97 protein-coding genes, 3 tRNA genes and 1 riboswitch (2 of these 101 only partly in view) are annotated in these 114,319 nt (G+C 68.5%); of the genes, 34 read left to right on the forward strand and 66 right to left on the reverse strand.

Going from position 1 to position 114,319, the window contains the following annotated elements:
- Positions 1-364 carry the 5' portion of a DUF485 domain-containing protein gene (locus AC5RVG_RS13455; RefSeq protein WP_494014213.1) on the reverse strand. 5 nt of this gene lie to the left of the window's left edge, so the window shows 364 of its 369 coding nt (coding positions 1-364); the start codon lies at positions 362-364; its stop codon lies beyond the left edge, outside the window.
- 178 nt (positions 365-542) lie between these two features.
- Between AC5RVG_RS13455 and AC5RVG_RS13460 the strand changes: the two genes are divergently transcribed.
- The 4 genes from AC5RVG_RS13460 to AC5RVG_RS13475 are packed head-to-tail and all read left to right on the forward strand — an operon-like array spanning position 543 to position 4,550.
- Positions 543-1,760 carry a sensor histidine kinase gene (locus AC5RVG_RS13460; RefSeq protein WP_494014214.1) on the forward strand — a complete coding sequence of 406 codons (1,218 nt, stop codon included), beginning with the start codon at positions 543-545 and terminating at the stop codon, positions 1,758-1,760.
- Positions 1,761-1,807: 47 nt separating this feature from the next.
- Positions 1,808-2,530 (forward strand): LytR/AlgR family response regulator transcription factor, encoded by a 723-nt coding sequence (locus AC5RVG_RS13465; protein WP_494014215.1) that lies wholly within the window; start codon positions 1,808-1,810, stop codon positions 2,528-2,530.
- Complete coding sequence (locus AC5RVG_RS13470; protein WP_494014216.1) at positions 2,527-3,048, forward strand: DUF485 domain-containing protein; 522 nt, start codon at positions 2,527-2,529, stop codon at positions 3,046-3,048. The genes AC5RVG_RS13465 and AC5RVG_RS13470 overlap by 4 nt, the downstream gene beginning before the upstream one ends.
- Entirely contained in the window at positions 3,045-4,550 is a 1,506-nt protein-coding gene (locus AC5RVG_RS13475; protein ID WP_494014217.1) for a sodium/solute symporter, read from the forward strand. The genes AC5RVG_RS13470 and AC5RVG_RS13475 overlap by 4 nt, the downstream gene beginning before the upstream one ends.
- 16 nt (positions 4,551-4,566) lie before the next feature.
- Here AC5RVG_RS13475 and AC5RVG_RS13480 read toward each other — a convergent pair whose 3' ends face one another.
- The 6 genes from AC5RVG_RS13480 to rpsB all read right to left on the reverse strand — a co-directional run bounded on the left by AC5RVG_RS13480 (position 4,567) and on the right by rpsB (position 9,590).
- On the reverse strand, positions 4,567-5,157 hold the full coding sequence (locus AC5RVG_RS13480) for a DivIVA domain-containing protein (RefSeq protein WP_494002464.1): 591 nt from the start codon (positions 5,155-5,157) through the stop codon (positions 4,567-4,569).
- Between the two features lie 99 nt (positions 5,158-5,256).
- Positions 5,257-6,159 (reverse strand): phosphatidate cytidylyltransferase, encoded by a 903-nt coding sequence (locus AC5RVG_RS13485; RefSeq protein WP_494002465.1) that lies wholly within the window; start codon positions 6,157-6,159, stop codon positions 5,257-5,259.
- A gap of 23 nt (positions 6,160-6,182) precedes the next feature.
- Complete coding sequence (gene frr, locus AC5RVG_RS13490; protein WP_494014218.1) at positions 6,183-6,740, reverse strand: ribosome recycling factor; 558 nt, start codon at positions 6,738-6,740, stop codon at positions 6,183-6,185.
- A gap of 94 nt (positions 6,741-6,834) precedes the next feature.
- Positions 6,835-7,578 carry a UMP kinase gene (pyrH, locus tag AC5RVG_RS13495; RefSeq protein WP_493988119.1) on the reverse strand — a complete coding sequence of 248 codons (744 nt, stop codon included), beginning with the start codon at positions 7,576-7,578 and terminating at the stop codon, positions 6,835-6,837.
- Between the two features lie 169 nt (positions 7,579-7,747).
- Positions 7,748-8,587 carry a translation elongation factor Ts gene (gene tsf, locus AC5RVG_RS13500; RefSeq protein ID WP_494002467.1) on the reverse strand — a complete coding sequence of 280 codons (840 nt, stop codon included), beginning with the start codon at positions 8,585-8,587 and terminating at the stop codon, positions 7,748-7,750.
- A gap of 118 nt (positions 8,588-8,705) precedes the next feature.
- Positions 8,706-9,590 carry a 30S ribosomal protein S2 gene (gene rpsB / locus AC5RVG_RS13505; protein ID WP_494002468.1) on the reverse strand — a complete coding sequence of 295 codons (885 nt, stop codon included), beginning with the start codon at positions 9,588-9,590 and terminating at the stop codon, positions 8,706-8,708.
- 375 nt (positions 9,591-9,965) lie between these two features.
- On the opposite strand from rpsB, the gene AC5RVG_RS13510 reads away from it, so the two are divergent.
- A complete protein-coding gene (locus tag AC5RVG_RS13510; protein ID WP_494014219.1) occupies positions 9,966-10,472 on the forward strand; it encodes a murein hydrolase activator EnvC family protein in 507 nt (168 codons plus the stop codon).
- Here the strand turns inward: AC5RVG_RS13510 and AC5RVG_RS13515 are convergent.
- The 6 genes from AC5RVG_RS13515 to AC5RVG_RS13540 form a co-directional block, all read right to left on the reverse strand.
- A complete protein-coding gene (locus AC5RVG_RS13515; protein WP_494014220.1) occupies positions 10,469-11,659 on the reverse strand; it encodes an acyl-CoA dehydrogenase family protein in 1,191 nt (396 codons plus the stop codon). The two genes, AC5RVG_RS13510 and AC5RVG_RS13515, sit on opposite strands and share 4 nt — an antisense overlap.
- Before the next feature lie 235 nt (positions 11,660-11,894).
- A tRNA-Ile gene (locus tag AC5RVG_RS13520) sits at positions 11,895-11,968 on the reverse strand.
- Between the two features lie 88 nt (positions 11,969-12,056).
- Positions 12,057-13,253 (reverse strand): glycosyltransferase, encoded by a 1,197-nt coding sequence (locus AC5RVG_RS13525; protein ID WP_494014221.1) that lies wholly within the window; start codon positions 13,251-13,253, stop codon positions 12,057-12,059.
- 52 nt (positions 13,254-13,305) lie between these two features.
- A complete protein-coding gene (locus AC5RVG_RS13530) occupies positions 13,306-14,220 on the reverse strand; it encodes a DMT family transporter (protein ID WP_494002471.1) in 915 nt (304 codons plus the stop codon).
- A gap of 42 nt (positions 14,221-14,262) precedes the next feature.
- A complete protein-coding gene (locus tag AC5RVG_RS13535; protein WP_494014222.1) occupies positions 14,263-14,922 on the reverse strand; it encodes a CDP-alcohol phosphatidyltransferase family protein in 660 nt (219 codons plus the stop codon).
- 59 nt (positions 14,923-14,981) lie between these two features.
- The gene (locus tag AC5RVG_RS13540) at positions 14,982-15,914 is read right to left on the reverse strand and encodes a phage holin family protein (protein ID WP_494014223.1); all 933 of its coding nucleotides are present in this window, start codon (positions 15,912-15,914) and stop codon (positions 14,982-14,984) included.
- Positions 15,915-16,121: 207 nt separating this feature from the next.
- Here AC5RVG_RS13540 and AC5RVG_RS13545 point away from each other — a divergent pair, with 207 nt between their 5' ends.
- The gene (locus tag AC5RVG_RS13545) at positions 16,122-17,540 is read left to right on the forward strand and encodes a GH1 family beta-glucosidase (RefSeq protein ID WP_494014224.1); all 1,419 of its coding nucleotides are present in this window, start codon (positions 16,122-16,124) and stop codon (positions 17,538-17,540) included.
- A gap of 50 nt (positions 17,541-17,590) precedes the next feature.
- Here AC5RVG_RS13545 and AC5RVG_RS13550 read toward each other — a convergent pair.
- The 9 genes from AC5RVG_RS13550 to AC5RVG_RS13590 all read right to left on the reverse strand — a co-directional run bounded on the left by AC5RVG_RS13550 (position 17,591) and on the right by AC5RVG_RS13590 (position 27,320).
- Positions 17,591-17,663, reverse strand: a tRNA-Asn gene (locus AC5RVG_RS13550).
- A 121-nt stretch (positions 17,664-17,784) separates the two neighbouring features.
- Positions 17,785-17,857, reverse strand: a tRNA-Asn gene (locus AC5RVG_RS13555).
- 80 nt (positions 17,858-17,937) lie between these two features.
- Entirely contained in the window at positions 17,938-20,037 is a 2,100-nt protein-coding gene (dnaG, locus tag AC5RVG_RS13560) for a DNA primase (protein WP_494014225.1), read from the reverse strand.
- A 108-nt stretch (positions 20,038-20,145) separates the two neighbouring features.
- Complete coding sequence (locus tag AC5RVG_RS13565; protein ID WP_494002476.1) at positions 20,146-21,441, reverse strand: deoxyguanosinetriphosphate triphosphohydrolase; 1,296 nt, start codon at positions 21,439-21,441, stop codon at positions 20,146-20,148.
- Entirely contained in the window at positions 21,434-22,615 is a 1,182-nt protein-coding gene (dusB, locus tag AC5RVG_RS13570) for a tRNA dihydrouridine synthase DusB (protein WP_494014226.1), read from the reverse strand. Before dusB ends, AC5RVG_RS13565 begins: the two co-directional genes overlap by 8 nt.
- Positions 22,616-22,794: 179 nt before the next feature.
- Positions 22,795-23,463 (reverse strand): HAD family hydrolase, encoded by a 669-nt coding sequence (locus tag AC5RVG_RS13575; RefSeq protein ID WP_494014227.1) that lies wholly within the window; start codon positions 23,461-23,463, stop codon positions 22,795-22,797.
- A 69-nt stretch (positions 23,464-23,532) separates the two neighbouring features.
- On the reverse strand, positions 23,533-24,936 hold the full coding sequence (locus AC5RVG_RS13580) for a YibE/F family protein (RefSeq protein WP_494014228.1): 1,404 nt from the start codon (positions 24,934-24,936) through the stop codon (positions 23,533-23,535).
- A 3-nt stretch (positions 24,937-24,939) separates the two neighbouring features.
- The gene (locus AC5RVG_RS13585; RefSeq protein ID WP_494014229.1) at positions 24,940-25,848 is read right to left on the reverse strand and encodes a GNAT family N-acetyltransferase; all 909 of its coding nucleotides are present in this window, start codon (positions 25,846-25,848) and stop codon (positions 24,940-24,942) included.
- A gap of 83 nt (positions 25,849-25,931) precedes the next feature.
- Positions 25,932-27,320, reverse strand: coding sequence for a glycine--tRNA ligase (locus tag AC5RVG_RS13590; protein ID WP_494014230.1), 1,389 nt, complete (start codon positions 27,318-27,320; stop codon positions 25,932-25,934).
- A gap of 185 nt (positions 27,321-27,505) precedes the next feature.
- On the opposite strand from AC5RVG_RS13590, the gene AC5RVG_RS13595 reads away from it, so the two are divergent.
- Positions 27,506-27,733 (forward strand): RNA-binding S4 domain-containing protein, encoded by a 228-nt coding sequence (locus tag AC5RVG_RS13595; RefSeq protein ID WP_494014231.1) that lies wholly within the window; start codon positions 27,506-27,508, stop codon positions 27,731-27,733.
- 17 nt (positions 27,734-27,750) lie between these two features.
- Here AC5RVG_RS13595 and AC5RVG_RS13600 read toward each other — a convergent pair whose 3' ends face one another.
- Entirely contained in the window at positions 27,751-28,401 is a 651-nt protein-coding gene (locus AC5RVG_RS13600) for an alpha/beta hydrolase (RefSeq protein WP_494014232.1), read from the reverse strand.
- A 102-nt stretch (positions 28,402-28,503) separates the two neighbouring features.
- On the reverse strand, positions 28,504-29,577 hold the full coding sequence (locus tag AC5RVG_RS13605; protein WP_494014233.1) for an alpha/beta fold hydrolase: 1,074 nt from the start codon (positions 29,575-29,577) through the stop codon (positions 28,504-28,506).
- A gap of 152 nt (positions 29,578-29,729) precedes the next feature.
- Here AC5RVG_RS13605 and AC5RVG_RS13610 point away from each other — a divergent pair, with 152 nt between their 5' ends.
- Positions 29,730-30,572, forward strand: coding sequence for an SGNH/GDSL hydrolase family protein (locus AC5RVG_RS13610; RefSeq protein ID WP_494014234.1), 843 nt, complete (start codon positions 29,730-29,732; stop codon positions 30,570-30,572).
- Positions 30,573-30,584: 12 nt separating this feature from the next.
- Positions 30,585-31,751, forward strand: a complete 1,167-nt coding sequence (locus AC5RVG_RS13615; protein ID WP_494014235.1) for a winged helix DNA-binding domain-containing protein — start codon at positions 30,585-30,587, stop codon at positions 31,749-31,751.
- A gap of 94 nt (positions 31,752-31,845) precedes the next feature.
- Here AC5RVG_RS13615 and metX read toward each other — a convergent pair whose 3' ends face one another.
- Positions 31,846-32,916: a homoserine O-acetyltransferase MetX gene (metX, locus tag AC5RVG_RS13620; RefSeq protein WP_494014385.1), complete on the reverse strand. Its 1,071-nt coding sequence runs from the start codon at positions 32,914-32,916 to the stop codon at positions 31,846-31,848.
- An 80-nt stretch (positions 32,917-32,996) separates the two neighbouring features.
- Positions 32,997-34,322 (reverse strand): bifunctional o-acetylhomoserine/o-acetylserine sulfhydrylase, encoded by a 1,326-nt coding sequence (locus AC5RVG_RS13625; RefSeq protein WP_494014236.1) that lies wholly within the window; start codon positions 34,320-34,322, stop codon positions 32,997-32,999.
- Between the two features lie 67 nt (positions 34,323-34,389).
- Positions 34,390-34,504: riboswitch (SAM riboswitch) on the reverse strand.
- 227 nt (positions 34,505-34,731) lie between these two features.
- Between AC5RVG_RS13625 and AC5RVG_RS13630 the strand changes: the two genes are divergently transcribed.
- A complete protein-coding gene (locus AC5RVG_RS13630) occupies positions 34,732-35,373 on the forward strand; it encodes a VOC family protein (protein ID WP_494002488.1) in 642 nt (213 codons plus the stop codon).
- A gap of 174 nt (positions 35,374-35,547) precedes the next feature.
- On the forward strand, positions 35,548-36,516 hold the full coding sequence (locus tag AC5RVG_RS13635) for a hypothetical protein (RefSeq protein ID WP_494014237.1): 969 nt from the start codon (positions 35,548-35,550) through the stop codon (positions 36,514-36,516).
- Positions 36,517-36,647: 131 nt separating this feature from the next.
- Here AC5RVG_RS13635 and AC5RVG_RS13640 read toward each other — a convergent pair whose 3' ends face one another.
- The 7 genes from AC5RVG_RS13640 to AC5RVG_RS13670 form a co-directional block, all read right to left on the reverse strand.
- Complete coding sequence (locus AC5RVG_RS13640) at positions 36,648-37,427, reverse strand: CPBP family intramembrane glutamic endopeptidase (protein ID WP_494014238.1); 780 nt, start codon at positions 37,425-37,427, stop codon at positions 36,648-36,650.
- Between the two features lie 106 nt (positions 37,428-37,533).
- Positions 37,534-38,490 carry a PDR/VanB family oxidoreductase gene (locus AC5RVG_RS13645; RefSeq protein WP_494014239.1) on the reverse strand — a complete coding sequence of 319 codons (957 nt, stop codon included), beginning with the start codon at positions 38,488-38,490 and terminating at the stop codon, positions 37,534-37,536.
- A gap of 19 nt (positions 38,491-38,509) precedes the next feature.
- A complete protein-coding gene (locus tag AC5RVG_RS13650; RefSeq protein ID WP_494002492.1) occupies positions 38,510-39,307 on the reverse strand; it encodes an amino acid ABC transporter ATP-binding protein in 798 nt (265 codons plus the stop codon).
- The gene (locus tag AC5RVG_RS13655) at positions 39,304-40,242 is read right to left on the reverse strand and encodes an amino acid ABC transporter permease (RefSeq protein ID WP_494002493.1); all 939 of its coding nucleotides are present in this window, start codon (positions 40,240-40,242) and stop codon (positions 39,304-39,306) included. The genes AC5RVG_RS13650 and AC5RVG_RS13655 overlap by 4 nt, the downstream gene beginning before the upstream one ends.
- A gap of 19 nt (positions 40,243-40,261) precedes the next feature.
- Complete coding sequence (locus AC5RVG_RS13660; protein WP_494014240.1) at positions 40,262-41,212, reverse strand: ABC transporter substrate-binding protein; 951 nt, start codon at positions 41,210-41,212, stop codon at positions 40,262-40,264.
- A 217-nt stretch (positions 41,213-41,429) separates the two neighbouring features.
- The gene (locus AC5RVG_RS13665) at positions 41,430-41,873 is read right to left on the reverse strand and encodes a hypothetical protein (RefSeq protein WP_494014241.1); all 444 of its coding nucleotides are present in this window, start codon (positions 41,871-41,873) and stop codon (positions 41,430-41,432) included.
- Positions 41,874-41,887: 14 nt separating this feature from the next.
- Positions 41,888-42,949 carry an aromatic ring-hydroxylating dioxygenase subunit alpha gene (locus AC5RVG_RS13670; RefSeq protein ID WP_494014242.1) on the reverse strand — a complete coding sequence of 354 codons (1,062 nt, stop codon included), beginning with the start codon at positions 42,947-42,949 and terminating at the stop codon, positions 41,888-41,890.
- A gap of 178 nt (positions 42,950-43,127) precedes the next feature.
- Here AC5RVG_RS13670 and AC5RVG_RS13675 point away from each other — a divergent pair, with 178 nt between their 5' ends.
- The gene (locus AC5RVG_RS13675) at positions 43,128-43,784 is read left to right on the forward strand and encodes a GntR family transcriptional regulator (RefSeq protein WP_494014243.1); all 657 of its coding nucleotides are present in this window, start codon (positions 43,128-43,130) and stop codon (positions 43,782-43,784) included.
- Positions 43,785-43,858: 74 nt separating this feature from the next.
- Here the strand turns inward: AC5RVG_RS13675 and hutI are convergent, their stop codons facing one another.
- The 5 genes from hutI to AC5RVG_RS13700 are packed head-to-tail and all read right to left on the reverse strand — an operon-like array spanning position 43,859 to position 50,128.
- Positions 43,859-45,088 (reverse strand): imidazolonepropionase, encoded by a 1,230-nt coding sequence (hutI, locus tag AC5RVG_RS13680; protein WP_494014244.1) that lies wholly within the window; start codon positions 45,086-45,088, stop codon positions 43,859-43,861.
- Entirely contained in the window at positions 45,085-46,503 is a 1,419-nt protein-coding gene (locus tag AC5RVG_RS13685; RefSeq protein WP_494014245.1) for an amidohydrolase family protein, read from the reverse strand. The genes hutI and AC5RVG_RS13685 overlap by 4 nt, the downstream gene beginning before the upstream one ends.
- Positions 46,500-47,699 carry an allantoate amidohydrolase gene (locus tag AC5RVG_RS13690; protein WP_494014246.1) on the reverse strand — a complete coding sequence of 400 codons (1,200 nt, stop codon included), beginning with the start codon at positions 47,697-47,699 and terminating at the stop codon, positions 46,500-46,502. Before AC5RVG_RS13690 ends, AC5RVG_RS13685 begins: the two co-directional genes overlap by 4 nt.
- A gap of 6 nt (positions 47,700-47,705) precedes the next feature.
- Entirely contained in the window at positions 47,706-49,403 is a 1,698-nt protein-coding gene (hutU, locus tag AC5RVG_RS13695; protein WP_494014386.1) for a urocanate hydratase, read from the reverse strand.
- 2 nt (positions 49,404-49,405) lie between these two features.
- Positions 49,406-50,128, reverse strand: coding sequence for an IclR family transcriptional regulator (locus AC5RVG_RS13700; protein WP_494002501.1), 723 nt, complete (start codon positions 50,126-50,128; stop codon positions 49,406-49,408).
- A 183-nt stretch (positions 50,129-50,311) separates the two neighbouring features.
- On the opposite strand from AC5RVG_RS13700, the gene AC5RVG_RS13705 reads away from it, so the two are divergent.
- The 3 genes from AC5RVG_RS13705 to AC5RVG_RS13715 all read left to right on the forward strand — a co-directional run bounded on the left by AC5RVG_RS13705 (position 50,312) and on the right by AC5RVG_RS13715 (position 54,126).
- Positions 50,312-51,340, forward strand: coding sequence for an ABC transporter substrate-binding protein (locus AC5RVG_RS13705; protein ID WP_494002502.1), 1,029 nt, complete (start codon positions 50,312-50,314; stop codon positions 51,338-51,340).
- A 61-nt stretch (positions 51,341-51,401) separates the two neighbouring features.
- Positions 51,402-52,988 (forward strand): histidine ammonia-lyase, encoded by a 1,587-nt coding sequence (hutH, locus tag AC5RVG_RS13710; protein ID WP_494014247.1) that lies wholly within the window; start codon positions 51,402-51,404, stop codon positions 52,986-52,988.
- A 100-nt stretch (positions 52,989-53,088) separates the two neighbouring features.
- Positions 53,089-54,126 carry a sialate O-acetylesterase gene (locus AC5RVG_RS13715; protein ID WP_494014248.1) on the forward strand — a complete coding sequence of 346 codons (1,038 nt, stop codon included), beginning with the start codon at positions 53,089-53,091 and terminating at the stop codon, positions 54,124-54,126.
- A 118-nt stretch (positions 54,127-54,244) separates the two neighbouring features.
- Here AC5RVG_RS13715 and AC5RVG_RS13720 read toward each other — a convergent pair whose 3' ends face one another.
- Both AC5RVG_RS13720 and tdh read right to left on the reverse strand, forming a co-directional pair.
- On the reverse strand, positions 54,245-55,462 hold the full coding sequence (locus AC5RVG_RS13720) for a glycine C-acetyltransferase (RefSeq protein WP_494014249.1): 1,218 nt from the start codon (positions 55,460-55,462) through the stop codon (positions 54,245-54,247).
- 11 nt (positions 55,463-55,473) lie between these two features.
- Complete coding sequence (gene tdh / locus AC5RVG_RS13725; RefSeq protein ID WP_494014250.1) at positions 55,474-56,520, reverse strand: L-threonine 3-dehydrogenase; 1,047 nt, start codon at positions 56,518-56,520, stop codon at positions 55,474-55,476.
- 363 nt (positions 56,521-56,883) lie between these two features.
- Here tdh and AC5RVG_RS13730 point away from each other — a divergent pair, with 363 nt between their 5' ends.
- The 3 genes from AC5RVG_RS13730 to AC5RVG_RS13740 all read left to right on the forward strand — a co-directional run bounded on the left by AC5RVG_RS13730 (position 56,884) and on the right by AC5RVG_RS13740 (position 60,483).
- Complete coding sequence (locus AC5RVG_RS13730; protein ID WP_494014251.1) at positions 56,884-58,212, forward strand: GAF domain-containing protein; 1,329 nt, start codon at positions 56,884-56,886, stop codon at positions 58,210-58,212.
- A gap of 274 nt (positions 58,213-58,486) precedes the next feature.
- Entirely contained in the window at positions 58,487-60,010 is a 1,524-nt protein-coding gene (gene exaC, locus AC5RVG_RS13735) for an acetaldehyde dehydrogenase ExaC (RefSeq protein ID WP_494014252.1), read from the forward strand.
- Positions 60,011-60,024: 14 nt separating this feature from the next.
- The gene (locus AC5RVG_RS13740; RefSeq protein ID WP_494014253.1) at positions 60,025-60,483 is read left to right on the forward strand and encodes a DUF779 domain-containing protein; all 459 of its coding nucleotides are present in this window, start codon (positions 60,025-60,027) and stop codon (positions 60,481-60,483) included.
- A gap of 195 nt (positions 60,484-60,678) precedes the next feature.
- On the opposite strand, the gene AC5RVG_RS13745 is transcribed toward AC5RVG_RS13740, so the two are convergent.
- The 5 genes from AC5RVG_RS13745 to gatC all read right to left on the reverse strand — a co-directional run bounded on the left by AC5RVG_RS13745 (position 60,679) and on the right by gatC (position 65,570).
- The gene (locus AC5RVG_RS13745) at positions 60,679-61,056 is read right to left on the reverse strand and encodes a VOC family protein (RefSeq protein ID WP_494014254.1); all 378 of its coding nucleotides are present in this window, start codon (positions 61,054-61,056) and stop codon (positions 60,679-60,681) included.
- A gap of 62 nt (positions 61,057-61,118) precedes the next feature.
- Positions 61,119-62,006, reverse strand: coding sequence for an aminoglycoside phosphotransferase family protein (locus AC5RVG_RS13750; RefSeq protein ID WP_494014255.1), 888 nt, complete (start codon positions 62,004-62,006; stop codon positions 61,119-61,121).
- Between the two features lie 243 nt (positions 62,007-62,249).
- Positions 62,250-63,761, reverse strand: a complete 1,512-nt coding sequence (gene gatB / locus AC5RVG_RS13755; protein ID WP_494002512.1) for an Asp-tRNA(Asn)/Glu-tRNA(Gln) amidotransferase subunit GatB — start codon at positions 63,759-63,761, stop codon at positions 62,250-62,252.
- The gene (gene gatA / locus AC5RVG_RS13760; protein ID WP_494014256.1) at positions 63,762-65,264 is read right to left on the reverse strand and encodes an Asp-tRNA(Asn)/Glu-tRNA(Gln) amidotransferase subunit GatA; all 1,503 of its coding nucleotides are present in this window, start codon (positions 65,262-65,264) and stop codon (positions 63,762-63,764) included.
- A 9-nt stretch (positions 65,265-65,273) separates the two neighbouring features.
- Positions 65,274-65,570, reverse strand: coding sequence for an Asp-tRNA(Asn)/Glu-tRNA(Gln) amidotransferase subunit GatC (gene gatC, locus AC5RVG_RS13765; RefSeq protein WP_493977642.1), 297 nt, complete (start codon positions 65,568-65,570; stop codon positions 65,274-65,276).
- Between the two features lie 310 nt (positions 65,571-65,880).
- On the opposite strand from gatC, the gene AC5RVG_RS13770 reads away from it, so the two are divergent.
- A complete protein-coding gene (locus tag AC5RVG_RS13770) occupies positions 65,881-67,011 on the forward strand; it encodes a metallophosphoesterase (protein WP_494014257.1) in 1,131 nt (376 codons plus the stop codon).
- Between the two features lie 35 nt (positions 67,012-67,046).
- Here AC5RVG_RS13770 and AC5RVG_RS13775 read toward each other — a convergent pair whose 3' ends face one another.
- From AC5RVG_RS13775 to AC5RVG_RS13850, 16 genes are all read right to left on the reverse strand, one after another.
- On the reverse strand, positions 67,047-67,544 hold the full coding sequence (locus tag AC5RVG_RS13775) for a GNAT family N-acetyltransferase (protein ID WP_494014258.1): 498 nt from the start codon (positions 67,542-67,544) through the stop codon (positions 67,047-67,049).
- Between the two features lie 94 nt (positions 67,545-67,638).
- Positions 67,639-68,388: a hypothetical protein gene (locus AC5RVG_RS13780; protein ID WP_494014259.1), complete on the reverse strand. Its 750-nt coding sequence runs from the start codon at positions 68,386-68,388 to the stop codon at positions 67,639-67,641.
- A gap of 284 nt (positions 68,389-68,672) precedes the next feature.
- Positions 68,673-69,182 (reverse strand): DUF2087 domain-containing protein, encoded by a 510-nt coding sequence (locus AC5RVG_RS13785; protein ID WP_494014260.1) that lies wholly within the window; start codon positions 69,180-69,182, stop codon positions 68,673-68,675.
- Complete coding sequence (gene ligA, locus AC5RVG_RS13790; protein WP_494014261.1) at positions 69,179-71,353, reverse strand: NAD-dependent DNA ligase LigA; 2,175 nt, start codon at positions 71,351-71,353, stop codon at positions 69,179-69,181. Before ligA ends, AC5RVG_RS13785 begins: the two co-directional genes overlap by 4 nt.
- Positions 71,354-71,429: 76 nt before the next feature.
- Positions 71,430-72,131 (reverse strand): hypothetical protein, encoded by a 702-nt coding sequence (locus AC5RVG_RS13795; RefSeq protein ID WP_494014262.1) that lies wholly within the window; start codon positions 72,129-72,131, stop codon positions 71,430-71,432.
- Between the two features lie 87 nt (positions 72,132-72,218).
- The gene (locus AC5RVG_RS13800; RefSeq protein ID WP_494014263.1) at positions 72,219-73,787 is read right to left on the reverse strand and encodes a serine/threonine-protein kinase; all 1,569 of its coding nucleotides are present in this window, start codon (positions 73,785-73,787) and stop codon (positions 72,219-72,221) included.
- Positions 73,784-75,442: an FHA domain-containing protein gene (locus AC5RVG_RS13805; RefSeq protein WP_494014264.1), complete on the reverse strand. Its 1,659-nt coding sequence runs from the start codon at positions 75,440-75,442 to the stop codon at positions 73,784-73,786. Before AC5RVG_RS13805 ends, AC5RVG_RS13800 begins: the two co-directional genes overlap by 4 nt.
- Positions 75,442-76,278, reverse strand: coding sequence for a PP2C family protein-serine/threonine phosphatase (locus tag AC5RVG_RS13810; protein ID WP_494014265.1), 837 nt, complete (start codon positions 76,276-76,278; stop codon positions 75,442-75,444). The genes AC5RVG_RS13805 and AC5RVG_RS13810 overlap by 1 nt, the downstream gene beginning before the upstream one ends.
- Entirely contained in the window at positions 76,275-77,474 is a 1,200-nt protein-coding gene (locus tag AC5RVG_RS13815) for an RDD family protein (RefSeq protein WP_494014266.1), read from the reverse strand. The genes AC5RVG_RS13810 and AC5RVG_RS13815 overlap by 4 nt, the downstream gene beginning before the upstream one ends.
- Complete coding sequence (locus AC5RVG_RS13820) at positions 77,459-79,987, reverse strand: transglutaminase TgpA family protein (RefSeq protein ID WP_494014267.1); 2,529 nt, start codon at positions 79,985-79,987, stop codon at positions 77,459-77,461. Before AC5RVG_RS13820 ends, AC5RVG_RS13815 begins: the two co-directional genes overlap by 16 nt.
- Positions 79,984-81,336, reverse strand: a complete 1,353-nt coding sequence (locus tag AC5RVG_RS13825) for a DUF58 domain-containing protein (protein WP_494014268.1) — start codon at positions 81,334-81,336, stop codon at positions 79,984-79,986. Before AC5RVG_RS13825 ends, AC5RVG_RS13820 begins: the two co-directional genes overlap by 4 nt.
- Before the next feature lie 39 nt (positions 81,337-81,375).
- Positions 81,376-82,347, reverse strand: a complete 972-nt coding sequence (locus tag AC5RVG_RS13830; RefSeq protein ID WP_493977626.1) for an AAA family ATPase — start codon at positions 82,345-82,347, stop codon at positions 81,376-81,378.
- A gap of 109 nt (positions 82,348-82,456) precedes the next feature.
- Complete coding sequence (locus tag AC5RVG_RS13835; protein WP_494014269.1) at positions 82,457-88,642, reverse strand: Ig-like domain-containing protein; 6,186 nt, start codon at positions 88,640-88,642, stop codon at positions 82,457-82,459.
- A gap of 296 nt (positions 88,643-88,938) precedes the next feature.
- Positions 88,939-90,021, reverse strand: coding sequence for an adenylate/guanylate cyclase domain-containing protein (locus AC5RVG_RS13840; protein ID WP_494002542.1), 1,083 nt, complete (start codon positions 90,019-90,021; stop codon positions 88,939-88,941).
- 255 nt (positions 90,022-90,276) lie between these two features.
- Complete coding sequence (locus AC5RVG_RS13845; protein WP_494014270.1) at positions 90,277-90,837, reverse strand: PH domain-containing protein; 561 nt, start codon at positions 90,835-90,837, stop codon at positions 90,277-90,279.
- A 36-nt stretch (positions 90,838-90,873) separates the two neighbouring features.
- Positions 90,874-91,761, reverse strand: coding sequence for a biotin--[acetyl-CoA-carboxylase] ligase (locus AC5RVG_RS13850; RefSeq protein WP_494014271.1), 888 nt, complete (start codon positions 91,759-91,761; stop codon positions 90,874-90,876).
- Between the two features lie 236 nt (positions 91,762-91,997).
- On the opposite strand from AC5RVG_RS13850, the gene AC5RVG_RS13855 reads away from it, so the two are divergent.
- Both AC5RVG_RS13855 and AC5RVG_RS13860 read left to right on the forward strand, forming a co-directional pair.
- A complete protein-coding gene (locus AC5RVG_RS13855; protein WP_494002528.1) occupies positions 91,998-93,593 on the forward strand; it encodes an acyl-CoA carboxylase subunit beta in 1,596 nt (531 codons plus the stop codon).
- 14 nt (positions 93,594-93,607) lie between these two features.
- Positions 93,608-93,862: an acyl-CoA carboxylase epsilon subunit gene (locus tag AC5RVG_RS13860; RefSeq protein WP_494014272.1), complete on the forward strand. Its 255-nt coding sequence runs from the start codon at positions 93,608-93,610 to the stop codon at positions 93,860-93,862.
- A gap of 123 nt (positions 93,863-93,985) precedes the next feature.
- Here AC5RVG_RS13860 and AC5RVG_RS13865 read toward each other — a convergent pair whose 3' ends face one another.
- The gene (locus AC5RVG_RS13865; RefSeq protein ID WP_494014387.1) at positions 93,986-95,236 is read right to left on the reverse strand and encodes a serpin family protein; all 1,251 of its coding nucleotides are present in this window, start codon (positions 95,234-95,236) and stop codon (positions 93,986-93,988) included.
- A gap of 176 nt (positions 95,237-95,412) precedes the next feature.
- Here AC5RVG_RS13865 and AC5RVG_RS13870 point away from each other — a divergent pair, with 176 nt between their 5' ends.
- From AC5RVG_RS13870 to AC5RVG_RS13885, 4 genes are all read left to right on the forward strand, one after another.
- On the forward strand, positions 95,413-97,143 hold the full coding sequence (locus AC5RVG_RS13870; RefSeq protein WP_494014273.1) for a DUF885 domain-containing protein: 1,731 nt from the start codon (positions 95,413-95,415) through the stop codon (positions 97,141-97,143).
- Positions 97,144-97,408: 265 nt separating this feature from the next.
- The gene (locus AC5RVG_RS13875; protein ID WP_494014274.1) at positions 97,409-98,065 is read left to right on the forward strand and encodes a Maf family protein; all 657 of its coding nucleotides are present in this window, start codon (positions 97,409-97,411) and stop codon (positions 98,063-98,065) included.
- A 120-nt stretch (positions 98,066-98,185) separates the two neighbouring features.
- Positions 98,186-99,967, forward strand: coding sequence for an acetyl/propionyl/methylcrotonyl-CoA carboxylase subunit alpha (locus tag AC5RVG_RS13880; protein WP_494014275.1), 1,782 nt, complete (start codon positions 98,186-98,188; stop codon positions 99,965-99,967).
- A gap of 180 nt (positions 99,968-100,147) precedes the next feature.
- Positions 100,148-100,417 (forward strand): GlsB/YeaQ/YmgE family stress response membrane protein, encoded by a 270-nt coding sequence (locus AC5RVG_RS13885; RefSeq protein WP_493977616.1) that lies wholly within the window; start codon positions 100,148-100,150, stop codon positions 100,415-100,417.
- 185 nt (positions 100,418-100,602) lie between these two features.
- On the opposite strand, the gene AC5RVG_RS13890 is transcribed toward AC5RVG_RS13885, so the two are convergent.
- Positions 100,603-102,006, reverse strand: a complete 1,404-nt coding sequence (locus AC5RVG_RS13890; protein ID WP_494014276.1) for an MFS transporter — start codon at positions 102,004-102,006, stop codon at positions 100,603-100,605.
- A 212-nt stretch (positions 102,007-102,218) separates the two neighbouring features.
- Here AC5RVG_RS13890 and AC5RVG_RS13895 point away from each other — a divergent pair, with 212 nt between their 5' ends.
- Positions 102,219-103,073, forward strand: coding sequence for an alpha/beta fold hydrolase (locus tag AC5RVG_RS13895; protein WP_494014277.1), 855 nt, complete (start codon positions 102,219-102,221; stop codon positions 103,071-103,073).
- 30 nt (positions 103,074-103,103) lie between these two features.
- Here AC5RVG_RS13895 and AC5RVG_RS13900 read toward each other — a convergent pair whose 3' ends face one another.
- Positions 103,104-103,796, reverse strand: coding sequence for a hypothetical protein (locus AC5RVG_RS13900; protein WP_494014278.1), 693 nt, complete (start codon positions 103,794-103,796; stop codon positions 103,104-103,106).
- Positions 103,797-103,991: 195 nt separating this feature from the next.
- Here AC5RVG_RS13900 and AC5RVG_RS13905 point away from each other — a divergent pair, with 195 nt between their 5' ends.
- The 4 genes from AC5RVG_RS13905 to AC5RVG_RS13920 all read left to right on the forward strand — a co-directional run bounded on the left by AC5RVG_RS13905 (position 103,992) and on the right by AC5RVG_RS13920 (position 107,967).
- A complete protein-coding gene (locus AC5RVG_RS13905) occupies positions 103,992-104,180 on the forward strand; it encodes a hypothetical protein (protein WP_494001337.1) in 189 nt (62 codons plus the stop codon).
- 69 nt (positions 104,181-104,249) lie between these two features.
- Positions 104,250-104,573 (forward strand): hypothetical protein, encoded by a 324-nt coding sequence (locus tag AC5RVG_RS13910; RefSeq protein ID WP_494014279.1) that lies wholly within the window; start codon positions 104,250-104,252, stop codon positions 104,571-104,573.
- Positions 104,574-104,603: 30 nt separating this feature from the next.
- Positions 104,604-107,126 (forward strand): Tex family protein, encoded by a 2,523-nt coding sequence (locus AC5RVG_RS13915; RefSeq protein WP_494014280.1) that lies wholly within the window; start codon positions 104,604-104,606, stop codon positions 107,124-107,126.
- Between the two features lie 469 nt (positions 107,127-107,595).
- Positions 107,596-107,967, forward strand: coding sequence for a hypothetical protein (locus AC5RVG_RS13920; RefSeq protein ID WP_494014281.1), 372 nt, complete (start codon positions 107,596-107,598; stop codon positions 107,965-107,967).
- 37 nt (positions 107,968-108,004) lie between these two features.
- Here the strand turns inward: AC5RVG_RS13920 and AC5RVG_RS13925 are convergent, their stop codons facing one another.
- Positions 108,005-108,985 (reverse strand): response regulator transcription factor, encoded by a 981-nt coding sequence (locus tag AC5RVG_RS13925; protein ID WP_494014282.1) that lies wholly within the window; start codon positions 108,983-108,985, stop codon positions 108,005-108,007.
- A gap of 128 nt (positions 108,986-109,113) precedes the next feature.
- Positions 109,114-110,517 (reverse strand): NAD(P)H-quinone dehydrogenase, encoded by a 1,404-nt coding sequence (locus AC5RVG_RS13930; protein WP_494014283.1) that lies wholly within the window; start codon positions 110,515-110,517, stop codon positions 109,114-109,116.
- Between the two features lie 183 nt (positions 110,518-110,700).
- On the opposite strand from AC5RVG_RS13930, the gene AC5RVG_RS13935 reads away from it, so the two are divergent.
- The 4 genes from AC5RVG_RS13935 to deoC form a co-directional block, all read left to right on the forward strand.
- Positions 110,701-111,501 carry a purine-nucleoside phosphorylase gene (locus AC5RVG_RS13935; protein WP_494014284.1) on the forward strand — a complete coding sequence of 267 codons (801 nt, stop codon included), beginning with the start codon at positions 110,701-110,703 and terminating at the stop codon, positions 111,499-111,501.
- A gap of 11 nt (positions 111,502-111,512) precedes the next feature.
- Positions 111,513-113,309 carry a phospho-sugar mutase gene (locus tag AC5RVG_RS13940; RefSeq protein ID WP_494014285.1) on the forward strand — a complete coding sequence of 599 codons (1,797 nt, stop codon included), beginning with the start codon at positions 111,513-111,515 and terminating at the stop codon, positions 113,307-113,309.
- 450 nt (positions 113,310-113,759) lie between these two features.
- Positions 113,760-113,966, forward strand: coding sequence for a hypothetical protein (locus AC5RVG_RS13945; RefSeq protein WP_494001345.1), 207 nt, complete (start codon positions 113,760-113,762; stop codon positions 113,964-113,966).
- Positions 113,967-114,088: 122 nt separating this feature from the next.
- Positions 114,089-114,319: the start of a deoxyribose-phosphate aldolase gene (gene deoC, locus AC5RVG_RS13950; protein ID WP_494014388.1), read on the forward strand. 492 nt of this gene lie beyond the right edge of the window; 231 of the gene's 723 nt are visible here — the first part of the coding sequence; its start codon is at positions 114,089-114,091; its stop codon lies off the right edge, out of view.

The following is a 114,319-nucleotide window of genomic DNA, read 5'->3' on the forward strand; positions in this document are numbered from 1 at the left end:
TGGGGTCCTCCGGTAGGCCGACGCCCTCGTTTTCGAGGCTGTGGCGGATGTCAGTGGCGATCGGGTCCAGCTTCTTGTTCGCGTAGCGGACGTACCAGGTGGTGATGGCGAAAGTGCTCACGAACTGCAGCAGGCCCAGCACCAGGCCGACGTTGATGTTGCCCCACAGCTTGGTGGACATGAATGCGTGCGCATAGTCGGCCAACAGCACATAGGCGAAGTACCACAGCAGGAAGGCCACTGCCATCGGGAACACGAACGAACGGTGGCGCCTGCGGAGTTCGGTGAACTCAGGGCTGCTCTGGACCACCTGGAAGTCCACGGCCGCGGCGGTGCCGGCGTCCGGGTTGGGGTCGTTACCCATTTTTTCCTCCTCATCGGGCACACGCGGAGTGTGACTGCGATCACTCTGCTAGCTCCCGGTCCCGGTGGCCAGCAGCCCGGCGGCTCGCATCGCCCAACGGTCAACCGGCTGCGGTGAACGGCGCTCCCCTGCGCCGAGCTGCAATCGGCCGTTCGGCCCTGCGGCTAGGCTTGAGGGCATGCTCAGCCCGGCCGTGGACATCGCGCTCATCGCCGCCCTGGCCGTGGTGGCGGTGGCGGTGATCGCGCTGGTGGGCTTTAAACTGACCCGCTCCCACCGGGACCTGGGCTCCGAGGCCGACCGCGCAACCTACGCCACGCTGCATACCGCGGGGCTCGCGGGCCAGTACCTGCGTTCCGGGCTGACGCCGGCCGGCGCGGGCAAGGCGAGCAAGCACCTGCGCGGCCTGTTGGGCTCCGACGTGCTGGTGTTGACCGGGTTGGAGGACGTGCTCGGCTGGGACGGCGCCGGCCAGCCGCCGGAGTCGGCCCTGCGCCTGGCCGGCAAGACCATCGGATCGGGCCGCACCCAGGTTTTCCGCGGCGACCAGTTGCTGCCGGAGGGCCGGGTCCCGCGGGGGGCTGCCGCCGGGGACGGCGACCCGACGGAAGCGGTCTTCGCCCCGATCCGGGTTCAGGACCGGGTGGTCGGCACCGTCGGCGCCTACACCGGACACGTAGCGGCGTCGCTCGTGCGGGCGACCAACGAGGTCGCAGCCTGGGTGGCCACGCAGATCGAACTGGCCGAACTGGACACCTCGCGGACGTTGCTGATGGAGGCCGAGGTGCGCGCGCTCCGGGCCCAAATCAGCCCGCACTTCATCTACAACGCCCTGAACGCCATCGCCTCCTACATCCTCACCGACCCGGCGCGGGCACGGGAGCTGGTGATCGAGTTCGCCGACTTCACCCGCTACTCCTTCCGACGGCACGGAGACTTCACCACCCTGGCGGAGGAACTGAAATCGATCGACCGCTACCTGCTGTTGGAACGGGCCCGGTTCGGCGACCGGCTCAGGGTCAGCCTGCAGATCGGCCCCGAAGTCCTCAGCACCGTCATCCCGTTCCTCTCCCTCCAGCCGTTGGTGGAGAACGCGGTGCGCCACGGGATCGAAGCCAAGGAAGGGCCGGGGCAGATCACCATCACCGCCCACGACGCCGGCGCCTACTCCGTGGTGACCATCGAAGACGACGGCGTGGGCATGGATCCGGAGCGGCTGCGCACCGTGCTGGCCGGCCGCGCCGAAGGCGACCATGTGGGTTTGCGCAACGTGGACGTGAGGCTGCGGCAGGTCTACGGCGATGAACACGGCCTGGTGGTCGACACGGCGCCCGGTGCCGGCACGCTGGTCACGCTGCGGCTACCCAAGTTCCAGCCCGGGAACCTGGTGGACTGAAGCGGCCCGCGCGAAGCTTCACCCTGGGGCCTAATAGACTGTGGGCCATGGTCAATGTGGTTGTCGCCGATGACGAAGCCCCCGCCGTCGAGGCCCTGGCGTACCTGCTCGCCCGGGATTCCCGGATCGGGGAGGTCCACAAAGCCACCAGCGGCGCCGAAGCGCTGCGTGCCCTGGAGCGCCACGACGTGGACGCGCTCTTCCTGGACATCCATATGCCGGCCCTGACCGGGCTGGACATCGCCAAGGTCATTTCCCGCTTCAGCCGCCCGCCCGCCGTCGTCTTCGTGACCGCCGATGAGGACAAGGCGCTGCAGGCCTTCGAGCTGGCCGCCGTGGACTACCTGCTCAAGCCGGTGCGGGCAGATCGGCTGGCGGAGTCCGTGCGCCGGATCTGCGAACTGATGGAAGACGGCGGCGCGGCCAAGCCGGAAGTCGTCACCGTTGACCAAGGCGGCATCACCAAGATGATCCGGCGGGACGAAATCCAGTACGTGCAGGCCCAGGGCGATTACGCCCGGCTGCACACGGCCGACGCCAGCTACCTGATCCGGGTGCCGCTCAACGACCTGGAGCGCCAGTGGGCCGACGCCGGCTACCTCCGGATCCACCGCTCCTACCTTGTGGCGATGGACCGAATCCAGCAGATGCGGACCAGCGCCGGCAGGGCCAACCTCCTGGTCGGCGGTGCCGAACTGCCCGTCAGCCGGCGTCACCTGCCCGCCGTCCGCGACCGGCTGGAGGCCACGCGGGTGAGGCCGCGCGGATGAGCAGCGGTCCCGGCCGCGGCGAGGTTCCCCCAGGTGACGACGGCGGCATCCCGCTGCACCACGGCGGCATACCGGTGAACGACGGTGGCGCCCCGCTGCCCGACGGCGATGCACAGGTTCCGTCGGCCGGTTTCCGGCAGCGGGTCCGCGTCACCGCGCCGCGTTCGGCCGCGCCCCGGCCGGCGGGCGGCTACACCTTCTCCCGCGAGGTGGCCGAGCAGTCGGAAGTCGGCGAGCTCTTCGTGCGGTCCCTGGTCCGTTCCCAATTGCGCCTGGCCGTGGTGGTGGCGGCCGGTTTCGGGCTGATCCTGCTGGGCATGGCCGTGCTGATCGCGCTGGTACCGCTCACGGGCACGTTGACCGTGTTCACGGTCCCGCTCCCCTGGCTGCTGCTGGGCATAGGGATCTACCCGATCATTTTGGCCTGTGCCGCGCTCTACAACCGTGCGGCCGCCCGCAACGAGCGCCGCTTCCGCGAGTTGACGGCCGACCGGGTTAACCCGGGGACGAGGCAGTGAACGCGGCCGCCGGGCTGGCGGCGGTAGCCGCCGTCTGCGCCGCCACCGTGCTGATCGGCATCTACGGGCTGCGGATTTCCCGCACCACCGGTGATTTCTACGTCGCCTCGCGGACGGTCAAGCCGTGGTGGAACGCGTCGGCCATCGGCGGCGAATACCTCTCGGCCGCAAGCTTTTTGGGCGTGGCAGGGCTGATCCTGGTCTCGGGCATCGACGCGCTCTGGTTCCCGGTCGGATACACCGCCGGCTATCTGATGCTTCTGCTGTTCGTGGCTGCCCCGCTGCGCCGCTCCGGCGCGTACACGATTCCCGACTTCGCCGCGGCCCGGCTCGATTCCACTGCCGCGCGACGCGTCACCAGCCTGTTGGTGATAGCGGTCGGCTGGCTTTACATCGTGCCGCAACTGCACGGGGCCGCCCTGACCATGCGCATCGCCACGGGTTTGCCGGGCTGGGCAGGCGCCCTCGCCGTCGTCGTCGTGGTGGTGCTGTCCGTGGTCACCGGCGGCATGCGCTCCATCACCTTCGTGCAGGCCTTCCAGTATTGGCTGAAACTCACGGCCCTGGCCGTCCCGGTGGTGTTCATCCTGCTGGTCCTCGCCGGTTCGGGCCAGTCGGCCACCGGCGGCGGCGCGGCGTTCGACCCGTCGCTGGATGTCGTCGGCGATGCATCCCTGTACCGGAATATCTCGCTGATCATCGCCCTGCTTTTCGGGACGCTGGGGCTGCCGCACGTGCTGGTGCGTTTCTACACCAATCCCGACGGTGCCGCCGCCCGACGCACCACGCAACTGGTGCTGGGGCTGCTGGCGCTGTTCTACCTCTTCCCCACCATCTACGGCGTGCTCGGCAGGCTGCACACCCCGCGGCTGGCCGGCGGCACCCAGTCCGACGCCACGGTGCTGCTGCTGCCGGGGCGCATTGTGGACGGCCTGGCCGGCGATCTCTTGAGCGCCTGCGTGGTGGCGGGCGCGTTCGCCGCGTTCCTTTCCACTACCTCCGGGCTGGTGGTTTCCCTGGCCGGGGTGGTCAGCCAGGACCTGTTCCGCGGCAGCGTCAGGGGCTTCCGGCTGGCCGCCGTGCTGTCGGCCATCGCGCCGCTGGGCATCGCCCTGGGCACCGAATCGCTGGCCCTGGCCGGCAGCGTGGGCACGGTCTTCGCGTTTACCGCCTCGACCATCTGCCCGCTCTTGCTGCTGGGCATCTGGTGGCGGGGTCTCACCGATGCCGGCGCCATTGCCGGCATGGTGTCGGGGGCGGTGCTCTGCGGCGGTTCGCTGCTCACGGCTGCCGTGGCGGGACCGAAACTGGGCGCCTGGGCCGAGCCGTTGGGACAGCCGGCGGCCTGGACGGTTCCGGCGGCATTCCTGGTGACGGTGGCCGTTTCCCGGGCGACGGCTTCGCGCAGGCCGGCCACCACCGCCCGGGTCATGGCACGGCTGCACACCCCGGAGCGGGCGGACAGTCCGGAGCCGGCCGGTTGGCCCCGTCCCGGAGACTGAACGAGGTCGGGCCCCGTCAGTCGATCGCGGCCATTAACTCGACGACGCGGTCCAGGAACGCGTCCACCTGGTTTTCCTCGTAGCCGTCTTTGCCCTTGGCCTCGCGGAACACGGCCCTGCGGACCACATCGACGCTCATCGGCTGGTCGTGCTCGAAATAGCCCAGCAGTTCCACGCACAGCGCGTCGACGTCCTCCACGTTGTAGCTGACGGCGTTCCGCTTCGTCGGCCGGCGGAAGCGTTCGCCCGGGGCGCGGTGCAGGCGGGCGCGCAGCATCGCCGACACGCGGCCGATCTGCGTCAGCCAGGCCTGTTCGCCGTCCCTACTGATCAGCGCGTCGCGCTCCCGCTGGGCGAAGACGTCCTCCAGCCGGTCCAGCGCGGCGTCGACGGCCCGCGGGTCGTAGCCGCCCTTGGCCGGATCGAACGTCATGGCCCGGACATCGCGGCTGGTGATGGGAGCGTCGTCGGGCTCGGGGTTGTTGTAGTACTCCCGCGCCCGGCTGAGGAAGTCGTCCACCTGGCGTGCGTTGTAGCCGAAGTTCCGCCGGTCCACGTGGTCGAACGGGGCACTGCCCTTGCCGGCATCAATGGTTCGTCGCGCCATGGTGTCCTGTGGTTCCTGTTCCTTCAATACGTTCCGCTTGTCTACGGTGCCCAGTCTATGCGGGCCGCCGCGTGGCCCCGGGTATCCGCGGCCGCGCGCCTACACGGCCCCGGGGGCCAGCAACGAGGCGAGCACGAAGGCCACCGGGGCGGCAAACACGATGGAATCCAGCCGGTCCATCACCCCGCCGTGGCCCGGCAGGAAGTTGCTCATGTCCTTGATGCCAAGTTCCCTCTTGACCATCGACTCGGCCAGGTCGCCCACGGTGGAGGCGGCCACGGTGGCCACGGCCAGGACCAGCCCGAACCACCACTGAAGGTCCAGCACCAGCACCGAGCACAGGACGCCGACCAGGACGGCTCCGCCGACCGAACCGGCAAACCCTTCCCACGACTTCTTGGGGCTGATCTTCGGTGCCATCGGGTGCTTCCCGAAGAGCACCCCGATCAGGTACCCGAAGGTGTCGTTGGAGACCACCAGCAGCAGCATGGTGGCCACCTTCAGGGCGCCGGACTCCTCCAGCAGCAACAGCAGCGAGAAGCTGATGAAAAAGGGAACCCAGCAGAGGATGAAGGTGCCGCTGAGCACACTGCTGACGGCGCCGTCGGTACTGTCCAGGCACTTCCAAACCATCAGGGCCACGCAGGAGGCAACCAGCGCGAAGGCGAGCCCCTCCGGCCCGCCGTAATAGGCGGCCACGGGCATCGCGAGGGCACCCGCGAACAGCGGCGGCAGCGGCACCTTAATGTTCTTGACCGTCAGGGCCCGGGAAACCTCCCACACGCCCACGGCCGCGAAACCGGCCACCAGCACCACGAAGGCATCGGGCAGGAGGAAAAGACCCACCAGGACAACGATGAGCAGCGAGAGTCCGACGACGATGGCTGCCGGCAGGTTGCGCCCGGCACGGGAGGGCTTGGCGGCGGCACGCAGCGCCCGGCGTCCGGGTTCTGCCGGCCGCTGTCCCGGACCAGCCGCCGGAGCCGGCGTATCGCCAGCCATGGGTTGAGGCTGGTCCGTACTCATCAGACCTCGAGCAGCTCGGCTTCCTTGCGCTTGAGGAGCTCGTCGACGTTGTCGGTGTGCGACTTGGTTTTGGCGTCCAGTTCCTTTTCGGCCCTGCTGCCTTCGTCCTCGCCGACCTCGCCGTCCTTGACCAGCTTGCCGATGGTGTCCATCGCCTTGCGGCGGATGTTGCGGATCGAAACCTTCGCGTCTTCGGCCTTGCCCCGCACCACCTTGACGTACTCCTTGCGGCGTTCCATGGTCAGTTCCGGCAGGACCACGCGGATCACCACGCCGTCGTTGGCCGGGTTGGCGCCCACATCCGAATCGCGCAGGGCCTTCTCGATGTCGTTCAGCGCCGACTTGTCGTACGGCGTGATCAGCAGGGTGCGCGGTTCGGGGTTCTGGAAGGACGCCAGCTGCTGCAGCGGGGTCGGCGTGCCGTAGTAGTCGACCGTGACCTTGGAGAACAGTGCCGGATTGGCGCGGCCGGTGCGGATGGTGGCGAAGTCTTCCTTGGCCACTTCGACTGCCTTGTCCATCTTCTCGGCAGCTTCGCGCAGCGTCTCGTCTATCACGGTCTCTCCTTCACGTCCTTCATTCACTCCGCGATGCCCGCGGTCCTGGCTCTGCTTTCCATCCTAGGCTATCCGGCGGACGGCCCGGCGCCAGTCAGGCGGTGACGTAGGTGCCGATCTGTTCGCCCAGAATCGCACGGGTCACGTTGCCTTCGCCCTCCATCCCGAAGACCACCATGGACAGCTTGTTGTCGCGGCACAGGCTGAAGGCGGTCTGGTCCATCACCCGGATATTCCGGCGCATGGCTTCGTCATAGGTCAGGGTGTCGAGCTTCTCCGCGGCCGGGTCTTTCTTCGGGTCGGCCGTGTAGACGCCGTCCACGCCGTTCTTCGCCATGAGCACGACGTCGGCGTGCACCTCGAGGGCGCGCTGGGCGGCCACGGTGTCGGTGGAGAAATAGGGCAGGCCGGCGCCCGCGCCGAAGATGACCACGCGGCCCTTCTCCATGTGCCGGATGGCCCGCCTCGGGATGTAGGCCTCGGCTATCTGCCCCATGGTGATCGCGCTTTGCACGCGGGTGTCCACCCCGGCCTGCTCGAGGAAGTCCTGGAGGGCGAGGCAGTTCATGACGGTGCCGAGCATGCCCATGTAATCGGCTCGCGAGCGGTCCATGCCCGACGTCGACAGTTCGGCGCCGCGGAAAAAGTTGCCGCCGCCCACGACGATGGCCACTTCGACTTGGCCGACCGTGGCGGCGATCTGCTTGGCGACGCCCCGGACGGTGTCCGGGTCCACGCCCAGCTTCCCCCCGCCGAAGACTTCGCCCGAAAGCTTCAGCAGGACGCGGCGGCGTTTGGCCCCGGTATCAGCGGTGGTCTGGGTGTTCTGGGATTCCATGGTGCCTCCCGGCGTGCGTGGTTCTGGGGAAAGAGGGTGTGACTGGCCGCGGCTGCCCGACGGTTGAAGCCGCGCGGCCGATCCGGACATGAAAAAGGAGTGGTCACCCGATGGTGACCACCCCCTTGTCATCTGAATCAGCCAGTTCGCCTAAACGTTGCGACCGAGGTTACGCTCCGACGCGGAAGCGAGCAATGGCGGTGGCGTTGACACCGGCCGCCTCCAGCACCTTGCCGACGGACTGCTTCGGGTCCTTGGCAAACGGCTGGTCCAGCAGCACGATCTCCTTGAAGAAACCGTTCAGCCGGCCCTCGACGATCTTCGCGAGTGCCGCCTCCGGCTTGCCCTCGGCGCGGGCGGTCTCGTCGGCGATGCGGCGCTCGTTCTCCACGGTCTCGGCCGGGACCTCTTCGCGGGTCAGGTAGGCCGGGGCGTAGGCCGCGCTGTGCACGGCGATGTCGTGGGCTGCCTCGAAGGCCGAGTCGCCTTCGCCGTCGACGGCGAAGAGGACGCCGACCTGTGCCGGCAGGTCCTTGGACGTCTTGTGCAGGTAGGCATCGACGGTCTTGCCTTCGACGCGGGCGACCCGGCGGACGACAACTTTCTCGCCCAGCACGGCACCTTCCTCGACGACGAAGTCACCCAGCGGCTTGCCGTCGACGTCGGCGGCCAGCAGGGCGTCGAGCTCGGCGGCGCCGGACTCAACCGCCGTGGCCAGTACCTTGTCGGCGAGTTCGATGAACTTGGCGGACTTGGCGACGAAGTCGGTCTCGCAGTTGACCTCGATCATGACGCCGACGGTTCCGTCGATGACCTTGGCGGCCACCAGGCCTTCGGCGGTGGAGCGGCCTTCGCGCTTGGTGGCGCCCTTCAGTCCCTTGATCCGGATCAGCTCAATGGCCTTCTCGGCATCCCCATTGGCCTCGTCCAGGGCCTTCTTGACATCCATCATGCCGGCGCCGGTGCGCTCGCGCAGGGCCTTGATATCAGCAGCGGTGTAGTTCGCCATTTGGACTCCAGTCCTCCCGTATTAAGTAGTGTTCGGTGCCGCTGGCGGCCGGCCTGAGCACAGGCCGGGCCGCCAGCGGAAGTCCGGCGGCGCGCAAGGCGCCCCCGGTGAGTCGGATTTACTTCTCGGTGTCCGCGGCGGGTGCTTCGGCAGCCGGGGCCTCGGCGGCGGGGGCCTCAGCGGCAGGGGCCTCAGCGGCAGCTTCGGCGGCCGGAGCTTCGGCGGCGGGGGCCTCTGTCGAGCCCTCGAGCAGTTCGCGCTCCCACTCGGCCATCGGCTCGGCCGGCGCTTCGGTGTTGCCTGCGGCGCGGTTGTTGCGGGCGATGAGGCCCTCGGCAACGGCGTCGGCGATCACGCGGGTCAGCAGGTTGACGGAGCGGATGGCGTCGTCGTTGCCCGGGATCGGGAAGTCGACTTCGTCCGGATCGCAGTTGGTGTCCAGGATGGCCACCACGGGGATGCCGAGCTTCTGGGCCTCGTCGATGGCGAGGTGTTCCTTCTTGGTGTCGACAACCCACATGACCGAAGGAGTCTTGGTGAGGTTGCGGATGCCGCCCAGCGTGGTTTCCAGCTTGGTCTTCTCGCGCTGCAGCAGCAGCAGTTCCTTCTTGGTGCGGCCGGAAGCTGCGACGTCGTCGAAGTTGATTTCTTCGAGTTCCTTCAGGCGCGAGATGCGCTTGGAGACGGTCTGGAAGTTGGTCATCATGCCGCCGAGCCAGCGCTGGTTGACATACGGCTGGCCGACACGGGTGGCCTGCTCGGCGATTGCTTCCTGGGCCTGCTTCTTGGTGCCGACGAACAGGACGGTGCCGCCGTGGGCGACCGTGGCCTTGACGAACTCGTAGGCGCGGTCGATGTAGGACAGCGACTGCTGCAGGTCGATGATGTAAATGCCGTTGCGCTCGGTGAAGATGAAGCGCTTCATCTTCGGGTTCCAACGGCGGGTCTGGTGACCGAAATGTACGCCGCTGTCGAGCAGCTGGCGCATGGTAACGACTGGCATGTCGTCACTCCTTCCGGCAGCACCGGGCTGGGCCTGGGCTGCTGCCTGTAGACGGTTGTTAGCTTGTCGCCCGGCGGGCTAAGCTCCTGGCGTCTGTCGGCGCCGCCGGCTCGGCGGCGCATGTGCCCGGACCGGTTTCCCGGACCGCCTGGGCACACTTCCATCGCTGAGATCAAGCCGATGGATTTCAGACACGCGTAGTCAGCCTCCGTCCGGACATGGGTCATGGACGGAAAACTGCTTCGTCCAGTGTACTACAGGCGGCACCCTGTTCCTGCGCGTTCCCGCCCTCCACAGCCGGCCGGGCCAAGGGGTTCCGCACACCATCCGGCGCCGCCGCGACGCGGACCGCGGGCAGCGGCGAGGATCGGTTGCATGACGCCGTCCGTGTCGCGCTTGGCCGCCGCCGCGGCCTCTGCTGTGCTGCTGGCCGCGGCCGGGTCACCCGAGCCGGCAGGCCGTTCCAGTTATTCGCCGCCGTGGGGCTGGCCCGCCAGCCCGCAACCCGCCATCGTGCGCGGCTTTGACCCGCCGCCGAAGCCGTGGCTGGGCGGACACCGCGGCGTCGATCTGGCGGTTCCGGCCGGGGCGACGGTCCTCTCCCCCGCCGACGGCCGGGTCAGCTTCTCCGGCCGGGTCGTCGACAGGCCGGTGGTCACCATCGATCATGGAAACGGCCTGCGCAGCAGCCTGCTGGCCGTCGCGTCCGGACTGCAGGCCGGCGATACCGTTTCGTCGGGCGATCCGGTAGGAACGGTTGCCGCGAGCAGTCATTGCGCATGCCTGCATTGGGGCGTCCGTCGCGGCGACGTTTATGTCAACCCCCTGCAGTTCGTCATGGACCTGCGGCCTTCGGTATTGCTGCCGGTGCCGGATGGCTAGACGAACGCCGCCAAGCCGGTGATCGCCCGGCCTGCCACCAGGGAGTTGATTTCGTGGGTTCCCTCGTAGGAGTAGATGGCCTCGGCGTCGGCGAAGATCTTGGCCATTTCGTAGTCGGCCACGATGCCGTTGCCGCCCAGGATGTTGCGGCCCAGGGCCACACTTTCACGCATCCGCGCAGTGGTGAACGCCTTGGCCAAAGCGGACTGCTCGTCCTTGGCCTGTCCGGCGTCTTCCAGCTGCGCCAGGCGGACCATCATGCCCATTGAGGCGACGGTGTTGCCGAGGATCTGCACCAGCTGGTCCTGCACCAGCTGGAACGATGCCAGCGGCTTCCCAAACTGGTGCCGCTCCACGGCGTAGCGCCGTGCCACATCGAAGGCAGCCATCTGCTGCCCCACCGCCTGCCAGGCTACGGCAAGCCGCGTCACCTTCAGCACCTTGTTGGTGTCGCGGAAGCTGTTGGCGCCCTTGAGATGGAAATCATCGGGGACCAGCACGTTTTCCAGGGTGATGTCCGCGTTCTGCACGGTGCGCAGGCTGATCTTGTTCTCGATCTTCGTCGCGGCATAGCCGGGGGTGGCCGTGTCCACGAGGAAGCCCTTGACCTGGTTGTCGGCCAGGTCGCGCGCGTAGATGACGACCCAGTCCGAGAAGGTCGCGTTGCCAATCCAGCGTTTGGCTCCGTTCAGCACCCAGCCGTTCCCGTCGCGCCGGGCCGTGGTGCGCGTGCCGCCGGCGACGTCGGAGCCGCCGAGCGGTTCCGTCAGTCCGAAAGCGCCGATCTTCTTGAGGGCGTAGATGTCCGGCAGCCAGGCCTCCTGCTGCTCCTTCGACGCGAGGACTTCGATCGATCCGGCGAACAGGCCGTCGTGGACTCCCAGGAACGTGGCGATGGACGTGTCGGCGCGGGTGAACTCCGCGTGGACGAGGCCGGCGAACAAGTTGGAGTATCCCTGCCGCCTGACCGGGCTGACCACGTCCAGGTCCGCCAGTTTCGGGATGATCTCCAGGGGGAACTCAGCCCGGTTCCAGCAGTCGACGGCAATCGGCCGGACTTCCTTGGCCAGCCAGTCGCGGATGTCGTGCAGCCGCGAGCGTTCGGGTTCCGAGAGCATCTCCTCGAACGAGTAGAAGTCTCCATCGGCGTAGGGAAGGTCGTTCGGATCGATGACGCGCTGGCCCATAGTGGCTTCCTTTTCTGTGAACAGGTCGCGGCCCCGGGCAGGAGGCGCCGGGGAGAAGATCAAGTTACTGATCAGTAACTTAGCGCAGAACCGGTCAGCGGGCAACGGCCGAACGCGTGGGGCCGCAGCTTCGGCCGGGGTGCCGGGGCAGCCGCATCCCCGGAGTCCCGCGGGAGTCCGGCGGGCGGCATGACGAAGGCCCCGGACCATTCTGGTCCGGGGCCTTCTCTCGACGTAGGGCGGGTGGGGCTTGAACCCACGACCAAAGGATTATGAGTCCTCTGCTCTGACCGGCTGAGCTACCGCCCCGCGCTGCCGGGCGGCGCCCCGCAGCGCGGGGACCGTTACCGGCACCTTAGACATACTAAGTCCTCCCGACCGGCGGGCGCACGTTGGCCTAGTCGAGGAAGTCGTCCGCCGAGGCTCCGCGGTAAAGCTGCTCGAAAGTGTCCATCGTCTTGTCGATGCCGTGCCGCATCGCCTTCGCGTGGCTGGCTTCGCCCATGGCCTCCAGCCGCTCGGGACTCTGGCCGAGTACGGCGTTGAGCTTGGCCGCCAGGTCGGAGGGATCGCGGGGGGCAAACAGGTAGCCGTTGACACCGTCCTCCACGAGGTGCGGCAGGGCCATCGCATTGGCCAGCACCACCGGCTTGCTGGCGGACATCGCTTCCAGGGACACCAGTGACTGCAGTTCGGCGGTTCCGGGCTGGCAGAACACAGCCGCGCGCAGGTACGCCCGGCGCAGTTCGGCGTCGTCCACATGGCCCAGGAACGCGATCCTGCGCCCAAGCCCCATCGCGGCAACCCTCGCCTCGAGGTTCTTTCGCTCGTCGCCGTCGCCGATGATCTCCAGGTGGACGTTCAGCGCCGGGTCCGTCATGGCCAGCGCCTCGATCAGCGTGTCCACGTTCTTTTCCACCGCCAGCCGGCCCACAAACAGCACCGTGGGGTGCTCCGGCCTCTCGATCGTTTCCCCGGGGGCCAGCTCATAGGCGGCGGCATCGATGCCGTTGGACAGCGGCATCACCTTGTGCAGGAAGGCGTGGTCCCGCATCGCCTTGGCGGCGAGCGGCGTCGGCGTCGTCACCACGGCAGCCTTGCCCATGATCTTGCCCATGTCGCGCCAGGAGTTCTTCGCGACGATGTCCAGGAACCACTGCGGGAACGGCAGGAACGGCTCCAGGTTCTCCGGCATGAAGTGGTTGGTCGCGATGGTGCGGATGCCCCGTCGCACTGCCTCGGCGATGGTGGCCTGTCCGATCATGTAGTGGCACTGGATGTGCACGACGTCCGGCTGGACCTCATCGAAGATCCGCTTGATGTCGCGTTTGATCTCCCAGGGAAAGCAGATGCGCCACGTCTCGTGCGTCGGCACCGAGTGTGAGCGGAGCCGGTGCACCGTCGCCTCCGCACGGTGTTCCACGAAGGTCGGGCCCTTGTCATACCGCCCGGCGATGATGTCGACGCTGTGTCCGCGCTTGGTCATCGCGGTGGCCAGCCGGTACCCGAAGACGGCCGCCCCGTTGACATCCGGCGGGTAGGTATCGGCTGCAATCAGGATCTTGAGGGGTTTCGGTCCGATGTCGTCGCTCACCTGCGGCAGGACTCCTTGTTTCGTGGTCACGGTATTGGTCATCGCGCCGGCCCTATGGTTTCTTGCCCGAGGCTTGGGCCCGGCGCCGGGCTTCTTCCTGTTTCTGCAACACGTCCGGATGGTGCCTCGAGAGGGCAATGACCCCAACAATAGCAACCAAACCTGCCCCCACCATGCCAATCGCAAACACCGGTTCGACGTCGGGCCTGAGCTCTCCGAGGATGAAAATGCCGATGGCGATGCCGACCAGCGGATCGATCACCGTCAGCCCCGCGATGACCAAATCGGGCGGGCCGCTGGCATAGGCACTCTGGACAAACCAAGCCCCCAGGCCGCCGGCCGCGGCGACCGCGATGACCGTGTAGATCGGTACGTTGGCGATGAAACCGCCGCCCGGCTCCAGCAGCCGCAGGCCGATAATCCTCACCAGCACGGCGACGAAACCGAACAACATGCCGGCTCCCAGAATGTAGGCGAAGGCATTCAGCCTGTGCCGGAACATCAGTTCCAGCGAGAGAAAGACGGCAACGACGACGGCCAGCAGCAGGACCGCTGAGAGTTCCTCCTCGGCCCGCACGCGATGGCTAGCGCCCGTGACGTTGACGGCCAGCAGTACGAAAACGGCGCTTCCTGCCACACACGTTGAGATGGCCACCACCGTCACGCGGTTCAGCCGGATCCCCTGGTCCTTGGAATTGATGATCGTGGTGATCACCAACGCGATGGCGCCGATCGGCTGGACGACGGTCAACGGCGCGCTCACCAAGGCAAACACGTTCAATCCCATCCCGACGGCCAACAGCAGCAGTCCCAGGACCCAGCGGGGATTGCGGAGCATCCGCAGCAAACCGGCGACGCTCATCGCCAGGCCGCCCGTATTGGCTTGGACGGCACTGGCTTGGCGCTGGGTGCCGAGGGCGAGGAAGAAGGCACCGAGCAGGGCACAGAGTATGGCTAACCAGACCATGGGGTCCCGTCAGAAAATGTCCGTTTCCGCCCGGAGCGCGGGTCAACCATGGAGTGGATCGTTCTGCCTGGCCTCGCGCCGGCGCTTGTACTTGCCCCAGGCCGCCCGCATGTAGCCCAGCCACGCAAGGACGTGCCCCGCACAGCCCGCGGCGAGGATGGCGTAGGCGAGGGTCAGCAGCCAGTCGTGCCCGAAGCCCTCCACCCGATGGAGCAGCAGCAGCGGAGTGCCTGCCAGCAGCAGGGCCGTCCGGACCTTGCCGATGAGTGTCACGGGAAGGTCGGGGCTGCCATGGAACAGGAGCAATGAGAACACGAGCAGGATCGCGTCGGGGATGATGATGGACAGCAGCAGCCACCACGGGGCGATGCCGGCCGCGACAAAGGTCGTGGCCACGATGATGAGGGCCAGCCGGTCGGCCACCGGGTCCAGCCACTTGCCGACCGAGGAGATTTGGTCGAGGCGGCGGGCGAGGTAGCCGTCCACCCAGTCCGTGGATCCCAGCACGACCAGCGTGATGGTGGCTGCCCCGTACGAGTGCCGGGCGATCAGCCAGACAAATAGCGGCACCGCAAGGAAACGCAGGACGGTGATGAGGTTCGGGATGGTCCAGAACGTGTGCAGCTCGCGGTACTCGAAGTCGCGCCGCGTCCCGGCACCGATGATCCTCAACGCCGTCCCTCCCCTCAGTCGTCGTTCCACGCTGGGCAGCCGGCTGCGCTGCAGCCGGCTTCCGTGCCGCCGTGCGACGGTGGTAATGGTTATTTTTTCAGCAGCCGCCGGAGCATGACGCCCATGGCGGTCAGCGAAACCGCCAGCGTCGCCAGTGGCTTCCAACGCTCCCTCAGCTCCGGGCCGGCCTCGCTGACGGCTTCGGCGCCTGCCACCAGGCGTTCCGTGGCAGCATCTGCCGCATGCTTCGCCCGGCGCTTGGCCTGCTCCGCACGGGGCTTGGGGTCGACGCGGCGGCCGAGATCGTCCCTGACTGCCGCCAAGTGGTCACGGCGTTCCGCGGTACGGGCACGCAGTTCGTCCATCGTCGGAGCCGGCTCCTGCGGTTCCTTGCGCTCCGCCTTTTCCGCCTTGGTCTCCTTCCGGGGCTTTTCGTCCAGTGTCGCCGGATTGAAGCTGCTGCCCTCACGCAACACGCCGACGTCGTACTTGACGCCGCGGATGGCCTCGGCGGGAAGGAGCGGCATGGCCTTCTTGCCCCTCGAGATTCCAATGAGCGCCAGGATACCGCCGAGGATCAGGAACACGGCTGCGACGAGCAGCGCCGCCAGCCAGGCCGGCATGATGAGGGCCAGTCCCATGATTGCGGCGACCAAGAGGGAGATGGCCATCAGGACCAGGAACACCAACGCGACCGCAAGGATCGCGGCGGCAATGCCTGCCTTGGTGCCCTTGCCCTTGAGCTCGAGCAGGGCCAGCGAGAACTCGTCCTGAAGCTGGCGGGGGGTTAGCTGGCCGGCGAGCCGTGCCAGCCCCGCCGTCGACAACCTGGCGCCGGCAACGGAGCTGCCTGGCTGCCCGGCACGGGCAGCGGTGCTCCCTGGCTGCCCGACGCGGGCTGCAGCGCTCCCGGGCGGCCGCAACCCGGTGACGGTGCTGCCGGGAGTCCCCGCACCGGTTGCGGTGCTCCCGGACGTCCTCTCACCGGTTGCGGTGCTTCCGTGGCTTTCCGGACCGGTCATGGGCTCTGCCTCCATCTTGTCGGTAGTGCGCGAGTGTCCACACCTTCAAATTATCATTCTGCCCCAGTCTGGCCCCTCAGCCGTAGGGAGTAGTTTCACTGGAGGGCTGTGGAACAAAAAATATGAGTAAACGCTTACGTTCACCTGCCCTGCGAACTAGGCTGGCAGGCAGCCCGTGTCCGCGCCCGTTTCCGCAAGGGACCAGTGATGAGCAAGGTCGTGCAATTCCCGAAGCCGTTCCTGTGGGGCGCCGCGACGGCCGCCTACCAAATCGAAGGCGCGTCCCGGGACGACGGCCGCACCGATTCCATCTGGGATGTCTTCTGCCGGCTGCCGGGCGCCACCGTGGGCGGCGAGACCGGCGAACGGGCCTGCGACCACTACCACCGCTACCGTGAGGACGTCGCGCTGATGTCAGCCCTGAACCTGGGTGCCTACCGGTTTTCCACGTCCTGGCCGCGGGTCAAACCGGACGACGCGGTCGTGAACCCGGCCGGCCTGGATTTCTATTCGCGCCTGGTGGACGAACTGTGCGCGGCGGGCATTAAGCCCTGGCTCACGCTGTACCACTGGGATTTGCCGCAGGCGCTGCAGGAGAACGGCGGCTGGGCGAACCGGGACACCGCCTACCGCTTTGCGGAATACGCCCTGGCGGTCCACGAGGCGCTCGGTGACCGGGTACGCGTCTGGACCACGCTCAACGAGCCATGGTGCTCGGCGTTCCTCGGCTATGGTTCGGGCGTCCATGCACCGGGCATCCAGTCGAGGCCGCAGGCCTTGGCGGCCATGCACCATCTGCTGCTGGGGCACGGGCTGGCCTCCGACGAGCTGCGCCGCCGCGATCCGGACGCAGAGCTGGGCCTCACCCTGAACTTCACGGTGGCGGATCCCCTGAATCCGGAGGATCCCGTCGATGTGGACGCCGCCCGCCGCATCGACGGCCAGTTCAACCGCGCCTTTCTGGACCCCGTCTTCCGCGGTTCCTACCCGGCGGATTTTCTGGTGGACGTGGGGCCGTACGGACTGGAAGCCAGGATTCGGGACGGCGACCTGGCTCTGATCGGAACCAGGATCCAGGCGCTGGGCGTCAACTACTACCACGGTGAAGCGGTGACCGGGCACCCCCGCCCGGACGCGGAAAACACGCATGCCGCCCCGGTCGAGCGTCCGCTGGCGCCGCCCTACCCCGCGGCCGACCATGTCAGCTCTGTTCCCCGCGGGCTGCCCACGACGGCGATGGGCTGGGAGATCCAGCCGGAAGGACTGCACCGGCTGCTCGTCCGTTTGCAGCACGAGTACAGCGGCCCGGCCGGGACGGCGCTCTTCGTCACCGAGAATGGGGCGGCCTTCGACGACGAGGTCTCGGCCGACGGCGCCGTGCATGACCGGCAGCGGCTGGAGTTCCTGCGCGCACACATCCTGCAGTGCCACCGTGCCATCCAGGACGGCGTGGACCTGCGCGGCTACTTCGGCTGGTCGCTGATGGACAACTTCGAGTGGGCCTGGGGCTACAGCAAACGCTTCGGCCTAACCCGGGTGGACTACGCCACCCTGGAGCGCACCGTCAAGGACAGCGGCCGCTGGTATGCGCAGGTCGCCGCCGGCAACCGGGTCGCCTCGGCCTAGCCAAAGAAAAATCCCGCAGCCGGCGCGGGGTGCGGGATTTTGCCTTGCAGCTCCCCCGACTGGACTCGAACCAGTAACCCTTCGATTAACAGTCGAATGCTCTGCCAATTGAGCTACGGGGGATTGAAGCGAGTAAAACTCTAGCAGGACGGCGGCGCGGAGACGAAATCGGCCTCGCGCCGATGGCCCCCAAACGCACAGGATCCCCGCCTCCTGCAGAAGGCGGGGATCCAGTGTTTGTCCGCTCCCCCGACTGGACTCGAACCAGTAACCCTTCGATTAACAGTCGAATGCTCTGCCAATTGAGCTACGGGGGAAAGCTGCCATCCGCCACCGGCGGTTTGGCCTCCAACAGCATACTCAATGCAGGCCGGAACTTGCCAATTGAAGGCCCGGCCTACTCCGCGCGAAGGGCCCGCCGCTGCATTTCCAGTTCCATCAGTTCACGGTTGATTTGCTGGAAACTCTCGGGATCGGACGCTGGATCCATCCGTTGCAACTGGCCCAGCTTGTCGGCCTTCAGGTGGGTGATCTGCAGGTCCTGCAGCCGGTTCAGGATCCCCCGGCAATACAGCCGCAGGGCGTCGTCGTTTTGTGCAGGCAGCGGGGTCACCGCAAGTTCCGAGACGAAGGTGCGCAGCTCCTCCGGGACCTCCTGGCGGATGGTCTCCACCCACTGCGAGGGTGTGGCACCGGAAACACCCGCAGCCCGGACGGCGCCGTGGATGGCCACGTGCACGGGCGCCAGGAAGCGGGCCTGCATGAACTGTTCCCACTGGTTGGCATCGAGGAGACCGGGCTGCTGGATGGCCACTTCCAGTGCCTGGTGTTCCAGGCGGACCACGGGATCACGCAGATCCGGCCGCGGAAAGGCCGGGGGTGCCGCGTACTGGCCGGATTCCCGGGCGTAGTCCGTTTCTCCGCCGGCCTCGGCGCCCCGGCCGTAGCCGTGCTGCGCGGCGTGCCCGTAGGCAGGCCGGCCGTCCTGTTGCCGGGGGGAAGGATTTCCCGGATTCCATGCGTCCCGGCCCTGCTGCCCGCCGCCGCGCCGGTACGGTCCGGGCGGCTGCTGGTTGCCGCGGTTCGATTCCTGCCCGCGGTCCTGCTGGCCCCGCTCGCGGCCCGCCGCCCGCGTCCCGGCTTCCTGTCCCCGTTTAGCGGCCCCGGCCACCGCTCGGGTGACGTCGTCGATGTCCATGCCCAGCCAGCCGGCGAGCTCGCGCGAGTAGCCGGGACGCATGGCGGGGTCCCTGATCTCGGCCACCACCGGGGCCGCGGCACGGAGGGCCTGGACCCTTCCTTCGACCGTGTCCAGGTTGAACTTCTTCAAGGTGGCCTTGATCGCGAACTCGAACAGCGGACGGCGGGAGCTGATCAACTCGCGCACCGCACCCTCGCCGTGGCTCAACCGCAGGTCGCAAGGATCCGCGCCGCTCGGCTCGACGGCTACGTAGGTCTGGGCAACAAAGCGCTGGTCTTCCTCGAAGGCGCGCAGCGCGGCCTTCTGGCCCGCCTCGTCGCCGTCGAAGGTGAAGATCACTTCCCCTCCGGTTCCGTCATCGGAGAGCAGGCGCCGGGCGATCTTGATGTGGTCAGTGCCGAAGGACGTGCCGCACGTCGCCACGGCCGTCCCGATGCCCGAAAGGTGGCAGGCCATCACGTCCGTGTAACCCTCCACGACCACCAGTTGGCGGTTGCGGGCGATGTCCCGTTTGGCCAGGTCGATGCCGTACAGGACCTGCGACTTCTTGTAGAGCGCCGTCTCTGGCGTATTGAGGTATTTGGGCCCCTGGTCGTCCTCGAAGAGCTTGCGGGCACCAAATCCTATGGTCGCCCCCGTCAGGTCGCGGATGGGCCAGATGAGCCGGCCACGGAACCGGTCATAGATCCGGCTGTTCCTGCCATCGGATCCGTCCGATCCGCCGGAGAACATGCCGGTCATCCGCAGTTCGTCTTGGGTGAAGCCGCGGCCGGTGAGGTGCTTAAGCAGGCCGTCCCAGCCCTGCGGGGCGTAGCCGACGGCGAACTGCTCCGCGGCTGCCTGGTCGAAGCCCCGTCCGGAGAGGAACTCCCGGGCCGTCGCGGCACCCGGGCTCTGGAGCTGCTCCCGGAAGAACTCCGCGGCAACCTTGTGTGCGTCCAGCAGCCGCTGCCGCTTGCCCACATCCTCCCGGCGGGGGCCGGTACCGCCGTCTTCGTACCGGAGCGTGTAATTGATCCGGTGGGCGAGTTTCTCCACGGTCTCGCTGAACGTGGTGTGATCCATCTTTTGCACGAAGGAGATGACGTCGCCGCCCTCGCCGCAGCCGAAGCAGTGGTAGGTGCCCACCTGCGGACGGACGTGGAACGACGGCGACCGCTCGTCGTGGAAGGGGCAGAGGCCCTTGAATGACCCGATGCCGGCCGACTTCAGCGTGACGTAGCCGTCGATGACTTCCTTGATGTCGGTACGCTGGCGGACTTCATCGATGTCTTCACGCTTAATGAGTCCGGCCATAGTCCCATGGTATGCAGCCGCGCCAAATCGGCGCCGGAACCGCGGCGGCCTGTGTCGAGGCGCCGCGTGCAGCCGCCTGTGGAGGGAAGCTGCTTGCGGCCCGCAACCTCACAGGAGGGTGCGGTGGGCCCCCATCAGGCGTTCGTGCAGGGCCAGGGCGGAGACATCGGTGAGCGAGGCGATCTGGTCGATGACCACGCGAAGGCGGCCGCCGTCGTCGTCCGCATCCCGCCAATCCGAGGCAAAGGGCTCCTCCAGATGTTTCTCCCCCGTGGCGTGGAGCTCGCTGACCAGGTCGTGCAGGATCTCCTGCTGGTGTTCGTAGACCGGCTGGCGCAGGTCCGCGGTCATCACGAACGTGGTGGCCAGGCCCTTCATCACCGCGATCTCGATGGCGGTTTCCTGCGGCACCACCAGCTCCGCTGCATAGCGGGTCAGCTGCTGCGGGCCGTAGATGGAGCGGGTGGCTTCCATCGCGCTCGAGCAAAAGCGGCCGATCAGCTGGCTGGTCATGTCTTTCAGCGCTGCCATGGCCTTGCGGCTGCCGTCGGCCTCGCGCACCCAGACGCCGGATTGCTCCAGCCGGGTCAGTGCTTCGTCCACCTCCTGGGCATCGCTGGAGGGCAGGTACCACTGCTGGGTGTAGCCGATGACCCGGCTGCGGGTGTCGGCGCTGTCCAGCCACTTGAGCTGGATGCGTCCGGCCACGATGGCGTCTTCGACGTCGTGCACGGAGTAGGAGATGTCGTCGGCGAGGTCCATCACCTGGGCCTCCAGGCAGGAACGGCGCTCCGCGGCGCCTTCGCGCAGCCAGTTGAACACGGGAAGGTCGTCTTCGTAGGCGCCGAACTTGCTGGTGCGCTTGCCGTGGATGACCGGCGCGTCGTCGGCGGACCACGGGTATTTGCAGGCCGCGTCCAGGCTGGCCCGGGTCAGGTTCAGCCCGGCCGGGGATCCGTCCGGGCGCAGGATCTTGGGCTCCAGCCGGGTCAGCAGCCGCAGGGTCTGGGCGTTGCCTTCGAAACCGCCGATGGCGTGGGCCGCGGCGTTGAGCGCGGTCTCCCCGTTGTGGCCGAACGGGGGATGGCCCAGGTCGTGGGACAGACAGGCGGCGTCCACCACGTCGGGGTCGCAGCCCAAGGTGCGTCCCAGTTCGCGGCCGACCTGGGCCACTTCCAGGCTGTGCGTCAGCCGGGTCCGCACAAAGTCGTCCGTGTCCGGGGACACCACCTGGGTCTTGGCGCCCAGCCGCCGCAGTGCCGACGAGTGCAGAACCCGGGCCCGGTCGCGTTCAAACTGCGTGCGGTAGGTGCTCTTCGGCTCCTCGGTGTACCAGCGTTCCTGGTCGAACTCCGTGTATCCCGGCGTGGGCGGGGCCGGGCGCCCGGTGCGTACCTTAGCCACCGGAGACGTCCAGTTCAGCGGCGGCGATCATGGCCTTGTGGTCCGCGTTCAGCTCCCGGCTGGAGAGCCAGCCGTCGGGCAGCGCCGTGCGTTTGGGCGAACCGGCCCGGCCGCGCGGGCCCTCGGCGTCCGCCCCCGGGTAGGGAGCGTCGGCATCCAGTTCGGCCAGCAGTTCGCGCAGCACCTCGAGGGTGGGCACCTGGGCCAGCGCGGCACGCAGCTCGCCGCCCACCGAGTATCCCTTGAAGTACCAGGCCACGTGCTTGCGGATGTCCCGCAGGGCCTTGCCCTCGTCCTCGAAGTAATCCACCAGCAGCTCGGCATGCCGGTAGAAGCTGTCCGCGACGTCCTTCAACCCCGGCCGGAAGCGCCTGTCGGTTCCTTCGAAGGCGGCCTGCAGGTCCCCGAACAGCCACGGGCGGCCTTGGCAACCGCGTCCGACGACGACGCCGTCCACTCCCGTTTGTTGCACCATCCGCACCGCATCCTCGGCGCTCCAGATGTCTCCGTTGCCCAGCACCGGGATGTCCGGCAGGGCTTCCCGCAGTTCCGCGATCGCGTTCCAGTCGGCCTTGCCCGAGTAGAACTGGCTGGCGGTGCGGCCGTGCAGCGCCACGGCCGCCACCCCGGCGTCGCGGGCGATCTTGCCGGCCTCGATGAAGGTCAGGTGCTCGTCGTCGATCCCCTTGCGCATCTTGATGGTCAGCGGGACGTCGCCCTTGGCGGCTTCGCGGGTCGCCGCCTGGATGATCGCGGTAAACAGTTCGGTCTTCCAGGGCAGCGCCGAGCCGCCGCCGCGGCGGGTGACCTTCGGCACCGGGCAGCCGAAGTTCAGGTCGATGTGGTCGGCGCGGTCTTCCTCCACCAGCAGGCGGACGGCGGCGCCGACGGTTTTGGGATCCACGCCGTAGAGCTGGACGGACCGCACGTCCTCGTCCTCATCGTGCGAGATGATCCGCATGGACTCCCGGTTGCGTTCGACCAGCGCGCGGGACGTGACCATTTCCGCCACATACAGGCCGCCGCCGTACTGGCGGCAGAGCCGGCGGAACGCCTTGTTGGTGATGCCGGCCATGGGTGCCAGCACCACCGGGGTGTCGACGGTTATCGGGCCGAGTTTGAGCGGTGGAAGCTCGAGCTTGGCGGCCGATTCGGGGGCAGCGGTAAGTGTCACCCCACCATTCTCTCAAAACCGGGCAAATCCGTGCGCCGGCACCCGCACCTGTGGACTAACGGCCCCGGTCGGCTTCGCCGCCGTTCCTCCGCGCCGCCGGGGTTCGTCCGCGTCCGCGGGACAGCCGGGCCGCGCGCCGGCCTTGGAGCGCGCAGGCCGCCTGCCGCGCTCGTTGGCCGTCAGGCGCGCAGCAGGCCGCCGAGGGCGCTGTCCGTGAAGTGTTCGAGCAGGTCCTGCGGGTCCCGGTACACCTCTGCCGCACCGGCGTGGAGCAGTGTCGCAGCGGGGGTCCCGCCGCATTCGAGGCCGATGCACGGAATCCCGAGGTCTCCGGCCGCCTGGACATCCCACACGGCATCGCCCACGAAAACGGTGTCTGCGGGCTGCAGGCCCGCCGCGTCCAGGGCCGCCTGCAGGATGTCCGGCGCCGGTTTGCTGTTCTCCGCGTCCGCGGAGCTGGTGGCGGCGGTGATGGACCCGTCGGCGTCGATCACGCGGCGCAGCACTTCCAGCTCCGTTCCCTCGGCGGATGAGGCCAGCACGACGGCCAATCCCTCCTCGGCGGACCGGCGCACCAGCTCGCGGGCACCGTCGAAGCGGCGCAGGGCCGGCCAAAAGGTGGAGAAGACGGTTCCATGGGCGGCCTTGAGGTCCTCGTCCCGGGACTGGTCGCGGTCCTCGTCGAGCAGCTGCGCGATAAGCCTGCCGCCGCCCATTCCCACGCAACGGTGGATGGCCGCCATCGGGACGTCGAGACCCGCCTGCCGGAAGGCCTGCCACCAGGCCAGCACGTGCAGGTAGTTCGAATCCACCAGCGTCCCGTCCACGTCAAACAGCACGCCCTTCATAAGCACTCCTCCCGACGACGGCGATGGTTCTTTCGGCACCGGCCCGGACACGGCACCAATGTGTGCAGTCTAGCCGCTCGGGTCGGCGGGCCTGCCGTGGCCCGCCGCGGCTTCCGCCCCGGGGTCCCGCACCCCTGCGTCGGCGGGCGCGCGGGTTGCGGCGGCCCCGCCGGGCCCCCTTACCCCCGCGTCGGGATCGGCGGCGGCTCCGGCCATGAGGTGCCGGGGGCCTGACCGCTCCCCCGCCGCCACCGGACCACGGATGCCGGTGGCCTTGACCACCAGCACCGCGATCAACGTGGTGATCGGGATGGCCAGGACCAGGCCGATGGATCCGACCAGGGTGCGCACAATCTCCTCGGCCAGTTCCCCGCTGGTCAACGTGGCGAACAGCGGCCGGTCGTGCAGCGACACCAGGATCAGTACCGGAAGGGACGCGCCGGCGTAGGCGAAGGCAATGGTGTAGACGGTGGAGGCGATGTGGTCCCGCCCCACGCGCATGGCCCCGGTGAACAGGCGCCTGGCAGAGGCACCGGGAGCCAGTTCGTACATTTCCCACACCGCCGACGACTGGGTGATGGTGACGTCGTTGAGCACGCCCAGTCCGGAGATGATCAACCCGCACATGATCAGCCCGGAGACGGAGAGGCTGCCGCCCAGGTTGATCAGCTGGTAGGTGTAGTCGTCGTCCACGCCGGTCAGGTAGGCGGCGTCGGTGGCCCAGGCCGCCAGCAGGGCGGTCACGCCCAGGCCGAACAGGGTGCCCAGCAATGCGGTGGACGTGCGGGCGGAGAATCCGTGCGCGAAGTAGAGCACCCCGACCATGATGACCACCGAGCCGATCAGCGCCAGCAGCAGCGGCGGCTTGCCTTCCATGAGGCCCGGCAGGATGAACTGCGCCAGGACCAGGAAACCGCCCGCCAGCCCCAGCATCGCGCGGAAGCCGCGCCAGCGGGCCACGGCCACCACGACCAGGGCGTAGAGCACGGCCAGCAGCACCATGGGGACGCTGCGCACGAAGTCCACGAAGACGTAGGCCCCCTCCTGCCCGCCCATGACGCCGGAGAGATTCAGGTAGCGGATGGTGTCGCCGGCCTCGACGCCGCGCGAGGCCGCGATCTCCGGCGTGATCTCCACGGGCAGCGGCGAGCCGCCGGCGTCGGGCTGGGTGTAGGCGACCAGGCACTCCTGTGCTTCCATGCCGGCGTCCACCGCCGCCTGCGAGGTGGGGCAGTCTTCCAGCTCCACCCTCTGCACGGTGCCGACGTCGAACGTCACCCCGGGCGCCGCGGCATAGGGATCGGGGACATCGGCTCCGGCTCCGTCCCCGGAGGGCCAGAGCAGGATCATGCCCACCAGGGTCAGGACGGTGACCGGCAACAGGATGGCCGCCAGGAGCAGATTGGCCCGCCGCCGCGCGGCGAGTGCGGCGGCGCCGGGCGTGGAAGTCCCGTGGCTGTGGCTGTGCCCCATCCGTCAGTCGCTGACGATGGAGGTTTCCGGACCCAGCTGGCGCGCGAGACCGGAGTCCAGCAGCGGCTGCAGCACGGCCAGCACAGCGGTCATCGAGTCGTCCACCTCCAGCTGCACCGGGTACTGCGCCACCAGCATGGCCAGCAGCGCCCGCACCGCGGCCTCGGCGTCCTCGGCCGGCAGCGCGGTGTCGTATCCCAGCAGCACGTCCGCCGGGGCGTCCGTGCGCTCGTGCGTGTAGCTGACGGCGAAAGCCTGGATGGTGCCGCCGTCGGACTTGGGCGCGCTGCGCAGCACCACCGCGCCGCCGGCCCCCGCGCTCTCGCTGAGCAGCATCTGCTGGGCGCGTCCCACGGTCATGTCCGCCCGGTCCCACACGTGCACCGAGTTGTAGAAGTCGGCCACGGCCCGGGTCAGTTCCACCGACCCGGTGGCCGCCTCCTCCAGTTGCGGACCGGTTTCCCCGAGGTCGGGCAGCGGCAGCGCGCCGGGTGAGACCAGCACCACGCGCGAGCTCTGGATCTGGGTCAGGCCGGCGGCCCGGGCGAAGGCGGCGCCGGAGGTGTCCGGCTCCACCTTCGCCCGCAGCTTCCGCACGCCCGACGGCGCGTGCTCGGCCTCGGCGCGGAGCCGTGACAGCAGGTCACGGGCGACCCCGGCGCCGCGGTGGTCGCGGGCAACCTCGACGTACACCCACAGCCGGTCCGGATGCAGGCTGGTCTCGTACACGGTGCCGGCGGCAACGGCTATCCCCTGGTCCTCGGCCACGATGCACCGCGACCACGGCTGGTCGGCGGACGGGCGGAACATGGCACGGAAGTGACCGGCCTGGCCGGTTTCCGGGTCGCCCCAGATCTCCAGCAGGGCCAGGTCATCGTCCTCGCGCCAGTCACGGTAGGTCAGCTGGGCCATGGTTCTCCTTTAGGGGTGGGCTGCCCTGATCGGGCGGCCGGACGGTTGCCGCCGCGGCTGCGGACGCGCGGTCCGCGGCCGGTTCAGGCTCCGATCAGGCGGGCTGCCAAATATGCTTCGACCTTGTCCAGGGAGACCCGTTCCTGGGCCATCGAGTCACGCTCACGGATGGTCACCGCCTGATCCTCGAGCGTGTCGAAGTCCACCGTGATGCAGAACGGCGTGCCGATCTCGTCCTGCCGGCGGTAGCGGCGGCCGATGGCACCGGCGTCGTCGAAGTCGATGTTCCAGTTCTTGCGCAGCGCCTCCCCCAGCTCCTTGGCCTTGGGCGAGAGGTCCTCGTTGCGGGACAACGGCAGCACGGCGGCCTTGACCGGGGCCAACCGCGGGTCCAGCCGCAGCACCGTGCGCTTGTCCACGCCGCCCTTGGCGTTCGGCGCCTCGTCCTCGGTATACGCGTCCACCAAAAAGGCCATGAAGGACCGCGTGAGCCCGGCGGCCGGCTCGATCACGTACGGGGTGTAGCGCTCGTTGGTGGCCTGGTTGAAGTAGCTCAGGTCGGTGCCGGAGTGCTTGGAGTGGGTGGACAGGTCAAAGTCCGTCCGGTTGGCGATGCCTTCCAGCTCGCCCCATTCCGAGCCCTGGAAGCCGAAGCGGTATTCGACGTCGGTGGTGCCCTTGGAGTAATGGCTCAGCTTGTCCAGCGGGTGCTCGAAGAGGCGGAGGTTGTCGCGTTTGATGCCCAGGTCCACGTACCACTGCAGCCGGGCGTCGATCCAGTACCGGTGCCACTCTTCGTCCGTCCCGGGCTCCACGAAGAATTCCATTTCCATCTGCTCGAACTCGCGGGTGCGGAAGATGAAGTTGCCCGGGGTGATCTCGTTGCGGAAGCTCTTACCGATCTGGCCGATGCCGAACGGCGGCTTCTTCCGCGAGGTGGTCAGGACATTGTTGAAGTTCACGAAGATGCCCTGCGCGGTCTCCGGGCGCAGGTAGTGCATGCCTTCTTCCTGGGCGACCGGGCCCAGGAAGGTCTTCAACAGGCCGGAGAATTCCTGGGGTTCGGTCCACTCGCCCTTGGTGCCGCAGTTGACGCAGGCGATGTCCTTCAGCCCGTTTTCCGGGGCGCGGCCCTTTTTCTCCTCGTACTCTTCTTCGAGGTGGTCGGCGCGGTAGCGCTTGTGGCAGTTCAGGCACTCCACCAGCGGGTCGGAAAAGACGTCCACGTGGCCGGACGCTTCCCAGACCTGGCGCGGAAGAATGACCGACGAATCCAGTCCGACCACGTCGTCGCGGCCGCGGACCATCGTCTGCCACCACTGGCGCTTGATGTTTTCCTTCAGCTCGACGCCGAGCGGCCCGTAATCCCATGCGGAGCGGGATCCACCGTAAATTTCACCAGCCTGGAACACGAAGCCGCGGCGCTTGGCCAGCGAAATAATCGAATCGAGGGCTGATTTGGCTGCTGCCATGAGGTGGTTCTCCGTATCTCTCCAGGGCCGCTGGGTGCGGTCCGAGGGTTGTCATGGCACAGATCCGCCCGGCTGCTGCAGGCACGGATCGGCGCATAGCGAAGCTACAACGTTAGCCTACCGAAAACGGGAACCCGAACCCGAACCGCGCGGATGCATCGACAGGCATCAGGCATGATGGTTCCATGGCTTCCGACGATATCCATGACGTGCCGATCCGCGACGAGATGATCCGGCTGGGCCAGCTGCTGAAGCTGGCCAACCTCGCCGACGACGGGATCCAGGCCAAGGAGTTCGTCGAGAACGGACTGGTCCAGGTCAACGGCGACATCGAAACGCGCCGCGGCCGGCAATTGCACGCCGGCGATACGGTCAGCTGCAACGGCCAAACGGTGCGGGTCAGCCGCGACTGACCCGCACGGGCCGTTTGCTACTTCCCCTGCAGCACCTTGTAGGTCAGGAACTCCTTCACATGCGCCAGTTCCTGGGCGTTGATGCCGTGGCCGATGCCGGGATAGAGGACCTTGGTCAGGTCCACATGCTCGTTCGTCCAGGCGTGGGTGAACTCGATCTTGTCCGGGGTGATGACCTGGTCCGCCTGGTCCCGGCCCCAGAAGAGCGGGGGCCTGATCGCCTTGACCGCATCGTCGCGGAAGAAATCGTTGCCCGCGGCCGGGACGGCGAATCCGGACAGGCCGACCACCGCGGCGATTTCCTCCGGGCGGTGCCGCAGCACCGAGGTGGCCACCGCCATGCCCATGGAAAAGCCCAGCACCGAAACGCTGCTGTGCATGTCCTTGACTCCGTCCAGCCAGGACACCACGTCGCTGACGGCCTTCGTGACCTTGTCCACGGAAAAGTCCGGCTCGTGCATCAGGGGGAACCAGGTGAAGCCGGGTCCCATCGCCACCGGCGCGCGCACCGCCGCCACGGTGAATTCCTCCGGCAGTCCGGGCACCAGGCCCATCAGGTCCTGCTCGTGGGATCCGTAGCCGTGGAAGAGCACCAGCAGGGGCGTCCCCGCCCGCTCCTGTTCGGGTTTGGACCAGGCAACGACGGGCTGATAAGCAGTTTCAGTCATGGGTTCCATGATGGCACAAAGAGCCCATTGCTTGAAACTTAAAGCTTCTTAAGGTGTCGGATCTCCCAGGGCCCGGGCACCCGAGCCGGTGCCCGGGAGGCCTCAGACCGCGGGCTGCCCGGCCCCGCCGCTCCGTTCGACGTGCGCCGTCAGCTCGGCGACGAACCGTTCCGGATACTCCACGTGCGGCGAATGTCCGCAGTTGTCGAGCAGCACCTCGGTGAAGCGCCCGCCGTTGGCCTCATACTTTTCCAGCACCGCCCGGGTCTGCGCGACCATCGGCTGCGGCGGGGCCGCCTCCTCCCCCGGCCAGCCGGGCACCAGACCGGCCTTGCCGAGGCAGTTCAGGTCGAAGAAGGAAGCATCGGAGACAATTGCGTCGCTGTCGCCGTGGATCCAGAGGATGTCCGGCTTGTCCGTCAGGTCAACAATGCCGCTGGCGTCGAAGACCCCCGGCGCCATCGTGTTCAGCACCCCCCTGCGTCCGGGAGCGAAGCCGGGCCAGTTCGGCGAGGGGACGGAATCGCCCGGATAGTTGTCGGGGCCGGTCTTGGTGCTGAGCATCGATTCAACCCAGATGCGTTCGTAGGGCGACTGGAACCCGGCGTGCACATAGGTCGAGCGGTACACCGACAGCGGCGAGGCAGGCGCGTCGCCGCTGGTGTCCCTGGCTTCCAACCGCGCCACGAAGTCGGGATTGGCGCCCCCGCCGCCGGTGCCGGCGTCGTCCGCGGTGAGCCTGCGCCCCTCCGGTCCAGCCGTCCCGCCGAAGCCGTACGGCGAGACCGGAGCCTGAAGCGTGAGGCTACGGACCGGATGCTCCAGCGCGTATTGCATCACCACGCCACCGCCCATGCTCCAGCCCACCAGGTGCGCGGGCCCCAGTTGCAGGGTTTCCAGCGTGGCATGAAGATCGTCCGAAAAGTCACGCAGCCCGCGGCCGGCGTCCACCGGCGCCGGGTCCGTCTGGCCGAAACCCCGCAGGTCCACCGCGACCACGTGGTAGTCGGCCGGCAGCGCCTGCATCGCCTCCTGCCAGAACAGCGCGGAGGAAACATTCCCATGCACCAGGACCACCGGCGTGCCGTCGGGCCGGTCGCCGTCGCGCTCGAGGATGTTCACCGTGAGCCGCTCCGTCGGCACACGCCGCGCCACGATTCCCGCCAGCAATTCCATCCCTGCTCCTCGAGGTCGAGGCGGCCGCCGTTGGCCGCGTCAAGCACACAGTAGTCGGTAAACCGAGCGCTGACCATCACTTCCTGAAAGGTGATTCAGCTATTGGTTCCCACCGCCTGTGCATCCCCGCGCCTTCTTGGGAGAATGTACTTGTGAGTAACTTGTCCCTTCCCGAAACACAAGCGCCCATCGCCGCGGCCCGCCATCCTTGGAGCCGTTACGTTGCCCTGGGTGACTCTTTCACTGAAGGCATCGGCGACCCGGACCCCGGGAGCCCGGGCGGACACCGCGGATGGGCCGACCGCGTGGCCGAGGAACTCGCCCGCGGCCACCATGACTTCGCCTACGCGAACCTCGCGATCCGCGGCCGCCTGCTGCAGCAAATCATCGATGAACAGGTCGAACCGGCCCTGGCCCTGCAGCCGGACCTCATTTCGATCTGCGCGGGCGGCAATGATGTGATCCGGCCGGGCGGCGACCCGGACGCCCTGGCCGAGAAGTTCGACCGCGCCGTCACCCGGCTGGCAGCGTCGCAAGCCACCATCGTCCTGTTTACCGCGCCCGACATCGGCGATACGCCCGTCATCGGCAGTGTCCGCGGCAAGGCGGCCATCTACAACGAGAACCTGCGCACGGTGGCGGCACGCCATAACGCCGTCGTGGCCGACATGTGGGCGCTACGCCAGCTGAAGGCACCGCAGATGTGGGCACCTGACAGGCTGCATTTCTCCCCGCTGGGGCACCACACCATCGCGGCCATGGTGCTGGACGCCCTCAACGTGGAGCATTCGCTGCAGCCCGAGACGCCCAAACCGTTGCCACCCAAGAACTGGCGCACCGCCCGCACCGAGGACCTGGTATGGGCCCGCCAGCACCTGGTCCCGTGGGTCCTGCGCCGGGTCCGCCACCAGTCCTCGGGCGACGGGATCCTGCCCAAGCGGCCGGCCGCCGACCCCTTCTTCGGTCCGGGCATGCCTCCCGGCGCGGCCGGGTAACAGGAGCAGCCGGTGCAGCAGCCGAGTCCCCAGGAGATCCGCCGTCACCGGCTGCGGGCACAGCGGCTGTGGGACAGCCCCCGGGACGACGCCGCCGCCGCCTTGCGCTGGCTGCTCGCCTTCCAGTCCCAGGAATATGTCTATGCCCGCTGGTCGCTGGCGCAGCGCTGCGGCGGACCGGCAAGGGACAACGCTGCGGAGGTGGATGCGGCGATCGCCGGCGGACGCATCCTGCGCACGCATGTCCTGCGGCCCACCTGGCACTTTGTGGCGGCCGGGGACCTGCGCTGGCTGATGCTGCTCTCCGGCCCCCGCCTCAAGGCCGGGAACAAGGGCCGGGACCGGCAGCTGGGACTGGACGAGGCAACGGTGGCGCGCAGCAACGACGTGCTGGCCGCGGCCGTCGCCGGGGGCCGGCACCTGACCCGGGACGAGCTCGCCGCCCGGCTCGCCCAGGCGGCGCTGCTGAAGGACGACGGCGCGAGGCTGAACGGAGCGACGCTGCGCGGGCAGCGGCTGGGGCATCTGGTGTTCCATGCGGAAATGGACCGGGTGCTGGTGAACGGGCCTCCGCGGACCTCCGGGTCGGGCGCCGTGCAGCAAACGTATGCGGCCTTCGACGAGCGGGTACCGCCGCTGGCCGCGGACTTCGACCGCGACGCGGCGCTGGCCCAACTGACCGGGCGGTACTTCACCAGCCGCGGACCGGCGACCTTGAAGGACTGTTCCGACTGGTCCAAACTGCCTCAGGCGGACGTCAAGCGCGGCCTCGAAGCCGGGGGCCGAGACGGACTGGAACTGTTCGAAACCGAGGGGCAACAGCTCTGGTACTCCCCCGCCGCCGGGACGATCGGCGGCGCCGCAGCCGCGGCGGGCCACGGACACCCGCGGGCGGACCTGATCCAGTGTTACGACGAATACGTCATGGGTTACACCAAAACCCGCGGCTATCTGGGCGGCAGCGCGCCGGCGGCGCCGGGCGGCGACGTGCCGATCCACGTGCTGCTGTTGGACGGACGGATGGCCGGCAACTGGAGACACGTCCTCCGGCCCGGCTCCGCCGAGCTGCGGCTCAAGCCGCTGCGGGTCTTCACCGAGCCGGAGCGGCAGGCCGTGGACGACGCGGCGGAACGGTACGCGGCCTTCCTGCGGCGGCCGGTATCGCTCGAACTGACCTGACGCTCCGCTCCCCCGATCGGACGCAGCGGTGGGAATCGGCGCGCACGGCGCGCACCGACGTCGTACCGAGGCCGCTGTCATGCGGGCGGAAAAGTCAGGCGGGCGCGAAGAACGCCTCGGTGAGGGCCGCGTGCAGCTGGTGGATGTCGGTGAGAAAACCGTCGTGGCCCAGCGGCGTCTCGATGGTGTGGACCTTGACCGCCCCGGGCAGCGCCTCGGCCAACTGCCGCGACTGTTCCGGGAAATACAGGCGATCGGAATCCACCGCGGCGACGAAGAACTGCGTGTCGGTGAGGCCGCCCAGCGACTGCTCCAGCGAGCCCCGGCCCCGGGCAACGTCGTGGCTGATGAGGGCCTCGGTGAGCAGGATGTAGCTGTTGGCGTCAAAGCGCGCGACGAGCTTGTCCGCCTGGTAGTCGAGGTAGCTTTCCACCGCATAGCGGCCACGGGCCGACGGCGTGATGCCGCCGTACGGCTGCTCTTCCGCCTGCGGCTTGCGGCCGAACCTGTACTCCAGCTCCGGCTCCGAGCGGTAGTTGATGTGCGCGATGCGCCGGGCGATACCCAGACCGGCCTCGGGAGCGGGGCCCCCGTAATAGTCGCCGCCGGCGAAGTGCGGGTCCAGCCGGATGGCCGCGACCTGCGCCTGCGCGAAGGCAATCTGCTCGGCGGTGCTCGCGGCGCCGCACGACAGGACGGCGCATCGGGCGGTGCGCTCCGGAAAGGTGGCCGCCCATTCAAGCGCGCGGGCGCCACCCATCGACCCGCCGAGCACCGTGTGCCAGCGCCGGATCCCCAGTGCGTCGGCCAGCCGCGCCTCGGCCCGGACCGAATCGCGGATCGTGACGAACGGGAAGCGTGAACCCCACGGCGTCCCGTCCGGCGCTGGCGACGAGGGACCGGTGGAACCGTAGCAGCCGCCAATCATGTTGGCGGCCACGACGAAATAGCGCTCCGTGTCGATCGTGGCACCGGGGCCCACCAGATCGTCCCACCAACCGTCCTCGTCCGAGCAGCCGCGTGCGACGTGCGTGCTGCCGGTCAGGGCATGCTGGATCAGGACGGCGTTGGACGCGTCCGCATTCAGGGTGCCCCAGGTCTCAAAGCCGAGGACCACCTCGGGCAGATAGCCGCCGGCTTCCAGCTCCAGCGCACCAACCGGCATCCGGCGCAGGATGCCGTCGGTTGCCTGTTCCACCAGTTCCTGCGGTTGCACTATCGTCACGCTGCGCTCTACCTGCTTGCCTAGTCGTCCGCACCCTTGGCGGCGCGGAAACCGGCCTCCAGGTCGGCGATGATGTCGTTGACGTTCTCGATGCCTACCGACAGCCGGACCAGACCGTCGGTCACCCCGGCTGCGACCCGTTCCGCGGCCGAGAGTTGGGCATGGGTGGTCGACGCCGGGTGGATCACCAGCGAGCGCACATCGCCCAGGTTGGCCACGTGCGAGTGCAGTTCAAGGCCGTCCACGAAGCGCTTTCCGGCCTCGATGCCGCCCTTGATTTCGAACGCGACGATGGCGCCGGTCCCCTTCGGGCCGTACTTGCGGCCGCGCTCATACCAGGGGCTGGAGGGCAGGCCGAGGTACGCGACGGAGGCAACGTCGTCGTGCTCTTCCAGGAATTCGGCCACCCTCTGAGCGTTGGCCACATGCCGCTCCACGCGCAGGCTCAGCGTCTCCAGCCCTTGGGCAATCAGGAAGGCATTGAACGGCGAGATGGCGGACCCCAGGTCGCGCAGCAACTGCACCCGGGCCTTGAGGATGTAGGCCAGGTTGGCGCCCAGAGCGCCGTTGACGCCGAGGTCGCGGGCGAAGACCAGCCCGTTGTAGGTGTCGTCCGGCGTGTTGAACCCGGGGAACTTTTCGGGGTCGGCGGCGAAATCGAACGTGCCGGCGTCGACGATCACGCCGCCGATCGCCGTCCCGTGGCCGCCGAGGTACTTGGTGGCCGAGTGGAGCACGATGTCGGCCCCCCACTCGATCGGGCGGATCAGGTACGGGGTGGACAAGGTGTTGTCAACGATCAGCGGCACGCCGTTTTCGTGGGCGATGGCGCTGACCGACTCCAGGTCCAGCACGTCCTGGCGCGGGTTGGAGACGACCTCGCCGAAGAACGCCTTGGTATTCGGCTTGACGGCATCGCGCCACTGCTGCAGGTTGTCCGGATCCTCGACGAAAGTGACCTCGATGCCGAACTTGGGCAGCGTGGTGCGCAGCAGGTTGTAGGTGCCGCCGTACAGGCTGGGGCTGGCCACGATGTGGTCGCCGGCCTCGGCCAGGTTGAGGATGGAGAACGTCGACGCGGCCTGGCCCGAAGCAAGCAGCAGGGCGCCGACGCCGCCCTCCAGGTTGGCGATCCGCGTCTCGACCGCTTCCTGGGTGGGGTTGCCGATCCTGGTGTAGATGGGTGCCAGTTCGGACAGGGCGAACCGGTCGGCCGCGCTCTGCGCGCTGGGGAACACGAACGACGTGGTCTGGTAGATCGGCAGTGCGCGGGCGCCCGTGGCGGCGTCCGGCTCCTGCCCTGCGTGGATCTGACGGGTTTCAAAGGACCAATCGGCGTTGGACATGGTGCAACTCCTTCACTGGAAGGGGCCATCCGGGATCCGGCCGTGCCGGCATGTCTGTCCCGGGTGTGACCCGCGCTTGCGCACCGCCTTATGGCGGCTGCCTGGTCTTCACCCGGGGCACCCCACCGCGGTTGGAGGGTTGCCGGCCAGCAAACCGGGGTTTTGCGCTGGCACTCATGACCTGCCTCCAGTCTCCGCAGACAAGCCGGCGGCCGCAACAATATGACACCTTATGACTGGGCACCCGTCTCGGGACCGTCTCTCCGACAGTCCGCTTGGTCACTGTTGCCGGCGCGCGCCGGGGAGGCGGAATTGCTGTCCGGAACGGCGCGTTCCACACGAGCCGCAAATTGAGTGACTTAGGTCACCCTAAGTCGAGAGCGGGTTCACAAAGTGCCAAGATAATGCCATGCGCTTCGACCATGTTTCTTATGCCGCTGAACCCGACGGTCTGGCTGCCACCTCAGAGCGGATCTCCAAAGCCCTGGGCATCGACGCCGTCAAGGGCGGGGTTCACCCCCGCTTCGGCACCCGCAATATGATCTTCCCCCTCACCGACCACCATTACCTGGAGGTCGTGGAGGTGCTCGACCACCCCGCTTCCGACAAGGCCCCCTTTGGCCAAGCCGTGCGGGCGCGGTCGGAAGCCGGCGGCGGCTGGATGGGCTGGTGCGTGGCGGTCGACGACCTGACCCCGTTCGAAGAACGGCTGGGCCGCCACGCGGTTCCCGGCAACCGCAAGTTCCCGGATGGGCAGGAACTGAGCTGGCAGCAGATCGGGATCAAGGGCCTCATCGCCGACCCGCAGGTGCCCTACATGTTGCGCTGGGATGACGGCACCGAACCGCTGCACCCGTCCAACGCCCGCCCCGCCACGGTCAAGCTGATCGGCCTGACCATCGCCGGCTCTTCCGAGCGGGTGGCGGACTGGCTGGGCACGCCGGTCGACGGCCTGCTGGACGACGTCAAGGTCGCTTGGACGGCACCCAACGGTACGCCGGGCATCCTGTCCGTCCGCTTTGAAACCGCCAACGGGATCGTCGAACTCTAAGTTCTCCCGGCATCGCTCCGTTTCGGGCGTCCGCTCCGCGTTATAGAAGGAGCAGACGCCCGAAACGGAGCTTTTGCGTTCACAAGCCCTCCAGATCGACCTGCAGGGCAGCGTTTTTCCACACAGCTCCTCCCCGCGTGCCCGACCGCCATGAGGTCGCCGAGGCTGTCCCGTATGGACGTGAAACTGATCTATGTGAGGGACCTGGAGAAGTGTGGTCCAGGACGCCGGGATGTCGCCCGACAAGCTGCGGAAGAACAATTGGTCCGCTTGCGGCGCGGCGTGTATGCGGCCGCCGGGGAATACTCGCGGTTGCCATGGTGGGAGCAGCAGCGCCTGCACATAGAGGCCGCCGTCGGCACCGGACGCACCGACAGAGTCCTTGTCCAGCGCTCTGCGGCGGCGGTGTGGGGACTTCCGGTAATCGGCCGCTCTCTGGACGTGGACTTGTTGGCTTACAACGGCACGCATGGTCGGTCCCGTGGCGGAATCCGGTGGCATCGCAGGGAACTTTTGGAACCCCTCGTTAGCCGCAACGGCTACCTGATCACTTCCCGGGCACAAACCGTTGTCGATTTGGCGGCGCATAGTCCCTTCGCTGAGGCCGTTCCCGCAATGGACCATGCGCTTCGCGTGGACCGCCACCTCGGCCTTCCCGCCCTGCAGGCCACCCGGATTCTTGATCTGGCCGGTTCTTTGCCACCGGGAAAGTCAAACCGCGTGAAACGGGTTCTCGCCTTCGCCGATCCCGCCTCGCAGTCGCCGGGCGAATCGTACTCCCGGGCTCTGATGTACCTGAACCACTTCCCGGAGCCGTTACTGCAGTACCCTGTCTTCGATTCGCAGGGAGTTCGTGTCGGCATCGTCGACTTCTACTGGGAACAATTTCGTCTTGCCGGCGAATTCGATGGTGCAGGAAAATACTCCCGAAACGAGTACCTTCGGAGCCGTAGTCCCGCCGACGTAGTGGAGGCGGAAAAGAGGCGGGAGGACCGCATTCGGGCGACGGGGGCGGGAATGGTTCGCTGGATGTGGGATGCGCTCCAGCCCACCGGTACCGACACACCACTGGGTCTCGTCCGGTCCCTTTCCATGGCGGGCCTTCCCCAGGATAGGTGGAACAACTCGTGGAGGGGCATGTAGCGGCCAATTCTCCCCAGCACCACTCCTGACTTGCGGGCGGGCCGTTGCTCCGGTTTGGGCTGCGGCTCTGGAAAACAGCAGGAGCACGTGTACCAGGCTCCAATAGATGGCCGGCAACTCTTTTGTGCCCGCTACGTGCCGATGCCGATGGCCGGCCCCAGCAGCGTGTAACCGACGAAGCCGGCAATATCCAGCAGCGCGTGCGCCACCACCAGCGGCATCACCCGCTTGGCCTTTGTATAGGCGTAGCCGAAGACCAAACCCATGAGGAAGTTCCCGATGCCCGGCCCGATGCCCTGGTAGAGGTGGTAGGTCCCGCGCAGGGCGGCGCTGACGAAGATCGCGGACCAGATGCCCCAGCCGAACTTCGCGAAGCGGTTGAAGAGGTAGCCCACCATGACCACCTCTTCGAGGACCGCATGCCGCAGCGCGGACAGGACCAACACCGGAACCGTCCACCAGTATTCATCCAGGGCCGCCGGGACAATGGCGGTGGTGATTCCCAGCGCCCGGCCGGCGGCATAGACGCCCAGCGTCCCGACACCGATCACCAGCGCGAGCAAAAAGCCCAGGCCGAAGTCCAGCCGCGGCCGGGAAAACGTGAACCCGATCGCACGGAAGGCCGACCGGCCGGGAACGGTCATCAAGAACAGCACCAGGGCCACCGGTACCAGCGCAAAGACGATGCCCAGCATTTGGTACACGAAGTCGAAGAGCTCCCGCTCGTTCAGCACCGGGTTCAGCGTGGTCGTCTGCGAGGCCAGCGGAGCGCGGGTCATTTTTTCCAGCAGGTTCACCACGGCGTAGACCGCCGACTGCCCGAGCGAGAGTCCCAGGACGATCAATACCTCTGCCCGGTAGTACCTGACCGTGCGCCGCGTGCCCTCGGCGGCGACCCTCTGCTTGTCCATAGCCTCCATCTTGCCAACAGAACCGCGGGAGTCATCGGCCTAAGGCGCTTCCGTTCCGTGCGCGGCTGCTCCCGTGGCCCGCGTCGGCGCCGGGAACGCTTGGCTGCTACAAGTCCAGCAGCAGGCGCCGGCCCTTGCATCGCGACACGCAGATCATCATGGTGTCTCCGGCCTCGCGCTCGTCGTCGGACAGCAGCGAGTCACGGTGATCGATCTCACCACCCAGGACGGGGGTTTCGCAGGTGCCGCAGATCCCCTCCCGGCAGGAATTCAGCGGGTGGATCCCGACCGCTTCGAGGGCCTGCAGAATCGATTCCCCGGGTCCCACCGGAACCTCGGTGCCGTCGGCCAATTCGACCGTGAAGGCCGAGTCCCCCGCCTCCGCCGGCGGCTCGGCCGTCCCGGAGGCTGTGAAGCGCTCACAGTGGAAACGCCCGGGGTTGTCCCAACCGTCCGCGATCGATTGAATCACGTTGAGCAGGGGTCCGGGTCCGCAGGCGTAAACGTGTGTTTCCGGCGGCAATTCGTCCAAGAGTCCGGCCAGCGGGTAGAAGCCGCTTTCGTCGTCGGCGTGGATATGGATGTCGCCGTCGAGCGCTTGGATTTCGTCGAGGAACGCCATCGAAGAACGGCTTCGCCCCAGATAAAGCAGGCGCCAGGGCACGCCGGCTTCGGCAGCTTCCCGGATCATCGGCAGAATCGGGGTGATGCCGATGCCGCCGGCGATGAACACATAGCCGGCGGCGGGAGCCAGAAGGAAGTTGTTACGCGGTCCCCGGACCTGGATCTTGGTGCCGGGCCTGAGCATGTCGTGCACGTAGGCGGAGCCGCCGCGGCCCTCCGGCTCGCGCAGTATGCCAAGCCGCCAGGCGGAGCGGTCCGCCCGCCGGGAGCACAGCGAGTACTGGCGCAGGAGGCCGTTGGGCAGGAGCACGTCGACATGCGCCCCCGCGTCCCACTCCGGCAGCTCCTCCCCCAGCGGATGTTCCAACTGGAGGGAGACCACGCAGTTGGACTCGTGGCTGATCGACCGGACTTCGACGTCGAAAAATTCTTCATTCATGGTGGCACTCACAGGGGTATCAGGCTGCTGCCGGTTCGGCGAGAACGGAGGCTAGGAAGGCCCTGGTTCGTTCGTTTTGCGGATTGGTGATGACGTCCCGGGCGGGCCCCTCTTCCACGACATGGCCGTCGTCCATGAAGACCACGCGATCGGCGACGTCGCGGGCGAAATTCATTTCATGCGTCACCACCACCATCGTCATGCCGGACATGGCCAGGTCCTTCATCACCTTCAGGACCTCTCCCACCAATTCGGGATCCAAGGCGGAAGTGGGCTCGTCGAACAACATCAGCTTCGGTTCCATGCACAGGGCACGGGCGATCGCCACCCGCTGCTGCTGGCCGCCGGAAAGCTGGCGCGGATACGCATCCGCCTTCTCGCTCAGGCCGACTTTTTCCAGCAGCGACTTCGCTCTGGCCACCGCTGTCGCCTTCCGCTCCTTCCGGACCAGACGCGGCGCCTCGATGAGGTTTTGCAGGACGGTCATGTGCGGAAACAGGTTGAACTGCTGGAACACCATGCCGACGTCGGAACGGCTGTGGCAGATATCGTTGTGGCTTTGCTCGTAGAGCCTGTTGCCCTTGAGGTCGTAGCCGACGATCTTCCCGTTGACCCACATCCTGCCGCCGTCGATGACTTCCAGATGGTTGATGCACCGCAGGAAGGTGCTCTTCCCGGATCCGGAGGGGCCGATGAGGCACACCACCTCGCCCTGCTGGACGTGCAGGTCAATCCCCTTCAGAACACGGTTCGAGCCGTAGTTCTTGCAGACCCCGTTCGCCTTGACCATCGGTTCGGCACCGTTCGCTGCTGTCATTTCTTGCCGCCTTTCAGGGAGAGTGCGTCATGGGTCGCGAAAAACCGCTTTAGCTGCTGGAACGGCGTCGGCGGCAGGTTTCGCTGGTTGCCGCGGGCGAACCGCCGCTCCAGGTAGTACTGGCCAACGGTGAGGACGGAGGTGATCAGCAGGTACCAAAGGCTGGCCACAATGAGCAGCGGGATGGTCTCGAACGTGCGTGCGTAGATGATCTGCGCCGAATACAGCAGCTCCGGCACCGAGATCACGCTCACCAGGGCGGTGGTCTTGAGCATGCCGATGGTCTCATTCCCGGTGGGCGGGATGATCACGCGCATCGCCTGCGGCAGCACGATGCGCCGCATTGTCTGCAGCTTCGTGATGCCCAGCGCTCCTGCGGCCTCGGTCTGTCCGTGGTCAACGGAGAGGATGCCGGCCCGGACAATCTCGGACATGTAGGCACCCTGATTCAGGCCGAGGCCGAGGATCGCCGCCGTCATCGGCGTAATGAACTGATTCGCATCCAGGTGGACCCCCGGGATGCCCAGGGTAATGACCGGGTAAAGCGCGGCCAGGTTGAACCAGAACAGCAGCTGCACCAGCACCGGAGTGCCGCGGAAGAAGTGCACGTAGGCGAAGGCAGCGCCGCGCACCACGGGATTGACCGACAGCCGCATGACGGCCAGGACCACCCCGAGCACGATGCCAATGGCCATGCTGATGGCGGTAAGTCCCAGCGTGACGAGTATGCCCCGGCCGATGGAGATGTCGCGCAGATACATCGCCACCACGTCCCAACCGAAGTTCGGGTTGGTGAAAACGGAGTGCAGCAGCAGTCCGCCGATCAGGAAGATCAGGGCTGCAGCCAGCCAGCGGCCGGGGTGTTTGGCCTTGACGATGGTGTAGTCATCGACCGGTGTGGCGACCGGCTCGCTTCGGGCAGTCACGGCAGTCATCAGCTGGTTCCCTCTTTCGCTACTTCGCCTCGAGCGCGTCGGCCGAGATCAGCACGGTCTTCGGGAAGTCCCACTTGGCGCCGATTTCCTCGTAGTGGCCATCGGCGATGATGCCCTTCACCGCCTCGGTCACGGCTTCCGTCATGCCGGAGTCCTTGGCCAGGGCAATGCCGAAGGGCGCGGGATCGTAATCCTCGCCCTCGGCCAGTTCGAACTGCCCCTTGGCTTCCTTGCCCTGGAAGGCCAGCGGCATGCTGTCGGCGATCACCCCGTCGACGCGGCCGGACGTGAGCGCGAGGTTGGCGTCCGTCTGCCCGGGGAAGTTTTGGATCTTGATCGCTTCCTTGCCGGCGGCCGTGCATGCCTTGGAGAACTCCGGCAGGTACTCCATCGACTGGATGGATCCCTTCTGGCCGCCGATCTTCTTCCCGCACATGGTCATGGGGTCCATGGAGATGCCCAGCGGATTTCCGGGAGCAACGGCGATGCCCGTGCCGGTGTTGAGGTACTCCACAAAGTCGACGATCTTCTCTCGTTCGGGCGTCACCGAGAAGGCCGACATGGCCATGTCGTACTTCCCGGAGGCCAGGCCCCCCAGGATGGTGTCAAAGGTTGCCGGAACGTGCTCCACTTCCAGTCCCAAGGCCGCGCCGACGGCGTCGGAGAAGTCGACGTCAAAGCCGATCATCGTCTGGTTGTCGGTGTCGTAGTACTCGAAGGGGGCGTAGGTCGGGTCGGAGGCGACCTTCAGCTTCCCGGAGGCCAGGATCCCCTCCGGCAGCAGGTCCCGGGCTGCCTCGTTGACCTCCACGGACCCCGTTGCGGCGCCGGCGGCGGCCGGAGCGGCGGTGTCGGCGGAGCCCGCGGCCGAACCGGAGGCGTTCGTGCAGGCGGCCAGGGACAGCGCGGCCAGCAGCACTGTGCCGGTGAGGAGATTGGCACGGACGGCACGGTGACGTGAATGACGCATGGACTTTCCTTTCATGGGCCGGACGGCGTTGTCCGGTTATGGATATCCGCACTGATCAGGAGTCGATCAGCGCCTCGGTGCTTCAGTTTCAGGTGCAGGGCGCAGCACGCGGCTCCGAATGAAACCGTGGCCGCCGCGGGACGGCCAGCGCGCCGTCCCGCCGATCCACGGGCCGTGCGTTGCGTGGTGCAAGCTGCAGGTGGTCAGGCCGTGGCCGTCAAGGGACCCATCGCAGCACCTTGGCCTTTCGCGGGGCGAGGGTGATGACCTGGACGGCAGACTCTCCCGCCGCGAGCGAGAGCCGGATAGTCTCCGCGTCCTCTCCTTCGACGATGAACACATCGCCGGCCCGCAACCGGCGTTCCCACGGGCCGTCCTCGGCGGCGACCAGCGCCTCGCCGGCCAGTCCGGTCACAATCAACTGCTCGCCGGGCCCGCGCTGCAGCGTGCCGGTGTAGTTGCCGGTGTAGCGACGGCTGTCGGAAGCGATGTAGTTCTCATCGGCTTCGAGTGCGACGGCGGGCTCGGGGCCGGATTCATCCAGTTCCACCGTCCAGCGCCACGGGTCGCCGCGCTCCGCGGAATCCGGGCATGCCGCCAGGATCTTGGCTCCCGAGTCCGCCGAGGTCTCCGCACCGAGGGCGTTTGCCCTGATCAGCATCCACATGCCGGCGCCTAGGCCGTCACGGGAGCAACCGGCTCCCGGCGGGCGGCCGAACCCATCGCGGACTTGGCCTGCTGCTCCTTTTTGAGCAGCGCGGCCAGGATACGCCGCGCCTTCGCGACCCCGCCGTCCTGGGCTATGAGGACATCGAACTCGCCCTCGAGCCGGGTCTGCATCCCGATTTCCTGGGCTTCCAGCGCCGAGGCGTCCTCGTCCAGGACCGTCGCCAAACCTACCCGGAGGTCCTCGGTCGCCTGCTCGTTGTCGACGGCGAAGTTACGGCTGAAGGCGTAGTAGTACCAGGAATTGTGCTGGTCGATCGGCGTGATGCCGTTGAGCACCTTGATTAGGAAGCCCTCTTCGCGCGGCTTGCCCTCGCCGGTGATGCCGGAGTGCAAAACATGCAGGTTCGGCACGAAGAACTCCGTGCAGTGGAAGCGGTCGAACAGTCCGCGGGCATTCATTGTTTCGGCGTAGAGCGGCGGCGCTTCCACCGAGGGCATCAGGCGGTCGACGCTGACCACATTACCCTCGACTTCAACGGTGATGCCGTGCTCGTAGATGTAGTCATCGCCCACGGTGGTCTTGTGCAGGAAGGACTCATGGGTCAGGTCCAACAGGTTGTCGTGGATCAAGTCGGCACGGCACTTGAAGTGGTAGGAATGGGTGACTGTCGCCCACTCGGGATCCACCATCCAGTGGGTATCCGGGACGTCGGCCGGGTCAGCCAGTTCCGGATCGCCGGTCCACACCCAGATCCACCCGTCCTGCTCCACCACCGGGTATTTGCGCACCTTCGCGCGCTCGGGGATGGTCGACTGGGCCGGCACTTTGGTGCACATGCCGTCCGGGCCGTAGGTGAAACCGTGATAGCCGCACTCCACCGAGTCACCGATGGTCCGGCCTTCGGAGAGCGGAAAGGCGCGGTGCGCGCAGCGGTCCGCAAGGGCAATGGCTTCGTTGTCCTGGGTTCGGAACAGGACGATCGGCTGCTCGCAGATGACCCGCCGCACGGGCTTGCGCGTGACCTCCGTTGACCACGCCGCCACGTACCAAGTGTTCAGCACATACATTTTAGGTTCTCCTCCATCGCGTGTGTATACACTGTATTCAGCGCCGCAATGTGACGTCAAGCACTTTCAGCTAAACGTTGGCAAGTTACGCGTTTCGCCGCTTTTTGCCTCGAAATCCATGTCCTGCCCGGCGGCAGGACTATAAAGTGCACTCAATGAAACCCAAAAGGAGGCCATCGTGGCTGCGATACCGAATGACGTGAGGCCGCTGGCGGTCCGGGTCCACGAGCAGCTGAGCGCCGACATCATCAGCGGAACCATCCAGGCGGGTTCGGCCCTGGCCCAGGAGTCCGTGGCGGCGCAATACGGTGTCTCCCGCACCCCTGTCCGGGACGCGCTCACCCAGTTGACGTTGGAAGGCCTGACCACCCTCGTCCCGGGCAAGGGTTATATCGTCAACCAGCTCGACGAGCGTGAGATCGAGAACGTCTTCAAGGTGCGCTATGCCCTGGAATCACTCGCGGTCCGGGACGCCATCGGGTCCTACACGCCGCAGCAGCTCGTGCGGCTCAGCGGCCTCGTGGACGAGACGGAAATCGTCGACCCGCAGGACAGCGGTGAACTCTTCCGGTTGGGCAGGGCCTTCCATCTGGCCCTGATCGAACCCTCGGACAACGACTACCTGCGCGGCGTGATCTCCTCCATCTGGAACCATCCCATCCAGCACCGGATCACGTTGACGTACCGGCAGGGACCGGAGCACCAGGCCAAGGTCATCCACGATCACCGCAGCATCCTCCAGGCACTGAAGGACCATGACGCCGAGCGTGCCGTCGAGGTCCTTGCCCACTGCCATGACGTGAAAGACCCCAACCGCTACGAACATATCGGCTGAGGACCGCTCCCGGCCTTCAGGATCCGGAGCGGGCCGGACCCGGCCTGCAGGATCCCGGGGCGGGCCGCACGAGCCTAGGCCCCCACGGCCGAGCGCACGCCCGCCCGCCACACCGCGGCGGTCAGGGGCATGCCGGGTCGGTAGGCGAGGTGCGTGGCCGACGGGGCGTTGAGCAGGTGCAGGTCGGCCCGATGGCCGACGGCGAGGGAACCCACGGCACGCTGGCCCTCGGCATCGACCCCGGTATGCCGCCCGAGCGCCAGCGCCCCGCCATAGGTGGCGGCCCGGACCGCCTCGTGCACGCTGAGTCCCATCTGCAGGACGGCGGTGGTGACGCAGAAGTTCATGGAACTCGTGAACGAGGTCCCCGGGTTGCAGTTGGACGCCAGGGCGATTTCCACGCCGGCATCGAGCAGTTGCCGGCCGGGCGCCAGCGGCTGGCGGGTGGACAGGTCGCAGGCCGGCAGGCAGGTTGCCACGGTGCCGCGCTCCCCCGTGCCGCTGGCCCGGTCCCAGCCGGCCCAGCTGCCGGCGAGCGCGGCGACGTCGTCGTCGTTCAAATAGTTGACGTGGTCCACGCTGGCTGCCCCGAATTCCACGGCCAGCCGCACGCCGGGACCTTCACCCAGCTGGTTGCCGTGCACGCGCAGTCCGAGGCCGGCGTCGCGGCAAGCCGCCAGCACGCGGCGCGACTGGGCCTCGGTGAAGGCCCCGCGTTCGCAGAACACGTCGGCCCACTGCACGTACGGCCTCACCGCCGCGAGCATGTCCCCGCAGACCAGGTCGGTGTAGTCGTCGGCGTCGATGCCGGCAGGCACCAGGTGTGCCCCGAGGTAGGTGACCTCGTCGGCCACGGTGGACGCGATGCGGGCGCTGCGGGCCTCCTGCTCCACGTCCAAACCGTAGCCGGTCTTGGTCTCCAGGTAGGTGGTGCCGCCGGCGGCCGCCTCCGCCACCCGGGCCAGCAGCAGGCGCGTGAGGTCGTAGTCGCTGGCCTCGCGGGTGGCGCCGGTGGTGACGGCGATCCCGCCGGCCTGGTAGGACTGACCGGCCATCCGTGCCTCGAACTCGGCGGTGCGGTCTCCGGCAAAGACCAGGTGCGTGTGCGAATCCACCCAGCCCGGCAACACGGCCCGCCCGCCGGCGTCGAACTGTTCGTCGGCATCGGGGGCCTGCGCCGCGGGCCCGAGCCAGGAGATGCGCTCCCCCTCGATGATCACCGCGGCGTCGTGCAGCACGGAGTCCGCGCCGCGGGCCGGGTCCTGCGTGTGCAGTTCGCCGATGTTGGTGACGACAGTGCTCATTCAAACTCCTTCAGGGCGTCGGCCAGCAGCTCGGCCGGCCAACCCAGGCGCCGGTGGCGGCCGTTGACGGCCAGCAAGTCACCGGCAACGACGACGGCGGAAACGTCCGCTGCGCTGGCGCTCAGCGGCAGTTGCCCGGGCTTTGAGCCTACCGTGCGGACGCTGCCGGGGTTCACGGCCATCAGGTCGCAGGCCATTCCGACGGCGATGCCGGCCACCGGGGTGCCCATGGCAGCGGCGGCTCCGGCGGACACCGAATCCAGCAGCTCGGCCGGTGCAAACCGGCCGCGCTGGCCGCTGGCCAGCCGTTCGCCGTGTTCCAGCGCCCGCATCTCCAGCCAGGGGTCGATGACGGCGTGCTGGTCGGTGCCGACGGCGATCCGGGCGCCGGCGTCCGCCAGCTCCCGGGCCGGGCCGATGCCGTCGGCGAGATCGGCTTCCGTGGTCGGGCACATCACCACGGTGGCACCGGCTTCCCCGAGCAGCGAGATGTCCCCCGCGGTCAGGTGCGTGGCGTGGATGGCGCTCAGGCGTGGCGACAGCAGCCCGTGCCGGGCCAGCAGGCCGGCCGGCGTCACCCCGTAGGCGGCCAGGCAGGCCTCATTCTCGGCCGGCTGCTCGGAGAGATGGATGTGCAGCGGCAGGCCCTCGGGCAGGTGCTCGGCGATGAGCGGCAACGCGGCCTCGGGCACCCCGCGGACCGAGTGCAGGGCGGCGCCCACCGTGATCCGCGCCGGGTCGAACCGGTCCGCAACCACGCGGCGCAGCGAGTCGAGCCGGGCCAGCCAGGCCTGCACGTCGCCGTCGCCGAAGCGCTGTTGCTCCGGCGCCAGCGGGACGCCGATGCCGCCGGCCAGGTAGCAGGTGTCCAGCAGGGTCAGCCGGATCCCCGCCGCCTCGGCGGCCCGGCACAGCGCCAGTTCCATCGCGTGCCCGCCGTACCCAGGGCTCTCCGGATCATCGCCCGGCGGACCTGACCGGTGCCCGCCGCGGCTCCCGCCGGCCGCGCTTGCGGACCCGTACGAGCTGCCGTCCGGGCGGTGGTGGACGTAGTGGAACTCCGCCACGCTGCTGAAGCCGGCCGCCACCATCTCCGCGAACACCGCCGTCGCCAGGCGCTCGTAGTTCTCCGGGGTCAGCGTCCCGGCCGCGCGGTACATCTGCTCCCGCCAGGTCCAGAAGTCGCCCCGGCCGGCGTGGGTGCGGCCCCGCAGCACCCGGTGGAATGCGTGCGAGTGCGCGTTGGCGGCGGCGGGAAAGACCACCCCGTCGAGCACCAGCACGCCGCCAGCCGGGTCGGGCCGGGGCGCCGTGCCCACCTGCGTGATCGTCCCGGCGTCGTCGCAGCCCAGCAGGACTCCCTCGGTCACGCCGGCGGGGCCCAGCCAGGCGCGCTCGCACCAGATGCCGCTCACAGCAGTGCCTCGAGCACGTCCGCCAAGGCTTCCGCGCCGGCGTCAGCGTCCCAGGGCTCCACGTATTCCTCCGGGGAGTGCGAGATGCCGGAGGGGTTTTTCACGAACAACATGCCGGACGGCACCCGCGAGGCCAGCACGCCGGCGTCGTGCCCGGCACCGGTGGCCAGCACCGGCGCGCCGGGCAGGGCGTTCTCCAGCTGGCGCTGCAACGCGGAGTCGAAGTGCACGGTTCCGCTGTAGGACTCTTCCGTCAGCGAGACGGAGCAGCCCTCGAAGGCGGCGATCTTCTGGGCCTTGCCGTGGATGGCCTCGACCAGGTGCGCGGTGACGGCGTCGTCCGGGTGCCGGGCGTCCAGCCACAGGTCCACCCGCGAGGCGATCACGTTGGTGCCGCCGGGCACCGGCTGGAGGCGGCCGACCGTGGCGCGGGCGTCGGGCTGCTTGGCCGCGGCCTGCTGTACGGCCAGGATGATCTGCGCCGCGGCGACCATCGGGTCGGCACGGTCGGCCATCAGCGTGGTGCCGGCGTGGTTGCCCTGGCCGGTGACGCTGATCCGCCACCGCCCGTGGCCCAGGATGGAACTGCCGACGGCGATGGTCGGGCCGTCCTCGCCCAGGCCGCGGCCCTGTTCCACATGCAGCTCGATGAAGTCGCCGATCCGCGCCAGCGCCTCCTCGTCGCGCCCCAGATGCGCAGGATCCAGCCCGTTGGCCCGGGCGACGTCGGCGAACGTGTCGCCGCTCTCGTCGCGCAGGTTTCGGGCCTTGTCCGGATCGATGGCGCCGGCCAGCAGCCGCGAGCCCAGGCAGGCCACACCGAACCGCGATCCTTCTTCTTCCGGGAAGACCGTGACGGCCAGCGGCCGGTTCGGCTCGACGCCGCGCTCCTTGAGGAGGTCCACGGCGGCGAGCGCGGAGGCGACGCCCAGCGGCCCGTCGAAGGCGCCGCCGCCGGGAACCGAATCCAGATGGCTGCCGGTGACCAGGGCGCCGGGCTGCGGCTCGCCCCACCACGCCCAGATGATGCCGTTGCGGTCCGTCTCCACGCCCAGCCCGCGGCGTTGGGCCTGTTCGATGAACCAGTCGCGCAGGCCCAGTTCCGCGCTGGAATAGACCGGCCGCGAATACCCGCCGCGCTGCGCGTCACGGCCGACGTCGGCAATGGATTCCAGGAGGGAGGACACAGTTTCCATCTGCGCCTACTTGCCCATCGGGATGTGGACGCCCCGTTCGGCCGCGACCTCGACGGCGCGGTCGTAGCCGGCGTCCACGTGGCGGATCACGCCCATCCCCGGATCGTTGGTCAGCAGCCGCTCCAGCTTCTGCGCCGCCAGCTCGGTGCCGTCCGCCACCGACACCTGGCCGGCGTGGATGGAGCGGCCGATGCCGACGCCGCCGCCGTGGTGGATGGACACCCAGGTGGCCCCGGAGCTCGCGGCGGTTAAGGCGTTCAACAGCGGCCAGTCCGCGATGGCGTCCGAGCCGTCGGCCATCGCCTCGGTCTCCCGGTACGGCGAGGCGACGGAGCCGGAGTCCAGGTGGTCGCGGCCGATCACGATCGGCGCCGAGACCTTGCCCTCGGCCACCAGCCGGTTGAAGAGCAGCCCGGCCTGGTGGCGCTCGCCGTAGCCCAGCCAGCAGATGCGCGCCGGCAGCCCCTCGAACTCCACCCGCTCCGCCGCGGCATCCAGCCACCGGTGCAGGTGCTCGTTCTCCGGGAACAGTTCCTTCAGGGCGGCATCGGTCACCTCGATGTCCTTCGGGTCGCCGGAGAGCGCCACCCAGCGGAACGGGCCCAGTCCCTCGCAGAACAGCGGCCGGATGTAGGCCGGGACGAAGCCCGGGAACTCGAAGGCGCGCTCGTAGCCGCCCTTGCGCGCTTCGTCGCGGATCGAGTTGCCGTAGTCGAACACCTCGGCTCCGGCGTCCTGGAACTCGACCATGGCCTGCACGTGCCGGGCCATGGACGCCTGCGCCTTCTTGGTGAAGCCGACCGGATCGGCCTGGGCCTCGCGCTGCCAATCCGCCACGGAAATGCCTTCCGGCAGGTACGACAGCGGATCGTGGGCCGAGGTCTGGTCGGTGACCACGTCCACGGTGATCTCGCCGGCCCGGTGCCGGCGCAGGATCTCGGGGAACACCTCCGCCGCGTTGCCCACGTAGCCCACCGACCAGCCGCGGCCTTCTTCCTTGGCCTTCATGGCCTTCGCGACGGCGGTGTCCAAATCGGTCTCCACCTCGTCCAGGTAGCGTTTGCCCACGCGGCGGCGGAGCCGGGCCTCGTCCACGTCCACGATCAGGCAGGCGCCGTCGTTGAGGGTGACCGCCAGCGGCTGGGCTCCGCCCATGCCGCCGCAGCCGCCGGTCAGTGTCAGCGTTCCGGCCAGCGTGGGAGAGGCGGTCTTGCCGGCCTCGTGCAGCTTGGCGCCGACGGCGGCGAAGGTCTCGAAGGTGCCCTGCAGGATTCCCTGGGTGCCGATGTAGATCCAGGACCCGGCCGTCATCTGGCCGTACATCATCAGCCCTTCGGCCTCCAGGCGGCGGAATTCCGGCCAGTTGGCCCAGTCGCCCACCAGGTTCGAGTTGGCGAGGAGCACGCGCGGGGCCCAGGGGTTGGTGCGCAGCACGCCCACGGGCTTGCCGGACTGGACCAGCAGCGTCTCGTCGTCTTCGAGTTCCGCCAGCGTCTTGACGATCGCGTCGTAGGCTTCCCAGGAGCGTGCGGCGCGGCCGGTGCCGCCGTAGACCACCAGGTCCTCGGGGCGTTCCGCCACTTCGGGATCCAGGTTGTTCATCAGCATCCGGAGCGGAGCCTCGGTCTGCCAGCTCTTGGCGGTGAGGGTGGTGCCCCGGGAAGCCCGGATGCGGCGGGAAGGGTCGTGCTGGGTGAACGTCATCGTCATGCCCTTTCTGGCGTGGAGGTACTTCTCTGGTTATGTTCTTCGGTCCCATTGGCCGCCGAGCCCTCCGGCGCGGCGAAGAGCGTGCCGGCTTGTTCGGCCAGCAGCAGCCCGAATTTTTCGGCGGCCTCTGCCGTCGTGCGGTAGCTGGGCGCGACGATGCTCACCGCGGCGACCACCTTGTCGCCGGCGAAGACGGGAGCCGCGACGGCGGTGACGTCGGCCTCCACGCTGTCCGCCTGCACGGTGTACCCGCCCCGGCCCACCTGTCCGCTGAGGGCCGCCCCGGCCGCGCTGCCCGCCATCGGGAAGGTCCGGCCCACCCAATTCACGTGGCGCACGGTATGGGTGCCCTCTTCGATGGCTATGTACAGCCCGTGGTCGTTGCCGGCGGTCACGCTCAGGTACGCCGACTCCCCGGTTTGGTCCACCAGGCTCCGCAGGACCTCCCGGCCCGCATCCACCAGCGACTCGTGGCTGAGCGCCTGGACACCCAGCTGCACCATCCGGAAGCCCGGCCGGTAGAGCGCGTTGTCGCGTTTCGCTGCGAACCCGTTGGCTTCCAGCGTGCGCAGCAGGCGCAGCGCGGTCGACGCCGACAGGCCCACCGCCTTGGCCGCATCGGCGAGCTTGACGCCGTCGTGCTCGCAGACGATGCGAAGCAGCGCCAGGGTGCGGTCCGCCGCCCTGGTCGTAGGATCCGCTGCCGTTCCTGACGCCATGCCTGCTCCTCGGTAGCCATCCAATGTTGCAGCCAGTAAAACATCAGTTTCATGCAGCGGCAAGGAATTAGCAAAAAACCCTTGACCCCGGCAGCGCGGATGGGTAGCTTCAGGTAGCAAGCCACGCTCGTTTTACTGATCGAAACAGGTATGCCGCGTACCGGCAGAAACAAGGAGATCCTGATGCGCCCATTGATGTCCGCGGCCACCGCGCCCCGCCGCCCCCTGCTGGCCACCGCCTCGGCCGCGGTGCTGGCCGGCGCCCTCCTGCTGACCGGGTGCGGCTCCGGCAGTCCGTCCTCCACCGGCGGCGGAACGGAAACCGCAGGGGCGCCGGCAGACGCCAACCTGGACCAGGTGAGCCTGGGCCTGATCCCGATCGCAGACGTGGCCCCGGTTTACCTGGGCATGCAGGAGGGCTACTTCGAGGAGGAAGGCATCCAGCTGTCCATCCAGCTGGCCCAGGGCGGGGCGGCCATCGTTCCGGCGGTCATGACCGGCGAATACCAGTTCGGCTACTCCAACGTCATCTCGCTGCTGATCGCGCGGGACAAGGGGCTGCCGATCACGGTGGTCTCCAACGGCTCCAGCTCCACCAATGAGCCCGGGAAGGATGGGACCGAGGTGGCGGCCATGCCGGACAGCGGCATCGAGAGCGCCGCGGACCTGGTGGGCAAGACCGTCGCCGTCAACGCGCTGAACAACTTCGCCGACGTCACCATCCGGAACTCCGTGGAGCAGGCCGGCGGCGACCCGGACGCCGTCGACTTCGTCGAGATGCCGTACCCCAACATGCCCGCGGCACTGGAGCGCGGCGACGTGGACGCGGCCTGGACCACGGAGCCGTTCCGCACGCAGATCCTGGACGCCGGCGGAAAGATCGTGGCCAGCCCGATGACCGACCTCGCCGACGACTTCGATTCGGCCTTCTACTTCGCCTCCGAGCAAACCCTGCAGGAGGACCCCGAGCTCGTGGAGCGCTTCCGCCGGGCGCTGGAGAAGTCTTTCCAGTTCGCCTCGGAGAACGAGGACGAGGTGCGCACGATCATCCAGGATTATGCCAAGGTCACGCCCGAATTGGCCGAGAAGATTGTGATCTCCCGCTGGTATCCGGAGGTCAACATGGAGGGCCTGCAAAAGCTGGGGTCCGCGGCCACCAAGTACGGCGTGCTGAAGAACGAGCCCGACTATGACGCACTGATCGCGGACTGATCCCCGCCCCTCCCATACCCGCCACTCCCACCTTCACCCGCACCCGCACCCGAAAGGCACCATGTCCCAGCTCCAGACCGCCCCCGTCTCCGTCTCCGTCGGACCCCTCTCCCCCGCCGACGTCGTCGCCGTCGCCCGCCACGGCGCCGCCGTCGAACTCAGCGAGGAATCCCTGCAGGCCATGGCCGAATCCCGCAAGGTGATCGAGGCCCTGGTGGACGACGACGTGCCGCACTACGGGGTCAGCACCGGCTTCGGCGCCCTGGCCACCAAGCAGATCCCGGTGCAGCTGCGCACCCAGCTCCAGCGCAGCCTGATCCGCAGCCACGCGGCCTCCTCCGGGGCCGAGGTGGACCGGGAGGTGGTGCGCGGGCTGATGCTCAACCGGCTGGCGACGATGGCCACCGGCCGCACCGGCGTCCGCCCGCTGGTGGCCCAGGCCTACGCGGGCATCCTCAACGCCGGCATCACCCCGGTGATCGGCGAATACGGCTCCCTGGGCTGTTCCGGGGACCTCGCGCCGCTGGCCCACTGCGCACTCGCCCTGATGGGTGAGGGCCAGGTCCGCACCCAGGAAGGCGAGCTGGTGGCGGCCGCCGACGCACTGGCCGCCGCGGGCCTGGAGCCGGTGGAGCTGCGGGAGAAGGAAGGGCTGGCACTGATCAACGGCACCGACGGCATGCTGGGCATGCTGATCATGGCGTCGGCCGACCTGCACCGGCTGCTGAAGACCGCCGACCTCGCCGCGGCCATGAGCATCGAAGGTTTGCTCGGCACCGACTCCGTGCTGGCGGAGGACCTGCACGCGCTCCGGCCGCACCCCGGCCAGATCGCTGCGGCGGCCAACATGCGCACCGTCCTGGCCGGTTCCGTCCTGATCGCAGAGCAAAAGTCAGCCGGAGCCGATGCGCAGCACCGGTTCACCCGGGTCCAGGATGCGTACTCCCTGCGCTGCGCACCCCAGGTGCACGGCGCGGCGCGCGCCACGCTTGCCCATGTGGAATCGGTGGCCGGCTACGAGCTGGCCTCCGCCGTCGACAATCCCGTGGTCACCCCGGACGGCCGGGTGGAGTCCAACGGCAACTTCCACGGCGCCCCGGTCGGCTACGCGCTGGACTTCCTGGCCATCGCCGTGGCCGACCTTGCCTCGATGAGCGAACGGCGGACCGACCGGTTCCTGGACACCGCCCGCAGCCACGGCCTGAATGCTTTCCTGGCCGATGATCCGGGGGTGGACTCCGGGCATATGATCGCCCAGTACACCCAGGCCGGCATCGTCAGCGAGCTCAAGCGGCTCGCCAACCCGGCGTCGGTGGATTCCATCCCGTCCTCGGCCATGCAGGAGGACCATGTGTCCATGGGGTGGTCCGCGGGGCTGAAACTGCGCCGCGCCCTGGACGGGCTCACCCGGGTGCTGGCCATTGAACTGCTCACCAGTGCCCGCGCCCTGGACATGCGCGACGGCGGCGTGGAGACCTCCCGCAGCGCCCCGGCCGTCACCGCTGTGCGCCGGGAGATCCGCAAAACCGTCGCCGGTCCAGGCACCGACCGCTATCTCTCGCCGGAAATCGAGGCGGTCCGACTGCTGGTGGACAGCGGCGTGCTGGTGGACGCCGTCGAACAGGCGGCGGGCACGGCACTGAACTGATGCGTTCGGCATAGACTGGTGCCGACAATCGCCGCGTCCGGCAGGCCGGACCGGATGCGGCGCAGGGACTCTGGGGGCCGGCACCGGGAGGACCTGCTGCATGGCCGCCAACACGCCCGAGGGACAGCCGAGCCGGCGCAGACTGCTGCAGCAGACGGTCCCCGTCCTGGCGGCCGGCATCGGGACCGGGGCGTTGGGCACGGCCGGGGCGGCCGCAGCAACCCGGCCGGATTCCGCACCGGATGACGAGCGGATTGCGCGCTTGGTGGCGGACCCGACGTCGGCCACCCACCGGGAGCTGCTGCAACTGCTGGCCCCGACAATCGCGGCTGCCGCCCATACGGCTGCCAACGGGCGCGTCGATCCCCGCCAGGCCGGTTACGACGTCGTCCTGCTGCTGGGCCAGTCGAACATGCAGGGCTGCGGCCTCCCTTTCGATCCGGCCATCGATGTGGAGCTCGACGGGATCGACCAGCTGGCGGGTTCCGGCCCGTCCGCCGGCCGGGTCATCACGGCCAGCGAACCGCTCTGCCATGTCGCCAGCGTGTGGGTAGACGGCCGGCCCGCGGTGGGACCGGGCCTCGAATTCGCGCGGCAGCTGTGGCTGGCCCAGCCGGCCGGCCGCAAGGTGTTGCTGGTGCCCGCGGCCCTGGGCGGCACCTCGATCACCGGCAACGCCGACTACTCCTGGGATCCGGACAACAAAACTGCCCGAACGAACCTGTGCCACCGCGCGCTGGATGCCGCCCGGCAGGCGCTCTCGCTGAATCCGCGCAACCGTTTGGCGGCGGTCCTGTGGCACCAGGGCGAGTCCGACGCAGTGCTGGGTGCCTCGGAAGGCTGGTACCGCCGCAAGTTGCTGCAGATTATTGATCTGGTCCGCGACGCGCTGGGGCCGGCGCCGTTCCTGATCGGCGGGATGGTGCCCGAATGGCTGCCCGATGACCGGCGGCGGCGCGGCATCGAGGCCGCACACCGCTCCGTGGCGGCGCAGCGGTTGCGGACGGCGTTCGTGGCGGGCCCGTCCGGCGCCAGCCAGGATGCCGAACAGATCCATTACAGTGCCGCCGGCGCCCGCGAGCTCGGCCTGCGCTTCTACCGCGCCTTCGAAGCCGAAACCTCGGACCGGGCCCGGTAGCCGGGAAGGCAGGACGGCGCTCGGTAGCCGGGCCCGCAGTCGGGGCTCCGTGGCCGGGCCCGCCTGACCCGGTAGCCAAGTCCCCGCGGGCCGGGCAAGGGCGCCACGCCCCGCCCGGTCAGGCCGCCCCGACCGCCTGCCGGGAGGCGACGAAAGCCGCCACGCAGGCCTCGACGTCGTCGGCGCTATGGGCCGCCGAGAGCTGCACGCGGATCCGCGCCGCGCCCTTGGGCACGACCGGATAGCTGAAGGCGGTGACGTACACGCCGTGGGCGAGCATGGCCTCGGCCACCCGCCCGGCGAGGACCGCGTCGTGGAACATCACCGGGACGATCGGGTGCCCGCCTTCCAGCAGGTCGAACCCTTCCTCGGCCATCCGCCGGCGGAACAACGCGGTGTTGTCCCGCAACCGGGACCGAAGGTCGGCCGAACCGCCCACCAGTTCCAGCGCCTTCAAAGTGGCGGCCACGATGGCCGGCGCTACGGAGTTGGAGAACAGGTACGGCCGGGCCTTTTGCCGCAGCACGGTCACAATTTCGCGGCGGCCGGACACGTAACCGCCGGAGGCACCGCCGAGCGCCTTGCCGAAGGTTCCGGTGTAGATGTCCACCCTGTCGGCCACCCCGGCGTGCTCCGGGGTGCCGGCACCGTTGGCCCCCATGAAGCCGACGGCGTGCGAGTCGTCGACCATCACCAGCGCCCCGTATTCTTCGGCCAGTTCGCAGATCCGTTCCAGCGGGGCCAGGTAACCGTCCATGGAGAACACGCCGTCGGTGACGATGACGGTCCGCCGGGCGCCGGCGCCGTCGTTCAACGCCGCAGCCTGTTGCAGCCGCTCCTGCAGCTCGGCCATGTCCCGATTGGCGTAGCGGAACCGCACTGCCTTGGACAGCCGGATGCCGTCGATGATCGAGGCATGGTTCAGCGCGTCGGAGATGATGGCGTCCTCCGGCCCGAACAGCGATTCGAAGACCCCTCCGTTGGCGTCGAAACAGGACGAGAACAGGATGGTGTCCTCGGTGCCCAGGAAGCGCGACACTTCCCGTTCCAGCTGCAGGTGGAGGTCCTGCGTGCCGCAGATAAAGCGCACGCTGGCCATACCGAACCCGCGGTCGTCCATGGCGGCCTTCGCGGTGGCGATGATGTCCGGATGGTCGGCCAACCCCAGGTAGTTGTTCGCGCAGAAGTTCAGCACCTCGCGGGTCGACCCGTCCGCCGGGCCTGCGGAGATGTGGCTGGACTGCGGGGTGGTGATGCGCCGTTCGGCCTTGAACAGTCCGGCGGCGCGGATCTCCTCCAGCTCCGAGGCCAGCTGGTCCTTGAGTGTTCCGTACATGCTTGCCCTCCCTAGATCCGGGTCCAGTCCAGGACCACTTTGCCGCTTGTCCCCTGCCGGGCCGTCTCGAACCCGCGCTCCCATTCGGCGGCCGGCAGCACGTCGGTGATCACGGAGGAAATCGCCGCATGCAGGGCCGGGCTGGAGGAGAGCATGGCGCTCATCGCGTACCAGGTTTCGAACATCTCGCGCCCGTAGATGCCCTTGAGCGTGAGCATATGGGTGACCACCTTGGCCCAGTCGATGGCGATGTCTTCGGCCGGCAGCCCCAGCAGCGCAATCCGGCCGCCGTGGGTCATGTTGTCGATCATGGCCCGCAGCGCCGAGCCGCGGCCGGACATCTCCAGCCCGATGTCAAAGCCTTCGACCAGTTCCAGCTGCTGTTGCGCGTCCGCCACCCGGGCGTGGCTGACGTCCACCACCAGGTCGGCGCCCATCTGCTTGGCCAGCTCCAACCGTTCGGCGGACACGTCGGTGACGGCGATCTTGCGGGCGCCGGCGTGCCGGACCACCGCTATGGCCATCAGCCCGATGGGCCCGGCGCCGGTGATCAGGACGTCTTCGCCGACCAGCGGAAAGCTCAGTGCCGTGTGCACGGCGTTGCCGAACGGATCGAAGACCGCGCCCAGTTCCGGCGTGACCGCCGGGTCGGTATGCACCCACACATTGGTTTCGGGGATCACCACGAACTCTGCGAAGGCACCGTCGCGCTGCACGCCGACGCTGACCGTGCGGATGCACATCTGCCGCCGGCCGGCGCGGCAGTTCCGGCAGGTCCCGCAGACGATGTGGCCCTCCCCCGAGACCCGGTCGCCGATCTGCACGTCCTGCACGGCGCTGCCGGCGGCCACGACCTCGCCATAGAACTCGTGGCCGGGGATCAGCGGCGCCCGGACCGCTCCGGCGGCCCAGTCGTCCCAGGCCTGGATATGCAGGTCGGTGCCGCAAATGCCCGTGGTGTGGACCTTGATCTTGACCTCGCCGGTGCCGGGTTCCGGTTCCGGACGGTCGACCAGCTCGAAGCCGGCCTGTGGGCCGGACTTGTAGAGCGCCTTCACGCGGTGTCCTTTCGCTAAAACGGGCCGGCGCGTCCGGCCGCCCGGGCTGTGGCCCGGATCACTAGGCCAACTCTACGTAACTGTCTTGGCGAAGTGGAGCACGTCACCGTATCCGTCGCGTCAGGGCAGGGTAGCTTTGCTCGCAACCGGCGGCCGCAGGGCATCCTCGAGTCACCGACTGCGAACCGGGCAGGCCGACCCCATGGGAAACAGGAAACCGGGTCCGGAGCCGCGTGCCGTGAAAGCCTGTGGAAAGGCCGCGGAAGCGCAGGCTAGACTGTGACCCCGGCCACAGGTGCGTGGCTGCGATCCGGTAAAAGGGGTTCTCCAGTGCCGCACCCAGCCCAGCCAGCATCCCGGCCCGTGCAGGACCAGGCCTACGCCGCGCACGAGCGGCTGGATCCGATGCAGCTGTCCGCCGGGACCGGGAGCATCAGGGGGCTGCGCGCGGTGGTGCGCGACTCCTGGCAACGGTCCTTGCGGCACGCGGCGGATCCGGATCGGGCGCTGGCTCCACTGGTCATGGCCGCGGACGCGCTGGACGAGTTCCGCCGGAACCATCCGTTGTCCGCCATCATGCCGGTCTTTGGCCGGCTGCTGGTGGAGCCCAGCCGCGACGCGGGGATGCTGGTGGCCGTGGGAGACCGGCACGGGCGGCTGCTATGGGTGGACGGAGAGGCCCGCCTGAAAGACCGCGCCGAAGGCATGATGTTCATGCCCGGCACCGACTGGTCGGAGGCGACCGTGGGCACCAGCGCGCCCGGCACGTCGCTCGCGTTGGGCCGTGGAGTCCAAATCGCCGGTGCCGAGCACTTCAGCCGGGCGGTCCATTCATGGAACTGCACCGCCGTCCCCATCAAAGATCCCGAAACCGGCGCCGTCCTCGGCGTCGTGGATCTGACCGGCGGGGAGGAAGCGGCCGCGCCCCACACGCTGTCCTTGGTCCGGGCGGCGGTAGCGGCGGCCGAGGCAGAGCTGCGCATTCTCCGCCTCCAGGCAGCCGCCCGGCACGACCCGGGGACGCGGAGCCGGTCAGCACCTGCCGGCCCGATCACGCGGCGTCGGGGGACGCCGGCCCGTCCGGAGGGCGAATCCGGAACCCGCCCGAAGGCCGGTCTGCGCATCATGGGACGCGATCAGGGACTGTTGGAACTGGCCGGCCAGCGGATCGAGTTGTCGCAGCGGCACACGGAGATCCTCACCCTGCTGGCCCTGCATCCCGCCGGCCTGACGGCCGGGGAACTGGCGGACCAGCTCAACCCGCGGGCCCAGGGCGCCACCTTGCGCGCCGAGATGGTGCGGTTGCGCAAGCTGCTGGCCGGCATCAGCCCTGCCGCCGTGCCCACATCCCGGCCCTACCGCCTCCCCCAGGAAGTGGCCGTCGATGCGCAGCAGGTCCTCCGGTGCCTGGCCCGCGGGGCACACCGGCAGGCGCTTGGACTGTACCGCGGGCAGGTCGTTCCGCGGTCGGAGGCGCCCGGCGTCGTCAGTTTCCGCCGGCATGTCAGCGCCACCCTGCGCGAGGCAGTGCTGAGCAGTGCCTCGCCGGATGAAGTCCTGCGGTACCTGCAGCTTCCCGAGGCAAAGTACGACGCCGAGGCCTGGCGCGCGGCGCTGCGCCTCCTGCCGCCGCGCTCACCCAAGCGGGCCGCGGTCGTCGCGGTGCTGGAACAGTTGGAAGCCGGGGGCTGACGGGACCTTCGGAACGCTGCCGCCGGTGCAGGCGGAGCCGGTGGTCCGGCGGCCCCTTCTGAACCGTGCCGCGGCCGGAGCCGGTGCAGGCGGAGCCGGTGCAGGCGGAGCCGGTGGTCCGGCGGCCCCTTCTGAACCGTGCCGCGGCCGGAGCCGCAGCATGGGCAACCCCTGCAACCTGATTGCAACGTTGCCCTCCGTAGGCTCTGGGGACACAGACAGTGCCGTCTGCCGGGCCGTGGGGGTCCGGACACCGAAGCCAGAGGAGTCGACCATGACTGTTTACGCCCAGCCCGGAACCGAGGGATCACCCGTCAGCTTCAAGCAGCGCTACGAGAACTGGATCGGCGGCGAATGGGTCGCCCCGGTGAAGAACCAATACTTCGAGAACCCCTCCCCCGTGACCGGCAAGACGTTCTGCGAAGTGGCACGCGGGACCGCCGAGGACATCGAACTGGCCTTGGACGCCGCCCACAAGGCGGCACCGTCGTGGGGCAAGACCTCGGTAGCGGACCGGGCCGCAGTGCTGAACCGGATCGCGGACCGGATCGAGGAGAACCTGGAACTGCTGGCCGTGGCCGAGACCTGGGACAACGGCAAGGCCGTGCGCGAGACCCTGGCCGCCGACATCCCGCTGGCCGCCGACCACTTCCGCTACTTCGCCTCGGCCATCCGGGCCCAGGAGGGCCGGCTGTCCCAACTGGACGACGACACCACCGCCTACCATTACCACGAGCCACTGGGTGTGGTCGGGCAGATCATCCCCTGGAACTTCCCCATCCTGATGGCCACGTGGAAGCTGGCTCCCGCGCTTGCGGCGGGCAACGCCGTCGTTCTTAAGCCTGCGGAGCAGACACCGGCGTCCATCCTGGTGCTGATGGAGCTGATCGCGGACATCCTGCCGGCGGGCGTGGTCAACGTGGTCAACGGTTTCGGCGTGGAGGCCGGCAAGCCGCTGGCGTCCAGTCCGCGGATCCGCAAGATCGCGTTCACCGGCGAGACCACCACCGGCCGGCTGATCAGCCAGTACGCGTCGCAGAACCTGATTCCCGTCACGCTGGAGCTGGGCGGGAAGAGCCCGAACATCTTCTTCTCGGATGTCGCCGCCGAGAACGACGCGTTCTACGACAAGGCGCTGGAGGGCTTCACCCTGTTCGCGTTCAACCAGGGCGAGGTCTGCACCTGCCCGTCGCGGGCGCTGGTGCAGGAGTCGATCTACGACTCGTTCATGGCCGATGCCCTGGCCCGGACCGAGGCGATCATCCAGGGCAACCCGCTCGACACGGACACCCAGGTCGGCGCCCAGGCCTCCAACGACCAACTGGAGAAGATCCTGTCCTACATGGACATCGGCCAGCAGGAGGGCGCGAAGGTCCTGACCGGCGGCGGCCGGAACATCCTGGACGGGGACCTCGCCGACGGCTACTACGTGAAGCCCACCATCTTCGAGGGCGACAACAGCATGCGGATCTTCCAGGAAGAGATCTTCGGGCCGGTCGTCTCGGTTACCCGGTTCGGGAACTATCAGGAAGCCCTGCAGATTGCGAACGACACGCTCTACGGGCTGGGAGCCGGCGTGTGGAGCCGCAACGGGAACGTGGCCTACCGGGCAGGGCGCGAAATCCAGGCGGGCCGGGTGTGGGTGAACAACTACCACGCCTACCCGGCGGGAGCGGCGTTCGGCGGCTACAAGTCGTCGGGCATCGGCCGCGAGAACCACGCGATGATGCTGGACCACTACCAGCAGACCAAGAACCTGCTGGTCAGCTACAACGAGAACAAGCTCGGCTTCTTCTAAAGACAGGTCACGTCATGGCGTCTGCTTCACCGCAGGGGCAGGGGTCACCCACCCCGCCCGCCGCGAAACACGAGGCGGCGCTCGAGGCCGCGGTGGCGCTGCCCGGGGAGGATGTTTCCCGGGTGGCGCTCACCGGACCGGCGGTCGGGCTGCTGCAAAGACTGTGGGAAACCCACGGGCCGCTGATGTTCCATCAGTCCGGCGGCTGCTGCGACGGTTCCTCCCCCATGTGCTATCCGGCCGGTGAATTCCTTACCGGCGATGCGGACGTGCTGCTGGGCACGTTCGACCTTCCCGGCCGCGGGAGCCTGGACTTCTGGATGTCGCGGGAGCAGTTCGCGTACTGGAAACACACGCATCTGACCGTGGACGTGGTGGACGGGCGCGGCAGCGGGTTCTCGGTGGAGGCGCCGGAGGGCAAACGCTTCCTGATCCGCTCCCGGCTGTTCGACGGGAGCGGGCAGCCGGCCTGAGGGGGCGGTCGGGGCCGGGTGCCGATCTCCCTGACGCTCCGGTTTGGGCCCCTGCTCCGCTTATTAGGCGGAGCAGGCGCCCGGACCGGAGCGCGGGCCCGAACCGGAGCAGGGGCGGGGACCGGAGCAGGAGCGGGGACCAAACCCGGGGGCGGGGACCGGAGCAGTGGCGGGGACCCTTGATCCCCCGCGCGGCTAGCGTTCGAAGAGGCAGAACGGGTGCCCCGCTGGATCGAAGTACACCCGGACGTCGTCCTGCGGTTGGTATCCGGCACGTTCAGCCCCTACCGACTCGGCATGAGAGCAGGCGGCGGCCAGGTTCTCGACGACGATGTCCAAATGCATCAGCATTTGCTGTTCGCCGGGTTCTTCGGGCCAGACCGGCCGGCGGTAGTCCTCCTCCAGCTGGAAGGACAGCCCCGGCCCACCGCCCGGATTGGCCAGCGTCACCCAGTCTGGCTCGTTGGTGCGGATGTCCCAGCCCAGCAGCCGACCGTAAAACTGAGCCAAGGCCAACGGATCCGGCGCTCCCAGCACCGTTGCATGCAGCTGCAGTCCTGTGGGGCCGGGCATCGCCGCTCCTCCCGTGGACTGGGCAGTAGTCCGGCCATGCTACTGCGGCAGCGGCGCGGCGGCTAGCTCCCGGACAGGACTTCGGCCAGCGCCCGCTCCGCCACGCCGCGCAACAACCGGTTGTCATCCGAGGAGGTCAGCAGCACCGTCGCGATGTTCAACGCCCAGCCGCGGGCGCGCTGCCAGGTGTCCGGGGAAACGTCGGTGCGCGCTTCGACGGCCGCAATAAACTCGCGGCGCCCCGGGGCGTCAAACACCAGCCAGGCGGCGGCCAGATCGGTGGCCGGATCGCCCGCGGCGATGTCGCCGAAGTCGATGACGGCCGCCAACCGGTTTCCGTTCACCACCAGGTTCCCCGGGTGGAGGTCGCCGTGCAGCCACAGTGCCGGTCCCTCCCACGCGGGCACGGCGGACAGCTGGCGCCACAGCGCCATGACACGTTCTGCCTCCGGAATGGCCCCGGAAGCCAGGCGCTGCTGCACGGCGGCGTTGCGGGAGGACAGCGGCACGCCGCGCACCGGATTCACCGGGGCGCCCGCCGGGGCGGGCACGTGCAGCGCGGCCACGAACGCCGCCAGCCCCGGGGCCAGCGATCGCCGTTCCTCCGGCTGGAGGCGCCAGGCAGCCCGGCCCTCCAGCCACGGCACTACCGACCAGGACCAGGGATAGTACGACGTCGGGCTGCCGCGGCGCGTCGGGGCCGGCACGGCGAGGGGCAGCTCCCGGGCCAGGGACGGGAGCCACTGCTGTTCATGCAGCACCAGATCCCCTGCCGCGGTCCGGCGCGGCAGCCGGACGGCCAAATCGGCTCCGAGTTTGAACGTCACGTTGTCCCACCCGTTGGCCACCCGCACCAGCGGCAGCCGGGCGAGGTCCGGGAACTGGTCCGAGAGCAACCGCTGCACCAGGTCGTTACTGATGTCGATTTCGGCAGCAGGCATCGAAGCCATCTGTTTCCGTGCTCCCCTTAATCGGCGGGCGTGGCCCCGCCGGCGGCGAAGGCTGTCGTACCCGGTCCGGTAGTCCAGCGGAACCGGCCCGATGTCGGCCCGGGTCCGCTAGGCCAGCGGAACCGGCCCGATGTCGGCGTTGGCGGACGCGCGCGTACCCGGGCGGGCCGGACGCCGCGGAAGCGGGCCGATATCGGCACCGGCACGGCGCGACCCATCACCGTTCATCATGAACTCCACCGGCTAACCCTGAACGCCGAGGCGTTCAAAGATCAGCTCGCGGACCCGGCCGGCGTCGGCCTGCCCGCGGGTGGCCTTCATGACCCCGCCCACGATGGCGCCGGCGGCCTGGACCTTGCCGCCGCGGATCTTCTCGGCCACCTCTGGCTGGGCTGCCAGCGCAGCATCGATGGCTTCCAGCAGGGCGGAATCGTCCGACACCACGGCCAGGCCGCGCTTCTCCACGACCTCTTCGGGTGTGCCCTCCCCGGCGAGCACGCCGTCGAGCACTTGGCGGGCCAGCTTGTCGTTGATCTTGCCGGCCTGCACCAGACGGTCCAGCTCGACCACGGTCAGCGGGCTCACGCCCAGTTCCGAAGGTTCGAGTTCGGCTTCCTTGGCGCGACGGGAGATTTCACCCATCCACCACTTGCGGGCCACGGCGGCGGAGGCTCCGGCGGCAATGGTTTCCTCGATCGACTCCATCACGCCGGCGTTGACCACGTCGCGGAATTCGGCGTCGGAATAGCCCCACTCGGCCTTCAGCCGCTTGTGCCGTTCGGCCGGCGGTTCGGGCAGCCGCGAACGCAGTTCTTCGATCCACTCTTCGGTGGTGACCACCGGGACCAGGTCCGGTTCCGGGAAGTAGCGGTAGTCATCGGCGTCGGACTTGGGCCGGCCCGCGGTCGTGGAGCGGGTGTCCTCGTGCCAGTGGCGGGTTTCCTGGACCACCTTCCGGCCGGCGTCCAGGACCGCCGCGTGGCGCTGGATTTCGAAGCGGACGGCACGTTCCACCGCACGCAGCGAGTTCACGTTCTTGGTCTCGGAGCGGGTGCCAAACTGCTCCGAGCCCTTGGGCATCAGGGACACGTTCGCGTCGCAGCGGACGTTGCCGCGTTCCATCCGCGCGTCGGAGACGCCCAGGTTCTTGACGATCTCGCGGACGGCGGCCACGTAGGCACGGGCCAGTTCCGGAGCACGGGAGCCGGCTCCGACAATAGGCTTGGTGACGATCTCCACCAGCGGAACGCCGGCGCGGTTGTAGTCCACCAGCGAGTACTCAGCGCCTTGGATCCGGCCGGTGGCGCCGCCCATGTGGGTGAGCTTGCCCGCGTCCTCCTCCATGTGCGCGCGTTCGATCTCCACCCGGAACACTTCGCCGTCTTCCAGCTCGATGTCCAGGTAGCCGTCGTAGCAGATCGGGTCTTCGTACTGGGAGGTCTGGAAATTCTTCGGGGTGTCCGGGTAGAAGTAATTCTTCCGGGCGAAGAAGCAGGATTCGGCGATCTTGCAGTTGAGCGCGAGCCCAATCAGGATCGAGTACTCCACCGCCGACTTGTTCACCACCGGCAGGACGCCGGGCAGGCCCAGGTCCACCGGCGACACGTTCGTATTCGGCACATCGCCGAACGCGTTCGGGGCGGCGGAGAACATTTTGGTCTTCGTGTTCAGCTCAACGTGGACCTCAAACCCGAGGACCGGGTCATACTTCGCCATCGCCTCTTCGAAGGAGACCAACTCTTCTGTTGCAGCCATTTACTTCACACCTCCGAGGACAGGAGCCTGAGCCAGCAGCGGGCCGCCCCACTGGGCTTCCAGCAGGTTTTCAAGACCGGCGCCGGCGCGGTACAAGCGGGCGTCTTCACGGGCGGGGGCCAGGAACTGGATCCCCACCGGAAGCCCGTCGGTCAGGCCGCCCGGCACCGATATGCCAGGCACTCCGGCGAGGTTGGCCGGAATGGTGGCCACGTCGTTGAGGTACATGGCCATCGGGTCGTCCAGCTTCTCGCCCAGCTTGAACGCGGCCGTCGGCGCCGTGGGAGAGACCAGCACGTCGACGGTCTCAAACGCCGCGGCAAAGTCGCGCTGAACCAGCGTGCGGACCTTCTGCGCCGAACCGTAGTAGGCGTCGTAGTAGCCGGCGGACAGGGCGTAGGTGCCCAGGATGATGCGGCGCTTGACCTCGTCGCCGAAGCCGGCGGCACGGGTGGCACCCATCACCCGCTCGATCGTCATCGGGCCCTCGGCCGGCAGCACGCGATGTCCGTAGCGGACGCCGTCGAACTTGGCCAAGTTGGAGGAAACCTCCGAGGGCATGATCAGGTAGTAGGCGCCCAGCGCGTACTTGAAGTTCGGGCAGGAGACCTCCAGCACCTCGGCGCCGGCCCCGCGCAGCAGTTCCAGGGCCTCGTCGAAGCGGGCCTGCACGCCGGCCGCGTAGCCTTCGCCCTGCAGCTCCTTGATCACGCCGATGCGCATGCCCCGCACGTCGGCGTTCCGGGCGGCCTCGACCAGCGCACCCACCGGGTCGGTCAGCGAGGTGGAGTCGGCCGGGTCGTGTCCGCCGATGACCTCATGCAGCAGCGCGGCGTCCAGGACCGTGCGCGTCACCGGACCGATCTGGTCCAACGAAGACGCCATCGCAATGGCGCCGTAGCGGGAAACTCCGCCATAGGTCGGCTTGACACCCACCGAACCGGTCACTGCGGCCGGCTGGCGGATGGACCCGCCGGTGTCGGTGCCCAGCGCCAGCGGTGCTTCGAAAGCGGACACGGCTGCCGCAGAGCCGCCGCCGGAGCCGCCGGGGATCCGGTCCAGGTCCCACGGGTTTCGGGTGGGACCGTAGGCGGAGTGCTCGCTGGAGGAACCCATGGCGAATTCGTCCAAGTTGGTCTTGCCCAGCATCGGCATGCGCGCCGCCCGGATCTTCTTGACCACGGTGGCGTCGTACGGGCTCATCCAGCCCTCAAGGATCCTCGAGCCGGCCGTGGTGGGCTGGCCCACGGTGACGATCAGGTCCTTGATCGCTATCGGGACGCCCGCCAGGGCATGCAGCTCTTCGCCGGCCGCGCGGGCTTTGTCCACGTCCGCCGCCACCGCGAGCGCCTCGTCGGTGTTCACGTGCAGGAACGCGTTGAGGTCGCCGTCGACCTCGGCGATGCGGTCCAAATGCGCCTGGGTGACCTCCACCGAGGACACCTCCGAAGCGGTCAGCATCTCGGCCAGCTTGGCCGCGCTGTGGGTAATCAGTTCGCTCATGGGTGCGTCTTACTCCTCGTCCAGGATCGCCGGAACTTTGAACCGGCCGTCGGCCTGGTCCGGTGCGTTCGCCAGGGCAAGTTCCTGGCTCAGCGTCTCCCCCACCACGTCCTCGCGGAACACATTGTTCAGCGGGATCGGGTGCGAGGTCGCCGGAACGTCGGGGCTGGCAACTTCCTGGACGGACTTGATCGAATCGACAATGACGTCGAGTTCGCCGGCCATCTTGTCCAGTTCTTCGGCGGTCATCTCAATGTGGGCCAGCCGCGCCAAATGCGCCACCGCCGCACGATTGATCTCAGACATGAGTCTCCTACGCGGATGGAATGCTTTTCCTTTTCAGTCTACCGGCGCAGAAGGGTCGGGATTCGCCAGGAAATGCCGAGGGACCATCCCACGGCGACAGCCTCCGGCTTCCCGGCGCCCGGTCTTGGGCTTGGCGATCCGCAGGGACAGCGGGGGGACCACGGACTTGATCGTTTCGGCTCACTGCCCGTGCCGCTTTATCGTTGACCGTCTGACACCGGGCACCTAGAATGTGGCACGCGCTCGGGCCCAGGCCGGGCCGCCAGGCTTCCTGCCGGCTGCCGAAGTCCTTCGCGGCGAGGAGGTCCCCATGCGTCCGGCTCGGCTGGCTGCCATCGCCCTCACCGCCCTGCTGCTGCCCTGCTGCAGCAGTCCGGGGCAAGGCTCGCCCGCCCCGGCGCCGCACGCCTCGGCGGGCCCTACTTCCGTGACCTCTCGCGCGCCGGCCGCACCGCCGGTTGCGTCACCACCTGCCTCCGACCCGGCCGCCGCCGCGCCCCGGACAGCCGGCAACTCCGCGGAAAGCGTGAAATTCGCGGCGGCCGGGGACTTCGGCTTCGACGAAGGTGCCGCGCAGGTGCTGGAAGCGATGGCGGAAAGCGGCTCCCGGTTCGGCCTGGCGCTCGGCGACCTGTCCTACGGCCTTCCCGGCACGGAATCGGGGTGGTGCAGTTTCGTCACCAACCACCTGGGGCCGGATATTCCCCTGCTGCTGGTCGCCGGAAACCACGAAAGCGACGGCCGGAACGGTTCGATCGACGAATTCGCCCGCTGCCTTCCTCCCCGCCTACCCGGTGTCCACGGCGCCTATGGGCGCCAATGGTTCGTGGATATCCCCCAGCGGGACCCCCTGCTGCGGCTGATACTGATTTCGCCGGGCCTGGAGTTTCCGGAATCCGGCCGCTGGGACTACCTTCCCGGCACCGACCATTACCGGTGGACGGCCGCCGCCATAGACTCGGCCCGCGCCGCGGACATCCCGTGGGTTGTGGTCGGTTCCCACAAGCCCTGCCACTCGGCGGGCGCCTACGAGTGCGATCCCGGTTCAGCCGTGACGGATCTGCTGCTGGACAAAAAAGTGGACCTGGTGCTGCACGGCCACGAACACCTCTACCAGCGGACACACCAACTCGCCCTGGGGCCGGACTGCCCGTCGCTGCTGCCCGCGCACAGCGATAATGCCTGCATCTCCGACACCGACGCGGACTTTGAGTCCGGTGCCGGCACGGTCTTCGCGACGGTCGGCACCGGTGGGCAACCGCTGCGCGACATCAACGGTTCCGACGCCGAGGCGCCCTACTTCGCCGCCTACTCCGGCGCAAACGCCGAGCCCGCGCACGGGTTCGTGGAGATCGAGGTGACCGAGGACTCCCTGATGGCCGCGTTTGTGGGCGCCGGCGGCGCAAACTTCACCGATTCGTTCACGTTCAGGAAACCCTGAGCACGCGCTGCCTGCAGCGTAAGTTCCTGCGGCTGCTAGAGGCGTTTGACGAAGACCAGCAGCCGGATGTCGGTCCCGGGTACCGGCCAGTCGCGCTCCGGCACCCGGTCGAATCCCAGCGACTCATACAGCCGGTGCGCCGCGGTCCAGTCGCTGCCGGTGGTCAGGCTCACGGCGTTGATGCCCGGCAGCGTGCGCGCGTACTCCACGATGGCGTCCACGAGGGCCCGGCCGACGCCCGAGCGCTGCAGCCCCGGATCCACAGCCAGCATCCGGAACTCCAGTTCGCCCTCCCGGGCGATGTCCGCATACTCCCCGCCGGCCTGGGTCAGCGTGACCGCCCCGGCCACCTTTCCGCCCCGCTCGGCCACCCAGATCTCGGCATGCCGGGCCCGGTGCGCCACGTCGGAAACGTGCACCAGATACGGGTGGTCGGCTGCCGGGAAGTGTCCCGCGGCCAGGTACGCCTCGCGTGTCAGGCGCTCCACGTCGTCGAAATCGGTAGCGGTGGCAGGGCGGATGGTGATCTGCATGTGCTTGGGCGGTGTCCTTGCGGGTAGTAAACGTACGACGGCGGGGCTTGCCTGACCAGTTTCCCGCACCACGGGCGGTGCGCGCCAATACGGTTCAGGCCGGGCCGCCGGCAGGCCGTCCCGCCGACGGCCCGGCCGCCGGACGGGGCACGGGCGGGAGCAATTCCGGATTGACCCGCCGCTGCAGGGCGGCGACCGCCTCGGCCGGCAGCGCCAACAGACCGTCGAGCTCCTTGCGGGCGCGCGCGTAGGCCAGCTGCCGCTCGGCGGGCGTTGCAGCCCTGTCCACCGCGATGGTCAGCAGCCGGCGCGCGGTGTTCAGCCGCAGCCGTTCGGGGCCGCTGAAGTGCTGGTCCTGAATGCGGCGGGCCTCGCGTTCGGCGATGTCGAAGGCGACCTCGTAGGCCCGCACGGCCTCGCGGTATTCGCGCAGCCGCTCGTCGGTGGCAACTTCCGCCGCGGTGACCGGCCGGAGCCCGTCGGCGGTCCGCTTGGCGCGCAGGAACGCCACCGTGAGCGGCTCGCGGACATCGGACATCATGGGGAAATCGATCAGCTTGGCGACGTCCAGCTCATAATCCAGCCAGCGCGCGTTCACCGCATCATGGTCGGCCATTACCGCCGCGGTGTCGCGGAGCCGCTGCTGTTCGGCGGCTGCGGCGGCACGCAGCCGGTCGGCCTCGCGCCGCGCGGCCTCCGAGCGTGCGCTTTCGTGGCGCCGGCCGCCGCGGTTCCAGCCCTGGCCGCGCCGGGTGCGCCTGGCACGCTGTCCAATACCGGAGACCACGGCGAAACCGACCCAGATGAACCACCAGGGGAAACCGTCGGCAAAGAATTCGTTCATGGCTCACCTCGCACATCCATCGTCCCATGGCGGGTGATGCCAGTCACGATAGTTTCACGAGGCCGCGGGAGAATGGTTGGGCCCGCGTAGTGCTGCCAGTATCCATCTTCCCGCTGAGAGCGGCCTATAACGTCGAGAACGCTGTATATCGTCGAAACCGGCCGATAATGCCGCACGCCGGGACGATAAAGGCCGCTTTCGCGACGCCCGTGCAACTACCCCGCTGGGGGCCCCGGCGTCGGCTCGGTTAATCCGCGTCGGCACACGTTCCGCCCCTCGCGCGGCTACGGCTGCCCGGGGCCGTTGGCGCGGCGGTGGCCGACCCGGTAGTCGCTGCCGTCCGGCTCGCGGTCCAGGAAGCCGTCATCGACCAGGGCACGGCGGAGCATCGGCACATCGGACGTGAACGCGGTCAACCGGGCGTTCAGGTCCTTCTCAGCCATGACCTCGCCTCCGGCGATGACGCGGTCGCGGATGTAGCCCAGCAGTTCCAGCCGGTCCGAGGCGCGGGACGGCAGCACCACCAGCCCGCCGGTGAGGAACCTTTCCGGCCCGGCCGGCCCGGGTTTCCGGGCCGCGGCCAGCGCGGCCTTGAAGACGCCCGGCTCGACGGCGAGGGCACCGCCGTCGTCCGTCACCAGGCCGGAGGCAACCAGCTTCTGCCGTTCCTTGGCGGTCATCTCCGGCTGTTGGCCCAGCACCAGGGCGGCATAGAGCCCGCGCAGCCGCTCGCTGGCCAGGGCGGAGAGCAACTGCTGCCAGCTGGCGGCGGGCCCTGGCCGCTCCCCCGTCATGCCGTGCCGGTTTCCAGCAGCCGGCGGAAACCGTCCTCATCCAGCACTGTCAGGCCCAGGGACTCGGCCTTGTCCAGCTTGGTCCCCGCGTTCTCGCCGGCCACCACATAGCTGGTGTTCTTCGAGACGGAGCCCGAGGCCTTGCCGCCGCGGATGATGATCGCTTCCTTGGCCTCGTCACGGCTGAAGTTCGGCAGCGTACCCGTCACCACCACGGTCAGCCCCTCCAGCGTGCGGGGCATGCTCTCGTCCACCTCGTCGGCCATCCGCACACCGGCTGCCGCCCAGGCATCGACAATCCCGGCATGCCAGTCCTCGGCGAACCACTCTTTTAGCGCCGCCGCGATGGTGGGACCGACGCCGTCGACGTGGGCCAACTGGTCTTCGCTGGCGGCCCGGATGGCGTCCATCGAGCCGAAGGCCGTGGCCAGGGCCCGGGAAGCGGTGGGACCCACGTGCCGGATGGACAAAGCCACCAGGACGCGCCAGAGCGGCTGGGTCTTGGCCTTCTCCAGCTCCTCGAAGAGCTTCCTGGTGTTGGCCGTGGGAACCGAGGGCTTCTTGGCGGTGCCCTTGGTGTAGAAGTAGGGCACCAGCTCGGTCTCGCCGGTGGGCACCCCCTTATCCTTTTTCTCGCGCCGGATCCGCACGTCGGCCAGGTCCTCAGGCCTGAGGCTGAAAATCCCGGCCTCGTTGGTGAGCGGAGGCTGTTCGGGTTCGGCCGGCCGGGTCAGCGCGAACGCCGCCTCGTAGCCCAGCGCTTCGATGTCGAAGGCGCCGCGGCCGGCCAGATGGGCCACCCGCTCGGTCAGCTGCGCCGGGCAGGACTTGGCATTCGGGCAGCGCAGGTCGACGTCGCCCTCCTTGCCGGGAGCCAGCGGGGTGCCGCACGAGGGGCAGTCGGTGGGCATCACGAACTCGCGCACCGGCGGATCCTGCGCATCCCGCAGCGCCAGCACCGGGCCCACGATCTCCGGGATGACGTCGCCGGCCTTGCGCAGCACCACGATGTCGCCGATCTTCACGCCCTTGGCCTTGACCACGTCCTGGTTGTGCAGCGTGGCCATCTCCACGGTGGAACCGGCCACCTTCACCGGCTCCATCACTCCATACGGCGTCACCCGGCCGGTGCGGCCCACGTTCACCCGGATGTCCAGGAGCGTGGTGTGGACCTCTTCCGGCGGATACTTATAGGCCACGGACCAGCGCGGCACCCGCGAGGTGTGGCCGAGCGCGCGCTGCAGGCCGAAGTCGTCCACCTTGACCACGATGCCGTCGATTTCGTGCAGCAGGTCGTGGCGGTGCTCGCCGTAGTGGTCGATGAACTCCAGGATCTCTTCGTAGCTGTCAACGACCTTGAAGTAGGGGCTGGTGGGCAGCCCCCATTCCTGCAGCAGGGCGTAGGTCTCCGATTGGCTCTCGGCGTCGAGCCCTTCGCGGGCGCCGATCCCGTGGACGAACATATGCAGCGGCCGCTCGGCCGTCACCTTCGGGTCCTTCTGCCGCAGCGAGCCGGCCGCCGAGTTCCGCGGGTTCGCGAACGGCGCCTTGCCGGCCTCCACCATCCGCTCGTTGAGCGTGAGGAAGTCCTTGGTGGGGATGAAGATTTCGCCGCGGATCTCCACCTCGGTCGGGATGTTGCTGCCGGAGAGCCGGCGCGGGATGTCCGCGATGGTCAGGGCGTTGTGGGTGATGTCCTCGCCGGTCGTGCCGTCCCCGCGGGTTGCGGCGCGGATGAGTTCCCCGTTGCGGTAGAGCAGGTTGACGGCCAGGCCGTCGATCTTCACTTCACTGAGCCAGCGCAGCTTCCTGCCGTTGCCCAGGTTGGCCACCGACGCCGTGGCGCGGTCCACCCAGGCCTTCAGTTCGTCCAGCGAAAAGACGTCCTCCAGCGAGTACATCCGCTGCAGGTGTTCGACCGGGGCGAAGGCGGCCGAGACCTCGCCGCCGACTTCCTGCGTGGGCGAGTCGTTGGCCACCAATTCCGGGTGAAGGGCCTCGATTTCCTCCAGCCGCCGGTACAGCCCGTCGAATTCGGCGTCCGAGACCAGCGGGGCGTCCTCGTTGTAGTACGCGTAGCGGTACTTGCGGACGTCCTCGGTCAACTGCTCGTACTCGTGGCGGATTTCGTCGCTGGGAATCCCGCCGGCAGGTGTTTCGACTGTGCTCACCTGACTATCTTGCCCGAGAAGCGCGGTTCAGGCGACGACGGCGGTGCCCGCGTGCCCCGGGTGGACCGGCGGCCGCTCAGTCTTCGGCGTCCGGCCGTTCGTCGAGCAGCGGCAGGTCGGCCGCGGTGACCAGATGGGAGGTGACGGCGTGTTCGACCAGCCGCGCACGCCGGTTGGTGGCGAGCTTTCCGCCGCCGCCGCGTAGTCCGGCGACGCCCACCCGGTCCAGTTTGTCGCAGACGTTGTCCAGCTTGCGGTTGAACTTGGTCAGGGGCCAGCCCAGCCTGGCCGCCGCCTGCGAGGACGACGGAATCGAGCTGAGCCCGGTCCCGTCACGCTTGAGCATCGGCTCGGCCAGGGCCAGGATCAGGGCCTTTTGCGACGCGGTGAACACCACCGGGCCGATGGTGGTCTCGCCCACCGCATCCGTGTCCCGGTGTTCCTGGCGGAACGACGGTGTCTTAACGTGGACCGACAGCTCATAGGTTGTGGGGCCGGCCGTGAAAACGATGTTCGTCTGGCTGAAGACCATCGGGATCCGCGCTCCCGGCGCCAGCCATGCCTGCATGCCCCCGGTGGAATCGGCGATGGTCGCGGAGATCAGGGAACCGACGTTGGCCAGCCACCAGATGCCGTCATAGTGGGCGATCTGGAGGAACTTGCGGTGCAGGTAGGGGTTGTCGTCGATCTCCAGGTCGCCTTCGCGCCCAATGGTGAACACGTCGTCGTTCGTGGCTTCGAACCATTCGCCGCAGAACTCAATGCTCACATCCGCCACCGCTAGCCCCCCTTGTCTGCGCCGGCCAGGGTCGGCGCGTGATTCATCGTTCCAAACTTACCCGCAAAAGCCACGCAGTCCGGGCAACTACTGATCCGCGCAACCGCGGACCGGTTCCGAGGCCCGGCCGTTGGCCCGCACCACCACCACTTCGATGCAGGTGCGGTCGTTCTGCGCCAGCGGCACGGTCGCCTCGGGCTCGCCGGTGCGCTCGGGCTCGCCCCGGCCCAACGCGGTAACGGGCGTCCAGATGAACAGGTCGCCGTCCCGCGGGTCCGGGTTGGTCCAGCTGAAGACCGCCTCGCCGCCCCCGACCCGGCCGGCCAGGTCCTCGGGCGGCACCACGTTGCCGGACAGGCCCTCCAGGGCATTCGCCGGCGGCCGGCTGACGGGGGCCTCGGCCACCGCAGCCTCCGGTGCGGGCCGGTTGAGCACGACGGCGGCGCCGGCGAGCACCGCCGCCACTGCGACCGCCCCCGCCACCCAGGCCCAGGGGCGGCGCCGCGCAGCGCCGTCTGGTTCCGTCGCTGCATCCCGTTCGGAGTCCCGCAGCACGGTGGAGCCGTCCGGGGCCGGCTCATGGGTCCGTCCCTCGGCGCCGGGCAGCCACGGCCCGGGAGCGCTGCCTGCTGCCGGCGGCGGGTCCCCGGGCAGCCGCCCGGTGCGTTCGGGAAAGGCGAAACCGGGCGCCGTCGGCACCGTGCCGGCGGCCGGGTCGATGGAGACAATCCCGCGGACGCGCGTCGCCTCGCCGTCGTCACCGCCGTCCGCTTCAGCCGGCCGTGCTTCCTCCAGCACCTCGAACGGCGTCACCGAGAGGTTCAATTCCGCCTGGACCCGCTGCAGGGACAGCGCGAAGGCATAGGCGGAGGTGAACCGCGACCCCGGCGACTTGGCCATCGCCGTCGCCAGGGCCAGTTGCAATGATGCGGGCACGTCGGCACGGCGCAGCGGCGGCAGCGGCGCATGGGCAATCCGGTCCATCAGGTCCCGCTGGGAGTTGTTTCCGCCGGGCTGGATGAACGGGGACCGGCCGGCCAGCAGCGTGTAGATCGTGGCGCCCAGGGACCAGATGTCGCTGCGGGTGCCGTTGCCGGCATTGCCCCGGAAGGCTTCCGGCGGCGACCACGGTATGGACATGCCGGTGTCGCCATCTCCGCCGTCGGTGCTCGAGGAAATGCCGAAGTCGGTCAGGGCCGGCCGGTTGTAATCGGTGACCAGGATGTTGGCGGGTTTGATGTCGCGGTGCGCGATACCCGCCCGGTGCGCGGTTTCCACGGCCGAGGCCACCTGGATGCCGAGGGCCAGCACTTCGTCCACCCCCAGCGGACCGTTGCGGTACCGGACGTCCAGGCTGGGACGTGAACAATACTCCATCGCCAGGTAGGAATGTCCGTCGGCGGTGAGGTTGGCCTCGTAGATCGTGACGATGAACGGATGCGTGGACAGTTGCGCCATGAGGTTTGCTTCGGATTCGAAGCGGCGTCGGGCGTCCTCGGTCTTCAGCCCGGACAGCAGTACCTTGACCGCAACCCGGCGCCTGGGCCGATCCTGTTCGTACAAATAGACGTCGGAGAAACCGCCGGAGCCGAGCAGCCTGACGTAGCGGTACCCGTCGATGGCGGGCGGCGGTGCGGGCGGGCGCTTCACGCTCACGGCAGGTCCTCAAAGCGCAGGGAGATGCCGTCGCCCAGGTCCGCGATGTCGCCGTCCAGCAGCATGACCGCCTCGCCGTGGCCCAGACGCCGGGGCGCCTGCTGGCCCCGCAGGAGCAAGGTCCCGTTGGTCGAATTCAAGTCGGCAAGGATGACGTGCCACCCTTCCAGCCGGACTTCCACGTGCGAGCGCGAAATGTCCCCGCTGGCGCTGTGCACCGGCACCAGCCGAGGCATCACCCTGCCCTGGACCCGGTTCGCGGAAGGCTGCCGTCCAACGATCACGGGCCTGTCCAGTTCCACCACTTCGCCGGTGGACAACCGCAGGTGCCCCAGCGCCGGCCGCTGCACCTCCCGGGCCTCGCCGTCCAACGGGCCGCCGCACCCGGAACACGCCGAACTGGTCGGCGGATTGGCGTGGCCGAGACCGCACACCCGGGCCAGCACCATGGGGGCGGTGCTCGGGGCCGGCGACGGCGCCGCCTCGGGTGCGGGTGCGGCCGGAACCTCGGGCAGGTCGCTGCGCATCAGCGTCTGCCCGTCGTGGTCGCCGCCGTCGCGGTCTCCGCCGTCGCGTTCTCCGCCGTCGTGGTCGCCGCCGTCGAATCCGGCCGGTGGGCTAGCGAGGGCGGCAGGGCCGCGGTTGGCAGCCGCGGCCGGTTCGGCATCCCCCGCCGCTCCCGCGGCCGATGCCGAGGCGGCCGTGCGTGCGGACGCAGAGGGCGTCAGCCAGGGAACGGCATCGATCAGGTCCAGCGGCTGGCCCGGCCTCCGGGTCGGGCCAGCCGCCGCGGGGCGTGGCGATGCGCCGGCACCGGCCGGGGCATCGCCGGCGACGGCTTGGGGCGGCGGCGGTTGCAGGTTGGCACGCTGCGCTGCGGCGTGGACAACCGTCTGGTCCAGGCCATCGTCTGCCGCCGCGGGGTCCGGTTCCGCGGGGGCGCCGGCGGCCTGTCCGGCCGGGGGCGCCGGTTCGTCTCCAGGCGCCCCTTCGTCGGCGGCGGCGCCCTCGGACTCGTCGTCGGGCACGTAGAGGCTGGTCAGGTCCAGGCTTTCGGCCCAGCCGCCGCCGGCGGACTTCGGTCCTGCCGATTCGGGCTGCGCGGCCGGAACCGGGGCGGGTGCAGGTGCAGGTGCAGAAACGCCGGCCGTCCGGTCCGTTCGGGCGGGATCGGCTGCGCCCTCTACTCGGGGCTCCCGTCCGGCCTCCAGCGCCGCGCCCATGCGCAGGGCACCCAACTGTACCGCGCCGGCGCGCAGCGGCAGCCACGGGCCCGGCCGGCCTTCGGCGCGGGAGCCGTCGGGCCCGGCCGCAATGGCCACGCTGCCGGCCCGCAGCCGCCCCTCGGTCCAGCTCGAGACGCCGCGTCCGCTCAGTTCCTGCCCGCCCGGGTCGGCGGACACCACCACGTCGCCGCGGAGCACCGCGTGGATGCCGCCGGAGCAGGAGACGATGCCGAACTGCGGCATGGCCGACAGGTTGGCGCCGTACCCGGCGACCACGGTTCCGAGCAACGTTTCCAGCGTGGCGCCGGACTCCAGCGCCTGCCACAACTGCTGCACCAGGTCTTCGGGAGCGCCGGGTTCGAGGAGCACCGCCGTGCCGCCGCTGACCAGCCCCAGCCAAGGCCCGGGGCTGTACGTCATGCCCGCCATCAGGCGTCCTCCTCCGCCGCTCCCTGTTTCGGAGCATCCAGCCGGGGCAGCGTCGTCGTATCCTCCTGCCGCGGGGCGGTCGAGGCGTCGTCGGCGTCGCCTGCGGGACCGGCTACATCAACGACGACCACGGTGATGTTGTCACGCCCGCCGGAGCGCAGCGCGGCTTGGATCAGTGCATCGACTGCGTCCTGGGGACCGGATACGGAGGTGAGGATGGCGTAGATGTGGTCGTCGCTGACCTCCGAGGTCAGCCCGTCGGAGCAGATCATGATCCGGTCCCCCGGTTCCACGGGCACCATCCAAAAATCCGGCTGGTTGTCTTCGCCGGTGCCCAGCGCCCGGGTAATGACGTGCCGGCGGGGGTGCACCAGGGCCTCCTGGGCGGTGATTTGTCCGGCCTCGAGCAGTTCCTGCACTTCGGAGTGGTCGACGCTGATCTGGACAAGCTTGCCGTGGCTGAGCCGGTAGGTACGGGAATCGCCGACGTTGAACACGAGCCAATACGGCACGCCGCGTTCGGAGACCAGCGCGGCCCCGGACACCGTCGTGCCCGCCCGCGATGCAGCCGCCGCCCTGATCCGCGCGTCCGCCCGGCCGATCAGCTGTTCCAGTTCGTGCGCGCCGAGTTCGTGGCTGGCCACGTAGTCCCGCATCGTCTCCACGCAAATGCGGCTGGCCACTTCGCCCGCCTCGTGTCCGCCCATGCCGTCGGCCACCGCGAACAGCGTCCCGTCGGCCAGATACGCGTCCTCGTTCAACTGCCGTCGCAACCCGCGGTCGGACCCGGCACCGACAGTGAGCCGAATGGGCTCCCCTCCCGACGCCGTGCTCATGCCCGTCCGATGGTAAAGCTGCGGTCGCCGAATTCGACGGTCGCGCCGGGTTGCGCCGCCACGGGTTCCCCGGGGGCCAGCTGACGGCGGATGCCGTCGCCGCCGGTCACCGCGGTCCCGTTGGTGGAGTTGCGGTCCGTCACCCAGACGGTGCCGCCGTCGACCCGCAGCAGCAGATGCGTCTTGGAGACGGAACGTCCCATGTCCGCGAAATCGATCAGTTGGTCAATGTCCTCGCCGGCGCCTGCGGCCGGGTTGCGCCCGATCAGGGCCGTCGTTTCAAGTACCACATCGCGCCCGTCGTCGAAGGTAATGGTGAGGGGGCCCGACGGCGGGGCCACCGTGCGGACCCGGGTCGCCGCGAATTCTTCGTCCGGGTGGTGGTGCGATTCGGCCTCCGCAGCTATCCGTGCCGGAGCCGGAGCCGATGACGGCGGCTCACCCGGGGTGCCCGAGCGGTCAGCCGCCGGCGCCGGCGGAACGTCGGCGCCGAAGGGGGCCGCCGGCAGCTTGGCCGCCGGTGCTTCCATTGCCGGGCCGAATCCCGGGATCGCGGCAATGACCCCGGAGGGCTGCGAAGCCGGCTCAGCGGCGGGCCGGCGCGGGTCTTGTCCGTCCGGTGCCACGCCGGCAAAGCCGGCGCGGGCGTCCGTACCATCCGGGGCGAAGGCCGCCGGCCCGTAGAGCCCGCCGGTGGTCAGCGGATCGCGGCCCTGTGCCACGTCGAGCACCAGTGTCTTGGCCACCTTGTCGTGCCAGCCCTGCCGCCTGTGGTTGCGGTCCCAGACGTTGGAGACCACCACCACGACCGCGCCCACCGCCAAGACCAGTCCGCCCACGGCGATGATCAGCCCGCGCAGGAAGATGGCTCCCCAGCCGGCCGCGTGGCCGTCCTCATTCGCGGTCCGCAAACCCAACAGCACGTTGCCGGGAGTCTTGCCGGTGGTCGCTTCCCAGCCCCAGAGCCAGATGGTGTAGGCCAGCGACAGCACGGTCGCCAGCCCGATCCACAGGAACAGGCCGCCCAGCGCCTCCGCGGCCGCGGAGGCGCTGCCCGAGGCTGCGGCCTCCATCACGGCCGGCACGCTGGCAGCGTAGGCAGCCAGCATCAGCACGGCCGGCGGAATCTTGTCGATCAGCCACGCCCCCAGCCGTTTGCCGACCGGGGCGCTGACCAGATTCAGTCTTGCTGCCACGTGCTGCTCCCGCCCTGTTTCGGCCGTCCGGCCTGTGAGTCTACTGTACGGATTCTAGTGGCGGCCGTTGTCCGCCGCCGCGCCAGCCGCCTCCTGGCGTCGGCAACCAGCGAGCGCGGCGTGTACTTTGCCCGCTGCCGCTGCCAGAAACCCAGCGAGTCCTTCATCTTCGCCAGCGAGTCGTCCACCTGGTCCCAGTACTGCTGCACTTGCACCTCCGTCGGTTCGGCTGCCCCGAAGATCGCCGCGTCGGCCCGGTGTGCCAGCAGGGTGGTGCCGTCGGCGGTGGCCGGGAACTGCCCTGCCAGCGCGGCCGCGTGCTCGCGCCGGGTGGCGTTGGCGGGGGCGCTCGCTCCCATGTCGGTGGCCAGGGACATCACCTCGCGCCAGCCGCCGCCCACGCGTTGGCTCGGCAGGCCTTCGCTGGCCCGCTGCTTGCGCCGGCGCAGCTTCAGCCAGGCGATCAGCAACAGCGGCAGCAGCAATACCGCCAGCGGGAGGGCGGCCAGGCCCACGGCCGCGAAGAGCCAGCCCCACTGGTCCCAGAACGATTTCTCCTGCTGCTCGGCGTCCTGCGGCTCCGGGGCGGTGTCCGGCGGCAGCTCGGCCGGTTCCTGCGGCGGAGGGGGTGGCTGCAGGACCTGCGGCTTGGGCGTGGACTTCGGCTCCTGCTGCGGCGGCGTCGGCTCGTTGTCCTCGTCCGGCGTCGGATCGAAGGCGACCCAGCCGGCATGCTCAAATGCCACCTCCACCCAGGCGTGCACGTCTTCGCCCTTGATCTGAACTGCTTCCCCGGTGGACCGGCTTTCCTTCGGATCCGGGTAGAAGCCCATCACCACCCGGGCCGGGATGCCCAGGTGCCGGGCCATCAGCGCCATTACGACGGCGTACTGCTCGTCGTCGCCAATCATCTGGTCGGCATCCAGCAACTGGATCATCCGCCCCGCATGGTGGCCGGAGAGGCTGCGGGCTTCGTCTTCCTTGCCGTTGCTGAAGAAGCCGTTCTCGTGCAGGTTCCGTTCCAGTTGGCGCACCTGTTCGATCGGCACCGTCGCTTCGCCGACAAATTCGTTTGCCTTGGCCGCGACGATGTCCGGCACCCTGGCCGGTTTCGGCAGCCGGACGGAGGCGAAGTCATACTGTGCCAGCTGGGCGTCCTCCAGCCGGCCGGGGAACGTGGTCTCCACCGAGTAGCTGTCTCCGGCCAGCAGGTACCGGGTGGTCAGCGCCGTCTGGGAGTCGTCGTTGTAGAACAGCGAGCCGCCCAGCTCGGCCGCCCGCTCCCCCTGGAACGCCAGCCCGTCGATGTGCCCGCCCGCGGGAAGCCAGACGCCGCTGTAGTCCCCGATCCGGATGTCGAGCCGCGCGGTGCCGCCGGACGCCGGGCCGAGCGAACCGGCGTCGCCGACGGGTTTGAAGTTGCCCCCGCTTTCGGGGTTGACGTTGTAGACCGTGCCGTCGAAGGTATCCAGCGCCGCCAAGCGCACCCGCTGGCCCTCGGGCAGCCCCGCGACGGTGAAGAGCGTCTCCTCGGCCCGGTCCTTCACGTAGCTCCGGAAATCCATCAGCGGGCTCGGATAGTCGTAGAGATTGACCGGGGGGACGACGACGTCGCGCAGCACCTCGCGATCGCCCCGCGCCGTCAGTGCCGGGCCGGCCAGCGCCGTGAGCGCCACCGCCGACGCCAGCATTCCCGCGCCCAGGCCGAGCCTTCGCCGCGGCCCTGCCCGGTGTGCGGCCGGATCGGCCGGCGCCGCGGTGGCCACACCGGCAGCGGCATCTCCCCGGGCCAGGTGGCGGTGCCACGCCAGCCAGGCCGCGGCCACGGCGACCAGCAGCACGCCGCGCAGCACCGGCAGCACCGGGACATCGGTGCCGAACGCGATGCCCAGCAGGAAGAACCCCAGTACCGGCAACAGCGGCCAGTACGGCCCGCGGAGGCGCCACGCCAACGTGCCGGCCAGCAGGGCGGCGGCCAGGGCGCCCAGGAACGGCACCACCAGCATCCCGCCGGAGATCCCTACCGGCGGGGCGACGGTGAGGATGTCCTTCCACGCGAAGACGAAGCCGGTGAGCACGATCCGCAGCGAGTCCAGCGACGGCAGGACGCCACCGATCGCTTCGCCGGGCGCGGCGAAGGTGCTGCCGAGCAGCAGGTACGCCGCGAGTCCCGCGGTGGCCGTGGACAACAGGCCCAGCCGGTAGCGCGCGCCGACCAGCGAGAGCAGGAGGCCGACGGCGATGCCGCCGAAGCCTGCAGTAAGGTAGCGGCCGTTTCCGCCGAAAACATGATGGAATCCGGCCAGTCCCAGTCCCAGCAGCAGCACCAGGACGGCCGCGTCGATGGCCACCTGTCCCGCGGGCCGCGGCAGCCGGGTCGATAATCTGCCGCCGGCCGGCAGGCGCCGCTTCCGCGGGGCGGCAGGGCCGGCGTCGTTCCGTCCTGCGGCGGCACGGCGGCGCACCCGCCCGGGCTGCTGCCCCGGAGACGGAGCTTTGGCGCTGCCGCTCATGCGGCGGCCTTCCGCAACACGAGGGCCAAGTCGTCCAGGGTGGACAGGGACAGCACGGACAGGTCGCCGATGGTCGCCCGGGCGGCCTGAAGGCCGCCGCCGCAGCGGATGGCGAACGCACGGATGCCAACCGGAACGGCCGACGATGCCTGGCGCAGCTGCGTGGCGGACACGTGATCACCGACGACCAGGAACATGACGGACGCATTCGGAACCGCGTCGGCGGTACTGCGGGCCAGTTCCACCGCGGTGGAGCGCTGCGGTTTGCCCTCGATCCGGGTCATTTCATCGAGCAGGATGCGGCCGGTTTCGCTGCGCAGCGGGCCCCGCTGGGTCAGGACGCTCAGGTTGCGCTCCTCCCGGATGGCCTGCAGCCCGATCGAGGCGCCGACGGAGACCGCCAGTTCGAAGTCTTCCTCCGAACCGTATTCCTCGGTGTTCGTCGAGATCGCGACGGCGAGATGCGCGCGGCGGGTTTCCTCGAACTGGCGCACCATCAGCGTGTTGGTGCGCGCCGTGGTTTTCCAGTGGATGTAGCGGCGGTCGTCGCCGGGGACGTAATCGCGCAGCGCGTGGAAGGAGACGTCGGCGCTGGCCAGTTCCTTGGTGGGCAGGCCCTCGAGGTCGCGGATGAACCCGGCGGCCGAACTGCCCAGCGCGGTGGTGTGCGGATGGACGAACAGGTCGGTCGGTTCCGTCCACATCATCTGGCGGCGGAGCAGGCCCAGCGGATCCTGGCGCACCGAACGGACCGGGCCCACCACGATGACGGCGCGGCGCTGCGTCGGGATGGTGAACAGGTCCTCGTGCACTTGGCCGGCCTTCATGCGCGGCAACTGGAACACGGCGGTGGCCGCTCCGACCGGCAGCTCCAGCGCCGCCGGCAGCAGGGGTTTGTCCGCGGTATTCGTCACCGCTATGCTCCCCACGGCTTGGTCGCCGACCGCGACCCGGGTGCGGGCCAGGTCCAGTTCCACGCCATACGAGGAACGGCCCAACACAAAACCTATCGCCAGCAACAGCAGAAACAGTCCCGTGAGTGCCGCGATCTTGGCTTCCTGCCAGCCGAAGGCCATCCCGGGCACCAACAGCAGGACCGTGCCGCCGGCCACCACCCAGCCCAGCGGGCTCACCGTTTCCAGCACGGGCCGCAGGTAGCGCTCGGCGGCGTCCTGGGCCCGCTGCCAGCCCGGCCGCACGTACTGCCCTGCCAGCGAACCGGCCCGGGCCGCCAGCGAGGCCGGATGCAGCGTGCTGCCTTCGTCCGGAGCCACCCGCCGGATGGTTTCGCCGAGGCCGGCGAACCGCTTCGTCTGCTCCGTGGCCCGCTTCGTCGTCGTCTCGGTCATGCCGCCGCTTCCGGCCGGAAATCTTCCGTCGGCACGGCCCTAGACCGTCACCCGCTGCTGGGGCGCCGGCACGCCGGCCAGCACGCGCGACATCACGGCCTCCGGGGTGGCGCCGGCAAACTCCGCCTCGGGGTCCATCACGAACCGGTGGTTCCAGACCACCGGAGCCAGTTCCTTGATATCGTCCGGCAGCACGAAGTTGCGGCCCTGGGAGGCGGCCCAGACCTTGGCCGCACGGACCATGGCCAACGCGCCGCGGACGCTGACGCCGAGGCGCGACTCGGCCGCGTTGCGGGTTTCCTCGCACAGGGCGGAGACGTATTCCAGTACCGACAGGTCCACGTGGGTGGTAGCCGCGAGATCCGCCATGTCCCGCACGGCCTGCGGGGTGATGATCGGCGTCAGGGCCGCCGACCGGTCGCGGGTGCCGGCTCCGGCCAGCAGTTCCACCGTCGACGCGCGGTCCGGGTAGCCGATCGACGTCTTGATCAGGAAGCGGTCCAGCTGGGCTTCGGGGAGGCGGTACGTGCCGGCCTGCTCGATCGGATTCTGCGTGGCGATCACCATGAAGGGTCGCCCGGCGTCATAGGTCACGCCGTCCACCGTCACCCGGCCTTCTTCCATGACTTCCAGCAGCGCCGACTGCGTCTTCGGCGAGGCACGGTTAATCTCGTCCGCCAGCACCACGGTGGCGAAGATCGGGCCCTTGTGGAACTCGAACTTCTGCGTCTTCTGGTCGTAGATCGTGATGCCGGTGACGTCAGAGGGCAGCAGGTCCGGCGTGAACTGGATGCGCGAGTTCGAGCCCTGCACGGTGGCGGCCAGCGACCGGGCCAGCATCGTCTTGCCGGTTCCCGGGGCGTCCTCCAGCAGCACGTGGCCCTCGGCCAACATGGCCGTGAGCACCAACCGCACCACCTGGTTCTTACCAAGCACCGCCTGGCCGACGTTGGCGGCCAGCTTCCCGAACGTCTCGGCGAACCACTCGGCCTGCTCGGAAGTCATCGTCATGCTGTTCCCGGTCTCTCTTCGTGTTGCATTGGTGTCAAACTTCCCTAGGGGCGGTCGTACCGCCCCCATGCTGACCGCCCGAGCTACGTGCATGGCGGTACTGCGCTCTTTAGCTGCATTCCGGCATCCCTGCCGGTGGCCCTTGACCCGGAGGTCTGTCTAGGGGACTCAAGCTACCTAGATGGTTCGTCCCGTCATATGTGACGTCCGTGCCCTTGACGAAAAGGCCGTCGTTATTCGCATAGGGGTTGGGCCCCGAGAGCTGCCGGTACCAGTAGGTACCGTGTCGATCCCACCAACAATTCGACACGAGTGTTGGGTTGGTCCCATGCTCGTTTGCCCAGTGGTTGTCCTTACACGATGATGCCGCTCGGTTGTAGTTACTGGGTCCGGTTCGGGAATCCATGCACGTGCGCCACCCGTCGGGCAACTTCGTACCTGCTCCCCCCACACGCAAGTTCCAGGTGTCCTTCGGCTTGGGTCTACTGCCGCTCTTTGCAGAGGCTGATGCGATAACACCCTCAGTACCCTTGGAATTGACCGTTTTGACCTTGATGTCCACCGTGGTGTTGTGACCAACGTTCACTGTCCGGCTGCCAGACCCCACCGAAACGTTTTCCCACCCCTTGCTTCCAACGTTGATCAGTAGCTTCGCAACGTCATGGTCGGCGGTGTTCGGCGGCCCCCAGTAAACGGTGACCTGCGGACTGTTGGTCTCGCCGCTTTGCCCCGTGGCGGAAGCGGTCGCCGCGCCGGGAGCCCCATACGGCGTCGCGTTGTCGGACGCGGCGCTCGGCGCGCTCGAGTAGCTCGCGCCGTCGCTGTTGCCCACGGAGGTGATGCGCACGTTGACGGCCTTGCCGTTGGTGAAGCCTCCCACCTTCTGGCCGTTTGTAATGGCCATGGTCCGGTTGTCGCTGAAATGGGCACGGTAGCTGACTTCGCCGGCCTGGGCGCCGTTGCGCTGCGCGGCGGTCAGTTCGTTGAAGGACACCGTCACCGCACGTCCGGCACCGCCGGTATCTGCTTCGCTCAGCGAGGCTCCGGTCGGGGCCTCCGGCGCCCCGACCGCCCGCCGCGGGTTGGACTGCGGGCTGGCCTCGCCCGACCCGGCCTTGTTCCGGGCCGTGACGGTGTACGTGTAGGCGGTCTCCGAGTTGGGCGCCGTCACCGTCTGCGAGGTGGCGCTCACCGCGGGGAAGGTCCGGGTCAGCGCGCCGCCCTGGTATTCGCGCACGGTGTAGTCGAGAATCTCGCCGCCGTTGTTGGCCGGCGCGGCCCAGCTCACCTTCAGCTGGCTCTGGTCACCCACGGATTTCACCCGTTCGGTGGCAGGAGCGGTGGGAGCGGCGGGCGGACCGGCCGGCACCTCTGCGGCGGAGTAGGCGCTGAAGTCGCTCGGTTCCGGGGCGCGGTTGTGCGCCTGCACCCGGACCTCGTAAGCTTGGCCGTTCTCCAGCCCCTCCCACCTGTAGCTGGTGCCGGTCAGGCCGTTCTTCTGCAGCTGGCCGCTCGGCGGGGCCGGAGAAATTTCCAGGGTGTAGCTTTCGATGGCCGAGCCTTCGTTGGCCGGGGCGGTCCAGCTGACGTCCAGTGACTTGTCGCCGAACTTCAGCTGCGGGGCGGCGGGGGTCGCCGGCCGGACGTCCGGCCGCGCCACCGCTGACTCCGCGGACGGGTCGGACGTGCCCACGCTGTTCTCCGCCGTCACGGTGAAGGTGTATTCGACGTCGTTCTGCAGGCCGGTCAGGGTGCAGGTAGTGGTCGCGCACTGCTGGCTGAAGCCCCCGCCGACCCCGTTCACCGTGTAGCCGGTGATCGGCGCGCCGTTGTCACTGGGCGCCGTCCAGGACAGCACCACGCTCTGGTTGCGGACCGAGTCAACCAGCGGCGTGCCGGGCGTCTCCGGTCGGCCCTTGACCACGAGCGAGACGTTCGCCGTCGCCTGCCGGCTCCCCTCGCGGGTCTTGTCCTCCACCGTGTATTCGACGGTCATGGTGCCGGAGAAGTCGGCGCCGGGCGTCACGATGATCCGCTCCCCGTCGATCTCCGCGGTGCCCCCGTTGCCGGCCACGGCGCTGACGATCGTCAGCGGGGTTTCCGGGAACGGGTTCACGTCGTTGGCGAGCACGTCTACCGGCAGCGCTTCGCCCTGCACGGCGTCGGGCACCTCGTCGTCGTTGGCGACCGGCAGCGGGCGGGTGGAGGCGGTCGCCCGCACACCCACCCGGCTGGTCACCTTGTCGGAGCGCCCGTCGGTCACGGAGAAGTTGACCACGCCGGTGGCTCCGGTCTGGAGCGCGGCATCCGCCGCCACCCGCAGCACGCTGCCCTCCAGGCTGACGTCGAATCCTTCCGGCGTCCCGCCTTCGACGGCGAACTGCAGCTTCTCCAGGTCCTCGGGGTTCGGGTCGCTGGCCAGCGGGCGCAGGTCGTAGCTGACGGCGTCTTCGCCCTTGGCCACCTCCAGCGTGCCGGTGGTCAGCTCCGGCGGGAAGTTCCGGTCGGCGGCCGGAATCACTTTGGTCATGATGGTCAGCGTGGACTTGAGCCCCTCGGGGTCGTCGGGGCCCGATCCGTCGGTCACCTCGAACGTGATGGAGCCGGGGCCGGCGTAGTCGAGGTCCGCCTTGTAGCTGAGCGTGCTCGCGTCGGCCATCCATTCGTCGTCGCTGGTGCCGATCGCGCGGATGTTCTCCGCCTCCGTGATCCGAGGGGTGCGGCCGGGCCGGACTTCCACCAGTTCGGTCAGGTCCAGCCGCAGTTCCTCGCCGGCCGTCACGTCCTGCGGGGTGTTGTCGCGCAGCACCGGATACTGCTCGCCAAGCGGCGGAACCCAGATGACCGCGGTGGCCTGCAGCCCGTCCACGTCCCGGACTGTGTAGGGAATCAGCTGGACGGCGTCGGTCAGCTCCACGTTGACCTGGCCGTCGGCGACCGCCCGGGCGGTCGGGTAGCCACCATCGACCAGGACGTCCAGCTCCTTGGCCACGCCGTCCGGGTCCTCGTCGTTCTCCAGCACCGGCACGTCGACGGCGGTGCGCCCCTTGATGTCGGCCGATTCCACCCGATCGTCACGGGCCAGCGGCGCCTGCAGCGGGGCGTCCCCGCTCACCTGGACCGTCACGGTCCCGACGGCGGAGCCGCCGCGGCCGTCGCCCACGGTGTACCGGGCGTTGACCGTGCCCTCCTGAGCCGGGGTGGTCAGATAGACGCGGCCGTCTTCGGCCTTGGCCGCGATCGACTCGGGCGTGCCGACGATTTTGTCGGGGGCCAGCTGGAGCGGGTCACCGTCCGGGTCCGAATCGTTTGTGAGCACGTCGACGGCCACCGTCCTGCCCGGCCGGATCTCGATCCCGTCGTCGAGTGCCACCGGGTTCTGGTTGCTCTCCGGCGCGGGGGCGATGCCGACCAGGACCGTGGCCGTGTTAACGGCGCCCAGCCGGTCCTTGACCTGGTAGGTGAAGGTGTCGGTTCCCGCGCCCTGCGCCGATGCCGTGTAGTCGATGTAGTTGGGCCCGGCGACGGCCGCGCCCTGGGCGGGAGCCTTGCCGATGCCCGTCAGGTAGACCGAGTCGCCGTCGGGATCGATGCCGTTCAGCGGGATGGGAATCCGGACGGTCGACCCCGCGATGGCGCGGGCCTCCTGGTTCTTGGGGGCGGGCTGGGAGTTGGATTCGTCGTCGCGCGGGAGGATGTTGATCCTCAGCTGGGCCGAATCCCTCTGTCCCGTGGGGTCAGTCACCTCGTAGACCGCGTAGACCGTTTTGGCCTGCTGCCCGGCGATAAAGCGCACGGTGTTCTCGGCAGTGAAGATGCGGCCGTCGGCAGGGTCCGGGGTCTCCGCGAGCTCTTCCACCAGCTCCAGCGTGTCGCCGTTCGGATCGGTGTCGTTGGCCAGCACCTCCACGGTCACGACGTCGCCGGCCCGCACGGTGGCGGTGTCGGCCTCGGCCTGCGGCGGCAGCAGCTTGTCCTGGCCGGCCACGGAGATCACGCTGACCTCGCCCGTGGCCGAGGCGAAGCCGTTCGACACGGTGTACCGGATGGTGGTCTGCTGGTGCAGCCCCTTCACGTCGGAGAGGCGCAGGATGTTGTGGTCCAGCACCTCGACGGCGACGGGCGCACCGTCGGCGTCTACCGAGGTCACGACCAGGACCCCGCCGGCGGGGTCGGTGTCATTGGCCAGCACATCCACCAGCACCTGCCCGTTCTCCGGCAGCAGCGCAACGTCGCGCACGGCCACCGGCGCGCCGCCGCCGTCGTCCTCGGTCGCATCGATGCGGATCAGGCCGGTGGTGCTGGAGGGCCCGTTGGTGACGAGGTAGGTGAAGTAGTGCGCGCCGGCGGCATCGGCCGTGAACTTAACCGTGCCGGCGTCGTAGTCGGGCACGATCGAGGTGTTAGCCGCGGAACCGGTCTTGGCCAGCCGGAGTTCCCCGCCGTTGGGGTCCTGGTCGTTTTTCAGCGGCGCGATCTGAATTTCCTGGCCCACGGTCGCGGAAAAGTGGTCGGCGTTGGCCAAGGGCGGCAGCGCGCCGGGCGGGCGGACGTCGAACACCACCACGTCCTCGGTGGTTTCGGAACCATCGGACACCCGCACCGTGACGTCCTTCTTGCCGAACGTCTTCCCGACGTCCTGGAAGGTCAGCAGCCCGTCCGGCCGGGTCCGCACCAGGTCGCCGTCGGCGGTGTTGTCGGCGCCGACCAGGAACAGGTCGTCCCCGTCCGGGTCGATCCAGTCACTGAGGATGTTCTGGCTGATCTCCCGGCCCTGTTCCACCAGGATGGTGGTCTTCCGCTTCGCTTCCGGCGCCAGGTTGCTGCCCTCGGCGCGCACGTCAATCGCTACCCGCGCCGTGTCCGTGCCGCCCCGGCCGTCGTCCACCTCGTAATTGAAGGTGTGCCGGCCGGGTGCCGCGTCGCCGTTGACCACGATCTGCAGTCCGGTGCTGTCGTAGATGCCCTGCACCTCGCCGACGACCGGGCCGTCGCCGATCACGCGGGCGGTGAGCACATCGCCGTCGGGGTCGGAGTCATTGTCCAGGATGGTCAGCGTGGTGGTGCGGCCGGCACGCACGCCGAAGGTGTCGTCCTGGGCGACCGGCGGCTGGTTTTCCTCGGTGCGGTCGGGCAGGGTGTTGACCGGGTTCTCGTCCGCCGAGTCCTCTTCGTCCTCTTCGTTCTCCTGCTCCGGCGGGATCAGGTCGCTCCAGTTGTCCACCAGCTGCATGTTTTCGAGCACCAGCCAGACGTTTCCGGCGTTCACGTCGTTGAGGACCACGATGTCCCGGTTCACCCGGAAGACCAGCGACGCGTTCGCACCGATTCCCAGGATCGGCTGCGCGAGATCATCGGCGTCGTCGCTGCAGTCCCGCAGGTAGTGGTTGACGCCGGCCCAGGCCGCGTGCAGGCATCCGGCGAGCTGGACCGGTGCGGCCGGTGTTCCGGTGCCTTCCAGCGGCACGATGGCTGCGTCGGATCCATTCAGCGGCTGCTTGATCAGGGCCGACTCGGTTGCCACCGCCACGAACGGGCTTTCGTCTCCGCTGAGCTGCAGCGCGCCGCCCCTGGCGTCCGGCACGGTGACCTCGCGGCCGCCGGGGAGAACCAGCAGGCCCGAGTCGGTATCGAAGACCACCGCTTCTTCCCCCACCGCGGCTATCTGCAGATCCCCGGCTGTGGCCAGCGACTCCACCCGGTGCCCGCCGGTGCGTTCGGGCACGCCTTCGTCGTTGACTTCGAAGCGGGCGACCTCGCCGGCAGCCGGATCGGCAACGAAGATGGTGTCCTGCCTCGAGACCGTGGCCACGCTGCCCTTGGCGTCGGTGAGCAGCGGCTCGGCCGTTTCCTCATTGAACGACCCCAACTCGTCTGCCGGGCTAATCCAGACCTGACCCTTGGCCGTGTCGGTGATGGACAGCAGCGTGTTGCCGAAAGCCACGTCGGCGGTGCCGGGCAACTGCTGTTCGGACCCGCGCTCCATCTGCGCCACGTCCACCGGGCTGAGCATCGACTGGTCCTGGTTTTCCATGAACACCGTGCCGGCGTTCTGCAGGACATCGAAGCCGTCACTGTTGGCCCTGAAGCCGCCGTCGAGCACCTGGGACTGATAGTTGAGGTGGCCGACCATCCCCTGGCTGTTGTTGGTGACCCACACCCCGCCGTCGTTCAAATCCACGTCGGCAGTGGGGAACCCTTGGTAGTAGATGGCCCCGCCGACCACCAGCGCCGTCGCCACAGAGAAGGTCGTCGTCGATGCGAGCGTCTTGCGCCGCCGCGTCCGCCCGAACATTCTTCCCCGCAATGCCCTGATTCCTTTGTGATCCCGCGCCGATTCCCCGTCGGCGCCCCGGGGAATTCCGGAGGAACACGCCGATAAGGCACCCAAAGACGGCCCTTGGTGCGCCAAGGGCCCTTATCGACTATTGCACGTATAACCACTGAGCGTAAACCCGAAGGCATGGGGAGGATTCCCCTGCCGGCCATTCGCCCGGGAACGACGACGGCGATGCCCTGCCCGGGCGTCGGCGGCGGTGCTGTGCCCGGGCGTCGAGGGCCTCGATGCGGTACCGTCCGGTGAGCGTGGACCTAGTCGACAACCAGCCCTTGGCCGGTGCCGTGGGCAACGGTGACCGGGTTGACCTCGCCGAATCCACGGACGGTGCGCACCTTCTGCGGGATCAACACGAATCTCTCATCCCCGGCGAGCGTAGACGCGGTGGACGCATCGACCAGGACGGTGCCGGGCTCCGCGAGCGTGGTCAGGCGGGCGGCGAGATTGACCGTGGGGCCGTAGATGTCGCCGAGCCGGGAAAGGACCCTGCCCCACACCATGGCCACCCGCGCCGAGGGCAGCAGGTCATCGTCGCCTATGGCCTTCGCCAGGGCCAGCGAAATTTCGGCCCCGGCCTGCGGGGAGGGCGCGATGTAGAGGACTTCGTCGCCGATCGTCTTCACCAGGCGCCCGCCGCCCACGGAGATGATCTCGGCACAGCGGTTTTCGAAGCGCTGGACCAGCTGGGCGAGGGTCTTCTCGTTCATCTGGCGGGACAGGCTTGTGTAGGACACCAGGTCCGCGAAACCCACGGCCCGCAGCAGGGGCAGCGAATCGGCGTCGCCACCTGCCCCGGCTCCGGCTCGGAGGGCGGCCTCGGACCGGACGGTCAGCCGGGCAACCCCGGCGTTGAGCTGTCGCCGGTAGGAGTAGAGCAACAGCTTTTCCAGGGAATCGATCAGGTTCGGCAGCTCATGGACCAGCCGCTGGCGGGCCTGGGCATCAGTGAGCCCCCGCTGGTGCACCATCTCCTCCACCAAAGCCTCCACCTGCCAGACCACCATGCGGTCCGTCATCTGGCCGACCGACCGGGTGATCGAAATCGCCGCTTCTTCGGTCAGCCGCTCCTCGCGGACCAGGTCGATGATGGTGGTCAAGGCCTCCAGGTCGGCCTGGGTGAAGGCGAGGTCTTCGTCCCCGAGGTTGGCGAACCCCAGGGCACGCCAGATCTTGCGGGCCGACAGCAGCGACACTCCTGCCCCGGCAGCCACTTCACGGCGCTTCATGGTCCGTTCGGAACCCAACAGCCGGATCTCGAGATCCTTGATGGCCTGCCGGTCCACCTTTCCGTTGGACTCGGCGACCGGCGCGGGGGTGGGCAGCGGCACCCGGGGCATGGACAAGGTCAGCGGCTCGGGCTCCCCCGTCCGGTGGTCGCCGGGGGCCTGGTGCCCTTCCGGTGCCGGCTCGGGCTCCAGCACAGGTTCGGGGTCCTCCGGGCGGGTTTCCTCCAGCCCTTCGTCCGGTTCGTCCGCGGGCGGCGGCGGCACTTCGCGGCGCAGCAGATGGGGCAGCTCGGGATCGCGCGGAACCGGTGGCCGGCGCGGTTCATCCTGCCCGCTGCTGATGTCCATCCTGTGCTTTCCTCCCTGTCAGCTGTCCCAGCTGTTCCACTCTGTTTCCGTTTCCATGTCTACACCATCAAACATGGCGGTGCGTGGCAGCTCCTCAATGGCCTCCACCACCAACGATCTGAACCGGTGGACCTCCGGTACGTCAACCAGCGTGCTGGTCCGTCCGTGCCCCAGGTCGACTGTGAGATTGCCGCTGCGCAGGGTGCGCTGGATGATGGTTTGCTCGCTGCGGACTTCGGCGATGGCCACCAGCAGCAGCTGGCGTTCATGCCGCCGCCCGACGCCCTGGCGGATGATGAGCCGCCGGCTGGTCAGCACATAGCGCGTGCTCATCCAGCGCAGCAGCGGCAGGAGGAACAGTCGCGACAGCAGCGCCGCCACCATCACGGCCAGTCCGGCGAGCAGCAAGGGGCGCGACTCGACCACCCAGTCCGGGGGGCCGGGACGGCTGAGGTTGCCCAGCAGGTAGGAGCCGGCCCCCAGCACCAGCAGCGCCGCCGCCACCGGCCAGGAAAGCTTCCGTGCCTGCGGCCGTGTCGCCACGATCACGCGCTCCCCCGGATCCAGTTTCAGCCGCAACGCGGCTCCCGGTTCCCGCAGGGCCTCCAGAGCAACTCAGGGGCCTTCGTGCGGCCGGAGGTGCACCACGTCGCCGGCCGTCACGACGTGCTCTGTGCCTTCCGCGTCGCGGATTTTCACGGCACCGTAAGCGTCCAGGCCGAAGGCCTCGCCGATGATGTGTTTCCCGTCCGGAAGCTCGGCGCGCACCTGCTGTCCCAGGGTGACCATCACGTCCCGCATGCGGCCGATCAGGCTGGATCCGTCGTCCCATTCGGCCGCCGGGTCGCCGCTGACATCACAGAACTGCCGGTAGCGCTGCGAGAAGACCCGCAGATAGGACATCAGCAGGATGTTCCGGTCGGTCGTCCGGCCCTTTTCCAGCGCGACGCTGGTGGCGGTGGGAACCGGCAGCTCATCCCTGGAGAGGGTCACGTTGAGCCCGGTGCCGAGGACGACGGCGGGGGGCGAGCCGTCGGGGTAGCTCACGATTTGGGCTAGGATGCCGGCGATCTTGCGGCCGGAGACCAGGACGTCGTTGGGCCATTTGACCTCGGCCTTCAGCTGCGCGTACTCGCCGAGCGCCTCCGCCAGCGAGGCGGCGGCCAGCAGTGAGAACCAGGCGTAGCTTTGGGTCGGCACGGGCCGGCCGGCGTGATTGAAGGGGCGCAGCAGGATGCTCACGATCACCGACGAGCGGGCCGGAGCGCTCCATTGCCGGTCCAGCCGGCCGCGGCCTGCGGTTTGCATCTCGGCGGCCAGGACGCTCAGGTCCGACCATCCCACCTTGTCCGCGACCGCCTTGGCCGCCAGGTCGCTGTTGGTGGAGCCGGTGGATTCCACCAGTTCGAGCCTCCGGTACGGGCCCAGGGGTGCGCAGAGAGCGTCGCTGAGGCCGTCGAAATCCAGGGCCGGTCGGTCAACGTCGGAAAAACTCGGGCTCATGTGTCCCATCCTACTGACCGCCGACCGCACGGGGGCTGCCGGCAGGCCGCGATCCGCGGGGTTCCCCGGGCAAAAGCACTTGCGGCGAAATTGTAGGGTTCCTACACGTGGCCTGAAGCCCATGCTCACTAGACTTGGTTCAGCGGCGCGCCTGCGCCCTGCTGTTTTGTGCGAAACCTACTTAAGCAGCCTGCAGAGCGCCGCATCCGACACCCTCGGCAGAATCCGGAGAATTCATGAGCCTCGATCAAGACCTTGATCTGCAGACCACTGCAGGCAAGATTGCGGACTTCCGCCGCCGCCAGGCGCAGTCCCTGCAGCCTTCCGGCGCCGAGGCGATCGAGAAGCAACATGCCCGCGGCAAGAACACCGCGCGGGAACGGATCGAAATGCTGGTGGACGAAGGATCTTTCGTCGAGTTCGATGCCTTTGCCACGCACCGGTCGACCGCCTTCGGCATGGAGAAAAAGAAGCCGCTCGGCGACGGCGTCGTCTCCGGTTACGGCACCGTCGATGGGCGGCTGGTGGCGCTGTACAGCCAGGACTTCTCCGTCTACGGCGGCTCGCTCTCCCAGGTCAACGGAGAGAAGATCGTGAAGGTGCAGGAATTCGCCCTGCGCAACGGATGCCCCGTCATCGGCATTAACGACGGCGGCGGCGCCCGGATCCAGGAGGGCGTGGCGTCGCTGGCGATGTTCGCTGACATCTTCCGCAACAACGTTGCCGCCTCCGGCGTGGTGCCGCAGATCTCGCTGATCATGGGCCCGTGCGCCGGTGGGGCCGCCTACTCCCCCGCCCTGACGGACTTCGTGGTGATGGTGGACAAGACCAGCCACATGTTCATCACCGGACCGGACGTCATCAAGACGGTCACCGGCGAAGAAGTGGACATGGAAACGCTGGGCGGGGCGCGCCAGCACAACGCCACGACGGGCACCGCCACGTACCTGGCCGCCGATGAATCCGACGCCGTCGAATTCGTCCGTGAGCTGCTCGAGTTCCTCCCCTCGAACAACCTGGCCGAGGCTCCGCCGCTGGACTTTGAGGAGGAACTCGACCTCACCGCCGACGACCTGACCCTGGACGAACTGATTCCGGATTCGGCCAACCAGCCGTACGACATGCGGACGGTGATCGAGCACGTCGTCGACGACGGCAACTTCCTGGAAATGCAGTCGCTGTATGCGCCGAACGTGATCATCGGCTACGGCCGCGTCGAGGGGCACACCGTCGGCGTCGTGGCCAATCAGCCCATGCAGTTCGCAGGCACGCTGGACATCAACGCCTCCGAAAAGGCCGCCCGCTTTGTCCGTCACTGCGACGCCTTCAATATTCCCATCCTCACGCTGGTGGACGTGCCCGGCTTCCTGCCTGGCAAGGACCAGGAGTTCAACGGCATCATCCGCCGCGGGGCCAAACTGCTCTATGCCTACGCCGAGGCCACGGTGCCGAAGCTTACGGTCATCACCCGCAAGGCCTACGGGGGTGCCTACATTGTGATGGGCTCCAAGAAGCTCGGTGCCGACCTGAACCTCGCCTGGCCCACCGCCCAAATCGGCGTGATGGGCGCCCAGGGCGCGGTCAACATCCTCTACCGCCGCGACCTGGCCGCAGTGGCTGCCGAAGGCGGCGACGTCGAGGCCCGCCGGCAGGAGATCATCTCACAGTACGAGGAAGAGCTGCTCAACCCGTACCAGGCTGCCGAACTCGGTTATGTCGACGCCGTGATCGCACCGTCCGACACCCGCCTTCAAGTGGTGCGCGGCCTGCGGGCGCTGCGCGACAAGCGGGCGACGATGCCGCACAAGAAACACGGGAACATTCCGCTATGAGCCGGTGGTCAGACATGAATACAACACAGTCTTCGGGCACCGCCGCGGTGCCGCAGGCCGATGACGCCATGGGGCCGCATCCGCTGCTGACCGTGGCCAAGGGCAATCCCAATGCCGAGGAACTAGCCGCGCTGACCGCCGTTGTCGCCGCCCTGCAGTCATCCGGGGTGTCCGGCCCGCCGCAGAGCAAGCCCCGGCGAAACCGCCGGCCGCTGCTGCGCCCGTTCGTCTCGCACGGCCCCGGCGCTTGGCGGCACACCTTCCGGTAGCCAACTCCCCGGGAGGCAGCCCTGCGGTAATGCCGCCGCGGCCCGGGGGTCACGGACTCCCGGCCGGCTTGGTACTGCTGCCGCTTCACTGCGGGGACGGGCGCGGTACGGGTTTCCGGGCGCTCAGCGCGGATCCAGGACCGTGCCGAGGAAAAGCGGAAAACCTGTGGGCAGGTGGATGATCTGGTAGAGGAAGGGCCGGTCGAACGAAAGCTCGATCTCGGGCTGCGGCGGCAACGAACCGGACAGCACATCCAGTTCGGTCACGGCGGCGGCGATGGTTCCCTTTTCGCCGACGGTGATGTTGGCCTGCTGGGCCGCGCCGGTCACCGAGGCGTCCGGCTGGATGGCCTCCAAATCTGGATCCGGGCCGAAGGTTTCGGCGAGTCCGAGCCCGCGCAGGATCGGCAACAGGTCCTGCCGGTGGGTGTGGTTCCAGCGGGGCAGCTCGAGAACGACCATGGCCTCGTCGGCCCCATCCATCACCGTCGCCACCTCCACCAGTCCGGCCTGGTCCATGACCGGCGTGCCGCCGTCCGGCAGGATGAGCCGCATGACGAACCCGTCGGCATAGGGAAGGTCCAGGCCTTGCCAGCCGTTCCCGCGGGCGTACCAGGCCTGCACCAGATTGCCCATCATGGGTACCTCGACCGGCTCGCCGGAAGCCGTGGTGAAAGCGCCGTCCTCCGTGACCGACGGGTCGAACGGTTGGTCCCAGGCGGCCGCGAAGTAGACCGCGTTGAGCAAGGTCAGCGTGTTCCCCGGGTCGAAGGTGCCGGGCGCCTCGGTGATGCGGCCGCCGGTGTGGTGGTCCACCCATGCATCCATGGCCTGTTTGGTCGCTGGATCGGAATAGTCCACCGGGTAGACGCCGGAGCCGTAATGCCGGGCCAGGGTGTGCAGGTAGTCTTCGCCGGTGGGCGTCCCTTCGTCCACGAAGACGCCGTTGGCCCGGTGCAGCAGCGGCCGGGCCGGTGGCTCCTCCTCGTCGACCGAGTTGGGATCGCCGTCGAAACCTTCCCACTCCGCCGACAGCCCGTTCATGGCGGCTTCGAGATGCGCGTCCGGCAGCCCCACCACGGCATCCATCTCGCGGGCCGTGGTGCTGCCGGCGCCCGCGCGGAGCATGGCGACGGCGTAGAGCAGGCTCACCGGACTGGTGACCTGGTTCTTCTCCGGCGCCGCCGCGAGCATGGCTGCTCCCAGCTTGTAGGCCGAACGCCGCAGCGCTTCGACCTCGGCCGGATACTCCCCCGCTGCCACGTCCGCCCGGGCCACTCCGTCCGCGGCCAGCAGTTCCGGAGGCGCCGCGCAGGCGCCGAGCATCATGGCGGGCGCCACCCCCAGTGCCGCCAGCGCCGCCGTCGTCCTCATGCGCACTTTGCCCTCCTCACCATTGACCCCCCAACCTATGGGGCGGCAGGACCTCAGGGCCAGAGGCGACACACTACAATTCCGTGACGATTGCCGCCGGGCCGGCCGCCCGATGCCGGACGGCGGACAGGCGCGCTGGCGTGGCCGGGTCTGCGGGTTGCCGGTAGGCTCTCCCTGTGACTGAGCAGACATCTGAACTGACCAAGAGCCCGGAAACCTGGCGCATCCCGTCCGCCATCGATGCCGTCGCAGACGCCTACACGGCGGAGCTGCTGGAGTTGGATCCTTCGCTGGCAACCTCCCTGGGCATCCCCGGCCATGAAACCGAGTACCCGGACTACTCCCCTGCCGGCGCCGAGGCCTTCGCCGAGGCCACCCGGGAGGCACTCCGGCGGCTGGAGGACCTGGAACCGACCGACGACGTGGACCGCGTCACCCTCGATGCGATGCACGAGCGGCTGGGCCTTGAGCTCGAAATCCACGAGACCGGCTGGGACCTGGCGGACCTGAACAACATCGCCTCGCCGGCGCAGGACATCCGCGCCATCTTCGACTTGATGCCCACCAACACCATCGAGGACTGGAACAACATCGCCGGCCGCATGGCGCACGTTCCGGACGCGATTGCCGGCTACGTGACATCGCTGCGCGAGGCCAAGGACCGCGGGCTGGTCGCCGCCAAACGGCAGGTGCGGATCGTGATCGAGCAGACCCGTGCGTACGCGGCCGAGGACGGCTTCTTCCGCACGTTGGCGGGGCAGGCTGCCCCGGAAGAGGGCGAGCTGTCCCAGGACCTGCGCGACCGGCTGGCCGAAGCCGCCGGCGCCGCGGCGACCGCCTACGGCCGGCTGGCCTCGTTCCTCGAGGCCGAGCTGCTGCCGGCAGCACCGGAGAAGGACGCCGTCGGGCGCGAACGCTATGCCCTGATGTCGCGCCGTTTCCTGGGCTCTGCGGTCGACCTGGAAGCCACCTATGCCTGGGGGGTGGCGGAATTGGACCGCATCATCGCGGAGCAGGAAGCCGTGGCGGAGCAGATCCGGCCCGGGGCCAGCATCGAAGAAGCGATGGCTCTGCTGGATGCGGATCCCCAGCGGCAGCTGCACGGCACCGACGAGCTGCAGGCGTGGATGCAGCGTCTCTCGGACAAGGCCGTTGAGGAGCTCGCCGGCCACTTCGAGATCTACGAACCGATGCGCCGGCTGGAGTGCATGATTGCCCCGACGCATGAGGGAGGCATCTACTACACCGGCCCCAGCGACGACTTCGCCCGGCCGGGCCGCATGTGGTGGTCGGTGCCCGAAGGCGAAGACAGCTTTACCACGTGGAAGGAAACCACCACGGTCTACCACGAAGGCGTTCCGGGCCACCACCTCCAAATCGCGACGGCCACCTACCGGCGCGAGCTGCTGAACAACTGGCGACGGAACATCTGCTGGGTTTCCGGCCACGGCGAAGGCTGGGCACTGTATGCCGAACGCCTGATGGATGATTTGGGCTACCTGGCCGATCCGGGCGACCGGATGGGCATGCTGGATGCGCAGCGCATGCGGGCCGCGCGCGTGGTGTTCGACATCGGCGTCCATTTGGAGCTGGAGATCCCGGAGCGCTGGGGCTCGGGTGCCTGGACACCGGAGAAGGGCTACGAGTTCCTGCGCAAGAACATTGCCATCAGCAAGGGCCAGCTGGACTTTGAATTCGCCCGCTACCTGGGCTGGCCGGGACAGGCGCCGGCCTACAAGCTGGGCCAAAAGCTCTGGGAGGAAATCCGCGACGAGCGACGCCTGCGCGAGGGCGACGCGTTCGACATCAAGGCCTTCCACAGCCAGGCGCTGAATATCGGCTCGGTCGGGCTGGACACCCTGCGGCGCGCGCTGCTGGGCGAGGACCCGGTGCCCGCCACCGGCTGACCCGGGCTGGTTCCGGCCGGGCGTCGGACAAGGCGCGGACAAACAGGAGGGCCGATGCATCCCCCAACGGTGCACCGGCCCTCATCTGTGCCGGGTCCCTTCGGCCCTTAACGGGGCGTACTCTCCGGCGGGAGAAGCTCCCGCCGAAATCGTACGGTCAGGCAACCGGTCCAGGGGCCAACCGCGGCGCTTCTTTACGCTCAGGTCACGGCGCGGAAACACCCTAAGCAGGGTTCGCTTTGCGGCGCCGGATAAGCTTGGTCGGATGACCGATCTTCGCCTGATACTCGCCTCAGCCTCCCCCGCCCGCACCAAGCTCCTGACCGAAGCCGGCATCGCGCACGAGGTCCTGGTCTCGGATGTTGACGAGGACGCGGTCACGGCGGGCTACGGCATCACCGACCCGCACGACACGGCGCTGTTGTTGGCAAGGGCCAAGGCCGAGGCTGTTGCGGCGCTCCCCGCGGCCGAAGGCGCCTTGGTGCTTGGCTGCGACTCCGTGTTCGAACTCGACGGCGCGCCGTACGGCAAGCCGCATGAGCCGGACGTCGCCCGGGAACGCCTGCATCGGATGAGCGGGCGGCACGGGGTGCTGCACACCGGTCATTGGCTGGTGGACTGCCGCCCCACCGCCTTCGAAGCCGGCGGGCAGGAAATTTCCGGTGCCGGATCGGGTGCCACCGTAGGCGCGGTCGCCTCCGCCGCGGTGCATTTCGCCCAGCTCACCGACACCGAAATCGACGCCTACGTGGCCAGCGGCGAACCGCTGCACGTTGCCGGTTCGTTCACCATCGACTCGCTGGGTGGCGCCTTCATCGAGCGGGTGGACGGGGACCCGCATGCCGTCGTCGGCCTCTCGGTATCCACCCTGCGCCGGCTGCTGTCCAGCGCCGGCGTTCAGATCACCGACCTCTGGAGCTGAGCGCAGGCCGCTTTGTAGGACCCCTACAAAGAACCGCCCTCTCACACGCAGAAACGGCATGGTTCATGAGCGAATCCCGCAAAAGCAGGCTAGGCTCCTCAAGGATAGAAGGAGCTTTGAATGACCCAGCGCATCACCAAGGTACTGATCGCCAACCGTGGTGAAATTGCCGTTCGCATAGTCCGCGCCGCACGGGACGAAGGCATTGCCTCGGTCGCCGTCTACGCCGACCCGGACCGGGATGCCCTGCACGTCCGTCTGGCGGACGAAGCCTACGCACTCGGCGGGAGCACCGCCGCCGAGTCGTACCTGATGATGGACAGGCTCCTGCAGGTGGCCGAGGCCGCCGGTGCCGACGCCGTCCACCCCGGCTACGGTTTCCTGTCCGAGAACGCAGAGTTTGCGCAACGGGTCGTCGACGCTGGGCTGACCTGGATCGGCCCCTCCCCCGACGCCATTTCCCAACTGGGCGACAAGGTCCAGGCCCGGCACATTGCCGAACGGGTCGGCGCCCCCCTGGTGCCCGGCACGCCCGATCCGGTGGGCAGCGTGCAGGAAGTCCTGGACTTCGCCGACGCGCACGGCCTGCCGCTGGCCATCAAGGCGGCCTACGGCGGCGGCGGCCGCGGCATCAAGGTGGTCCGTGACCGCGAGGCCATCGCCGAGTCCTACGAGTCGGCGGTGCGCGAGGCCACGGCGGCGTTCGGGCGGGGCGAATGCTTCGTGGAGCGTTTCCTGGACTCGCCGCGGCACGTGGAAACCCAGTGCCTGGCCGACGCGCACGGCAACGTGGTGGTCATTTCGACCCGCGATTGTTCGCTGCAGCGCCGCAACCAGAAACTCGTGGAGGAGGCGCCGGCCCCGTTCCTGTCCCCCGAGCAGAACGAGCGCCTGTACACGGCGTCCAAGGCGATCATGCGCGAAGCCAGGTACCAGGGCGCCGGAACCTGCGAATTCCTCGTCGGCCAGGACGGGACCATTTCCTTCCTCGAGGTCAACACCCGCCTGCAGGTGGAGCATCCCGTGTCTGAGGAAGTCACCGGCATTGATCTGGTCCGCGAACAGTTCCGCCTTGCCCGCGGCGAAGAACTCGGTTATGACGACCCCGACGTGCGCGGGCACTCGTTCGAGTTCCGCATCAACGGCGAGGATGCCGGCCGCAACTTCATGCCGGCGCCCGGGACGGTGGAGACCCTGCGTCTGCCCACCGGTCCCGGCGTCCGCGTGGATTCGGGCATCGAAGCCGGCGAAGTCATCGGCGGCAACTTCGACTCCATGCTGGCCAAGCTGATTGTCACCGGCAGCACGCGCGCCCAGGCCTTGGAGCGCGCCCGCCGCGCGTTGGACGAGATGGAAATCGGCGGCATGCCCACCGTGCTGCCGTTCCACCGCGCCGTGGTGGCCGACCCGGCCTTCGCCCCCGTGGAAGGGCCGTTCAGCATCCATACCCGCTGGATCGAAACCGAGTTCGTCAACGACATCCCGGCGTTCCAGTCCGTCCCGGCCGCGGGATCCGACGACGACGGCGAACGCCAGCGGGTGACCGTCGAGGTCGGGGGCAAGCGGCTGGAGGTCGTGCTCCCGGCGGGCCTGGGCGGCGGTACCGGCACGCCCGCCAAGTCCAACGGCAAGCCCAAGCGCGCCGGACGGGGTCGTTCCGGTTCCGCAGCCGGCGCCGCGACCGGCGGCGACGGGCTGGCCTCCCCGATGCAGGGGACCATCGTGAAGGTCGCCGTCGCCGAAGGCGACACGGTTGCGGAAGGCGATCTCGTCGTCGTACTGGAGGCGATGAAGATGGAGCAGCCGCTCACCGCGCACAAGTCCGGGACCATCCTGGGGCTGGCCGCCAAGCCCGGGGACACCGTGTCAGCCGGCGCCGTGCTGGCTACCATTGCGGATTAGGGCGCACATTTTTAAGGCCGGACTGTATCACTGGTTGTAGTCATGTCACGTTTTAGGTACCAAGTGGGCGCGGGAACTTACTAAGCACGCTGTCCATGCGGTAGCGTGATGCCTACCAAGGAGCAGAACCCGGCCTGACCGGGAGAATTGACGTAGCACCTAACAAAGGAGATGCACCTCATGAACTTCCTAGCATTCCTCTTACTTGGACTTATTGCAGGCGCCATTGCCAAGCTGATCCTTCCCGGACGGCAGGGCGGTGGCTGGATTGCGACGCTCGTCCTCGGTGTCATCGGTGCCCTCCTGGGCGGATGGATCGGCGGTGCTGTGATGGGCGCCGATATGAACGAATTCTTCAGCCTCGAATCGTGGATCTGGGCCATTATTGGCGCCCTGATCGTGCTGGTGATCTGGGGCTTCATCACGAAGAGGAGGAGCACAACCGCTTAATCTTGGCCGATTAAACTGCTCCTTTTAGTGGCATCTGGCCCGCCGCCCCTCCGGGGAGGGCGGGCCTTTTGCTTGCCTGCAACCTTTTGCTTGCCCTGCATGGCGGCGGCACACCTGCGCCATGCAGGGCAAGCAAAAAGACCCGCGGCCACGGCCGCGGGTCTTTCTGATCGTCCGGCTGGTGGTCAGCTCGACTGGTTCTCGTAGTCCATGTCCTTGGTTTCCTTGGTCAGCAGCAGGGCGACCAGCGTCAGGACGGCGGCGCCACTGAGGTAGAGGCCCACCAGGACCGTGCTGCCCCCGGCGGCCTGCCACAGCGCGACGGCGATGAACGGAGCCACCGATGCGCCCAGGATCGAGGAGAAGTTGTAGGCCACGGCCGAGCCGGTGTAGCGCACGTTGGTCGGGAACAGTTCGGGCAGGATTGCACCCATCGGGCCGAAGGTCAGGCCCATCAGCGTGAAGCCGATGATCAGGTGCGCCATGGTGCCGGCGAAGCCGCCGTCGAAGAGCGGCACCCAGAGGAAGCCGAATGCCACGATGCCCAGGGATACGCCGATCAGTGTCTTCTTGCGGCCGTACTTTTCTGCCAGGGGGCCGGACACCAGGGTGAAGATGCCAAAGAACACCACGCCGATGATCAGCATCAGCAGGAAGTCGTTGCGGGCGTAGCCCAGCCCGGCGGCAAAGGTGTCCGGATCGAACGGCTTTCCGGCGGCCTCGGCCGCGGCGGCGGCGTCCTCGGCGTTGGTTGCCGCCGTGCCGTAGGACAGCGTGAAGGTGGTCATCAGGTAGAACAGCACGTAGGTCGCCAGCATGATGAACGTACCCAGGATCAGCTGGCGCCAGCTGGTCTTGAAGACCCGGCCCAGCGGCAGCTTGGTTACCTCGCCCTTGTCCACGACCTTCTGGAAGGCGGGGGTTTCCACCAGCTTCAGGCGCACCCACAGGCCGATGATCACCATCACGGCGCTGGCCAGGAACGGAATGCGCCAGCCCCAGGCCATGAACTCTTCGTTGGCGAGGTTGATGCTCAGCACCAGGAACAGCGAATTGGCGATGATGAAGCCGATCGGGGCGCCCAACTGCGGGAAGGTGCCGTAGATGGCCCGCTTATTCGCCGGCGCATTCTCGGTAGCCAGGAGGGCGGCGCCGCTCCATTCGCCGCCGAGGGCCAAGCCCTGGGCGAAGCGCATGACCACCAGCAGGGCGGGTGCCCAGAAGGACCAGCCGTCAACCTGGGCGGTGGGCAGGCAGCCGATCAGGAAGGTGGCGATGCCCATGGTGAGCAAGGAGGCCACCAGCGTTCCCTTGCGGCCGAACTTGTCGCCGAAGTGTCCGAAAATAATGGACCCCAACGGGCGGGCGATGAAGGCCACGCCGAACACCGCGAACGAACTCAGCAGAGCGACGGCTCCGCTGGCATTCGGGAAGAACAGCGCCGGAAAGACAAGCACGGCGGCCGTGGCGTAGACGTAGAAGTCATAAAACTCGATGGACGTGCCAACAAGGCTGGCAACGATGACGCGGCCGCGGGAGTTCACCGGCGCGGCAGGCGCCCCCGCGGTAACTGATGCTGGTTTGGACATTGAAGTGTTGGCTTTCGCTCGAATGAATAACTTATGAATTCTAGTCAGATGTGTCCGCGATCCGGACAATTGTTTCAACCTGTGGACAGCTGTGTTATGCGCACCGCCCTGCTCTTGCTGTTTCCCGGTGCGGACCACCGTGCTCGCCGCGGTCGCCATGCCGCCGTAGGCTGGGCGGACGGAAACACGCGGCGCTGCGAGGGAGGGCCCCGATGGAGGCCGATGACCGGCACGGGATGCTGGCGCGCCCCGATGCGACACTCGCCGTCTGTACGTACGGCCCGCCGCACGGGCCCGGGAGGCCGGCCGTCCTGCTGATCCACGGCTACCCGGATGACCACTCGGTCTTCGACTCCGTCGCCGCCCACCTGAGCGCCGACAGCCACGTCATCTCCTATGACACCCGCAATGCCGGGGCGTCCCGAACCCCCATCGCCCGTCCCGGCGCCTACCGCCTGCCCGTCCTGGTGGACGATCTTTTTGCGGTGATCGATGCCTCCGGGGCAGAGGGCGTGCACCTCGTGGGACACGACTGGGGATCGATCCAAGGCTGGGCGGCGGCCCAGGATGCTCGTGCCGAGGGCCGGATTCTCAGCTTCACCAGCATTTCGGGACCGGACCTGGGCCACCTTCACCGCTGGTTCGGGCGCAGGCTGCGCAGGCCCGCGCTCTGGCCGCAGGCGGCAGGACAGGCCGTGCGCAGCCTGTACGTCGCCGGGTTCCAGTTGCCGGTACTGCCGGAACTTGCGTGGCGGACGCTCCTGACCCGTCCGTACGAGCGCTTCTCCGGCCGCAGGATCGGCGACAACGGTGTCCGCGGCCTCGCCCTGTACCGGGCAAACTGGTTCCGGCCCCAAACCCTGTCGGCCCGCTGCCGGGTTCCCGTGCAGGTGATAGTCCCGCGGCGGGACCCGTTCCTCTCGCCCCATCTGGTGGAGGGGCTGGAGGACTGGGTGCCGCGGCTGAGAATTGTTGAAGTGGATGCAGGCCATTGGTGGCCCGCGGAGGCCGGAGAAACAGCCGCACGGATGGTGAGGAACTGGATTGCGGACCTGCCGGGGGTTTGAGGTTCCGCCCGAAGCCGGTCCGCCTATCCCCTATCCCCGGGGGCGCGACCGGCGCGACACCGCGTAGGACGGCGCGCGCAGCTTCTCGATCCAACGGTAGGTATCCGCGTTTGGAAGCCGGTGCACGATCGGATCGAAACGCAGGCCGGTGTCTCCCCCGCCCTGCGCAAGCCGCAGCGTGAGGGTACCAAACCGGCGCCACGGGCCCCACGGCTGCGCGTGGGACAGCGAGAGCACCCAGTCCTCGCTGCCCAGCGCCCGTCGGAATCCCGCCGGATCCGTCGGAAGCGGCACGTTCGGCCGGATTGTGCGGGCTGCGAGCTGGACCGGGCCGTGTGCCCCTCGGTAGGGCATCACCGTGGTCAGCGCCGCAGCACGAACGTCCCGTCGAGGCTGGAGCAGGTACCTGCCGGCCCGGGAGGTACCGCTGGAAGCCAGCAGGATGTCGGCCTGTCCGTCCTCCGCGGTGACCCGCAGCGCGAGCCCGATAATGTCGGGGAGCCGCGACGGCAGGCCCGCTGACCTCGACAGCCGGGCCTCGACGTCGTTGTTCCCCGCTTCGTCCAGCCAGGAAATGCCACTGGCGAGGGAGTTCCCCGATCTCTCCAGCCGCCCTTCCAGGTGGAGCCCGATCGGATGGATGGGCCGGGCCGGCCGCAGCCTCTTGAGCGCCGAGAAAACAAAGGCCAGACCACGACCGGCCGCCGTGCCAACATCCCGCATGCCCGCCGACTCCTCCCCCGTGACGCTGCCCCGCTGCGCACCGCTTCCAGCATCTCTGTCAGTCAGCCGGCAAGCCATCCGAGCTTCGATCCCGCCATAGACAGCATACTGAGCATCAGCCTACTCTGATTGGCATCGGGCACAGTGCGGACTGCGCCAAACCGGGTCCGCCGCCCCTAGCGGGAGGAATCCATGATGAGCAGCGGCAACGAATATTCCGATTCCGGGGAAGAGGAAGCAACAGCTCCCGCAGATCCCGGGGCGGGCAACGAAAACAGCACGGAATCCGAGAAGCCGATGGAAACGTCCGGCCCCGATTCCAAGGATGTGCAGGGGGAAGCCGCAGCCGAAAATGCCAAGGAATCGGGCGGCTACGGCTACTGAAGCCGCCGGCGACCCCGGATCGAGACAGTTGCCGCCCGTACCGTCCGGGCCGGATGGCAGGCTTTCCGCATGAACAAAGTAGACGTCATGACCGCCCGCAGGTACGCCCGGGATCGCGGCGAACCCGGCCCCCGCGCCGAAGGCCGCCCGCCCGGGGCCACTCGTGAGCCCTACGGCCGCGAACCGTATGTCCGCGTGCGCCATGAGGGGAAGACGTTCGACGCCAAGGCCATCTCCTGGGACCGGACCAGCGTGCAGGTGAAGTGGATGGATGCGCACGGATCCGCCCGTACCGTCTGGGTTCCCGGCAGCGAGGTCCGGCGCATTCACCGTGACGAGTCCAGCTGGCGCGACCCCTATGATGACTACGCCTTTTACTATCCCGGCGCCTAGGCCAAGCCTCGAATACGGCACAATGGATCGGTGACCGAATCATCCGCGCCTGCCCCGCCCGCCTCCGTTGCAAACCTGCCGCCTCTCGACCCGGCCGCGCTCAGTGCCCGGATCCATGCCCAGCTCGCCCGGGAGCTCGGCGTCCAAGCCTGGCAGGTCAAGGCCGCGGTGGAAATGCTCGACGGCGGTGCCACCGTCCCGTTCATCGCCCGGTACCGTAAAGAGGCCACCGGCACGCTTGATGACGCGCAGCTGCGTGATCTCGAGGAGCGGCTGCGCTACCTGCGGGAACTGGAAGACCGCCGTCGTGCCGTGCTGGAGGCCATCGCCGCGCAGGGCAAACTGACCGTCGAGCTGGAAGCGGCAGTCAACGGAGCCGACACCAAGGCGCGGCTGGAGGACATCTACCTTCCGTACAAGTCCAAGCGGCGGACGAAGGCGCAGATCGCCCGGGAAGCAGGCCTGGAGCCGCTCGCCGATGGCCTCCTGGCCGACCCGTCCCAGGATCCGCTGGCAGCGGCGCAAGGGTTCCTCAATGCCGGGCAAGCCATCAACGAGCCATCCGACGCCCTGGCCGGCGCCCGGGCGATTCTGGTGGAGCGGGTCAGTCAGGACGCCGACCTGGTCTCCGAGCTGCGCGAACGGCTGTGGCAGCAGGGCCTGGTGCGGGCCGAGGTCCGCGAGGGCCAGTCGGAAGCCGGCCAGAAGTTCGCCGACTACTTCGACTTCGCCCAAGACCCTGCCGGCCTGCCGTCGCACCGGGTGCTGGCACTGCTGCGGGGCGAGAAGGAGGGCGTGCTGAACCTTGATATCAGCGAAGGCAATCCGGCTCATCCGGAGGACTTCGCCGAGGCGCGCGGCCGGTTTGAGAACGCCGTGGCATCACGGATGGGCGTGGCTGACCGCGGGCGGCCGGCCGACCGCTGGCTCTTGCAAACGGCGCAGCTGGGCTGGCGGCGGATCCTGGTCAAGCTGGCCATCGACCTCCGCGTCCGCCTGTTCACGGCAGCCGAAGACGAAGCAGTACGGGTCTTCGCCGCCAATCTGCGGGACGTGCTGCTGGCCGCACCGGCCGGCAACCGGGCCACGTTGGGGCTGGACCCGGGGCTGCGCACGGGAGTGAAGGTTGCGGTCGTCGACGGTACCGGCAAGGTGGTGGCCACCGATACCATCTATCCGCATGCTCCGGCCAGGAAATGGGACGACTCGCTCGCCACCTTGGCCAGGCTCGCGGATCAGCACGCCGTCGAGCTCGTCGCCGTCGGCAACGGGACCGCTTCGCGGGAAACCGACAAGCTGGCCACCGAGCTGATCAAACTGATGGAGCCCGCCCGCAAACTGCAGAAGCTGGTGGTTTCGGAGGCAGGGGCGTCGGTCTACTCGGCCTCGGCGTTGGCCTCGGCGGAGCTGCCCGAACTGGATGTCTCGCTGCGCGGTGCGGTCTCGATCGCCCGCCGGCTGCAGGACCCGCTGGCCGAGCTGGTCAAGATCGACCCGAAGTCCATCGGGGTGGGGCAATACCAACACGACGTCACGGCCAGCAAGCTGGAGCGGTCCCTGGACGCGGTGGTCGAAGACTGCGTCAACGCGGTCGGGGTGGACCTGAACACCGCCTCCCCGTCGCTCCTCTCCCGCGTGGCCGGCCTCGGTACGCAGCTGAGCGAGAATATCGTGGCCTACCGCAATGCCAACGGCCCCTTCGCCAAGCGCTCCGAGCTGAAGAAGGTCCCGAGGCTGGGCGGGAAGGCATTCGAACAGTGCGCCGGATTCCTTCGCATCACCGGTGGTGCCGAGCCGCTCGATGCCTCCAGCGTGCACCCGGAGGCGTACGGCGTGGCCCGGAAAATCCTTGCCGCCGCCGGCACAACCGCGACGGCGGCGGGGCGGGGCGCCCAATCCCTGGCGGTGCTGGACCCGCAGCAGTTCGTCGACGAGCACTTTGGCCTTCCGACGGTAGTGGACATCATCACTGAACTGGAGAAACCGGGGCGCGACCCGCGCCCGAGCTTCACCACCGCCTCCTTCACCGAGGGCGTGGAAAAAATTTCGGACCTGATGCCGGGCATGGTGCTGGAAGGCACCGTAACCAACGTCGCCGCGTTCGGAGCCTTCGTCGACGTCGGCGTCCATCAGGACGGGCTGGTCCACATCTCCGCCATGTCGAACAAGTACGTCTCCGATCCCCATGACGTGGTCAAGTCCGGCCAGGTCGTGAAGGTCAAGGTGCTCGAAGCCGATCCCGAGCGCAAGCGCATCTCCCTGACGCTGCGGCTCGACGACGAGGCTCCCGTCGGCGAGCGGCGCCAGCCCGGGTCCGGCCACCAGGGCCCCGCGAGCGAAACCCGCAGCGGAAAGGGCGGGTCTCGTCCCGATCCCCGCGGTGGCACAACGGGGCGCGGCGACGGAGGGAAGCCCGGGCGGGGCGCCGGCCGGAAGCCGGGGCGCGGCGACGGCGGCAAGCCCGCACGCAGTGACGGCCGCACTCCGGGCCCGGGCGGCTCCGCCGACACGGCGATGGCCGAGGCGCTTCGGCGGGCGGGCCTGGGCAGCTAGCACAGCACAGAAACAGCCCCAGCACCTCCCTCGGGTCCGGAGCACTCCCTCCGGACGGACAAGGGCAGGGTACTGGGGCTGTTCCCACCGGATGGTGGACTAATGGAGCCTGTGCCTCCGGCCCCGGGCACGGGGCTTGAAACCACAGACAACACTGTGACCGATGCCGCTTAAGGGCGCGGAGGCTTTCGCTGAAGATTTGCTCAGCTTTGGCCTAAGGGGACCGCCAGGTCCGCGCGGAGGCTCTGCACCGGCGGCGCCGTGCACGTCACCTGTTCGGACCGCCCGGCCGTGCACCCCTCAATCGAGATTGGTGCTCAAGAGTTACCCAAGGTTGCGCCTGCACGCCTCGGCGGGCCGCAGCAGTCGCTTACGATGTAAGTAGTTCGAAGTCGCAACAAGTTTGAAAGGGGCGCCGCCCGATGCTCTTTTCCGGGCAGTCCTCCGCATCCGGTCCCCAGGCGTTCTCGTGACGGCCATTTCGCCGGAAATTCCTCTGGTCTTAACGGCAGTACTGGAAAAACTGGCAACCGACCTCGACGACCACGACGGCAGCATGCGCCGCCGCTTCATCGGCAATTACGTGGGGCTGTGGGAACACCGCTTTGGAAGGGTCTCGAGCGCCATTCTCGCCCGGGACGCCGAAGACGCCATGGACGCGATCCTCAGTTTGAAGATCTCCAGCAGCATGGTGGGGGCCGGACGCCTTGGCCAGATGGCAGAACATCTCGAAGGCCTGGTCAACGGGCGGCTCTTTGACGCCGCGACGGCTCTCTTGGACGAGCTGCGCACCTGCGGGATGACGACGACGTCACAGCTGCGGAGCCTGCACCTGCAGTAGCCCGCCCGTCAGGCGGGAAATGCGCGCCCGCGCGGCGTCACCGCTTCGGTGCCAGGCTGTAGCCAACCCCGCGCACTGTCTTGATCCAGCGCGGGGACTTGGTGTCATCCCCGAGCTTGCGGCGAAGGTTGGCCATATGCACTTCGATCGTGCGTTCGTCGGAGTCCGAAATGTAGCCGCCGGTGTTGTAGGGCTCGTTACGAAGCCGGCGGACCAGATCCGCCTTGGTCCGCACCACCCGGCCGCTTTCCATCAGGGCGTACAGCAGGTCGAATTCGCTGCGGGTCAGTTCCAGCTCGCGCCCGGACCGGATCACCGTGCGGGCACGGTGGTCCACCACGATGCCGTTGTGCTCCAGCACGCCGTCGCCGGCCGGGCTCGCCGCGCCGGCCGCGGCAGCCGCTGCCCCGGCGCCGGTCCCGGCTGCGAAGGCCGGTGCCCCGCCGCCTCCTGCGAGCGCCGCTGCCGAAACGGCACCGGACGTCGACAGCGACAGGCCGGGATGCCCTCCGGCACCCACCCCCGCTCCCTGCAGGACGGGTTCGGGCACCTGAGTTGCCGCAGCTGCGCCGGCCAGGGCCGGCCCCGTCGGGGCACCCCCGCGGGCCCCGACGTCCTCCGGCAGACCGCCGTCGTTGCCCTTTGTAGTACGCGGGCGACGCAGCATCGCGGTGATCCTGGCGCGCAGTTCCCGGGGGCGGAACGGCTTGGTGAGGTAGTCATCCGCGCCGGTCTCCAGGCCAAGCAGCGTGTCCAGTTCTTCGGCGCGCGCGGTGAGCATGATGATGTACGTGTCGCTGAAACGGCGCACCTGTCGCGCGACCTCGAAGCCATCGATGTCCGGCAGGCCAAGGTCGAGGGTGACGACATCGGGGTTGTGGCGTTTGATGGCGGCAACGCCTTCCATCCCGGAGGAGGCGGTGTGCACCGTAAACCCGGAACTGGACAGGACCGTCGAGATCAACTCCCGGATGTCCAGGTCATCCTCCACAATGACGGCAGTGCGCTGCTCGCTCATCCTTATTCCCCCAACTGACTGACTTCGGTTCATCGTTTCATTACATAGCTATTCGATGATCATAGACCCAGAAACGGACAATGTGGCGAAAATAATCAGCGGGGAAATGACCGGCACAATGTGCCGCCCTAGAGATGCACGTGCAGCCGCCGCGCCGCCTCGGAAATGGAACCGGTCAGCGACGGGTACACCGTGAACGTGTTGGCGAGATCGTCCACGTGGAGTTTCTGGCTCACCGCCAGCGCGATGGGGAAGATCAGTTCGGAAGCCCGCGGGGCCACCACCACGCCCCCGATGACCGTGCCGGAACCGCGCCGGGCAATGATTTTCACGAAGCCGTCGGAGACGTTCATCATCTTGGCCCGCGCGTTGGTGTTGAGCGAGAGTTTGATGATGTCGCCCTGGTACTTTCCGGCGGCGACTTCCTCCTCGGTCACCCCCACGGTGGCGATCTCCGGGCTGGTGAAGATATTGGACGCCACCTGCTTGAGCTTCAGCGGCTTGACGTAGTCGCCCAGCAGGTGGGCCACGGCGATGCGGCCTTGCATCGCGGCCACCGAGGCCAGAGCCAGCACGCCGGTGCAGTCGCCGGCAGCATAGATGTTCGACGCGGTGGTGCGCGAGACGCCGTCCACCTTGATGTGCCCGCCCTCGGTCAGGGCCACCCCGGCTTCTTCGAGCCCGATGCCGGCGGTGTTGGGCACGCCGCCCACGGCCAGCAGGCAGTGCGAGCCCTCGACCACCCGGCCGTCGGCCAAGGTGACCAGCACGCCGTCGTCCGTTCGTTCCACGCTGGCGGCGCGGGACTTGGACAGCACGGTCATGCCGCTGCGGGCGAAAACGTCTTCGAGCACCTCGGCGGCGTCGGCGTCTTCGCCCGGCAGCACGCGGTCCCGCGAGGAGACCAGGGTGACCTTGGTGCCAAGCATGCGGTAGGCAGAGGCGAACTCGGCTCCCGTCACGCCCGAACCGACCACGATCAGGTGCTCCGGGATCTCGGTGAGGTTGTACACCTGGGTCCAGTTGAAGATGCGTTCGCCGTCCGGCTTGGCCGTGGACAGTTCGCGTGGGGTGGCGCCGGTGGCCACCAGGATGGCATCCGCTGTAATCGTCTCGGTCCCCGTCTCCGTCGACACGGCGATGGTGTTCGGGCCGGAGAGCTTGCCTTCGCCCAGGATGACGCGCACCCCGGCACGCTCCAACCCGTGGTGGATGTCCGCCGACTGGCTCTCGGCCAGCTTCAGCAGGCGGTCGTTGACCGTGCGCAGGTCGGCGTAGGCGGCCTTGGAGTCCTCGTCGAAGCGGACCCCGAGGTCATGGGCACTCGCTACCCGCCGCATGGCGTCGGCGGTCGCGATCAGGGTCTTGGACGGCACCACGTCGGTCAGCACGGCGGAACCGCCGAGGCCCTTGCGTTCGATGATGGTCACCTTGGCGCCGAGCGAGTTGGCCACCATGGCCGCCTCGTACCCGCCGGGGCCCCCGCCCAGGATCGCCAGACGCGGGGCACTGAAATCTATTTGGCTAGTCACGGACTTCATTCTGTCGCATGCCCCGCAACGCCTCAACCTGCCGGCACGGCGTGAAGCAGGCGCCGGCGGCCCGCGCAGGGCCGCCGCCACTACCCGCGAGGACATCCCCAATGCCAGGAACGACGACGGCGCCGCCCGCCCGACGCTTTCGGCGGCAGTTCGGCAGCGGGTAGGTTAGGTCCTGTGACTACAGACCCCTTTGAACTGGCCGCCGAGGCAGCCGCTTTCCTCGCCCGGCAGACCGGTGTCGCCGCCCATGACGTCGCGCTGGTGCTCGGCTCCGGCTGGGGCGAGGCCGCCGACCTCGTCGGCGAGACGACCCACTCGATCCCGGCCACGGACATTCCCGGGTTCTCCGCCCCGGCAGTCGAAGGCCACGTCGGCACCATCCGCTCCGTCCGGACGCCCGACGGCAAGCGCGTGCTGGTGCTCGGTGCCCGCACCCACTACTACGAGGGCAAGGGCGTGCGCTCGGTCGTCCACGGCGTCCGGACTGCGGCGGCCGCCGGGTGCGGGACGCTGGTATTGACCAACGGCTGCGGCGGACTGAACCCGGCCTGGGCGCCGGGGACGCCGGTGCTGATCAGCGACCACATCAACCTCACCGCCGCCTCCCCGCTGGAAGGCGCAACCTTCGTTGACCTGACCGACCTCTATTCGGGACGGCTGCGCACCCTGGCGCGGGAGGTGGATCCCAGCCTGGACGAAGGCGTGTACGCACAGTTCCCCGGCCCCCACTACGAGACTCCGGCCGAGGTGCAGTACGCCAAGCGGATCGGCGCCGACCTGGTCGGCATGTCCACGGCGTTGGAGGCCATCGCCGCGCGCCACGCCGGCATGGAGGTTTTCGGAATCTCGCTGGTGACCAACCTTGCGGCCGGCATCAGCGACGTTCCGCTCAGCCACGCCGAGGTCATCGAGGCGGGCCGGGCCGCGGGGCCGCGGATCTCGCGGCTGTTGGCCGGAATTGTCGCCAAGCTGTGAACGGGAGCGACATGACGGCAACGCCCCAGGAGCTGAAGGCGGCAGCCGAGGCCTGGCTGCAGGCCGATCCGGACGAGCAGACGCGCCGGGAATTGCAAGACCTGCTGGCAGCGGCCGAGGGCGGCGCGCCGGAAGCCGCCGCGGCACGGGCCGAACTTGCGGACAGGTTCTCCGGAACCTTGGCCTTCGGTACCGCCGGGCTGCGGGCCGCGCTCGGCGCCGGGCCCTTTCGGATGAACCGCGTGGTGGTGCGCCGGACGGCCGCCGGCCTGGCCCGCTTCCTGCTGGACACCGCCGCCGGCGCCTATGTGCCGCGCGCGGTGATCGGCTACGACGCACGCCGGAACTCGGATGTCTTCGCCTCCGAGTCCGCGGCCGTCTTCACCGCTGCCGGCATCGAGACGTTCCTCATGCCTTCCGCCCTGCCAACGCCGGTGCTGGCGTACGCCGTTCGGGCGCTGGGCTGCGAAGCGGGCGTGATGGTCACCGCCAGCCACAATCCCGCGCACGACAACGGGTACAAGGTCTACCTGGGCGGACGTGCCGTGGACGAAGGCGGCCGCGGAGCGCAAATTGTGGCACCCTACGACGCCGATATCGCCGCCCGCATTGACTACACCACGCCCCTGGACTCCATCCCGCTCGCCGAGGAAGGCTGGAACGTCCTCCCGGGGGGCATCGCCGAAGACTACGTCGCCGCGGTCACCGCGCTGACCGACCCGCGGCTGTTCCCGCAGCGGGACCTGAGGATCGTGCTCACACCGATGCACGGCGTCGGCGGAGCGACCATGCGGGCGGTCTTTGAGCAGGCCGGATTCACCGACGTGACGCTGGTGGCCGCCCAAGCGGAGCCGGACCCCGACTTCCCGACCGTGGCCTTCCCCAACCCGGAGGAAGCCGGAGCGATCGACCTGGCCCTGGAGACGGCAGCGGAAATCGACGCGGACTTAGTTATTGCCAATGATCCCGACGCCGACCGCGCGGCGCTGGCTGCCAAGGATCCGTTGACCGGGGCGTGGAGGATGCTCCGCGGCGACGAGGCCGGTGCGCTGCTCGGCGCGCACATGGCGGCTCGTTTCGAAGGCCAGGACCGGCTGCGCGCGGACCAGGACGCCGCATCCGATCCGATCGATGCAGGTGCGGGCGAGAGCGCGGCTGCGTCCCGGGTCTTCGCCAACTCGATCGTCTCTTCCCGGCTACTGGGCAAGATCGCGGCCGACGCAGGGGTAGCCCACGTGGAGACACTGACCGGCTTCAAGTGGATTTCCCGCGTCCCCGGCCTGGCCTACGGGTATGAGGAGGCCTTGGGTTATTGCGTGGCACCGCACCTGGTCCGGGACAAGGACGGGATGTCCGCCGCCCTGCTGCTCGCAGAGCTCGCCGCCGACGTCAAAGCCGCGGGCCGGACGGTCTTCGACGTCCTCGATGACCTCTCGCTGAAGTACGGGCTCCACGCTACGGACCAGCTGAGCATCAGAGTGGACAACCTCGCCCTGATGGGAACGATGATGTACCGGCTCCGGGAGCGGCCGCCGTCGTCGCTGGCCGGCTCCCCGGTGGTGACGAGCACGGACTTGTCCCTCGGCAGCGAAGCGTTGCCGCCGACCGACGGACTGCTGTTTCTGGGCCAGGACGATACCCGCGTCATCGTGCGGCCGAGCGGTACGGAGCCCAAGCTCAAGTGCTACCTGGAGGTCATCCGGCCGGTTGCCGGCGTGGACCGGCTGGCGGAGGAACGCGCGGAAGCGGCCCGGCTGCTGGAGGCCATCAAAACCGACATCCGCACCAGCCTCGGCGTGCCCGGATAACCGCCACGGATCGCTGCCGCCCGAAGACCGCGGTGTTCACAAGGGAAAGTGCTCCCATCTCCAGGGCGGCCTAGCTGTGCGAGAACGGCCTTAACCGACGGGTCTGTGTCGACTTTTGGCCGCCCTGAAACCCGGCCCGGTTCATCGGCACGGATCCAGGCGTGTAGGTTGTCCAGGCCCTCCCCCGTGCCCCGGACCACCGACGCGGCCGGAAAGCCAGCCTTCCTTACGGGACACGCCCCACCGCCGCCCGGATTCGTTCGGCCGGCGAGGCACCGCAGAACGGAGCTTAAACCCGGCGGGCGCGGGCCGGACAAACCCGCTGGCCGAGACGCAGGCCGGCCCGGGCGACCTCCGCGGGAAGGGCCCGTGCCGGAGGGGGCGCAACCTCCGCTGATTGATCACCTTCCGCACCTTTTCGACGCCGGAGCCATGTGGGACGATGCAGCCATGGGCATCGAAGAACAGCTGCCCCGTTCCGCAGGGGCGAGGCATCAAAGCCCTGACGAAGAGCCGGCGCACAAGGCCTCGGAGGAGCACATTCCGGCCGACGACCCCCGGGCCATCGCGCGCCGCCGGCAGGAGGCCGAGGAGAAGCTTGAGGAGCACCGCCGTGCGGCCGAGGAAGAGGGCCACTCCACTGGCGGCCCGCACTGACCCCTGCCCTGTCCGGGAACGCTCCCGGCGGCCGTGCAGGCCGGTGCGCCGGTCCTGTGGCCGCCTGACCGGTATGCAAGGATAGAAGTTCCTTCGAACCCCAGCAGATGAAAGGGATGGCCATGTCTGAAGACATCACATCCGGATCCGCTCCGAGCGCGACCTATCACGATCCGACGTCGATCGCTTCGGTCATCGACCACACGCTGCTGAAGCCGGAAGCTTCCCGCGAAGACATCCTCAAGGTCTGCCAGGAGGCGGTCGAGTACCGCTTTGCCGCCGTGTGTGCGAATCCTGTTTGGACGGCATTGGTCCACAGCACGCTAAAGGGCTCCGGGGTCAAGACCTGCGCG

Source organism: Arthrobacter senegalensis (assembly GCF_059091765.1).

Bases quoted from the DNA above. Each gene is read 5' to 3' on its own strand.
- AC5RVG_RS13460 (WP_494014214.1), top strand. From the start codon at position 543: ATGCTCAGCCCGGCCGTGGACATCGCGCTCATCGCCGCCCTGGCCGTG.
- AC5RVG_RS13465 (WP_494014215.1), top strand. From the start codon at position 1,808: ATGGTCAATGTGGTTGTCGCCGATGACGAAGCCCCCGCCGTCGAGGCC.
- AC5RVG_RS13470 (WP_494014216.1), top strand. From the start codon at position 2,527: ATGAGCAGCGGTCCCGGCCGCGGCGAGGTTCCCCCAGGTGACGACGGC.
- AC5RVG_RS13480 (WP_494002464.1), bottom strand. From the start codon at position 5,157: ATGGCGCGACGAACCATTGATGCCGGCAAGGGCAGTGCCCCGTTCGAC.
- AC5RVG_RS13485 (WP_494002465.1), bottom strand. From the start codon at position 6,159: ATGGCTGGCGATACGCCGGCTCCGGCGGCTGGTCCGGGACAGCGGCCG.
- pyrH (WP_493988119.1), bottom strand. From the start codon at position 7,578: ATGGAATCCCAGAACACCCAGACCACCGCTGATACCGGGGCCAAACGC.
- tsf (WP_494002467.1), bottom strand. From the start codon at position 8,587: ATGGCGAACTACACCGCTGCTGATATCAAGGCCCTGCGCGAGCGCACC.
- rpsB (WP_494002468.1), bottom strand. From the start codon at position 9,590: ATGCCAGTCGTTACCATGCGCCAGCTGCTCGACAGCGGCGTACATTTC.
- AC5RVG_RS13510 (WP_494014219.1), top strand. From the start codon at position 9,966: ATGACGCCGTCCGTGTCGCGCTTGGCCGCCGCCGCGGCCTCTGCTGTG.
- AC5RVG_RS13515 (WP_494014220.1), bottom strand. From the start codon at position 11,659: ATGGGCCAGCGCGTCATCGATCCGAACGACCTTCCCTACGCCGATGGA.
- AC5RVG_RS13530 (WP_494002471.1), bottom strand. From the start codon at position 14,220: ATGGTCTGGTTAGCCATACTCTGTGCCCTGCTCGGTGCCTTCTTCCTC.
- AC5RVG_RS13540 (WP_494014223.1), bottom strand. From the start codon at position 15,914: ATGACCGGTCCGGAAAGCCACGGAAGCACCGCAACCGGTGAGAGGACG.
- AC5RVG_RS13545 (WP_494014224.1), top strand. From the start codon at position 16,122: ATGAGCAAGGTCGTGCAATTCCCGAAGCCGTTCCTGTGGGGCGCCGCG.
- dnaG (WP_494014225.1), bottom strand. From the start codon at position 20,037: ATGGCCGGACTCATTAAGCGTGAAGACATCGATGAAGTCCGCCAGCGT.
- AC5RVG_RS13575 (WP_494014227.1), bottom strand. From the start codon at position 23,463: ATGAAGGGCGTGCTGTTTGACGTGGACGGGACGCTGGTGGATTCGAAC.
- AC5RVG_RS13580 (WP_494014228.1), bottom strand. From the start codon at position 24,936: ATGGGGCACAGCCACAGCCACGGGACTTCCACGCCCGGCGCCGCCGCA.
- AC5RVG_RS13585 (WP_494014229.1), bottom strand. From the start codon at position 25,848: ATGGCCCAGCTGACCTACCGTGACTGGCGCGAGGACGATGACCTGGCC.
- AC5RVG_RS13590 (WP_494014230.1), bottom strand. From the start codon at position 27,320: ATGGCAGCAGCCAAATCAGCCCTCGATTCGATTATTTCGCTGGCCAAG.
- AC5RVG_RS13595 (WP_494014231.1), top strand. From the start codon at position 27,506: ATGGCTTCCGACGATATCCATGACGTGCCGATCCGCGACGAGATGATC.
- AC5RVG_RS13600 (WP_494014232.1), bottom strand. From the start codon at position 28,401: ATGACTGAAACTGCTTATCAGCCCGTCGTTGCCTGGTCCAAACCCGAA.
- AC5RVG_RS13605 (WP_494014233.1), bottom strand. From the start codon at position 29,577: ATGGAATTGCTGGCGGGAATCGTGGCGCGGCGTGTGCCGACGGAGCGG.
- metX (WP_494014385.1), bottom strand. From the start codon at position 32,916: ATGCCGGTTGGTGCGCTGGAGCTGGAAGCCGGCGGCTATCTGCCCGAG.
- AC5RVG_RS13625 (WP_494014236.1), bottom strand. From the start codon at position 34,322: ATGTCCAACGCCGATTGGTCCTTTGAAACCCGTCAGATCCACGCAGGG.
- AC5RVG_RS13630 (WP_494002488.1), top strand. From the start codon at position 34,732: ATGCGCTTCGACCATGTTTCTTATGCCGCTGAACCCGACGGTCTGGCT.
- AC5RVG_RS13635 (WP_494014237.1), top strand. From the start codon at position 35,548: ATGGACGTGAAACTGATCTATGTGAGGGACCTGGAGAAGTGTGGTCCA.
- AC5RVG_RS13640 (WP_494014238.1), bottom strand. From the start codon at position 37,427: ATGGACAAGCAGAGGGTCGCCGCCGAGGGCACGCGGCGCACGGTCAGG.
- AC5RVG_RS13645 (WP_494014239.1), bottom strand. From the start codon at position 38,490: ATGAATGAAGAATTTTTCGACGTCGAAGTCCGGTCGATCAGCCACGAG.
- AC5RVG_RS13650 (WP_494002492.1), bottom strand. From the start codon at position 39,307: ATGACAGCAGCGAACGGTGCCGAACCGATGGTCAAGGCGAACGGGGTC.
- AC5RVG_RS13655 (WP_494002493.1), bottom strand. From the start codon at position 40,242: ATGACTGCCGTGACTGCCCGAAGCGAGCCGGTCGCCACACCGGTCGAT.
- AC5RVG_RS13660 (WP_494014240.1), bottom strand. From the start codon at position 41,212: ATGCGTCATTCACGTCACCGTGCCGTCCGTGCCAATCTCCTCACCGGC.
- AC5RVG_RS13665 (WP_494014241.1), bottom strand. From the start codon at position 41,873: ATGCTGATCAGGGCAAACGCCCTCGGTGCGGAGACCTCGGCGGACTCG.
- AC5RVG_RS13670 (WP_494014242.1), bottom strand. From the start codon at position 42,949: ATGTATGTGCTGAACACTTGGTACGTGGCGGCGTGGTCAACGGAGGTC.
- hutI (WP_494014244.1), bottom strand. From the start codon at position 45,088: ATGAGCACTGTCGTCACCAACATCGGCGAACTGCACACGCAGGACCCG.
- AC5RVG_RS13690 (WP_494014246.1), bottom strand. From the start codon at position 47,699: ATGGAAACTGTGTCCTCCCTCCTGGAATCCATTGCCGACGTCGGCCGT.
- hutU (WP_494014386.1), bottom strand. From the start codon at position 49,403: ATGACGTTCACCCAGCACGACCCTTCCCGCCGCATCCGGGCTTCCCGG.
- AC5RVG_RS13700 (WP_494002501.1), bottom strand. From the start codon at position 50,128: ATGGCGTCAGGAACGGCAGCGGATCCTACGACCAGGGCGGCGGACCGC.
- AC5RVG_RS13705 (WP_494002502.1), top strand. From the start codon at position 50,312: ATGCGCCCATTGATGTCCGCGGCCACCGCGCCCCGCCGCCCCCTGCTG.
- hutH (WP_494014247.1), top strand. From the start codon at position 51,402: ATGTCCCAGCTCCAGACCGCCCCCGTCTCCGTCTCCGTCGGACCCCTC.
- AC5RVG_RS13715 (WP_494014248.1), top strand. From the start codon at position 53,089: ATGGCCGCCAACACGCCCGAGGGACAGCCGAGCCGGCGCAGACTGCTG.
- AC5RVG_RS13720 (WP_494014249.1), bottom strand. From the start codon at position 55,462: ATGTACGGAACACTCAAGGACCAGCTGGCCTCGGAGCTGGAGGAGATC.
- exaC (WP_494014252.1), top strand. From the start codon at position 58,487: ATGACTGTTTACGCCCAGCCCGGAACCGAGGGATCACCCGTCAGCTTC.
- AC5RVG_RS13740 (WP_494014253.1), top strand. From the start codon at position 60,025: ATGGCGTCTGCTTCACCGCAGGGGCAGGGGTCACCCACCCCGCCCGCC.
- AC5RVG_RS13745 (WP_494014254.1), bottom strand. From the start codon at position 61,056: ATGCCCGGCCCCACAGGACTGCAGCTGCATGCAACGGTGCTGGGAGCG.
- AC5RVG_RS13750 (WP_494014255.1), bottom strand. From the start codon at position 62,006: ATGGCTTCGATGCCTGCTGCCGAAATCGACATCAGTAACGACCTGGTG.
- gatB (WP_494002512.1), bottom strand. From the start codon at position 63,761: ATGGCTGCAACAGAAGAGTTGGTCTCCTTCGAAGAGGCGATGGCGAAG.
- gatA (WP_494014256.1), bottom strand. From the start codon at position 65,264: ATGAGCGAACTGATTACCCACAGCGCGGCCAAGCTGGCCGAGATGCTG.
- gatC (WP_493977642.1), bottom strand. From the start codon at position 65,570: ATGTCTGAGATCAATCGTGCGGCGGTGGCGCATTTGGCGCGGCTGGCC.
- AC5RVG_RS13770 (WP_494014257.1), top strand. From the start codon at position 65,881: ATGCGTCCGGCTCGGCTGGCTGCCATCGCCCTCACCGCCCTGCTGCTG.
- AC5RVG_RS13775 (WP_494014258.1), bottom strand. From the start codon at position 67,544: ATGCAGATCACCATCCGCCCTGCCACCGCTACCGATTTCGACGACGTG.
- AC5RVG_RS13780 (WP_494014259.1), bottom strand. From the start codon at position 68,388: ATGAACGAATTCTTTGCCGACGGTTTCCCCTGGTGGTTCATCTGGGTC.
- AC5RVG_RS13785 (WP_494014260.1), bottom strand. From the start codon at position 69,182: ATGACGGGGGAGCGGCCAGGGCCCGCCGCCAGCTGGCAGCAGTTGCTC.
- AC5RVG_RS13805 (WP_494014264.1), bottom strand. From the start codon at position 75,442: ATGGCGGGCATGACGTACAGCCCCGGGCCTTGGCTGGGGCTGGTCAGC.
- AC5RVG_RS13810 (WP_494014265.1), bottom strand. From the start codon at position 76,278: ATGAGCACGGCGTCGGGAGGGGAGCCCATTCGGCTCACTGTCGGTGCC.
- AC5RVG_RS13820 (WP_494014267.1), bottom strand. From the start codon at position 79,987: ATGAGCGGCAGCGCCAAAGCTCCGTCTCCGGGGCAGCAGCCCGGGCGG.
- AC5RVG_RS13825 (WP_494014268.1), bottom strand. From the start codon at position 81,336: ATGACCGAGACGACGACGAAGCGGGCCACGGAGCAGACGAAGCGGTTC.
- AC5RVG_RS13830 (WP_493977626.1), bottom strand. From the start codon at position 82,347: ATGACGATGACTTCCGAGCAGGCCGAGTGGTTCGCCGAGACGTTCGGG.
- AC5RVG_RS13835 (WP_494014269.1), bottom strand. From the start codon at position 88,642: ATGTTCGGGCGGACGCGGCGGCGCAAGACGCTCGCATCGACGACGACC.
- AC5RVG_RS13840 (WP_494002542.1), bottom strand. From the start codon at position 90,021: ATGCCCCGGGTGCCGCTGCCCACCCCCGCGCCGGTCGCCGAGTCCAAC.
- AC5RVG_RS13850 (WP_494014271.1), bottom strand. From the start codon at position 91,761: ATGAGCCCGAGTTTTTCCGACGTTGACCGACCGGCCCTGGATTTCGAC.
- AC5RVG_RS13855 (WP_494002528.1), top strand. From the start codon at position 91,998: ATGAGCCTCGATCAAGACCTTGATCTGCAGACCACTGCAGGCAAGATT.
- AC5RVG_RS13860 (WP_494014272.1), top strand. From the start codon at position 93,608: ATGAATACAACACAGTCTTCGGGCACCGCCGCGGTGCCGCAGGCCGAT.
- AC5RVG_RS13865 (WP_494014387.1), bottom strand. From the start codon at position 95,236: ATGAGGACGACGGCGGCGCTGGCGGCACTGGGGGTGGCGCCCGCCATG.
- AC5RVG_RS13875 (WP_494014274.1), top strand. From the start codon at position 97,409: ATGACCGATCTTCGCCTGATACTCGCCTCAGCCTCCCCCGCCCGCACC.
- AC5RVG_RS13880 (WP_494014275.1), top strand. From the start codon at position 98,186: ATGACCCAGCGCATCACCAAGGTACTGATCGCCAACCGTGGTGAAATT.
- AC5RVG_RS13885 (WP_493977616.1), top strand. From the start codon at position 100,148: ATGAACTTCCTAGCATTCCTCTTACTTGGACTTATTGCAGGCGCCATT.
- AC5RVG_RS13890 (WP_494014276.1), bottom strand. From the start codon at position 102,006: ATGTCCAAACCAGCATCAGTTACCGCGGGGGCGCCTGCCGCGCCGGTG.
- AC5RVG_RS13895 (WP_494014277.1), top strand. From the start codon at position 102,219: ATGGAGGCCGATGACCGGCACGGGATGCTGGCGCGCCCCGATGCGACA.
- AC5RVG_RS13900 (WP_494014278.1), bottom strand. From the start codon at position 103,796: ATGCGGGATGTTGGCACGGCGGCCGGTCGTGGTCTGGCCTTTGTTTTC.
- AC5RVG_RS13905 (WP_494001337.1), top strand. From the start codon at position 103,992: ATGAGCAGCGGCAACGAATATTCCGATTCCGGGGAAGAGGAAGCAACA.
- AC5RVG_RS13910 (WP_494014279.1), top strand. From the start codon at position 104,250: ATGAACAAAGTAGACGTCATGACCGCCCGCAGGTACGCCCGGGATCGC.
- AC5RVG_RS13925 (WP_494014282.1), bottom strand. From the start codon at position 108,985: ATGAGCGAGCAGCGCACTGCCGTCATTGTGGAGGATGACCTGGACATC.
- AC5RVG_RS13940 (WP_494014285.1), top strand. From the start codon at position 111,513: ATGACGGCAACGCCCCAGGAGCTGAAGGCGGCAGCCGAGGCCTGGCTG.
- AC5RVG_RS13945 (WP_494001345.1), top strand. From the start codon at position 113,760: ATGGGCATCGAAGAACAGCTGCCCCGTTCCGCAGGGGCGAGGCATCAA.